Here is a 111,853-nt window from a genome sequence, read left to right on the forward strand (position 1 = left end):
AAGTAGACGGCCAGGGCGCGCGGTTCGGCGCCCGCGGGCAGCGCCCCCGCCCGGCCGGCGTCGGCCAGCCGCTCCTCGAAGTCGCGGACGTTCGCCACCCTGCGTTCCCGCAGGTCCCGTTCGACGTCGGCGGTCTGCGCCGAGTAGTTCGTCGCCGCCGAGATGACCAGGCAGCCGGCCGGGTGGTGCGGATCCGTGTACGAGGTCGCGGCCTCGCGCAGCATCCTGGCGAACCCGGTGCGGGTGTCGTCCTCCGCCTCCAGCGCCCGGCCCATGAAGGCGCCGAAGGTTCCGCCGTAGCGGTCGACGACCTCGGTGAAGAGCGTGCGCTTGTCGCCGAAGGCCGCGTACAGGCTGGGCGGGGAGACGCCCATGGCCCGGGTGAGGTCGGCAATGGACGTGCCCTCGTAGCCGTGCTCCCAGAACAGCCGGGTGGCCTGTGCCAGGGCCGTGTCGCGGTCGAAACTTCGCGGTCGCCCACGCTTCGTCGTCGTCATACGAGAATTTTACAGTGAACGCTACGGAATCGGTGTACGCTATTTCCATAGTCAGCACTACAGATTGGAATCCCATGGGATCGCTCACGGGCAGGACGGCTCTCGTGACCGGCGGCAGCCGCGGCATCGGCCGCGCGACCGCCGAACGGCTCGGCAGGGAAGGAGCCCTGGTGGCCGTGCACTACGGGCGTGACACCGCTTCCGCCGAGGAGGTGGTGCGCACGATCCGCGCGGCGGGCGGCACGGCGTTCGCCGTACGGGCCGAGCTGGGCACGGACGGCGACGTGGAGACCCTGTGGTCCGAGTTCGACCGCCGGGTCCTCGAGCACGGCGACGACGCCGGCCTCGACATCCTGGTGAACAACGCCGGCATCACGCTCCGCGGACACATCGAGGAGACCACTCCCGAGATCTTCGACAAGATGTTCGCCGTCAACGTGCGGGCCCCGTTCTTCCTGGCCCAGCAGGGACTCAAGCGCCTGCGGGACGACGGCCGGATCATCAACGTCTCGTCCGGGGCGACGCGCATCGCGCTGACCGACATCATCGCCTACGGCATGACCAAGGGCGCCGTCGACACCTTCACCCTCACCCTCGCCAAGGCCGTCGGGAACCGCGGCATCACCGTCAACTCGGTGGCGCCCGGCATCATCGACACCGACATGAACGCCTCCTGGCTGCGGGGCGACGAGGCCGCCGAGCGGTCCGCCGCCGAACTCTCCGCCCTCGGCCGCGTGGGCCGCCCCGCCGACGTGGCCGACGTCGTGGCCTTCCTCGCCTCGGACGACGCCCGCTGGGTGACCGGGCAGGTGATCGACGCCACCGGCGGCTCGCAGCTCTGATCCACGGCGCGGGCCCGCGCCCCGGGCCCGCGCCGCGCAAGGGTGTCAACGGGGACACCGCATCATCACGCACGACACTCTGCAGCTGGAGACACCATGCACGTCGTCATCGCCTGGTGGGACGGAACGCGGTCCGCCGAAGCCCCGCGCGCGACCACCCGGGAACCCGCCGACCGGCCGGAAGCGGTCCGCGTCGCCCCCGAGGCGTCCCCCGCAGGCGAGTTTCCCGGGTTACGGACGAGCCGCTGGCTCACCGACCCGAAGGCCGACCGGCAGGGGCTGGCCCTGCTGTGGGACAACGCCGCCTCCGCCGCGCGGTCCCTGCCGGCGCTCGCCACCCGCACGTTCGGCTGCGCCCCGTCGCACCGCTGGGCCTTCGAACTGGACGAGGCTTCCCCGCCGGCACCGGACGGCCCTCCCGGCCTTCCGAAGGAGCTCCGTCTCCTGCTCCACGCCTGAAGCCGTCCCGCCCCGCCCCGCGCCCCGGTTCACTCCTCCGTGCCGGGGCGCGGCCGCGTCCGGACCGGTCAGGAGGCCGCCGTGCCCGCCTGCGCGATCTCCCACTCCGCGAGCGCCGCGAGCTGTTCGGGGGTGACGTCCTCCGGGATCGGGACCGGGGCGGGGGTGCGGAGCGGGGGCTGCCAGCCGTTCTCCGGGTCCCACCTGCGGACCACCTTCGCCGGGGCACCGGCCACGACCGAGTGGTCCGGGACCTCCCCGCGCACCACCGCGCCCGCCGCGACGACCACGTTCCGGCCGATGCGCGCGCCGGGGAGGACCACCGCTCCCGTACCGAGCCAGCAGCCGGGCCCCACCGAGACCGGCGCGGAACGGGGCCACTGCCGGCCGATCGGCTCGTCCGGGTCGTCGTAGCTGTGGTTGGTCGAGGTGATGTAGACGTACGGACCGCAGTACGTGTCGGAGCCGATCGTCACCTTCGCGTCGGCGATGACGTGGCTGCCCCGGCCGAGGACGACCCCGTCGCCGAGGGTCAGGACCGTCTCCGTGCCGAGGTCGAGGTCCGGCAGCATTCCGGCCGTCAGCGTGACCTGCTCGGCGATGATGCAGCACCCGCCGATCTCGATCCACCGCTCGCCGAAGACCGTGCCCTGCGGGAAGGCCAGCCGGGTGCCCTCGCCGATCCGGCGGAAGCGCAGCCTCCCGGGGTGCTCGGCGGTGACGGACCCGGCCCGCTGCGCCCAGCGCCAGCCGCCCTGGAGGGCGTGTGCGACGACCCGGCGCCGCCAGGCGGCGAGGGAGGAGAACGTGTTTCTGTTCCTGGGCACCCGGACACGGTAGTCGGCCCCCGCCGACCCGTTCGGCGCCGGGCGCTGTGATGTCCGTCATGGGCGCGGCATAGGCTGCGGCCCGCGGGGCGACCCGGGCGCGACACGACGGCCGACGATCAGGAGCGAGGAACCATGACAGAGGCGTTGATCAGGGGTGTGGGCGGCAAGGAGCCGCGGATCGATCCGACCGCCTTCACCGCCCCGACCTCGGTGGTCCTCGGCGAGGTCGCCCTCGGTGCGCGCGCGAGCGTCTGGTACCACACGGTGCTGCGGGCGGACTGCGGTCCGATCGAAATCGGCGAGGACTCCAACGTCCAGGACAACTGCACGGTCCACGTCGACCCCGGCTTCCCCGTCTCGATCGGCGCCCGGGTGACGATCGGCCACAACGCCACCGTGCACGGCTGCGTCATCGAGGACGACGTCCTCGTGGGCATGGGCGCCACGGTCCTCAACGGCGCCCGGATCGGGGCCGGTTCGCTGGTCGCCGCCCAGGCGCTCGTCCCGCAGGGCATGGAGGTCCCGCCGGGTTCGCTGGTCGCGGGCGTCCCCGCGAAGGTGCGCCGTCCGCTGACCGAGGAGGAGAAGGCGGGCATCCGGCTCAACGCCGAGATGTACCTGCACCTCGCCGGGGACCACGCGGAGGCGTTCGGGGACTGAGCGGTACGCGGTCGGGAACGACGGAGCGGAGGGCGGCACCCGGCCGGGGTGCCGCCCTCCGCTCCGTCTCCTCGCCGTACGGCGTCCCCGTACCGCTCAGTCCGTCGCCGGGACGGGCTCCGGTTCCGGCCCGGAGGCGGAGGCCCGCTGCGCGGCCGCCTTCTTGGCGCGGTTCCTGACGAGCAGCATCGAGGCGAGGCCGATCAGGACGGCGAGGACGAGGCCGAGCCAGGAGAAGCGCTTCAGCCACGCCTCGGCGACGACGCCGACCGAGTAGATGACGGCCGTGGTGCCGCCGGCCCACAGGATGCCGCCGAGGACGTTGGCGACGAGGAACTTCCAGTACGGCATGTGGAGCACGCCCGCGAGCGGTCCGGCGAAGATGCGCAGGAGGGCGATGAAGCGGCCGAAGAAGACCGCCCACATGCCCCACTTCTGGAAGGAGCTCTCGGCGAGTCCGATGTTGGCCTCGCTGAAGTGCTTCGGGAACCTCTTCCCCAGCCAGGCGAGCAGCGGCCGGCCGCCCTTGCGGCCGATGGCGTAACCGATCGAGTCCCCGATGATCGCACCGGCGGTGGCGCAGGCGCCGAGCACGTACGGATTGATGTCGCCGTGCTGCGAGGCGAGCAGCGCCGAGCTGACGAGGACGATCTCGCCGGGGAGCGGGATGCCCAGGCTCTCCAGGCCGATCACCACCCCCACGAGGAGGTAGACGGCGATCGGCGGGATCGTCTCCAGCCACTCCTGGACGTGCAACGCGGCATCCTCCCGTTCGACTGCCCTGCCGTGACCGGCCCGTGGTCGGGGGCCGGGGCACCGGCGCGCACCGCGTCGGGCACGCCGGTGCAGCCTACCCGGTCGGACTGTATGAACCCCGGCCCAGGCGGCCTCCGGCCCCGGTCCCGGGCCCGCCTCCGGCCCCTGCGCCGGGCTCCGTACGGAACACGACCGCCCCCGTACCCGGAGGGGTGCGGGGGCGGCGGGCCGGGGCGCGGGTCAGGCCTCGTTCGGGCGGAGGGTCCACACGACGGTCATCTCGCCGGTCACGGCGCCGTCCTCGCGGGTGATGTCGATCCGCACCGGGAACTCCGGCCGCTGTCCCGCGTCGAGCTCGGCGACGACCTCGGCGGCGGGGCGGCCCAGGGTGGCGGTGGCCGTGACGACGCCCATGGCCAGCTTCCGGTAGCCGATCTCGGCCCTGACGGCGAGCGGGACCGCGCGGCCCAGCTGGTCGCCGAAGGCGGCGAGCACGATGGCGCCGCTGGCGGACTCGGCCAGCGTGAACATCGCTCCGGCATGGGGGCCGCCGACGTGGTTGTGGTAGGCGGGCTGGTCCGGCAGGCGCACGACGGCGCGCTCGGCGGTGGTCTCCAGGAACTCCAGGTTCAGGGTTCCGGCCATGGGGACCGTGGCGGCGAGCATCTCGCCCACGGAATTCTGATCTGCGCTCATGCCCCGCGATGTTACCCGCCAGTAGCACCCTTGGCCATCCCCCCGAGACCCCCGGCCCGGGGGCGGACATGGCCGGACGGCCGCCGCACCTCTATGGTTACTGGCCATGTGGCCAGGACAGCAGCCGCCCGGGGGCGAGCAGAACCCGCAGGACCAGAGTCAGAATCCCTACCAGCAGCCGGGGTACCAGCAGCCGAACCCGTACCAGCAGCCGCCGGCCCAGCCCGGGTACCCGCAGCCGCCGACGCAGCCCGGCTACGCGCAGCAGCCGCCGGTCCCGCCGGGCCACCCGCAGCAGGCGTACGGCCCGCAGCCGGGGTACCCGAACCCGTACCAGCAGCCGACCGTGCCGCAGCAGTACGCGGCGCCGGGCCCGGGACAGCCCGGCGGTCCCGGCGGGAACAGGAAGACCCTCGTGGTGATCGCCGCCGCGACCGCCGTGGTCGTCGCGGCCGGCGTCACCGCCTTCCTCACGCTCGGCGGGGACGACGGCGAGAAGCCGGTCGCCGACGGCAAGAAGCCGTCCGTGACGGCCACCGCCCCCACGGGGCCGACGCCCGACACGAGCCCGTCGACCGAGCTCGACAACCCGCGCGACGGCGCCGCGCGGCAGCCGACGATTCCCGGCTGGAAGGTCGTCCACAACCCGAAGTACGGGACCCTCTTCGACGTCCCGCCGGAATGGGACGTCATGAAGCCCGGGACGGCCAGCTTCCTGGAGGACGAGGCGAAGGGCGACGGCAGCCCGCTCGTCACGATGTCGGGGCCCACCCACCTCAAGGGCAAGTGGTGCGCCTACGACACCAACAAGGACGGCCGGGAGGAGAGCTGGAGCCTGGCGTCGGCCGGCACCAAGGGCGGCCAGGGCGCCAAGAACACCGAAGAGGCCGCGTACAGCGAGGCCGGCACGTGGGTGTGGGGCGGCTACGCGCAGCACATGCCGAAGAACACCATCAAGATCACCAAGGCCGTTCCGTACACGACGGCCTCCGGTCTGACCGGCAGCGTGTCGACGGCGACGGCGCCGAACGTCAAGAAGCGCAACAAGTGCGAGTCGGACGGCAAGGCGATCGCCTTCTCGTTCAAGAACGCGAAGGGCGACTTCTCGACCTGGATCCTCAACGCGGCCGACGGCGTCGGCGACGAGCTGCCGGACGCCACGATCCAGAAGATCCTTTCCACGGTCCGGCTCGCCGAGAGCTCCTGACCGCCGCGGTCACCGGGGGCCCCTCCCGGTGACCGCGCCCCGGCCCGCCCCGATATCCGTTTGGCACTTCGGGGAGGGGCCGGGGATAGTCCCGGGGTGATGTCATCCGCCGCCTCCCCCGGTTCCGCCCCGCCGCGCTCCCGCCGCCCCGAGTGGGCCGGCCGCAACTACCTCCTGCTGACCGCCGCCACGGTCGTGACCAACCTCGGCACGCACGGCGCGCTGATCGCCACCACCTGGGCGGTCTTCGAGTCCGGCGGCGACGCGGGCGACGTGGGCCTCGTGGCGATGGCGCGCTTCCTGCCGCTCGTCCTCTTCCTGCTCATCGGCGGCGCCGTCGCCGACCGGCTGCCCCGGCACCGGGTCATGGTCGCCGCCAACGCCCTCAACTGCGTGTCGCAGGCCGTCTTCGCCGCCCTGGTGCTCTCCGGCGAGGCCCGCATCTGGCAGATGATGGTGCTCACCGCGCTCTGCGGCACCGGCCAGGCGTTCTTCAACCCGGCGGCCGAGGGCATGCTCCTGTCCACCGTCGGCGGGGAACAGGCCGCTCGGGCGTTCGCCGTCTTCCGGATGGCGATGCACGGCGCCTCCATCGGCGGCGCCGCGCTCGGCGGCGCGCTCGTCGCCTTCGTCGGGCCGGGCTGGGTCCTCGCGATCGACGCCCTCGCCTTCGCCGTCGCGGGCGGACTGCGCGCCTTCCTCGACGTGCGGAACGTCCCCGCGCGCGCTCCGGGCGGCGGGCTCCTCTCCGACCTGCGGGAGGGCTGGCAGGAGTTCGTCGGCCGGCCCTGGCTGTGGTCGATCGTCGCCCAGTTCTCGGTGGTGGTGGGCCTGATCGGCGCGGTCGAGTCGGTGTACGGGCCGATGGTCGCCCGGGAGGAGCTGGGCGGCGCGCGCCCCTGGGGCTTCGCGCTCGCCGCGTACGGCGTGGGGACGGTCGCCGGCGCGGTCCTCATGACCCGGTGGAAGCCGCGCCGGATGCTGTTCGTGGGGACGCTGTGCGTCTTCCCGATCGCGCTGCCCTCGGCGGCGCTCGCGGTGCCGCTGTCCCCGGCCGGTCTGACGGCCGCGATGTTCGTGAGCGGCGTGGCGATCGAGGTCTTCGGGGTCTCGTGGATGACGACGATGCACCAGGAGATCCCCGAGGAGAAGCTGTCCCGGGTCTCCGCCTACGACTGGTTCGGCTCGACGGCCCTGCTGCCGCTGACCACGGCGCTCACGGGACCGGCGGAGGGCGCGTTCGGCCGGAGCGGGGCGCTGTGGGGCGCGGCGGCGCTGATGGTCCTCGTCACCGCCCTCGTCCTGTTCGTGCCGGACGTACGGAACCTGACCCGGCGCCCGCACGCCGGAAAGCCTCGGGAGGCGCCGGGGAGCAGCGCGGCCCCGGGGTCCGTGTCCGCTCCCGGAGCCGTGTCCGCTCCCGGGCCCGTGTCCGCCTCGGGCGCCCTCCCGGCCCCGCGGCCGGCCTCAGCCGATGCCGAAGGCACCCGCGGGGGGAACGGGTGACGGCACGGCCCCGGCGTCCCGGACCGGCTCCGCGTCCCCGGTGAACCGGGCGAGCGCGTCCCCGTGCTCCACGCGCGCGGGGAACGCGTCCGCCGCGGCCCGGCGCGCGAGGCGGGCGGTGTCGAGCGCGCGGGCGGAGGCGACCAGGACGGCGTTCCCGAAGCGGCGGCCGCGCAGGACGCCCGGCTCGGCGACGAGCGCCAGCTCGGGGAGGACGGTGGCGAAGGTGGCGAGCTGGGAGCGGAGGAAGGCGAAGGGCGCGCCGTCGGCCAGGTTGGCCGCGTAGACGCCGCCGGGCCGCAGTACGCGCCCGACCTCGCGCGCGTACTCGACGGAGGTGAGGTGGGCGGGTACGCGCGAGCCGCCGAAGACGTCCCCCACGATCAGGTCCGCCGACGCGGCGGGGGCCGCTTCGAGCCAGCGCCGGGCGTCCGCGCCGTGCACCGTGATCCCCGACGCCCCGGACAGCGGCAGGTGCTCCGCGACCAGCGCGAGCAGCCCCCGGTCCGCCTCGACCACGTCCTGCCGCGAGCCGGGCCGGGTGGCGGCGACGTACCGGGGCAGGGAGAGCGCCCCGCCGCCCAGGTGCAGGACGTCCAGCGGCTCGCCCTCCGCCGCCGCGCCGTCCACGACGTGGGCGAGCCGGCGCGCGTACTCGAACTCCAGGTGTGCCGGGTCGTCCAGGTCCACGTACGACTGGGGCGCGCCGTCGACCGTCAGGAGCCAGGCCCGCTCCCGGTCCACGTCGGGCATGAGACGCGCGGTGCCGTGGTCGACCTCGCGTACGACGGGGATGTGCTCGTTCACCTTCCCATTGTGACGGGACGGGGCGGACGGACGGTCCGGGGGCCGGGCGGGCGCGGGGTCAGCCGTTCCGGACGGCGGCGACGGCCTCCGCGTGGCGGGCGGCCTGGGCGCGCCCGGCGCGGGCAGCGGCGGCCCGGTGGGCGGGACCCAGCGGGTTGCGCCCGAGGGCCGCGCGGGAATCGGCGTCGGGGGTGATCACCTCGACGCGGGCCCCCGCGGCGGCGAGGTCGGCGCCCTGCCGGTCCGGCGAGGGGAGCACCTTGTTCCCGCGCCCGTCGGGCGCGACGACGACGACCTCCTCGTACCCGGCGGCGAGGTGGGCGTTGGCCGTGGAGTGGATGCCGCCGTCGATCAGACGGCGCCCGCCGACGGTGACCGGGGGCCGGAGGCCGGGGACGGCGCAGCTCGCGGTGACGGCGTCGACCAGCGGGACGCCACTGGACGCGTCGTACGTGACGAGTTCGCCGGTGGTGGCGTCGACGGCGGTGACGAGCAGTGGGCGGACGGGCCAGTCGGTGACCGGTCCGAGCCGCCGGGCCACGGTCTCCCGGCGGCTCGCCCCGTCCTGGGTGCGGGCCCCGAGGGCGAGCCGGCCGAGCCTGCGTCCGTACTCCTCCGGGGTGCGGGAGCGCAGGACGGCGACGGCGTACCGGAGGAGCACGGGGACCCCGAGCCGCGCGGCGGGTTCCGCGTCCTCGTCGCCGAGCTCCCGCTCGTACAGGGCGGGGAGGCCGACCGCGCCGAGCCGTGCCCCGACGACCGCGCCGGCGGAGCTGCCGACGACGAGGTCCGCATCGGTCACGTCGAGGCCGGCGTCGAGGAGTCCCCGCAGCACGCCGGTCTCCCAGGCGGCCCCGACCATGCCGCCCGCGCCCAGCACCAGCGCCGTCCGCCTTTCCTTCTTCTGCGTCATCTCCCCAGTGTGGCGCGGAGGTTGGGGAGGCCGACGGGCGGGGTGCGGTTCCTGGGGGCCTCGCGGGCGGAGAGGGGAAGAGCCGGTCTCCCTGGGCGGCGGCGAAGACGCGGACCCCGGCCGGGGCCGTCCCGGCGTACGCGCGCGGGCTCCGGCCGATCGCCTCGCGGACGAAGAAGTCGGGGTGGCCGGCGCGGCGAGGGCGGTGACCGGAGAGACGGCCCGCGTCGGTGGCTCCCTCGTAGCGGAGCCGACGGAGGGGAGGGCGGTGCGCGCGGTCTGCGGTTCCCCGTCGTCGATCCACATGTCCCGCTCGACACCGGGAGCTTTCGGCCCCGGCGCGTTCCGGGGTCCGGCGCGTTCCCGGGCCCGGCGCGTTCCCGGGCCCGGCGCGTTCCCGGGCCCGGCGCGTTCCCGGGCCCGGCACGTTCCCGGGCCCGGCACGTTCCCGGGCCCGGCGCGAACAGACATGACGCACATTACGGCGCCCCTACGCGCCCGTCCGTTACTCTCCCCGAATGCTCGCTCCCGCCTCCCGGCCGCCGGGCTCCCTCGCCGCCCGCGGCTTCCGGGTCCTCCTCTCCCCCCGTTCGCGCCTCTCGGTGCTCGCGCTGCTGCTGCTCACGGCGGCCGCCCTCGTGGTCCTCTACGAGCCGCAGCGCCTGCTGGCCCCGGGCCGGACGCCACGGGCGGACGGCGCGGACGCGGTGCTGCTCTTCGGTCTGGCGTACGGGGTGTGCACGGCGGCGTTCGTGCCGCGCCCGGTCCTGAACCTGGCGGCGGGCGCGCTCTTCGGCTCGGCCGCCGGCCTGACGGGGGCGGTCGCGGGGACGGTGCTCGGCGCCGGGATCTCGTTCACCCTCGGCCGGTACCTGGGACAGGACGCGCTGCGGCCGCTGGTGCGGGGCCGCTGGCTGACGGCGGCGGACGGGCAGCTGAGCCGGCACGGGTTCCGTTCGATGCTGGCGATCCGGCTGTTCCCCGGGGTGCCGTTCGCGGCGGCCAACTACTGCGCGGCGGTCTCCCGGATGAGGTACGTGCCGTTCCTCGTGGCGACGGGGCTCGGCACGGTCCCGAACACGGCGGCGTACGTGGTGGCGGGCGCCCAGGCCGGTTCGCCCGGTTCGCCGGCCTTCCTCCTCCCGGCCGGTTTCATCGTCGTGTCGGGGCTCGTCGCGGCGGTGGTGGCCTGGCGCAAACGGCACGGCCTGCGGGCCCCGGTCCCCGTCCCGGACGCCGTCCCCGAGCCGGAACCGGCGGGCGCCGTCCGCTGAGGGCGGGGCCGCGGCACTCCGGACGGCCGGGCCCCGGACGTCCCGCGGAGCGCCACTTCACGGACACGCCCTACCCGGGTTCCCGTCACCTGGGGAAGGTACGCTGCGCACGACCTTCTGACCGCACACGTACACAACGGGACGGCCCTAGCCCCATGAGTTGGTTCGAATCGTTCATCCTCGGACTCGTCCAGGGGCTGACGGAGTTCCTTCCCATCTCCTCCAGCGCGCACCTCCGCCTCACCGCGGCCTTCGCCGGATGGCAGGACCCGGGTGCGGCGTTCACCGCGATCACCCAGATCGGCACGGAGGCGGCGGTCCTCATCTACTTCCGCGAGGACATCGCGCGGATCGTCTCTGCCTGGTTCCGTTCCCTCACCGACAAGTCGATGCGCGCGGACCACGACGCCCGGATGGGCTGGCTGGTGATCGTCGGCTCGATCCCGATCGGCGTCCTCGGCATCACGCTCAAGGACCAGATCGAGGGCCCGTTCCGCGATCTGCGGCTCATCGCCACCACCCTGATCGTCATGGGCGTCGTCCTCGGCATCGCGGACCGGCTGGCCGCCCGGGACGAGATCGGCGGCCGTCACCGGGTGCCCCGCGAGCGCAAGACGCTCAAGGACCTCGGTGTGAAGGACGGCCTGATCTACGGCGTCTGCCAGGCGATGGCCCTGATCCCCGGCGTCTCCCGCTCGGGCGCGACGATCTCCGGCGGCCTCCTCATGGGCTACACCCGCGAGGCGGCGGCCCGTTACTCCTTCCTGCTCGCGGTCCCGGCGGTCCTCGCCTCGGGCGTGTTCGAACTGAAGGACGCGGGCGAGGGGCACGTCTCCTGGGGACCGACGATCTTCGCGACGGTCATCGCCTTCGCCGTCGGGTACGCGGTGATCGCGTGGTTCATGAAGTTCATCACCACCAAGAGCTTCATGCCCTTCGTGATCTACCGCATCCTGCTCGGCATCCTGCTGTTCGCGCTGGTGGGCGCGGACGTGCTGAGCCCGCACGCGGGCGAGTCCGCGGGCTGACGTGCCGTCCGGAGCGGGGGGGGGGGGGGGCCGCCCGGGCCGGGCCGCCCGCCCCCCCCCCCCCCGCTCGTCCTCCCCGGCCGGAACGGCGTCCGCGTCAGGACGCCTGGACCAGGGCCTCGCGGACGACGCGCTCGCACAGTTCGTGGGTGAGCAGGGCGTCGCGGGCGCTGAGCACCCGGCCCTCGCGCACGGCGTCGAGGAAGGCGAGCACCGCCTGTTCGATGCCGCGCTGACGGGCCACGGGCACCCAGTCCCCGCGCCGGCGCACGGTCGGCTGGCCCTTGTGGTCGACGACGTCCGAGAGGTTGAGGACCTGCCGCTTGGTGTTCTGGCCGGAGACCTCCAGGATCTCCTCGGTGGAACCGTTCATCCGGTTCATCATGCCGATGGCGGTGAAGCCGTCGCCGGAGAGCTGGAGCACCACGTGGTGCATGAGTCCGTCGCGGATCCGGGTCCGCACGTCGACGTGCTCGATCTCGCCCGGCAGGAGGAAGCGCAGGGTGTCGACGACGTGGATGAAGTCGTCGAGGACGAGCGTGCGGGGGTCCTCGGGCAGACCGACCCGGTTCTTCTGGAGCAGGATCAACTCGCGCGGGTGGTCGAGGCACTGGGCGTAGCCGGGGGCGAGGCGCCGGTTGAAGCCGACGGCGAGGCCGACCGAGCGCTTCTCGGCCAGTTCCACGATCCGCTCGGAGTCGGCGTACTCGTACGCGAGGGGCTTGTCGACGTAGGTGGGGACCCCGGCCTCGATGAGCCGTTCGGCGATCTCGGCGTGGGCGGCGGTGGACGCGTGCACGAAGGCGGCGTCGAGTCCGGCGGAGAGCAGCGAGTCGAGGTCGCGGTGGCGCCGGCCGGCGGGCAGGTGCAGGGTGTCGGCCACCCGCTCCAGGGTCGCGGGGGTACGGGTCTGCAGGTGCAGTTCGACACCGGGAAGGGTGGCGAGGACGGGAAGGTACGCCTTCTGCGCGATGTCGCCGAGTCCGATGCAGCCAACCTTCACGGGTTCTCCCTTGTCGTCGTTCGCCGGTCCCGGCCGTACGGGCCGTTCGCGCCGGTCAGCTTACGCGGGCGGAACCGGTCCGCCGGCCGGGGCCGGGCGCCGCCCAAATCGCTGGCCCCGGCCATGATCGTGGAGGACGATGCCCCCATGACCAACGATCACATCGAAACCGTCCCGCGCGTCTCCCCGGGCACCACCACGGGCGAACGGGAGGCCCTGGAACAGTGGCTCGACTTCCATCGCGCGACCCTCGCGGGGAAGTGCGAGGGGCTGGACGACGTCCGGCTGCGCACCCTCTCCGTCCCGCCCTCCGGCCTCAGCCTGCTGGGCCTGGCCCGGCACATGGCCGAGGTCGAGCGCCACTGGTTCCGCCGCATCCTGGCCGGCGAGGACGTGGAGGAGCTCTACATGACCGAGGAGGACGAGGACCGGGACATCCACGTCGCGGACGGGGACACCTACGAGGAGGCCCACGCGGCCTGGCAGGCCGAGATCGCCCACGCGCGCGCCCTGGCCGCCGGCCGGGAGCTGGACGACCTGGGCGCGGGCGAGCACCGCTCGGGGAAGAAGTTCAACCTCCGGTGGATCTACCTCCACATGATCGAGGAGTACGCCCGCCACAACGGCCACGCGGACCTGATCCGGGAGCGGATCGACGGCACGACCGGCGACTGAGGGGACGGGCCCGCGCGGACCGGCGCGGCTCCCGCTCCGGGACCACCGGGCGGGTCAAGGGCGGGCGTCCGGCGGCTCACCCGTGCGGGGCATTCCCCGCCGGTAGGGGCGCGAAGTCCCCGCGGGGACAGCAGAGTGGCGCGGGTGCATGGAACCCGAACCACAGCGAAGATCCTGGCCGGAGCGGCGGTGGCCGCCCTGACGGGGTGCGTCTCGGTGGCCGCTCCGACGACGGCGCCCGCTCCCGTCACCGCCCCGACGGGGGCCTTACGCCCCGGCGAGGCCGCGGCACCGCAGCTCCTCGGGGGCCCGGCCCGCGAGGCCCTCGAAGCGGCGCTCCCCGCTCTCCCGTCCCCCGCCGCGTCCCGGCCGGCCCCGACGGCCGGGGGGCAGCCGCGGACGACGGCCCCGTCGGGCCGGGAGGCGCTCCGCCCCGGCGTCGTACCACGACAGCGGGAACAGCCGCGTCCGGCGGCCCGGCCGGACCCGCTGAACCCTCCGGGCCGGATGAACCTTCCGGACCGGTCGGCCCTCCCGGACCGGATGAACCCACCGGACCTCCACGGCTTGCCGACCCTGCCGGGAAGGACGGCCCTGCCCGGTCTCTGCGCCCCGGGCGACCGGTACGGCGGGTGGAGGCCCGGCGGCGACCCGCCGGGGATCTGCCTCGGCGCCCACGGCCGGTGAGGCACGGGGCGTACGGGCTGGTGAGCGGCGGGCCGTACGGTCGGTGAGCGGCGGGCCGTGCCCTGCGGAGGGACCCGGGAGCGGCGGAAGGTCCGGGACGGCCCGGCCCGTTCCGCCGCCTCACTCCTCCCGCAGCCGCAGTTCCAGACGCTCGATCGCGGCCCGCACCCCGTTCCCGTAACCGTCGTCGTCCAGGTGGTCCGACGCCGCCCGTGCCCGGTCCAGGTGGGTGCGGGCGGCGTCGGGCCTGCCGAGCTTGACGTAGTCGGCGGCCAGGTTGAGGTGGAGCGACGGGTACAGCGCCCGGAGGGCGACCGTCGGGTCGTGGGCGGCGAGCCGCTCCTCCGGGAGGCTCTCGGCCGCGCTCAGCGCCCGCAGGTCCCAGGCCAGCTCGGTCTCGGGGTCGTCCTGGGCGTCCGCCATGTAGTGCGCGAGGGTGCAGCGGTGCAGGGGGTCCCCGTCCGGGCCGATCCGCTGCCACAGCGCCGTGAAGCGGTTGCGGGCCTCCTCGCGGTCGCCGCCGTGGAGCAGCATCAGGGCCTGCCCGATGCTGGTCATGACCCCGTCGTCCGACACCTGCTGCTGCCCGGTCACCGCGACCTCCACAAGATCACCACTGGAAGGACCGACGCTAGCCGCACCCGGTCCGGATCGGACCGAGGCTCAGCCGAGGTCCGGGATGCGCCAGTCGATCGGCTCGTGGCCCTGGGCCGCGACGGCCTCGTCGATCCGGCTGAAGGGCCGCGACCCGAAGAACTTCTTCGCCGACAGGGGCGAGGGGTGGGCACCCTTCACCACCACGTGCCGCTCCTCGTCGACGAGCGGCAGCTTCTTCTGCGCGTAGTTGCCCCAGAGGACGAAGACGGCCGGGTCGGGGCGCGCGGCGACGGCGGCGATCACCGCGTCCGTGAACTTCTCCCAGCCCTTGCCCTTGTGCGAGTTCGCCTCGCCGGCGCGGACGGTCAGCACGGCGTTGAGCAGGAGGACGCCCTGCTCGGCCCACGGCATCAGGTAGCCGTTGTCCGGGACGGGGAGGCCGAGGTCGGCGTGCATCTCCTTGTAGATGTTCCGCAGGGACGGCGGGGTCTTCACACCGGGGCGGACCGAGAAGCAGAGACCGTGCCCCTGGCCCTCGCCGTGGTAGGGGTCCTGACCGAGGATCAGGACCTTCACCTTGTCGTACGGGGTGGCGTCGAGAGCGGCGAAGACCTCGTCCCTCGGGGGGTAGACCGGACCCCTGGCGCGCTCCTCCTCGACGAACTCGGTGAGCCGGGCGAAGTACGGCTTCTGCAGTTCCTCGCCGAGAACACCCCGCCAGGACTCGGGCAGCATGCTGGTGTCGGTCACGGTCAACAACCTCCGGTGGACGTTCCTGTCTACGTCCCCGAACCTACCGGGGGCCACTGACAGTGACCCCCCGCGGGCTCTCCTACCAGCTGGCGCGTCGGCTCAGCTCCCAGAGCTGCATGACCGTCTGCGGGTCGAGGGCGCGCTCGCCGCCGCCGATGTCCTCGCCGGCCGCGATGTAGAGCTTGCCCTGCCACAGGGGCAGCAGCCGGACGTCCTGGACCATGATCTCCTGGGCCGCCACGAACTCGTCCGTGACGGTCGCGCGGTCGCTCTCGCGGCGGGACCGGGGAAGCAGCACGTCGGTGATCCGGGGGCTCAGGTAGGGCGTGCCGAGGGCGTTCTCCTTGCCCACGAAGGGCGCGACGAAGTTGTCCGGGTCCGGGAAGTCGGGGAACCAGCCGCGGCCGAAGACGGGGTACTCGCCCTTCTGGTAGGCCGCCTGGTACTCCGTCCAGGGCTTGCCGTGCAGGGTGACCTTGAAGAGTCCCGACCGCTCCAGCTGCCGCTTGAGCTCGGCGAACTCGGCGGCCGTGGAGGAGCCGTACCGGTCGGTGGTGTACCAGAAGGTCAGCGGGACGGGTTCGGTGATGCCGGCGTCGCGGAGGATCTGGGTGGCCTTCTCGACGCTCGGCGCGCCGAAGTGGTCGAAGAACTTGGTGGTGTGGGCGGCGACGCCCTTGGGCACCATGGAGTACAGGGGCTCCGCGGTGCCCTGGTAGACCCGGTTGATCAGTTCGTCGCGGTCGACGAGCTGGGCGATGGCCCTGCGGACGGCGGGCTTGGCGACGGTGGGGTCCTGGGCGTTGAAGACCAGGTAGCGGATGTCGGCGCCGGTCGACTCGACGATCTGCAGGCCCTTGTTCTCGGGCTTGTCGTCCTGGAGGGAGACGACCTCCTCGGCGGTGAGGCCGCGGTAGGTGGCGTCGATCTCCTTCTTCCGGAGCGCGGCGACCATCGCCTCGGACTCCTCGAAGTACTTGATGGTCACGCCGCCGTTCTTGCGGTCGGCGAAGCCCCTGTACGTCGGGTTCCTGGTCAGCTCCGCCGTCTTGCGCTCGGAGTACGAGTCGAGGACGTACGGCCCCGAGCCGGTGACCTTGCCGTCCTTGGCGCGGAGCCGGTCGGCCGGGTAGTCGGCCGGGTCCACGATGGACATCGCGGGGGTGGCCAGGACGAACGGGAAGGTGGCGTCCGGCTTGTTGAGCCGGAAGACGACCGTGCGGTCGCCGACGGTCTCGATCTTGTCGAGGGAGCCGAGCATGCCGTTGGGGCCGCCCTTGTGGTTGATCGTGCGGATGCGCTCGATCGAGTACTGCACGGCCTTGGCATCCAGCTTGTGCCCGTTGGAGAACGTCAGGCCCTCCAGGAGCTTGCACTCGAAGACCCGGCTGGAGGTGTCGGTGAATTTGCATTCGGCGGCGTCCGCCTGCGGAAGGGTGCTGCCCGTCGGGAAACTCACCAGTGTCTGGAAAACATTCCGGAACATTTCCCACGCGTTGTCCCAGGATGCGGCTGGATCAAGCGTGGAGGGCGAACTCGTCGTGCCGACGACGATCCTCTGGTTCCCTGCGGATTCGCTGTCGGAGAAGACACCGCATCCGGATATCAGGGATATGGACACAAGGGCTGCAGCCGCCTGCAGACTGGTCCGGTTGAACACGTGCACGCTCCTCGTTCAGCCTGGGGTCGGCCGACGATACCGCAGCGCCCCGCCAGGTCAATGTTCGAGCCTGACGGGGCACTTGAGGCATTCGATGGGGAACCGGCCCCAATCCGGACATGAATTCCGGAAAGTGTCCGATTATCGGTCACCCGACTCCGGCGTTCAGGAAAATACCGCCGTCGACGACGAGCGTCTGACCGGTGATCCATTCCGATTGCGCGGAGGTGAGGAAGGCCGCCGCGCCGCCGATGTCCTCGGGCACGCCGAGCCGGCCGAGCGGATACGAGGCGGCCGTCTCCGCCTCGCGGCCCTCGTAGAGCGCCTGCGCGAACTTCGTCTTCACCACGGCCGGGGCGATCGCGTTGACCCGCACCACCGGGGCGAACTCGTGCGCGAGCTGGAGGGTCAGGTTGACCATCGCGGCCTTGCTCATCCCGTACGCCCCGATGAAGGGCGAGGCGGAGACGCCGGCGATCGAGGCGATGTTCACGATCGCCCCGCCGTTCTCCTTCTGCCAGGCGTGCCAGCTCCGCTGCGCGAAACCGAGCGCGGAGAGGACGTTGACCTCGAAGACCTTGCGGGCCACGTCGAGGTCGAGGTCCGCGAGGGGGCCGAAGACCGGGTTCGTCCCCGCGTTGTTGACGAGGAAGTCCAGCCGGCCGAAGCCGTCCATGGCCGCCTCGACCGCGGCGGCCCGGTGGGCGTCGTCGTGGGCCTTGCCGGGGACGCCGATCACCCGGTCCGCGCCGAGCCGTTCGACGGCCTCCTTGAGCGCCTCCTCGCCGCGCCCGGTGATGACGACCCGGTCGCCGCGGGCGACCAGCGCCTCGGCGATGCCGTAGCCGATGCCCCGGCTCGCCCCGGTGACGAGGGCGACCCTGCCGGACAGCTCCGGCCGTTCCCGTGTGCTCACGCTCTCCTCCTCCTGTTCCGGCCGGCCGTCAGTTGAGCGGGCCGCCGGCCACGTACATGACCTGCCCGGAGACGAAGCCGGCGTCGTCGCCCGTGAAGAACGCGATGGCGTTGGCGACGTCCTCGGGACGGCCGACCCGCTGCACCGGGATCATGGTGGCGGCGGCGGCCTGGAACTCCTCGAAGCCCATGCCGACGCGCTCGGCGGTCTGCGCGGTCATCTCGGTGACGATGAAGCCCGGGGCGACGGCGTTGGCGGTGATGCCGAACTTGCCGAGCTCCTTGGCGAGGGTCTTGGTGAAGCCCTGCAGACCGGCCTTGACGGCCGAGTAGTTGGCCTGGCCCCGGTTGCCGAGCGCCGAGGAGGAGGAGAGGGAGACGATCCGGCCGAAGCCCGCGTCCACCATGTGCTTCTGGCACGCCTTCGCCATCAGGAAGGCACCCTTCAGGTGCACGTTCATGACGAGGTCCCAGTCCGACTCGGACATCTTGAAGAGCAGGTTGTCACGGAGCACGCCCGCGTTGTTGACGAGGATCGTGGGCGCTCCCAGCTCGGCGGCGACGCGCGCGACGGCGGCCTCCACCTGGGCGCCGTCGGAGACGTCGCAGCCGACCGCGAGGGCGGTGCCGCCCGCGGCGGTGATCTTCTCGACGGTGTCCTTGCAGGCCGCCTCGTCGAGGTCGAGTACGGCGACGGCGCGGCCCTCGGCCGCGAGGCGGAGCGCGGTGGCCGCGCCGATGCCCCGCGCGGCGCCCGTGACGACGGCTACGCGCTGCTCGGTGGTGGACATGCTTGGTTCTCCTCGCCCTTGGATCGTCCCTGGTGGCGGCCGGGCCCGGACGTCCGCTCCTGCGTCCCGCACATGAGCGACCGCTTAGTATCGTCCGCAGACGAGACGCTAGAAGCCCTGGCACCCGGTGTCAACGGCCCACCGGGTGCACCTGGCCACTCCCGGCCCGGGGCGGGCGCTCAGCGCACCAGCAGACCGAGCAGGCGTTCCACCTCGGCCTCGGGATCGGCGGTGAGGCCCGTGTGCACGGGCCCCGGCTGCACGACCGTGGAGCGCGGCGCGATCAGCCAGCGGAAACGGCGCCCCGCGTCGTCGCTCCCGGCCTGGCCGGCGGCGTCCCCGCCCAGGCAGACCCCCTCGACCGCGCGCAGCGCGGCCCGGACGCCGGTCACGTCGGCCGCCGGGTCGAGCACGGCCAGTTTGGCCTCGTCCAGGTGCGTACGGGCGGCCACGAAGGAACGGGCGCGGCAGTAGACGACCACGCCCGCGTTGAAGCACTCGCCGCGTTCGACCCGCGGCACCACGCGCAGCAGCGCGTACTCGAAGACGTCGCGGTCGCTCACGTGGTGCTGTCCTTCTCGGTGGGGTGCGGCCGGGGTACGAGGCGTTCGGCGAGCCAGCCGGGCGGCCGCTGCGGGCGGCTCTCGGTGCGCGGCCCGAGCGTGATCCGCTCGTGGATGGTCGCGGCGCGGGGCAGCAGCGCCTCGACGTAGGCGGCGCGCACCTCCTCCGGACCGGTGAAGCCGGGCTCGTCGACGAGCCACGCGTCGGGCACGTCGGCGGTGACCTCTTCGAGGAGTTCGCGGGTGACGAGCGGCGCGAGTTCGGCCGCGGCAGTGGCGATGTCCGGGCCGAAGGGGGCGAGCGCGTGGTCGGAGGCGTCGTACGCCTTCGCGGCGGAGGCGGCGGCACCCGGCCAGTTGTGGTGCCAGATCATGGTGGCGCCGTGGTCGATGAGCCACAGGTCGCCGTGCCAGACGAGCATGTTCGGGTTCCGCCAGGACCGGTCGACGTTGTTGATCACCGCATCGAACCAGACGACCCGGCCCGCCTCGGCGGAGTCCACCTCGTATGCCAGCGGATCGAAGCCCAGCGAACCCGGCAGGAAGTCCATGCCCAGGTTGAGCCCGCCGCTCGCCTTGAGCAGCTCCTGCACCTCCTGGTCGGGTTCGGAGAGCCCGATGACCGGATCGAGCTGGACGCCGACGAGTTCCGGCACCCGCAGCCCGAGCCGGCGGGCGAGCTGCCCGCAGACGACCTCGGCGACCAGGGTCTTGCGCCCCTGGCCCGCGCCGGTGAACTTCACGACATACGTGCCGAGGTCGTCGGCCTCGACGATCCCGGGGAGCGAGCCGCCTTCACGCAGGGGCGTGACATAGCGGGTCGCTACGACCTCTTCCAACACTTTCCCAGGCCACCCATCTCTTCAACCTTGCAATCCGCGGAAGGCTTCTCCGGAGCGTAGAGGCAGGAATCACAGCTCAACAGCGCTGGGGAGAAACTGGAGAGTTTCGGCCAGCAAGCCGATGCCCCGCGCTCCCCAAGCAGACCGTCGATGGTGCCGCGCCCCTTGCTGCCGGCCTCCGGCATGAAGTGAGCATAGTAACCGAGAGTGATCGTCGGCGAGGAGTGTCCGAGCCGCCGCGCCAAGGTCACGACGGACCCTCCGGCTTCCGACATGATCGAGGCGCAGGTGGGCCGAAGCACATGGAAGCCGTCCTTCGGGGCCGCCGCCCACTGTCAGGCTTTCGCCCCCTCGGCACGCGGCGGAACGACGCCCGCCTTGGCCAACGCCGGCTTCCAGGTGTAGGTGTTCCGTGTGTTCACCGCGACGGCGTTGCCGAAGCGCGTGGTGAGCGGCGAGGAGAACTTTTCCCTCTCCCCCTCCGGCCTTCCCACGGCAGCTCCACCTCCACCGGCGGGAACGCTTCGATGTGACGCTTGAGTTCCTCGGCCACCGAGGGGGCATATCCACCGCGCGGATCCTCTTCCCCTTCGGCGGGGCGAAGTACAGCCTCCCGCGGATCGCCCGCACTTGGCGCCGGACGTGAAGCATGCCGCGTTCGCAGTCGATGCCCTCCGGACTCAGTCCGAACACCTCACCCCGGCGGAGTCCGCACCCCAGGCCGACCACGACGGCGATCCTGTTCCGCTCGTTGATGGCATCGCGGACTCGCAGTGCCGTGTCCATCGACCACGCGTCGCTCTCGTGGCGACTTGAGCCACCGCACAGATTTCGCATGAATAGGGTTGCGCGCAAGGGATTGTCGCCGACGACCGCTTCCAATACGGAGGAAAGTTCGGGCAGGATGCCACACTGGTAGTTGACTGACGAAATTGCCGATTCCAGCTTGGTCGTGAAAGAACGGAGATCGGTTGCGGCGATGCTCCGGAGCGGAAGCTGTCCCAGGTGCGGGACGACATGGAGACGCCGCCTACGCTCCTGACCGTCCCGGGTTTTCGGGGCACCCCTCGCCCCGGTGCCCAGTGCGTCGCGGTGCAGTCGGCCAACGTGATGGACCCGTCGCGCGGGTCTACGAACTCGCCTCGCTCCTCGTCCGTGGCCGCCCGGCGAAGCCGCGCCTTGGCGTCCTCCAGCACATCAAAGGATCGGTCTCGCACCCCAGATATCTCGGCGACCTCGTACCGGTTTCCCTTACCACAGCGAGCGGCCCTGCCCCTTCTCCCGGTGGCCGGATCCTTCTTCTTGAGCCAGCGATCCTCGACATACCTGGTCAAACAAATACCCTTCAAAAAGAAGGCGAATGCCGTCTGGTAACGCCAGGTTTTCAAACGCCGGAGTTACTGTGGCGCTGTGGAGCCACACCCAGCGGGTCCAGAGCAGGGTCGGAGCGAGAGTCTGCGCATTCCTGCTCATGGATCCAGACATCGAGGGCTGCCCGTCGGTACATGGCACGACTACAAGGGCCCGTGCGAAAACTGGATGGCCCCTGTCGTCGATGCCGCCAGTCATAGAGGGTGTGCGGCGATACATCCGGGTACGCGGCAGCATCCTTTACGCTCGATCTCAGACGGGGCCCCGATCTACCTGGACGAAGGGACGATGATGCCGGTCGAGCCGTTGTGCTCGTGGGCCCGGAACATGTCGTACGCGGATCTGGCCCGATCCACGCTCAAGGGCTACGAACGGATCATGGCCCGATTCGCCGGGCACCAGGAGGGCCGCGGCCGCGATGTTCTGGCGGCCACTGAGTCGGATCTGGTGGCGTTCAAGAAGGTCCGGACTCTGTTGCAGGAACGACCCATCGGCGCGTCGGCCTGGGGCAAGGAGTCCGGGCTGCTGCATCAGTTCTTCGGGTTCGCCGTTGATGAGGGGCATCTGCCGCAGCGGCCGGCGCGGGCGGCGGCTCGCGGTCGCCATGCGCTGACACCCCGTGTAAAGGGCCGTTTCACGGATGAGGGAGATCGCCGAGGGGATGTCGTCCGCCAGCAGGTGCGCGCAGCGCGAGGGCGCGGCCGGTGAGGCCGGCCGTGGGGAGCCGGCGGGCCAGGTTCAGGGCCGTTTGGGCGTTCCCGGTGCGGAGGTGGATCTGATGCTGCCTCCACGTATGTCGATGTCCACCAGTCTGCCAGGATCCCGGATCGCCAGGAGAGTGACCGTCGGAAGGTGGCGCCGTTCCGGCCTGTCGGCCGGTAGCGGGCCGCCCCCGGGGAAGCCTCAGGCGGGCGGGGCCTGGCGTTCGCGTACGGTGCCGGTGTCCCAGGCCCAGGCGGCGATCTCGACACGGTTGCGAACGCCCAGTTTGTCCTTGATGTTGGCCAAGTGGGTCTTGACGGTGCCCAGGGACAGGTACAGCTCGTCGCAGATCTCCTGGTTGGTGCGGCCGACCGACAGCAGGCGTACGACGTCGAGTTCCCGCGCGGAGAGCGGACTGGATGCGGCGGGGGCCGGCTGATGTCGCGCGAGGTGTTTGAGCAGCCGGACGGTGACGGCGGGAGAGACCAGGGCGTCGCCGCGGGCTGCGGAGCGCACAGCCTCGATCAACAGGTTGGAGGCGGCGTCCTTGAGGAGGAAGCCGCAGGCGCCGTTGCGCAGGGCGGTGTAGGCGTAGTCGTCCTGGTCGAAGGTGGTCACCACGACGACGCGCAGCGGGTCGGTGACGCCCGGCCCGGCCAGGGCACGGGTGACCTCCAGGCCGTCCAGCCTGGGCATGCGGATGTCGACGAGGCACACGTCCGGGCGCAGCCGGCGGGCGAGTTCGACGCACTCGGCGCCGTCCGCGGCCTCCCCGATGACCTCCAGGTCGGGCTGGGTGCCCAGGATCAGCCGGAAGCCGGTGCGGACCATCTCCTGGTCGTCCGCGATCAACACCCGTGTCCGGGCCGTACCCCTCGATTCGCCGACGTCGTCGATTGTCCCGTTCGTGCCGCTCATTCGGGGATCATGCCACAGCGTCCAGAACCGGGAAGGTGGCGGTCACGCACCAGCCGCCGTCCGGAGTCCGGCCGCTGGTGAGGGCGCCTTCGACGGCCTCCACGCGCTCGCGCAGCCCGACCAGGCCGAAGCCGCCCCGGCCGCCGGTCGGGAGGGCGGAGCGTACCGCCGGGGCCGTGTTGGGCACCTCCACCCGCAGCAGGTCGCCGCTCGTGCGCCGGTCGAGACCGAGGCGGACGGTCACGTCCGCACCGGGGGCATGGCGGCGTACGTTCGTCAGCGCCTCCTGCACCACACGGTGGACGGAGGTCTCCACCTCGGGAGCCAGCCGGACCGCGCGCACCGGGTCCTCGACGTCCAGCCGCGCCTCGGTGCCGTCCTCGGCGAACGCGGAGACCAATCGCTCGATTTCGGTCAGCATCTCCGCGGGGCGTGCACCGTGGTGGTCTTCCTCGCGCAACACCCGCACCAGTCGGCGCATGGAGTCCAGGGTCTCCGAGCCGGCTCGCGAGATGCCCTCCAGCAGTGGCTTGATCTGCTCCGGCGAGGTCTCCTGGATCATCAGCCCGGCGTTGGCGTGCACGATGATCCCGGTGACGTGGTGGGCGACGAAGTCGTGCAGATCGCGGGCGAGTTCCGTGCGCTCGTTCTGGCGTACGGCGTCCATGGCCCGAACCCGGCGCGCGTCCTGCAGGCGCAGGTAGCAGCCCAGGCCCACGGTCCCGCCGACGGCGAAGGTCAGGATGAAGGAGAACGTGACGACGTCGTAGCCCGTGCCCACGCGCAGCGGCAGGGCGATCACCGCGACGCCCAGTGCGGCCGACAGGGCCACGGCAGCGACAGGCCGCCGCATCCGGCGCGTGGTGCGCACGAGTATGCCGAGCAGCGCCACGGTCTCCAGCAGACCCCAGGTGGTCTCCAGCGGGGAGAGGCGCAGCTGCATCGCGGTGAGCACCAGTGAGCCCCCGGCCGCGACGCCGGCCCGGATCCCGAGGCCTGGGCGCCGGTCGGGCAGGAGCAGGGCCAGGGCGGTGAGCGTGCCGAAGGACAGCAGGAACAGCCGGCTCGGCCAAATCTTGTCGGAGGCGCTGCTCAGGCTTACGAGATCGAACAGCCACAGCAGGGCAAGGCCGGTGACGAGCATGCAGGTCAGCAGGCGCCGGACGGCCGGGGAGAGGAGAGTATCGGGTTCCACATGCTGAAGCCTAAAGAGGTACGGCTGAGGAGCGGGTCGGCCTGCGGGCCGATATCGGCTGCTCGGCACCGGCGCCGTGACCGACGGAGCAGGTGGCGGCGCGGCGGGGTCGTCGACGGCATGCGGATCCACGTCTTTCCGGCCGGGCAGGGTCCCGGTCTGGCCGCCCACGTCGCCGCGCGGGCGGTCCGATGGGCCCGTTCGGCAAGACCGTCGTGTCCCCCTGCCCTGGTCGGGGGTCGGCCGGGTGAAGTCCTTCGGCCTGACCCGCGCGCCGGCTCGCGTCGACGTTTCCGTACCGGCGAGCCGGCCGCCGGCGGTCATGGGCCCCTCCGGGTCGGGCAGGTCCACTTGCTGCACTGCCCGGCCGGCGTCGAACGACCCGATGAGGGCCCGGTGCCGCCGGCCGGGGAGCGGGGTGGAGCAGCTGGACGAGCCGGTGCGGCGCAGCGAGGCTGCGCCGCACCGCTTCGGCTTCGGCTTCGGCTTCGGCTTCCAGTCCGGTCAGCTGCTGCCGGAGCTGCCCCCCCGACGAGAACGTGTCCCTGCCACCGAAGCCGGGCGGCATGCCGCCTCGCACGGCGGTCCAGACAGCTCGTGATCGGGAGGCACAGCGGGTGCCTGTCGCACAGGCGCAGGCCGGGGCCCGCAGGTGACGTGACCTTCGCCGACGAAGCGACCGCCGGACAGCTCCCCCGGGCCGCCGCCCCTCCTTGCCCACCGGCACCGGGACCGGGACCGGCGCACATCCGCTTCCGCAACCCGCGCTGCTGCCCGGTGCTCCCCCCACTGCCCTGAGGACGTGCGCGGTGCCCCACGGTCAGGATCGGCGGGCGAGCGGCATCACGTTCCACCACGTGACGCAACGCAGACCCCACTCCAGTGGTCCGTAGCGGAACCGGCTCAGCCACCAGCGGCTGAAGACGGACTGGACCGCGAGGATCGTCACCGCCAGCACCATGGCCCTGTCCCAGTGCGAGGATTCCGCCAGGCCGAGTGCGGGGGCCGCGGCGACGACGGCGAGCGTGGCCGTGAGGTAGTTCGTCAGCGCCATCCTGCCGAGCGGTTCGAGCACCGCCGACAGCGGGCGGCCCAACGGGGTACGCAGCAGCAACAGCACCAGGGCGGTGGAGTAGGCGACGGCGCCGAGGAGTCCCGCTCCGGCAGCGATACGGGTGGCGTAGGGCCCGGCCATCGGATAGGTGTGCTGCCACCAGATCCCGGCGGCCGCCGCGGGGACGGCAAGGGCCAGGACGACGGCCAGTTGGCCGGTACGACGGTCCAGAGTGCTGGCGATGCCGAGGCGCGCGAGCGCCAGGCCGAGCAGGAACAGGCCCGGGATGCTGACCAGGCCACCGCCGACGACGGTGACCGACGCGACGGTCCCCAGCAGGCCGCCGGTCAGCACGAGCCAGGTCGGCAGCCAGGAGGCTGGGAGCAGGATGACGAGTCCGACGATCGCGTACGGCAGCAGCGCCTCACCGGGGTGGAGAAGCTGGTGGGCGGCGCCGAGCAGCCCGAGGGCGATCAGCCGGCGCACCAGGAGGAGCCGGGGGCGGGCCGAACGCCGGGCAGCGCTGTCCAGGAAGATCGCGAAGCTGAGGCCGAAGAGGAAGGAGAAGACCGGGAAGAAGCGATGCTGGACGAACAGCTCCAGGTACTCCGGCACGGCGTACCACTGAACGGGTTCGGACGGCGCAGAGGACACCGGGTCCATCGGCGCGATCTGGTTGACGTTCACCAGGAGGATGCCGCACAGGGCGAAGCCGCGCAGCGCGTCGAGCACGGTGATGCGGCGGCCCTCGCGGGCCTGCTGGGGGCCGCTGGCTTCTGGGACCGCAGGACGCGCGGTGGTGGAAAAGTTGGTGTTCATGGACATGGCATGACGATGCGCCACCCGGGTGGCACCCCGGATCGGCCTCCTGGCCGGATCGGCCGGGACCACATCGGCCTGTGGGCCGATGGCCGTTCTCCCCCGGAGCCCCCGCACGCACAGCGCGCAGGCCCCCTCGCGCCGGGTCCGCGTCCCCAGGTGCTTGCTCGGTCCGGATCGTCTGGCCTTCTCGGCCGTGGTGCGTGCCTGCGCGACAGGCGCCGGGCGGCCCACGCTCCGGGTCGCGATCCCGTCCGCGGCTGGAGGTCCGATGCGTGCCGGAAGCGCCGCGACGTCGTTGTGACGCGGGAAAGCGCCGGAGTGACCAGGTCAGCGTCGGCGGTTCAGGAGGTCGAGGCCCTTTTGGCTGAGGGATTCCGGGAGCGGTCCGTAGCCGAGTTCCGCCGCTGTCTTCTGGCCCTTCTCGCTGAGAACGTGGTTCAGGAAGGGGCGGACGTCCGGGGTGGTCGTGGCACTGTGCTTGGCGCACACGACGGCGTAGCCGAACCGGAAGATCGGGTAGGCGTTGTCGGCGGTGGTGTTGTAGTCGGCCTTCATGGCCATGTCCCTGCGGGCGGGATCGAGCACGTCGGCGGTCGCGGCGCCGTCGGTGAGGGATTGGGTGTCGGGGAAGACCGGTTCGTCGGCGCCGGTGTCCAGCGACGCGGGGGCCAGCTTCGCGTTCTTCACCACGTCCATGGGCGCGTAGGCGAGCGGGCCGTCGGTCGCGGTGACCTTGTCGGCGACGTCCTCGTCCGGGACGGCCTCGCTCTTCGGCTCAGGCATGGAGATGCTGGGCGTGTAGGGCCAGTAGTCGGGTGCGGCAACGGCGAGGTACTCGGTGAGCGTCCGAGTGGACTCGGACTGGCCGTGATGGTGGAACAGTGTGATCTTCCGATCGGGCAAGGTCACGTCGGGGTTGAGAGCCCGTATCTACGGGTCGTTCCAACGCGTGATCTCGCCCCTGTACATCTTGGCGACGGTCTTGCCGCTGAGCGTGAGGGAGTTGATGCCCTCCAGGTGAAACACGAGCGCCACGGGCATGGCCATGACCGGGAGCTGCAGGGCTCCGCCGTCACCGCACCTCCTGTCGACCCAGGTGGATTCGGACGCGGTCATGGGCTCGTTGAGGACGGCGAAGTCGGCCCGTTCGCCCTTGAAGTCCATGTAGCCGAACCCGGACCCACCGCCTTCGTAGGTGATGTTGTGCTGCGGGCAGGCTGTGGTGTAGTCCCGGATCCACGCGTTGACAGCCATCTGCTGAGTCTGGGAACCGGCACCGCGCGTCATCCCCGACCGGTCCGCGCAGGAGGAATTCGGCTGCCCTCCCCCACCCTGTGACACGCTCGCCCTCAGGGACGGACTGCTGCCGGGACCGGGCTCCTTGCCCTCGTCCCCCATGCGGCTGACCACCACGGGCACGGTGACGGCCACGGCAGCCAGGGCGGCCGCAGCAGCGATGACCACGGGCGGCGCGCCGGCCAGGCGGGGCGACGCGCATCGGCGGAGGTACCCGTCACCGGCAGCGGCGGTCCGAACCCGGCCGGTGGCACGTCAGGCGGAGACGGCAGCGTCGGAGGCGTGGCGGGAAGGGGCCCGTCCGCGCCCAGGGTCCGCAGGAGCTGGTCAACGGTCGGGCGCTGTTCCGGGTCCTTGGTGAGACAGGCGGTCACCAGCGGGTGCAGTTCGTCCGGCAGCGCGGTCAGGTCCGGTTCCTCATAGACCACGCGAAAACCGATCGCGTGCGCGCTGTCGCCGTCGAACGGGCCGTGTCCCGTGGCCGCATGGACAAGAACCGACCCGAGGGAGAACACATCCGCTGCCGGCCCCACCACCGTACCGGTGAACTGCTCCGGCGCCATGAACGGCGGCGTGCCCACGACGGTCCCCGTCTGCGTCAGCCGGGTCCCATCGCCGGCCCGCGAAATGCCGAAGTCGATGACACGCGGGCCGTCGTCTGCAAGCAGGACGTTGCCGGGCTTCAGATCACGGTGGACCAGCCCGGCGCGGTGGATGTCCAACAGCGCTTCCGACAGGCCGGCCGCCAACCGCAGCACCTCACCCGCCGCCAGCGGTCCCTGCTCTGCGATGCGTTAGGCCAGTGAGCGGCCAGGCACGTACAGCGTCGCCAGCCACGGCATGGAAGCATCGGCATCGGCGTCCACCACCGGCGCGGTGAACGCCCCGCTCACTTGCCGCGCAGCGGCCACCTCGCGCCGGAAGCGGTCCCGGAACCCCGCGTCCTGAGCCAGCTCGGGCCTGATCACCTTCACGGCCACCTGCCGGCCGGACAGCGAGCGGGCCCGACAGACCACGCCCATGCCCCCCCCGCTCCGAGCCGGCCCTCCAGCACATAGCCGCCGATGGAACGCGGATCACCATCCTGCAAGGTCATAGCTTCCAGCCCCCCGATGCGCCTTCACCGAACCACAGCCGACCTCGGCACTGCTCATCACACCCGCGCTCGGCGCCCGCCAGGCTACCGACACCATCCAGCCACAACTGCGCGCAGGGCATCACGAGCCGCGTCACCGTCACGAGCGGCCCCGGGGGCTGTTGCGGATGGCCCGGCCGGGCGGCAGGATCCTCATGCCGTGAACGGGCCGACACCGGATGAGGAAGACGGCCTGAGCTTGTTCCGCTTTGACGGACACCATCGGTGTGGCGGTCAGGCTGTGAGTGCGGTCTCACAGTCGGCGGGACTGCGGTAACCGGGGCTGCTGTGCAGTCGGTGCAAGCTGTACCAGCCCTCGATGAAGTCGAAGATCGCGGGTCGAGAGGGACGACGCTGTCGGCAGGCCGCGGTGAGGGCGTCGGCGACCGGATCGGTTCGCGGGTGATCGGCCGTCGCCCACCCGACTACCCGGCGGGAGGCGATGTCGATGACGGTGGCCAGATAGAGCCAGCCCTCGCCGGTCGCAACGTAGGTGATGTCGCCGCACCAGCGGGCATCGAGGCCGTCCGGGTCGGGAGTGGGGTCGCGGGGCCCCATATGTTCCGCGGGACCGTTCGTGAACTTCGGCGATCTTCTCGGCCAGCCCGGCGTCACGGGCCGCCCGCGGACCGGGTTTGCCGGTGCGGCGGGCGCAGAAGGCGGTTCGGGAGGCCTGCAGCAGTTCACACGCGCGCTTGACGTGGTGACCGTCTCGCTTCTCCGCCTCGATGAACGGGTGCGCCGTCACCGGGTCTCCTTCGCGAAGAAAGCCGTGGCCCGCTTGAGGATCTCCACGTCCTCCCGCAGCCGGCGGTTCTCCCGCCGCAGCGCGGCCAACTCCTCGCGCCCACTGCTGTTCAGACCATCGCGTTCACCCGCGCTGGCCCGGCCCGGCCGGCCCACAGCCGCACCGCGGTCTCGGCCAGGTCGAAGTCCTCGGCGATCTGACCGACCGAGCGGCCACCGCGCCGGCGCGGATCAAGCCCACGAACAGGAGGCATCGCCTCGTGGGACATGCGAACAGCGAAGAACAAGGCTTCGCTCTCGGATCACGGCCGAGGCGGGCACTCCAGGATCCGGCCGTCGACGGTCCCAATGAGCAAGTGCCCTCGGGGCGCCACAGCGAGGGACAGTGCGGTGGCCGGTGCTCCGTCAACCTCAAGTTCGGTGTGGCATCGCACCGAGCCGTCGTCGGCGTCCAGTGCTGTCAGGGCGCCGGAATTGTAGGCCACGTAGACGGTGTGCCCGTCGGTGTCGAGGGCGGTGGCGGGATGATCGGTGCGGTGTTGCCACCGTACTGAGCCGTTCAGGGATCGCCGCACTGCGTAGGCGCCACCGGGTTGGAGTCCGTGGCCGTGATGGACGGCGCCGGCATAGACCGGGGACCGCCCGATTTCGGCTGCGGGGCCCCCGAAATGATGTCCTGCCGGTGCCCAGGAGCGGGGGAAGAGCCGCCGCAACGTCCCATCGGGGTCCAGGGTGGTGACCCACTTGTCCCTATGCGGCTTGTCCGGGTCGGTGCCGACCAGGACGTACGGGCGGCTGGCGCGACGGACGGCGAACGGGTGATCGAACAGGTCGAAGTGGCCGGCCTCCGGACCGTCCGCCGGACCGTCGAGGTCGAACATCATCAGCCGTTCGGGGTGCTTACGGCGGCCGTCCAACGGCCTCAGGATCGTCCTCTGGCCGCCTGCGACGAGAACCGTGAACACGCCGGGGCTCAGGGTCTCCAGCACCTGCCCCGTGTCGACGGCGATCCGGGCGACCCGGGGCACGGATGCCTCCCAGCGCCTTCCCTTGTGCCGGCTGCGGCGTTCGGCATCGGTCCAGACCGATGTGCCGTCGGAGGCCAGAACCAGCTGTCGGCCGCCTTCCTCGTCCTCGACCACCCATTGCAGGTCTCCTGAGGGCAACCAAGACTCCGCCAGGATCCCGTCCAGAGCGGCCAGCACCCGGCCGTGCTCCGTGCCTTCGACAGCCCGCGCCCGCCGGCGTACGGACCACTGTCGACCGGCCGAGGCCGCGAGGTCCGTGAGGATTCGGCGGGCCTCCGCGCTGTGATCCGGCTGGACGGCCGGTTCCGCGGGGGCGGCCAACTCCTCGGCGCTGATCGTCCCCCGCCCGACGGCACCCCAGTCCGAGCGAGCCACAACGACCGCATGCCCCTGCATGAACGACCGCCGCCCCGCCCACCGACCTCGAACAGGCAATCCGCCAGCTCCACGCGGGCAGGCCGACGGTCGCCGCCGAGGAGACCTCGTTCGGTCCAGAGTGACGGCCGGGGCGGGTGCGCCCTTTGCCCCGAGGCCGCGGTGTCCACCTGGCCGGGGTGACCTCCGCCGACCGGCGCCCGCCGCTTCTCGACGGCCGGCCCTGCCCGTAGTGCGGGCGCCGCGCGTCCTCGGCCCAACGGCTTCGCGCGCGAGCGCCGCCACCGCTGCGCGAGGCCGTCAGGGCGCCTCGGTCGGCCGAGGGGTTTCGGCGAGGGCGCGCAGGGCGCCCTTGGCGACCTTTCCGCCGGCGTTGCGGGGGAGCTGGGGAAGCGTCATGAGGTCCTTGGGCATCTTGAAGGAGGCGAGCTTCCCGTCGAGGAAGCCGAGCAGTGCGGGAAGCGACAGGTCCGCCTCCGGGACGACCGCGACGAACGCGACGGGGATCTGGCCCCAGCGCTCGTCGGGCCTTCCGACCACCGCCACCTCGCGCACCGAGGGGTGCTCGGCGATGAGGTTCTCCAGTTCGGCGCAGTAGATGTTCTCCCCACCGCTGATGATCATGTCCTTCTTGCGGTCGACCACCCAGATGAACCCCTCCGCGTCCTGCCGGACCAGGTCCCCGGAGTGGAACCAGCCGCCGCGGAAGGCGTCTTCGGTCTCCTCGGCCTTGTTCCAGTAGCCCTGGGTGACCGTCGGGCCGCGGTAGACGATCTCGCCGACCTCGCCGTTCGGCACGTCGTTCATGGAGTCGTCGACGATGCGGTACTGGACGTTCGGAATCGGCCGGCCGACCGAGCCCAGCTTGCGCAGGGAGTCCTCGCCACGCAGGACGCAGGTGATGGGCGAGGTCTCCGTCTGGCCGAAGACCGCGACGTTGAGCGCGGCGGGGAAGCTCCGCTCCATGGCCCTCAGGGTCGTGTCGGTGGCCGGGGCCGCGCCCCAGCTGATGACGCGCAGCTTGAGATCCCGCTTGTCGATGTCGGGCTGGGCGCAGATCAGGTCCCACTGCTGGGGCACGTTGAAGACGATGGTGGCCCCCTCGCGTTCGTAGGCATCGAGGACGGCCTTCGGGTCGAAGGCGCCGAGCGGGTGGATCACCACCGTGCCACCGAGGAGGAAGGCGGCGACGATCGAGCCCAGGCCGGCGATGTGGAAGAACGGGGCCGTGAGGAAACTGACGTCGGAGTCGTCGGACATGTCCATCGCCCGGATGCAGGTGATGGCCTGCACCTGCATGTTGCGATGGGAAAGCATCACGCCCTTGGGGCGCCCGGTGGTACCCGAGGTGTACATGATGAGCGCGATGGACTCCTCGCTGACGTCGGGGAGTTCCATCGGCTCGTACGCGGCCAGGAGGTCCTCGTACCCGATCTCCTCGCCGGCCCCTCCCCCGGGCGCTTCCGGTTCGCCGATGGCGATCACCGTGGTGACGGAGGCGGCGGGCGGGGCCGCCCGGAACAGCGGGAGGAGCCGGGCGTCGACCACGGCGGCGGCGGGGGTGCAGTCGTCCAGTATGTATCCGAGCTCCGGGGGCGCGAGCCGGAAGCTGAGCGGGACGGCCACGGCGCCCAGGCTGTTCACCGCGAAGACGCTCTCCACGAACCAAGGGTGGTTGAGGGTGAGCACGGCCACCCGGTCACCGGACCGTACGCCCCGGTCGGCGAGCGCGGCGGCGAGCCGGAGGGAGCGCTCCGACAGTTGGGCCCAGGTCGTGGTGGCCCCCGCGTATCGCAGTGCGGGCTTGTCGGGGCGCACCATGGCGTGTGTGGCCGCCTGGGCCATCCAGTGGTGCCGGAAGGACCATGCGGGAGCCGTACCGGGGGACATGCCACTCCTCGGATTCCAGGCGGACAGAGGTGGATCCTGCGGCCACTATGCATGAAAAGTAGCGGCCCAGGAAGGTTTTTGTTAACCGGAAATCACATCGGGACGCCTTGGTCGTGCCGGGCGCCGCCGGGAGGGGCGGAGGCGATTCGCCGCCCGCCTCCGCGTCGGCGGCGAACGCACCGAACCGATCCACGCCGTCGGCCGCGGCCGCGCGGGCCCGAAGGGGTCGACGGACCGCCCGGCGCGTCGGCCACCAGGGGCGGGCACGTGCGCCATGCTCGCGCGACTCGGGGGGCGCCGATCGAGAGGAGCCATGTCCACGCGAGATTTTCCATTCACTTGCCAGCCCCCTCGGCGGGTGAAGCACCCTGCCGAACAGGCTACGAGCAGAAGCCGTGCCGCGTCGGCAAGCTTGTTCTCCGATGTGATTTTTGATTAACATGACGATGCGTTCGGCCGTCGGCGAGACCCCTGCTCTCCAGGCATGTCGGCGCAGTCCGCGTCCCTGCCGGGGCCCCACGGATGGGCAAAGCCCGTCACGTCCGCCCCGCCCCGCGTCCGTCGGCACCTCAAGGAGCCCCATGCGCACGGAGAAGGAACAGACCGAAGAACCCCCGCCGCCGGTGGCGGCCGGCCCTCGCCCCTCCTGGGTGACCGACCAGCTGATCGGGGAATGGTGCGCGTGGGTACACCGGGACGCGGCGCGCCCCGATCGGGACACCGCACGTCCGGTGGTCGCGCTCGCGCCGTTCGACCTCTCCCCCGTCGCGCCCGTTCCCGTCTGCGCCCCGGCGGACGTCGTCGGCGCGGTCGCCGAGGCCCGCACGGCCCAGCGGGAGTGGGCACGGCTGCCGCTCGCCCGCCGCGGCGAGATCGTGCTCGCCTTCCACGACCTGCTGCTCGCCCGGCAGGACCAGGTGCTCGACCTGATCCAGTGGGAGACCGGCAAGGCCCGCTACCACGCCTGGCAGGAGGTGGCACAGGTCGCGACCCTCGCCCGGCACTACGCACGCCGCGCCGCCCGGTACCTTTCCCCCCGCCGTGTACGCGGAATGGTGCCCGGCCTGACCAGGGTCAGGGAGACGCGGGTGCCGAAGGGCGTGGTCGGCGTCGTCTCCCCCTGGAACTACCCCCTCTACCTGGGCGTCGGTGACGTGCTCCCGGCCCTGCTGGCCGGCAATGCCGTCGTCTCCAAGGCGGACGAACAGACCGCGCTGACCGTGCTGTGGACCCGGGCGCTGCTGGACGAGGCGGGACTGCCCCCCGGAGTGTGGCGGGTGGTGGCCGGCGACGGGGCGGTGGTGGGCACCGCCCTGGTCGACTCCGTCGACTTCGTCTGCTTCACCGGGTCGACCGCGACCGGACGCGGCGTCGCGGAGCGCGCCGCCCGGCGGCTGATCGGCTCTTCCCTCGAACTCGGGGGCAAGAACCCGCTCATCGTGCGCGCGGACGCCGACCTCGCGGCGGCGGTGGCCGGCACGGTCACCGCCGCCTTCGCGAACACCGGGCAGATGTGCATCCACATCGAGCGCGTCTACGTGCACGAGGAGGTCTACGACGCCTTCCGCGAACGGCTCGTCCGGGCGACGGAGGCCCTGCGGCCGGGGCCGTCCTACGACTACGCCGCCGACCTCGGATGCCTGGTCTCCCCTGCGCGGCTCGCCGCGGTCGAGGCGCACGTCGGCGACGCCGTCGCCAAGGGGGCGAAGGCGCTGACGGGCGGGCACGCCCTGCCCGCCATCGGCCCACTGTTCTACGCCCCGACGGTCCTGGAGGGCGTCACCCCCGACATGGCCGTCTGGGGGCAGGAGACGTTCGGCCCGGTCGTCTCGCTGTACCCGTACGCGACGGACGACGAGGCGCTCGAGCTGGCCAACGAGGGCACGTACGGCCTGTCGGCATCGATCTGGTCGAAGGACACCCGGACGGCCGCCCGGATGGCGGGGCTGCTCCGCGCCGGTGCCGTCAACATCAACGACGGTGCCGCCGCCGCGGCCGGCAGTGTCGAGGCGGGCATGGGCGGCCTGGGCGACAGCGGGCTCGGCCGCCGCCACGGGGCCGAGGGCATCCTCAAGTACACCGAGAGCCAGACCGTCGCCGTGCAGCGCCTCATGCCGCTCGGCCCCGGCCCGGGGCAGTCGGCCGAGGACTTCGTCCACCGGACCAACGGTCAGCTGGCCCTGCTCCGCCGGCTGCGTGTGCGGTGAGGGACGAGACGGGCACGGTGTCCGTGCACGGGCGCCCGCCCCGGGCCGGGGCCGGCACGAAGGTCTCCGTCCTGCTCTCCCGCGGCTCCGCGCTCGGCGAACTCGTCGAGGCCGAGCTGGACGAGCCGCGCGACGACGAGGTCCTCGTCCGTGTCGAGGCCGTCGGGGTGTGCCATACGGACCTCCTCGCCCAGAAGCGGCTGGGGAGCCGGGCGGCCGTGCTGGGGCACGAGGGGTGCGGCACCGTGGAGCGCCTGGGCCCCCGCGCGGAAGGACTCGCGGTCGGGGACCGGGTGGTGATCTCCTTCGCCTCCTGCGGAGAGTGCGTCCCGTGCCGGTCCGGCTTCCCGGGGTACTGCGCCTGCTCGACCACGCTCAACGGTTCGGGACGGCGACGGGACGGCTCACCGACCCTGCGCGTCGGGGGCGAGCCCGTGTTCGGCTCCTTCTTCGGCCAGTCGTCCTTCGCCACGGCGGTCCTGGCCTCTGCCCGGTCCTGCGTCCCCGTGGGGGACCTGCCTCCGGAGGTCGCCGCTCCCCTGGGCTGCGGCTTCCTGACCGGCGCGGGCGCGGTGCTCAACGTGCTGCGGCCCCGGCCCCTCGACCGGCTCCTGGTTGTCGGCGCCGGCGGTGTGGGGGCCGCCGCGGCGCTCACGGCGCTCTCCGAGGGCGTCGAGGTCGTCGTGGCGGAGCCGGTCGAGGCCCGTGGCGCGCTGCTCACCGCATACGGTGCCACGGCCGTCGCCTCGCTGGACGAACCGATCCCCCCGGTGACCCACGCCCTGGACACCACGGGACGGCCCGAGGCGATCGCCCGCGCGCTCTCCCTGCTCCGGCCGCGCGGCGCGCTCGCGCTCGTCGGGCTCGGCCCCGCCGAGATACCTCTCGACGTCCGGTCCCTGACGATGCGCGGGTTGCGGCTGCTCGGCTGCGTCGAGGGCGACGCCGAACCGGCGCTGCTCATAACCGAGCTGATCCGGCGCCACCGCGACGGGCTGCTGCCCCTCGACCGGCTGGTGACCACCTACGCCCTCGACGACGTGGAGCGCGCGGTGGCGGACCAGCGGGCGGGCCTGACGCTGAAGGCGGTCCTCCTGCCCGGAGCCCGGCAGCACCGCCCCCTCGCCCCCCCCTCTCCTCGTCCCTGGCCCGGACGCGCTCCGAAGCACGGCTCCGCACCCGCCTCACCACCCGTTCCGAGACAGGGGTCCTCCTCATGACCGACGTGATCTCCAGCCGCCGCGCGCTCTACGAGGGCGAGCACGAGCTCCTGCGGGAAACGGCCCGCGCCTTCGCCGACAAGCACGCCGCCCCGCACGCCGAGCGGTGGCGCTCCGAGGGGCGGGTCGACCGCGCCCTCTTCGAGGAGGCCGCCCGCGCCGGCATCCTCGGCTTCAACATCCCCGAGGAGTACGGCGGCGGCGGGGTGACCGACTACCGCTTCAACTCCGTGATCGGCGAGGAGTTCTCCCGCCACCCCGCGTCCGACGGGCTCGCCGGGGTGACGCTCTCCAACGACATCGTCGTGCCCTACTTCACCGACCTGACCGACGAGGAGCAGAAGGCGCGGTGGCTGCCCGGTATCGCCTCCGGGGAGCTGATCGTCGCCGTGGCGATGACCGAACCCGGCACCGGCAGCGATCTGGCCGGCATCGCCACCACCGCCGTCCGCGACGGCGACGCGTATGTGGTCAACGGCAGCAAGGTCTTCATCTCCAACGGCCAGAACGCCGACCTCGTCGTCACCGCCGTGCGCACAGGTCCCGACCGGCACGGCGGGATCAGCCTGCTGGTCGTCGAGGCGGACCGGCCCGGCTTCAGCCGGGGGCGCAACCTGGAGAAGGTCGGTCTGCACGCCCAGGACACCAGCGAGCTGTTCTTCCAGGACGTGCGGGTGCCCGCGGCCAACCTCCTCGGCGAGGAGGGTTCGGGCTTCGCCGCGCTGATGCGCAACCTCCCCCAGGAGCGGATCTCGATCGCCGCCAACGCGATGGCGTCCATCGAGGGCGTGCTCGAACGGACCCTGGAGTACGTGAAGGAGCGCAGGGCGTTCGGCCGGCCGATCGGCTCCTTCCAGAACACCCGCTTCGAACTCGCCGAGATGGTCACGACGGCCCGGGTGGGCCGTTCCCACCTGGACGACCTGCTCGCCCGGCACTCCCGGGGCGAGCTCACCGCGGTGGACGCGGCCGCCGCGAAGTTCTGGGCCACCGAGCAGTACGTGAACATCGTAGGGCGCTGTCTGCAACTCCACGGCGCCTACGGCTACATGCTGGAGTACCGCATCGCGCACGACTACCTCGACTCGCGGATCACCACCGTCTACGGCGGCACCACCGAGATCATGAAAGAGATCGTCGGCCGCGACCTGGGCCTCTAGGTGCTGTCCGGAAGGCTGCCCCGCGCCCGGGCGAGGCTTTCCGGACAGGGCCTGGGCCCGTTCCTCCGCTCCGGGCGTCCCCGCCCGTCGAGCACCCCGGGGTCCGGGCCCGTCCGGATCCTTCCCGTCCCAGGAAAGGGAGCGTCATGTCCGACGCCTACATCTACGAGGCCGTGCGGACGCCGCGCGGCAAGAACCGCGGCGGAGCGCTGCACGGCACCAAGCCGGTCGATCTGGTCGTGGGCCTGATCCACGCGGTCCAGGAGCGCAATCCCTCACTCGCCCCGGAGCTGATCGACGACATCGTGCTCGGTGTGGTGTCGCCGGTCGGGGAGCAGGGCGGCGACATCGCCCGTACCGCCTCGCTGGTGGCGGGGCTGCCGCACACGGTGGCCGGTGTTCAGGTGAACCGTTTCTGCGCTTCTGGTCTGGAGGCGGTGAACCTCGCCGCCCAGAAGGTGGCCTCCGGCTACGAGAGCCTCGTCCTGGCAGGCGGCGTCGAGTCGATGTCGCGCGTTCCCATCGGCTCGGACGGCGGCGCCTACGCGCAGGACCCCACCACCGCCTACGACGCGTACTTCGTGCCCCAGGGCATCGGCGCCGACCTGATCGCGACGCTGGAGGGCTTCACCCGCGAGGACGTCGACGCCTACGCGGCCCGCTCGCAGCAGCGGGCCGCGACCGCCTGGCGCGAGGGGCGCTTCGGCAGGTCGGTCGTACCGGTCCGGGACATGAACGGGGTCCTGCTCCTCGACCGCGACGAGCACCTCCGGCCCGGCACCACGGTGGAGAGCCTCGCCGCGCTGCCGGCCGCCTTCGCCGGTGTCGGCGCAGCGGCCGGTTTCGACGCGGTCGCGCTGCAGAAGTACCACCACCTGGAGCGGATCGAGCACGTCCACCACGCGGGCAACAGCTCCGGCATCGTCGACGGCGCCGCGCTCACCCTGATCGGCAGCCGGGAGATCGGCGAGCGCTTCGGGCTCCTCCCGCGCGCCCGGATCGTAGCGACGGCCGTCACCGGCGCCGAGCCCACCATCATGCTCACCGGTCCGACGCCCGCCACCAGGAAGGTGCTCGCGGCGGCGGGCCTGGAGGTCGACGACATCGACCTGTTCGAACTGAACGAGGCCTTCGCGGCGGTCGTCATGAAGTGGCAGCGCGACCTGAAGGTTCCCGACGAGAAGGTCAACGTCAATGGCGGGGCCATCGCACTGGGCCACCCGCTGGGCGCCACCGGAGCCATGATCCTCGGCACCCTGCTCGACGAGCTGGAGCGGACCGGCGGTCGCCGCGGCCTCGTGACGCTCTGCGTCGGCGCCGGGATGGGCATCGCCACCGTCGTCGAACGCCTCTGACCCCACGCGACGAAAGGAAACCCCCGACATGACCACATCCGCCATCGCCTATCTGCGCGACGCCGACGGCGTCGTCACGCTCGTCCTGGACGACCCCGTCTCCTCGGTCAACACCATGAACGACGCCTTCATGGCCGGCCTGGAGGAGTGCGTGCCTCGGCTGGAGGCCGAACGCGACGAGATCACCGGAGTCCTGCTCGTCTCCGCCAAGAAGACCTTCTTCGCGGGCGGTGACCTGAACCGGCTGCGCGCGGGCAGCGCCGACCGGGCGGCCGAGGAGACCGCGTACATCGACCGCATGAAGGACTGGATGCGGCGTCTGGAGAAGCTGGGCCGCCCGGTCGTCGCGGTCCTGAACGGCACCGCCCTGGGCGGTGGCCTGGAGGTCGCCCTCTGCGCCCACCGCCGGATCGCCGTCGACCTGCCCGGCAGCCGCTTCGGCCTGCCCGAGGTCGGCCTCGGTCTACTGCCCGGCGGCGGCGGCATCACCCGTACCGTGCGCATGCTCGGCCTGCACAAAGCCCTGTCCGATGTCATTCTGTCCGCCCGGAAGTTCGACGCCCGGGGGGCGCTGGCCACCGGACTCGTCGACGAACTGGCCCCGGACGCCGGAGAGGCCGAGGCGCGGGCGCGGGCCTGGATCGCCGGGCATCCGGAAGCGGCGCAGCCGTGGGACGCGAAGGGCTTCCGGCTTCCCGGCGGCGAGGTGGGCGATCCGGAGATCGCCGCGACCCTGCCCGCTCTGTCGGGGCTGCTGCGCAAGCGGACCCGGGGGGCACCGGTGCCGGCGCCGCGCGCCGCGCTGGCCGCCGCCGTCGAGGGCGCCCACGTCGACTTCGACACCGCCTCGCGGGTGGAGACCCAGTACCTCGTCAGCCTGCTCGGCGGACAGGTCACCAAGAACATGATCAAGGCGTTCTTCTTCGATCTGCAACAGATCAACTCCGGCACGAGCCGCCCGGACGGGTTCGAACGCTTCGCCGCTCGGAAGGTCGGGGTCGTCGGCGCGGGCATGATGGGCGCGGGCATCGCCTACGTGAGCGCCAGGGCAGGCATCGACGTCGTCCTGAAGGACGTCACCCTCGAAGCCGCGGAGCGGGGCAAGGACTACGCGCGGGGTCTGGAGGCGAAGGCCCTGAAGGCGGGCCGGACCTCCCGGGAGCGCTCCGACGTGCTGCTGGGACGGATCCGCACGACGGCGGAGGCGGCCGACTTCGCCGGGGTCGACTTCGTCGTCGAGGCCGTCTTCGAGTCGGTGCCGGTGAAACAGGAGGTCTTCCAGGAGATCCAGGGCATCGTGGAACCCGACGCGGTGCTCGGGTCCAACACCTCCACCCTGCCGATCAGCCTGCTGGCCAAGGGCGTGGCACGCGAGCGCGACTTCATCGGCATCCACTTCTTCAGCCCTGTCGACAGGATGTCCCTGGTCGAGATCGTCCGGGGCGTGCACACCTCCGACGAGACGCTCGCCAAGGTCTTCGACTACGTCCTCCAGATCGGCAAGACCCCCATCGTCGTCAACGACTCGCGGGGCTTCTTCACCTCCCGGGTGATCGGGCGCTTCATCGCCGAGGCCGTCGCCGCCGTCGGCGAGGGCGTCGAGCCGGCCAGCGTCGAGCAGGCCGCGCTCCAGGCCGGCTACCCGGCGGGCGCGCTCCAGCTCCTCGACGAGCTGACCCTGTCCCTGACGCAGAGGATCCGCGTCGAGACCCGGGCCGCCGAGGAGGCCGAGGGGAAGACCTGGATTGCGCACCCCTCGGAGGACGTCGTCGACTGGATGCTGGAGCAGGGTCGCGTCGGACGGCGCGAACGCGCCGGCTGGTACGACTACGACGCCTCCGGCAGGCGGACCGGCATCTGGCCGGGCGTCCGCGAGCGGTACGGGTCGGGGCGGCTCGTCCTGCCGCTGCGGGACCTCCAGGAGCGCATGCTGTTCGCGGAAGCCCTCGACACCATCGACTGCCTCGATACGGGCGTGCTGACCAGCGTGGCCGACGCGAACGTGGGCTCGATCCAGGGCATCGGCTTCCCCGCCTGGACCGGCGGCGTGCTGCAGTACGTCAACCAGTACGAGGGCGGCCTGCCCGGCTTCGTCGACCGGGCGCGCGAGCTGGCCGCGGCGTACGGAGAGCGGTTCCTGCCGCCGGCGTCGCTGGTGGAGCGTGCCGAGCGGGGCGAGAGCTATGTCTGAGGCCGTCGCCGCCACGCCGCGGCTGCGCACCCGCTTCACGGAGCTTCTGGGCATCGAGCATCCCGTGGTGCAGGGCGGGATGATGTGGGTGGGGCGGGCCGAACTGGCCGCCGCCGTCTCGGAAGCGGGCGGGCTCGGCATCGTGACGGCCCTCACCCAGCCCACCCCGGCGGACCTGGCACGGGAGATCGAGCGGACCCGCGCGCTCACCGACAAGCCGTTCGGCGTCAACCTCACGATCCTTCCGGCGATCACGCCACCGCCCTACGACGAGTACCGCCGGGCGATCGTCGACTCCGGGGTGACGATCGTCGAGACGGCGGGCTCCAGCCCCGAACCGCACATGGAGTTCTTCGCGGACCACGGAGTGCGGGTCATCCACAAGTGCACGAGCGTCCGGCACGCCGTGAAGGCCGAGCGGCTCGGGGTGGCCGCGGTGTCGATCGACGGATTCGAGTGCGCGGGACATCCCGGCGAGGACGACGTGCCCGGCCTCGTACTGGTGCCGGCGGCCGCAGACGCGCTCACGATCCCCTTCATCGCCTCGGGCGGCTTCACCGACGGGCGCGGACTGGCGGCGGCGCTGGCCCTCGGTTCGGACGGGGTCAACATGGGCACCCGTTTCCTCTGCTCCGAAGAGGCGCCGGTGGCGGAGGCCGTCAAGCGCAGGATCGTCGAAGCGTCCGAACGTGACACCCGGCTCATCTTCCGCGAGCTGCGCAACACGGCCCGGGTGGCCCGCAACGCGGTCAGCACGGAGGTCGTCCGGATCCTGGCGGACGGCGGGGCGTTCGCGGACGTCCAGCACCTGGTGGCGGGAGCGCGCGGGCGGCGGGTCTTCGAGGAGGGCGACCTCGAAGCCGGAATCTGGTCCGTCGGCCTGTCCCAGGGGCTGGTGCGTGACATCGCCCCGGCCGGACTGCTGGTGGAGCGGATCGTGCGCGAGGCACGGAACGTGATCGAGCGGCTTTCGGGAACGTTCGCCGACGGGAGCGGCCCGGCGCCGCTGTTCGCCGCAGCGGGCGGGGCCCCGGCGGCGTAGCGCCTCCTCGCCCCGCCTTCCGCCACCCCGCAGAACCGTGCGCCGCGGGGACCCTCGTCCGTCCTCCGGGAGCCGCCTCCGCACCCCGTCGGCCTCGGTCCTCGGATCCGTCCCCGTGAGCGCACTGTGGCCGGACCACTGAACGCCCCCGTGAACGCACCCCGGCAGGAGAGCACGTGACGTCTCTTCCCCTTTTCCCCGACGTGGCGGAGCCGCGCGCGCGGACCCGCCGGTTCGTGCGCGAGGTCGTCGCCGTCGCCGGACCCGCCCCCGGTCGGCGGCTCGACCGGACCACACGCGACCGACTGCGGGCAGCGGCGAGAAGGGCCGGCGCACTCGCGCCGCACGTCCCGAAGGAGCGCGGCGGGCAGGGCCTGTCCGTCGAGCACGGGTCGCCGGCCCTCCAGGAGGCCGGCCCCAGCCCGGCTCTCCCCTCGTGACGGCCGGGCCGCTGTTCTCCGACGCCCCCTTGCCATACCCACTCGCACCGCGCGCCGGTGGCGGCGGTGCCGACAGGAGGGACCACCCATGGGCCGCTACAGCCGACTCCGTCGCATCCGGCGGATGGACCCCCGGCAGGACCACGAGCTGATCTTCCGGTGGATCACCCAGTACGAGTTCCCCCGCGACTACCTCCACGGGACGTCCGTCGCCTTCCTCCGCGACTACGGCGTCCCTCGTATCTCCCGGCTCCTCGATCGCACCCAGGAGTTCGAACGGGCCGGCCAGAAGCGGTACGACGACACGGTGCTGCTCGCCTACGAAATGGTCCGCGAAGGGATGGACTCGGAGCACGGCAGGAGGGCCGCCCGTCACCTGAACCGCATCCACGGCCGCTACCGCATCCCCGACGAGGACTTCCTCTATGTCCTGGCCACCACGGTGGTGGGACCGAAACGGTGGATCGACCGGTACGGCTGGCGTCGGCTGTCACCGCAGGAGACCGAGAGTCTGGCGCTGGTGGGGCACCGGATGGGCGAGATGATGGACATCCCCGGGGTGCCCGACACCTACGCCGCCTTCGAGCGCCTCCACGACGCCTACGAGCACGAGATGTTCGCGTACGACCCCGCCAACCGCCGGGTCGCGGCGGCGACCTTGCGGATCATGGCCTCCTGGTACCCGGCACCACTGCGGCGGGTGGCGTCCCGGATCGTGCTCGCCGTCCTGGACGAGCCGCTCCTGGAGGCGCTCGGCTTCCGGCCGCAACCGCGCCCGCTGCGGGCCGTGGTCCACCGCGCGTTCCGTGTCCGGGCCGCGCTGATACGCCTGCTCCCCGGCCGGCCGGAGTGGCTGCCGCGCAAGCCTGTGGCACGCACCTACCCCTTCGGCTGGACTCTCGACGACCTGGGCCCCCACTGGGCACACTCCCGAGCGCCGGAGCCGCTCGCGGACGAAGCACCGCCGCGGCCGGTTCCCGGCCCCGACTCGCCCGTGCCGCCGTCCACCGACCGCACGGAGCGCCGATGACCGGTCCTCCGCAGGACACGTGGAACATGGGGAACCGTCGACTCGCCACTTCCAGAGGGCAGTCCGCTTCTTCCACGCGACCGCACCCGTTCCGTACACCCCCGATTCCACCCCGCGACCCCGACGAAAGGACATCCGCATGGACGTGCACGAGGCCCGCGTCCGGTTCCGAGAGCTCCAGGAGGTGCGGGAGGAGGACGGTCCGATCGACCCGGCCGTACTCGACGCGGTCTGGGCCGCACTCGCCACCGTTCGCCCCGAGGACATCCTCGGGGCGTGGAGGGGTGGCGAGTTCCGCACCGGCCATCCCCTGAACGGCATGCTGGAGAAGGCCGGTTGGTACGGCAAGACGTTTGTCTCCCCGCACGATGCCAAGCCGCTGATCTGCCGGGACGCCGAGGGGGCGTTCTACTCCGACCGCGCGCTCGGCAAGGGCGAGGCCAGCTTGTGGAGCGTCGAGTTCCGGGGGGAGACGACGGCCACGATGCTCTATGACGGGCAGCCGGTCCTCGACCACTTCAAGCGGGTGGACGACACCACCCTGATGGGGATCATGAACGCGAAGGGGGTGCCGGCCGAGGGCCCCTTCTTCTACTTCTTCCTCGAACGGGACCCCGAGGGCCGGGGCGGAGACGCGGGGCACGGCGACGGGCGGACGGGGGCACGACGGTAGGCCCTCTGCCGTCCGGTGGCGTGTGATTCACTGATCGGCATGGTTCCCGCCACCCCTTCCGCCCGCCCCGTCCCGGCCACCCGGCCGCGTAACCGCAGACAGCTCATCCTCGACGCGGCCGGGCGGGTCTTCAGCGAGCGCGGCTACCACGCCTCCTCCATGGAGGAGGTCGCCGTCGGCGTGGGCATCACCGCGACCGCGCTGTACCGGCACTTCCCGAACAAGTACGCGCTGTTCGCGGAGTGCGCCGACGTCATGGTGGACGGGCTGGTGGAGGCGCTCGAGGAGGTGGCGCCCGAAGCGCCCCTGGCGGAGGTCCTCGGGGCAGCCGCCCGGATTACCGTCGCCCATCGCGCGTCGGGAGGGGTGTACCGGTGGGAGGCGCGGTACCTCAAGCGCGAGGACCGCCGACGGCTCGCGGTGAAGTTCGACCACCTGGTGGAACGGGTCGACGCCGCCGTGCAGCGCGAGCGCCCCCTGCCCGACGGATGCCTGCGGGCCACGGCGGCCCTCGGTGTGATCGGGTCGATCACGATGCACCACACCTCCATCGCCCCCCGGCGGGCCGAGGAGTTGCTGATGGCGTCCGCGCTGCGCGTGGCCGCGACCGACCCGGCTGCGGGACGACACGACGCGCCCGCTGTGGCGCTGCCCGTGCGGCCGGTGCCTCGCACACGCCGCGAGGAGATCCTCGCGGCCTCCGTCCCGCTGTTCGCCCGGGACGGGTTCGCCAATGTCACGAACGGACAGATCGCGGAAGCGGTGGGGCTGACCCCGTCCGCGCTCTACCGCCACTACCCCGGGAAGATCGACATCCTTGCCGCGGCGTGTCTCCAGGCGGCGGAGCTGCTCTCCCAGGGCGTGGAGCGGAGCCTCCAGGGGGTGGCGGAGCCGCAGGAGGCCCTCGTCGCGCTGGCGGCGACGTACGTGGCCTACAGCTTCGAGTACACCGACCTCAACAGCGTCGCCGAGGCCGAGCTCCCCGGCCTCCCCGACGGGCTGCGGGGCCCCCTGGTCCTCGCCCAGCGGCGGCACGTCGGCGTCTGGGAGCAGCAGTTGCGCCTGGTCCGCCCGGAGCTGGACTCGCGCCAGGCCAGGGCGCTGGCGCACGCCGCGTTCGGGGTGGTGGTGGAGACGGGTCGTCATCTGCGGTGGAAGGACGGCCCCGCCGAACGGGCGGCCGCGACCGGCCTGGCCATGGCGGCGCTGGGCCTCTGAGCACCCGGCCGGACGCGGTAAAGGGCCGAAGCCCGGGGGGCCGGCCTCAGGCCGCCCTGTTCCCCGTGGGGATCGTGATGGGGGTCGTCTTGCCCGAGGAGCCCTTGTTGAGGAAGAGCATGGCCAGGGCCCGCACGAACTGGTCGAGCATGTAGAAGCCGGCCGGCATGATCGGCGACAGCCCCTCGCGGAAGAGGATGAAGGCCGGCCAGGCGACACGGACCAGCGCCGCCGCGGCGTAGTCGCGCCGCAGCCCCAGCCAGTCGCCGACCTCGTCGCTGAGGACGTACCGCACGAACTCGTTGAGGAAGCCGCGGGTGACGCCCAGGTCGATCTGGGCGGTCAGGCCGAGCAGCTCCTCGGCCAGGGCGATGCCCTCGGTCGACGGAGTGAGAATCGGGGTGAGGACCCGCGCCGACTGCCGCTCCGCCTCCGCCCAGGTCCGGGGGATGTGCTCGACGGGCACGCCGAGCAGATGGATGGCGACCTGCCACGAGTGCAGGAACGCCTCCTGGTCGGCGGCCGGGAAGGGGATCCGCCAGTCCCGCAGCTTCCGGTACACGTACGTGCCCAGGCTGTGGAAGGTGACGAGGATGTCGGCGGCGCTGATCGGGATCGTCTCGTCGGCCACCGCCCGCCAGTGCGGCGACTGCGGCAGCAGGTGGCGCACGGCGGCGTGCACCACGCGCGTCTTGTTGGCCGTGACGACGAACTGCCCCGACGGCTCGAAGGCGTTCAGCTCCGCCAGGTCGTAACCGAAGGTGAACGTCTTGGCCGCGCGGTCCTGCATGTGAGCGCCGCCCGCGGACCAGTAGACGCTCTTGGCCTCGCGGGGGATGACGGTGCTCATGATGCCGCTGCCGAGGCCGTACAGCATGAAGAGGTACGTGTCCCGGCGCCGGTTGAAGTCGGCGGCACGGGCGAGCTTGGCCGGGTCGGCCCAGGAGGGCAGCCTGTTGACCCGCCCCAGGTACGCGGCGAACTCTGGCGGCAGGCCGACGGGCAGCGGGTCGTCGTTGTTCACCCAGGACGCCCAGGCGGTGTTGATCCCCGGCACCTTGCCCTGTTCGAGCATCGAGACCATCAGCGGGTCCGCCGCCTCGTCCCAGATCCACTCGGGGCCGGTGCCCGTCGCGGCCGGGGCCGCCGAGCCCGTCGCGGCCCACGCCTGGAGGGGGTTCGCCGCGCTCACGAGGCCGAGGGCCACACCGAGTGACAGCGCCTTTCGCCTACTGAGGTTGTCCATTGACTTACCTGCTTCCCTGAGGACTCGGACAGTTCGAGGTTCCTTGGTGGACTTGCCGTTCGAGCAGCACGCGCGCAGTGGACCCCCGTCACGCGGGTGTGATTTTCGATTAACATAGCGATGCACCCCTCCGTCGGCAATGGGTGTGACACGCCCTCCCTGACCGGGCTGCGCCACACCGCTGCCCGGCTCGCATCAGCGCGGCGACAGGGCGCCGCGGCAGCAGCGCGCCAAGCTCCCGGCGGAACACCGGACCGAGTTCGAGGCCGGTGACGTCACACGGGTGGCGGACGAGCCGGACGCCGGGCCCGTGGGAGGCGAGCCGCCCGAAGGCGATCGGTTCGTGGAGCCGTACCGGCACGCCCGGGCAAGGAAGACGTGACGGCGGGTGCGGTGGATCGGGAGCGCGGAAGGGGAACCGGTCCGCCCTTCCGGGCCGCCCTTCCGGGGCGGCGCTCGGGCCGGCGCTCGGGCCTGCGCTCGTGGACACACGGACGACAAGCCACGGACAAGATCGCCGGGCCGCCGTACTGACGGCTCCCGACGGTGCGAGCCGGCCGACCCCCTCCCCCCTGCCCGACGGTTCGGCTCCTTCGCGTGGACCCGCGAGCGGAGCGCCGCCCGCGGCACGGCCTCCTTCGAATCGGCGTGAGCAGACGACATGAGCGACGACGCCCTCCGGAGCGTCCCGCTGGACACCGCCCGGGAGGCCCCCGAGCAGTTGACGGCGCACGTGCGCGGCGGTGGAACCGAGCTGACGGCGACGACCGCCTGCTCCGTCGGCATGTACACAAACAGTGGGGAACGGCAGGTTTGAAAGCCTTCCGATCGCGCAGACGCTCTCTTGACACAGGCTTTATACGAGCAGGTAGGAGACGCATCATGGGCATCATCGCGTGGATTCTCATCGGCCTCATCGCCGGTTTCATCGCGAAGGCGATCATGCCGGGCAAGGACCCCGGCGGCGTCATCATCACCATCCTGATCGGCATCGCCGGCGGCCTGCTGGGCGGCTTCCTCGGCAAGGTCATCTTCGGCGTCGACTCCATCGACGGCTTCTTCGACCTCTCCACCTGGATCGCGGCCATCATCGGCTCCGTCATCCTCCTGGCCCTCTACCGCCTCGTCACCGGCAACCGACGACACGCCTGAGTGGTCCCTCGAAAACCGCACCACCTGTGAAACGGCTCCGTCCCTTCATCCCGGGACGGAGCCGTTCGCCGTGCCCGGGCCCTCTTCTCCCCGGTCGTGGAGGGGGCCGGATTGCCGCCCTGTTCGGCACTCCGGGCGCGCCCGACGAGGAAACGACGGCCGTTCCCGCCCATGGGCCGCCACCTCGCCGAGCGCGACCCGCTCCGGTTGGTGTCGGCTTTTCCCTGCCCCTGCCTCGGCGGGCCGGCACCGCGAACGTCCGACGGGCGGGGAACGCGTCGGCCTCCCCTCGTTCAAGTGGTGCGGTCGCCGTGCGCACGGAGGTTTGCCGGAGCGGCGGGCGGCAAGGCGGACGGCGGGAAGGGGATTCCGCGAAGCGAAAGGTGGATGTCATGGCCGGGGACGAGAAGGTTCAGGCGAAGGCCGAGCAGGCCAAGGGCAAGGTCGAGGAGACGGCGGGCAGGGCGGTCGGCAACGAGCGGCTGACCGCGGAGGGCCGCGCCGACCAGGCCAAGGGCGACGCCCGTGAGGCCAAGGAGAAGATCAAGGACGCGCTCACCGACTGAGCCGTGCAGGACGAGCCCCCACCCTCTCTCCCCGGGTGGGGGCCTTCTGCGCGCTCGTCGAGGTCCCCACCGAAACCGTTCCGCCCCGTACGTGTCTGTCGCCCCCGGCCACCGCGCTCGTCTTCCACGGCGTCCAGCGGGGCGTGATCCGCGCCGTCCGTCCCCGGGCCGTCCCCCGGCAGGCCGGGCATCCCGCCCCGGCGACCCTGCTGCGCTGTTCGCATTCCTGCCGACCCTGCCCGGCGCCGCTTCGTCGCTGTTCGCGCGGATGCCCGACCGTGCGCCGGAGCCGTGGAAAAACGAATCGGGCAGGGCGGATCTCTATGCCGCGCCGGGCGCGTCGAGCAGGGCGAGGCGGGCGGTGATGCGCTTGCCGGCCGGTTCCCGCTCGACGGACAGCTTCTCGGCGACCTTCTTGATGATCTCCAGGCCGTGCTGGCCCACCCTGCCGGGGTCGGCGGCGCGAACCACCGGAACGGCCGGGTTGCTGTCCCACACCACGACGTCCACACCGCCGGCGCCGATGCGCAGCTGCATCAGGACGGGCCCCAGGGCGTACTTGTGGGCGTTGGTGACCAGTTCGCCGACGACCAGCTCGGTCAGGTCCCGCACACGCTGCGACACCGGCAGGCCGTACTCGGTGCGGATCCTCTCCGGGAAGGCCGCGGCATGGCGACGGGCGGCCGCGATGCGGCTGCCCCCTCCCTCCAGCGTGTAGTCGGCACACACCAGGCCCTCCTCCGCCGGAGGCTGGGCACCGCTTTCACCACCGGTATCACGTTCCACTGGATCCGTCCTCCTTCTCGCTCACGCAGCGCGGCTACCCGACCGAATGATCCTTGAATCGGGACAGATCGATCACGCCGCCGAAGCCGTGGTGACCGCCGCGTTCGGAGCCGCGCCGCTCGGCCTGCTCGGCAGCCGGGCACGGAAGGCCCGGTGTCCCCGGCGGTTCATGCCCGCAGGTAGGTGAGGACGGCCAGGACCCTGCGGTGGGTCTCGTCCGCCGGGGGCAGGTCCAGCTTGGTGAGGATGTTGCTGATGTGCTTGCCGATGGCGGCTTCGGACACCACCAGCTTCTTGGCGATCGCGCCGTTGGACTTGCCTTCGGCGATCAGTGCCAGCACCTCGCGTTCGCGCGGGGTGAGGCGCTCCAGTGGATCGCGGCGGCGGCGCAGCAGCCGGCGCACCACCTCGGGGTCGACCACCGTTCCGCCGTCCGCCACCTTGTGCAGCGCCTCCACGAATTCCTCGACCTGGCCCACTCGGTCCTTGAGCAGATAGCCGACGCCCGATCCGTCGCCGGAGTCCAGGAGTTCGGCGGCGTACGTGCGCTGCACGTACTGGCTGAGGACCAGGACCGGGAGGGTGGGACGCTTCGCGCGCAGCCACACTGCCGCGTGCAGGCCCTCGTCCTGGAAACCGGGCGGCATGCGTACGTCCGTCATCACGATGTCGGGGGCGTGCTCCTCGACCGCCGCGACCAGTGCCCGCGCGTCCCCGACGGCCGACACCACCTCGTGGCCGCAGCGGCCGAGCAGGCCGATGAGCCCTTCCCGCAGCAGCACGCTGTCTTCGGCCAGCACTACGCGGAGCGATCGGCCGTTTCGGTCAGCTCGCAAGGAAACTCCACACGCAACAGAGTCGGTCCGCCCGGCGGACTGGTCAGGGCGAGTCTGCCATCCAGGACGGACACCCGGTCCGCGAGACCGGTGAGGCCGCTGCCGTCCGCGGCGTCCGCGCCGCCGCGGCCGTCGTCCCGCACTTCGAGGAACAGGCGTCCGTCGCGATGACCGCCGCTCACCCGCGCACGGTCGGCCCCGCTGTGTTTGGCGACGTTCGCCAGCGCCTCGCAGACCACGAAGTACGCGGCGGACTCGACGGCCCGGGCCGGCCGGCCCGGCAGTTCCAGGTCGACGTCGACGTCGATCGCGCAGCGGTCGGCGGCATCGGCGACCGCGGTGTGAAGACCGTAGTCCGTGAGGACCTTGGGGTGGATACCGTGGATGAGCTCGCGCAGTTCCGCGAGCGCCCGGCCCGCTTCCTCCTGGGCCTTGGCGAGGTGGTCGGCGAGCGGACCGGGCGGGGTGTCGAGGCGGGCCAGTCCGAGGGCCATCGTCAGGGCCACGAGGCGCTGTTGGGCGCCGTCGTGCAGATCGCGCTCGATGCGGCGCCGCTCGGCCTCGAACGCCTCGACCAACCGGACGCGGGAGCGGGCCAGTTCGACCACCTTGGCGCCGAGCTCTCCCTCGCGGGAGGCGATCAGCAGCCGGGCCAGCTCGGCGCGGGCGCCCGCCGTGACGCCGAGCACGTACCCGCAGAGGATCATCAGGAGCAGGCCCAGAACGGCGACGCCGAACGCGGCCGGCCAGGTGGTGACCGTCCACTGCTTGAGCACCTTCGCCTCGTGGCCGTCGCCGACCGTGGCCATCAGCAGCGGGGTGGAGACCACGGACAGCGGACAGAGCAGGGCGACCGTGATCGCCAGGGCGTCGACCGGCCACAGCAGCCCGGCGAACAACAGCGTGTAGCCGAACTCCCGCCAGGTCGCCTGCTCGCGCAGCCGGGTGGTCAGCCAGGCCCGCAGTCCCGGCGCGGCCGGCACCTGGTGGGGGCCGGAGACCGGGTCGCGGTGGACCAGGCGCAGTCTGCGCCGCTCCATCTCGGCCACCGGGATCCCGCCGAGGGCGACCAGGACGAGCAGCGGCAGCCCCACCAGGACGAAGACGAGCACACCGCAGACCGCGGCCGTCACCACGATCCCCACCAGGGTGGCGACGCCGGTGACCGCGCCGGTCAGCAGGTACGCGGCGGAGCGCCACGGCCAGGCCGACAGCAGGAAGCCCGGCCGGGACATGGCCTGCCACACATTCCGAGAGTGCATGGGCACGACCGTAAGGGGCTCCCCCGGTCCCCCGCCATCGGCCCGGGGCCCGTATCGGAGGTATGCCTGGCCCTACCCCAGGTCTCGTCCTGGCCGTACTGCGTCACGGGAGGCTCCACGGGTTGAGTGGGGGCACCGACGAAGCCCGAGGGAAAGTACTGGTGGGGGACACATGACCAACGACGCCATCCGATTGTGCTCCGTGAGTCGGCGGTACGGCTCGGGCAGTACGTCCGTCACCGCCCTCGACGAGGTGTCGCTCGCCTTCCCGAGGGGGACCTTCACCGCCGTGATGGGCCCGTCCGGGTCCGGCAAGTCGACCCTGCTGCAGTGCGCCGCGGGCCTGGACCGGCCCACGTCGGGCTCGGTCACCGTGGGCGACACCGAACTGACCACGCTGAGCGAGACCAGGCTGACCCTGCTGCGCCGCCGGCGCATCGGCTTCGTGTTCCAGGCGTTCAACCTGCTGCCCTCGCTGACCGCCGAGCAGAACGTGGCCCTGCCCCTGCGGCTGGCGGGCCGCCGCCCGAAGAGGGCACAGGTGCGCGAGGTGCTCGAACAGGTCGGACTCGGCGACCGGGCCCGGCACCGGCCGACGGAGATGTCCGGCGGCCAGCAGCAGCGGGTCGCCCTGGCCCGCGCCCTGATCACCCGCCCCGACGTGCTCTTCGGCGACGAGCCGACCGGCGCGCTCGACTCGCGGACCGGCCGCGAGGTGCTGGCCCTGCTGCGCGGCATGGTCGACCGGGACGGCGGGACGATCATCATGGTCAGCCACGACCCCGTCGCCGCCTCCTACGCCGACCGCGTCGTCTTCCTCGTCGACGGCCGGGTCAACGGCGAGCTGACCGGCGCCTCCGCCGAGGACATCGCGGCGCGCATGACCAGGCTCGAGGTGGCACCGTGCTGAGCACCACGCTGCTGACCCTGCGCACGCGCTGGGTCACCTTCGTCGGCGGTTTCGTCGCCCTCTCCCTGGGCGTGGCCCTGATCGCCGTGATGGGGCTGGCCCTGGCGTCCTCGCTGGACGCTCCCGACCGGGGACCCGAGCGGTTCGCCGCCGCGCCGGTCGTCGTCAAGGGCCGGGACACCCTGGATGTGTCCACCCCGATCGGCGACCGCACCCAGAAGCTCGCGCGGCCGCGGGCCGTGCCCGGCGGCGTCGTCGCGAAGCTGCGGAACCTCGGGACCGTCGTCGAGGACCGGTCGTTCGCCGTGCGGGCCGAGGGCGGGCCCCCCGATCTGGTGGGCCACCCCTGGCCCACGGCGGCCTTCGCGCCGTACCGCCTCGACGCGGGACGCGCGCCCCGGGCCGCGGACGAGGTCGTCGTCAGCGGTGACTGGGCCCGTCCGGGCACCCGGTTGCGGACCGACGGCGGCACGGTGCGCGTCGTCGGCACCGTGGCCGGGCTCGGCTTCGAGAACGCCGTGTTCTACACCGGCACCCGCGCCGCCGAACTGTCGCCGCGCAGCCTCCAGTTGGTGGTCGACGCCGACGCGGCGGCCGTGCGCGGGGCGGTACGCGGCAGCGAGGGCGTCCAGGTCCTCACCGGGGACGCGCGCCGGTACGCCGACGCCGACCCCGACCGGGACGCCGAGGCCCTCACCGCGATGAACGCCATGTTCGGCACGGCCGGCGGCGTCACCGGGTTCGTGTCGGTGTTCGTGGTGGCCTCCACCTTCGCGTTCGCGGTGGCCCAGCGACGCCGCGAGTTCGGACTGCTGCGCACCGCCGGTGCGACCCCGGGACAGGTCCGCCGCATGGTCGTGTACGAGGCGCTCGCGGTCGGCGTGCTCGCCTCGGCCGCCGGCTGTGCGCTCGGTTCCCTCGGAGCGCCCGAGCTCGCCGGGTGGGCGGTCGACGAGGGCCTCGCGCCCCGCTGGTTCACCATCGGCGACTACACCTGGCCGTACCACATGGCGTTCTGGACGGGCCTGTTCATGGCCCTCTGCGGCGTGCTGGCCGCGTCCTGGCGGGCCGGGCGCACCGGCCCCACCGAGGCACTGCGCGAGGCGTCGGTCGACACCCGGCCGATGACCCGGGGCCGTTGGCTGTTCTGCGCCGCCCTGCTGATCACCGCCGTGGTGACACTGGCCCTGGCGCTGGTGACGGACCCGGGCGACCTGCTGCAGCGCAAGAACTATGTGAGCCGCCCGATGCTGCTGATCACCGCGGTCGCGCTGCTCGCGCCGGTGCTGGTGCGGCCGCTGACCCGGGCGATCGCCTGGCTGCCGGCCCAACTGCCGGGCGCCGGGGGGATGCTGGTGCGGGAGAACGCCGCCGCCGGGGTCCGCCGCACCGCCGCCGTCGCGGCGCCCGTGCTGGTCACGGTCGCGCTGGCGGGCTCGCTGCTCGGCGCCACCGCCACCCTCAACGGGGCGAAGGCCGACGAGGTGCGCGAGCGGACGGCCGCCGACTTCGTGGTCACTCCCCCGGGCGACGCCGGCTTCGACGGGGCGACGCTGCGGCGGCTTCGGGCCGTGTCCGGTGCCGACATCTCGCCGAGCTCGTCGAGCGCCGTGTACGTCCTGGAGGACGGCGTGGCGCTCATCAGGTCCGACGCGAGGGCCGTCGAGCCGGGACCGCTGGCGGCAACGGCGCGTCTCCCGCTCGCGGCGGGGACGGTGCGCGACCTGAACGACGACTCGATCATCGTCAACGGAGAGTGGGAGAAGCACACCGTGGGCGAGCGGGTGGACGTGTGGCTCGGTGACGGCACGAGGAAGTCCCTGGAGATCGCCGCGGTCATGACCGTCGGCACCGGCGACAACGGCGTCTACGTCACCCCGCGCAACGCCCCCGCGGCGCCCGTCGACCGGGTCGACGTACGCGTCGCGAACGGTGCCGACGCGGGCACCGTGGCCGCCGATCTGCGTCGGGCGGTGCGGGCCTCGGGCGGGGAGGTCCTCACCGGGGACGCCTGGGTGCGGGCGGTGTACCCCGAGACCGGCCGGACGACCCGGGCGGGCTTCTTCCTGGTCCTCGGGATCGCCCTCCTCTACACCGGCATCTCGCTGGCCAACACGATGGTCATGGCGGCCTCCGACCGCGTCCGCGAGCTTGCCGTGCTGCGGCTGGCCGGCGCCACCAGAGGGCAGGTGCTGCGGCTGGTGAGCGCCGAGGCGCTGACGGTGGTCGTGGTCGGCGGACTGCTGGGAGCGCTGGTCGCCGGGTTCAACCTGGTGGGCATGTGGGGCGCGCTGGGCCTGCTCTCGGTGCGGACGTCGATCGAGATCCCCTGGGGAACGCTCGCGGGGGTTCTGGGCGCCTGCGCGGTGCTCGCCGTGGGCTCGGCGGTCGTTCCGGCCGGTCTCTCCCTGCGCCGCGGGGCGACGGAGCCGACGGGCGCGCGCGAGTGACCGCTGTGCCGACGCCCGGCCGCCCGGACGCGGACCTCGTGGACGGCGGACGGAGGGGCGGAGGGGCACCGGCCGTCCTCTCCCGGCAGGGCGGGCCCGGACCGGGAAGGTCGTACGGGTCGTTCGCACCGGGAAGGTCGTGCGGGTCGTTCGCACCGGCGGACCCGGCCTCCCGGCCTCCCCGAGCGGGGGCGGAGCCGCGGCCGGGCGCGCGTTCCCGCGGCTCGCCTTCCGCCTCCGCGATCCGGTCGGCCCGCTCCTCGACGCCGGGCCGCCCCCGCTCCGCCGGCCCCGTGCCGTCCACAACGCCGCGCGGCCGCGGGGGCACCGCCGGCCGGGACCCTTCAGGGGGTCCAGGCGGTCAGGGCGGCGCGGTGGTGCGGCTCGGGGCAGACGGTGGCGCCGGTCCTTTCGTCAGTTCGGTCCGGCGGGGCGGCAGCGGATCAGAGTCCGGCGGCCGAGGAGCACGGCGCCCAGCCCCAGCGGGACCGCCACGACGGCGCCGACGAGTCCGTTGCCGGTGCCGGGACCACCGTCGGCGGTGACCAGGTGCAGCACGGCGAGAACCGTGCCGACCGTTCCCGCCGTGATGGCCGCCACCCCGGCGGCGCGCGCCTTGCCGGTGCCGGTCCGGCGGCCGGCGCGGACCAGGGCCGGCCGGCCGATGACCAGCCCGAGCACCCCCGCCGCGAGGGCCAGGTTCGCCCCTGTGCGCCCGTCGCCGATGATCCCGCCCTCGGCGGCCGCCATCAGTGCTGCTGACGTACTCATGCCGTTCTCCTCCTTCTTCGCCGTCGCCGCTTCCGAACGTCGACGTCCCTGGAGAGCATGCGTGCCGTCCTCCCCGCCGGTCGTCCGGCGGACGCGGGCGCTTCTCGCTGCCGCCGCCGGGGCATCCGGGTACCGCGGCGGCGGCACGCGGCGGGGGGGGGGGGGCGGGGCCGGGGGCCGCCCCCCCGCGCCCCCCCCCGGAAGGGCCCCCCCCCCCCCCCCGGCGCGGGGGGGGGGGGGGGGGGGGCGGGGGGGGGGGGGGGGGGGGGGGGGGGGGGGCGCCCCCGGGCGGGGCGCCCCCCCCACCGCTCGTCCCCGAGCAGGATTCGCCCGCAACCGCGTCCGGCTACGGTGCGCCCATGGACAAAGGACGGTTCGCTGTCCCGGCCGGAGTCACCGACTGGGCGACCGCCCTGGGCGTGGCGGCACTGCTGCTGGGCACCGGGCTGTCCGGGCCGCACCCGGCCGGGGGGCGCGAGCTGCTCGGCTCCGCGCTGCTGGCGGCCGGCGGGCTGGCGCTGGCCGCACGCCGCCGGGCGCCGCTCGTGGTCCTGGCCGTCACCGGGCTGTGCGCGGTGGGGTACCTGGGAGCCGGGTTCGAGGTGCTCGCCGCCTCCTACCTGGTCGCGGTCTACGGCTCGGTACGTGCCGGGCACCGCGCCGTCGCGCTGGCTGTCTCCGTGGGCCTGCTGGCCGTGCTCCGCCTCACGGCCCTGGTCCTTCACGACGGTGCCCCGCGCGAGGTCGTGGCACAGGCCCGGAGCACCCTCGAACTGGCCTGGCTGATCGCCGCGTTCGCCGCCGGGGAGGCGGTGCGGCAGGCCGAGCGGCGGGCGGACGGGGCGGAACGCACCCGCGAGGAGACCGCGCGCCGCCGGGCCGACGAGGAGCGGCTGCGCATCGCGCGGGAGCTGCACGACTCGCTCACTCATCAGATCTCGGTCGTCAAGGTGCAGTCCGAGGTCGCCGTCCACGTGGCCCGGCGCCGCGGCGAACAGGTGCCGGAGGCCCTGCTCGCGATCCAGGAAGCCGCCCGGGAGGCGAGCCGGGAGCTGCGCGCGACCCTCGAGGCGCTGCGCGACGACGACACCGTCCCGCCGCACGGACTCGACCACATTCCCGCCCTGGTGAAACGGTTCCGGGTCACCGGCCCGGAGACGGTGCTGACGATCGGGGGGCGTCCGCACGCCGTGCCGGCCGCGGTGAGCCGCACCGCTTACCGGATCGTTCAGGAGTCGCTCACCAACGTCGCCCGGCACGCCGCGGCCACCAGCGTCTCCGTGCTCGTCGACTACCGGCCGGGCGCTCTCGTGATCCGCGTCGACGACGGAAAGAGCGGTTCGCTCCCCGCCCCGACGCCCGGTCTCGGGCTGCTCGGCATGCGCGAACGCGTCACGGCCCTGGGCGGCCGTCTGCGCACCGGGCCGTGCGGCGCGGGCGGCTTCACCGTCCAGGCCGAACTTCCCACGAACGGAGCCGCGTGATCCGGGTCCTGCTGGTCGATGACCAGCCGCTCATCCGCAGCGGCTTCCGCGCGCTGCTGGACCTCGAGGACGACATCGAGGTGGTGGCCGAGGCCGCCGACGGCCAGGAGTGCCTCGCGCTCCTCGGGGAGCGGCTGCCCGACGTCGTCCTCATCGACATCCGGATGCCCGTGATGGACGGCATCGAAGCGACGCGGCGCATCGCCGCGGACCCGGCCCTGGCCGGCGTGCACGTCGTCGTGCTGACCAACTACGGCATGGACGAGTACGTCTTCGACGCGCTGCGGGCCGGCGCCGCCGGTTTCCTGGTCAAGGACATCCTGCCGGAGGACTTCCTGCACGCCGTACGCGTCGCCGCCCGCGGTGACGCCCTGCTCGCACCCGCCATCACCCGCAAGCTCATCGACCGGTACGTCACCCAGCCGCCGCCCGCCCGCGTCGGCAGGGGGCTGGAGGGACTGACCGGCCGCGAACGCGAGGCGGTCGCCCTGGCCGCGCACGGTCTGTCCAACGACGAGATCGCCGGTCGCCTGGTCATCAGCCCGGCGACCGCCAAGACCCACATCAACCGGGCCATGGCCAAGCTCCACGCCCGCGACCGCGCCCAGCTCGTGGTCCTCGCCTACGAATCCGGCCTGGTGACTCCGCGCGGTTCCTGACCCCCGTACACCGTGGATCGTGCCGGTGCGTCACGGTGCCTCGTCGCCCGAAACCTCACGGTCCGACCCCCCTCGGTTCCCGTCCGTCCTCCTTCGGACGAGGAGACGTACGGGTCGTCGGGCGCGGCTCGGGAGAAGGCCGGCGTGCTCGTGCCCCTTCCGCGCCGGTGTCCGCATGCGGGCCGGGGACCACCGAAGGCCGGAAGTCCGGGCCGGAGAGCGTCGGCGCGACCGGGGCGCGGGGACCCGAGGACGGCCGGCCGGAAAGGACCCGGCGGCCGGGAGCACGCCGGAGGCGGCCGCGCTGTCGCAGGAGTCCGTACGCCAGGCCGTCCGCGAGGTCCTTCCCCAGGAACTCGTGCCTCTTGTCGAGCAGTTCACCACCCGGTCCGCCGCCACCGGGGCCGGCGAGCAGCGGGACGGCGGCGCCGCCGAGCGGGTGCGCGAGTCGGTCCGCGAGACGCCGGACGGGCCGGGCCGGAAGCCGTGTTGTCCGGCCGAGGGGGTGAGCCGGTGGGGAATGGGGTCGTGGACGACGCCGGTCACCCCTCGCCGGCGCACGCCTCCGCCTCCGCCAGGTACCGCGCCACCGGCCCCAGCGTCAGCAGCCCGCTCGCCCCGCCCGCGTGTTCGGCGCGGGCGGGGCGCAGGGCCGTCGCCGCGCGGGCGGCGACCGGGCGCTCGCCGAGACGGGCGGCGGCGTGGGCGGTCAGGCACCAGAGGGCCTCCTGCATGTGGTCGAGGGGCGGTTCGGGCGCCGCGATCAGGGCGGCGCGGGCCTGCTCGACCCGGTCCCGGGCGAGCAGTACCAGCGGGTGTGCCCAGGGGCGGTACGGGCCCCAGTCGAGGGCGGGACCGGTGGGCGCGGGACGGTCGTGCAGCAGGCGAAGGCCCAGGAGGGCGAGGGCGAACAGGCCCCGGTGCAGCCCCGGCATGCCCCCTGTCCCGGCGAGGGCGTCCTCGGCGGCGCGGTAGTGCGCCGCGGCCGTGGCGGCGGACGGCCCGCCCGGTCCGGTACTGCGGGCGGCCGTGGCCCGCGCCCGGAACCAGCCGGTGAGGACGGGGACGAGGGACGCCTCGGTGCTGACGGCGAGCCGTTCGGCGGCCTCCGCGTGCGCGGTCGCGGCGTCCAGGTCGCCGGCGGCGGAAGCGGATTGCAGGCGGACGAGACGGCCGAGCACGACGAAGTCCGGCAGCTCGTGCCGGGTGGCCAGGGCGAGGATCTCGGAGCCGATCGCGTCCCGTGCCGCCGCGAGTCCGGGCCGGGTGAAGGACTGGAGGAACACGCCGTTGAGGGCGAACACCAGCAGGGCGGGATCGCCCAGCTCCCGGGCCAGCGCCACGGCCTCGCGCGCCGCCTGTTCGGCGCGCCTCCGTTCGGCGGCGGACAGACCGGCGCCGCGGCTCTCGACCGCGACGGTGGCCAGCAGGCGGGCACGCAGTTCGGCGGGGCCGTCCGCGCCGAGCGCGGTGAGCGTACGCTCGGTCGCCGCGACGACGGCGCGGGACTGCTCGGGGTCGTCGGCCCGGCTCCAGAGGGCGGGCACGTCGTAGGCGCCGATGACGCGGGCGGTCAGGGCGGCGTCCCCGGTGCGCTCCGCCGCCCGGACGGCGGCGAGACGGTCGCTCCGCGAGTGGACGAGGGCGTCGCCCCCCGCCAGGGCCAGGGTGCGCGCCAGTTCCACGGTGGTGCGGGGGCCGAGTCGTACGCCCGCGGTCCAGACGGTGCGCGCGTGCTGGAGTGTCGTGGCTCCGCGGAGGATGTCCGTCTCCAGGCGCCGGAGGCCGGCCCCCGGATCGAGCCCGAGCTGGTCCGCGAGCATCGTGCGGGCGCGGCGCAGGGTGGCCAGCGCGTCCGCCCGGCGGCCCGCCCGGTGCAGTGCGCGGGCCAGCAGTCCCCAGGCCGGCTCGCGCCAGGGGCGTTCGGTGACGTGGGCGCCCAGTTCGGCGACCAGCTCGGCTCCCGAACCGGAGTCGAGGAGGAGGCGGGCGCGCAGTTCCACCCCCTCCAGCCTCAGCTCCTCCAGCCGGGCCTGTTCGCGCCGGGCCCACGCGGAGCCGGTCACGTCGGCATAGGCGGGGCCGCGCCAGGACGCGAGGGCCGCGTCGAGGCCGGCCAGCGCCTCGGGGGTACGCCGGGCGCGGGCCAGGGCGTCCTCGAACCGGTGGACGTCCACGTCCTCACGCGGCAGGCGCAGCGCGTAGCCGGGGCCTTCCGTGACGAGGACGCGCGGCGGCGTGCGGGGCGGCCGCTCGGGTTCGACGGCACGGCGCAGCGCGGCGACGAACGTGCGCAACGCGCCCACGGCGCGCGCCGGCGGCTCGGCCCACAGGTCGTCCACGAGGGTGTCGGTGGCGACCATCCGTCCCCCGGCGGCGACGAGCCGGGCGAGCACCTCACGGTGGCGGGGTCCGCCCAGGTCGACCGGGGTGCCGTCGTCGTGGAGGGCCCGCACGGCACCGAGTACGTCGATTCGCATGCCCTCCATCCTCCGTTCCGCGGGCCGCCCGCGTCGAAGCGTGCTGATCGGCCGCTGATCGCCGTCGGCCACGCTGACCCCGTCAGCTCCCGGACCGCGGCTCCCGCCGGTCCGCCGACCCCAGGAAAGGGCCTTCCATGACGCTCGCCATCCCCGGTTTCGACCACGTCCGCCTGCCCGGCGCCGACGGGGTGGAACTGGCCGCCGCCGTCGGCGGCGGCGGCAGCCCGGTCGTGCTGCTGCACGGCTTTCCGCAGACCCACCTGATGTGGCGGCACGTCGCCGAGCGGCTCGCCGGCGAGCACACGGTGATCTGTCCCGACCTGCGCGGCTACGGCGCCAGCGACAAGCCGGCGGCCACCGGCCCCGAGGTGTACTCCAAGCGCGCCATGGCCGCCGATGTCGTCGCCCTGGCGGCGGCGCTCGGCCACGAGCGCTTCGCCCTGGTCGGCCACGACCGGGGCGCCCTGGTCGCCTTCCGGGCCGGACTCGACCACCCCGAGACCCTCACCCACCTGGGCATCCTCGATGTCGTGCCGACCCTGGACATGTGGAACGTCCTGCGCGGTGTCCCGGCGGCGGTCGGCTACCACCTGTTCCTCATGGCGCAGCCGCCGGGTCTGCCGGAGACGATGATCGCCAACAGCGCGGACGCCTTCTTCGGCTCCTTCCTCGACGCCTGGGCCGGGGACCCGGCGGCCGTGCCGGAACCGGTCCGGGCCGCGTACCTGCGGGCGAGCGCCGCGGCCGTGCCGTCGATCGTCGCGGACTACCGGGCCTCGGCGGACATCGACCCGGCCCACGACCAGGCGGACCTGGACGCCGGTTCCCAGCTGGCCATGCCCGTGACGGTCGTCCAGCAGGACTGGGGCGCGCGGCTGGGCTACGACGCCGCCGCGCTCTGGCGCGCGTGGGCGCCGGACCTGGACCACCGGCTGACCGGAGCGGGGCACTTCATGGCCGAGGAGGCGCCCGACGAGATCACGGGGGCGATCCGCGACCTGCTGCTCCGCCAGGTTCGGCCGCGAGAGGGGCGCCGTCCTTCCGGGGGCGGGCGCCGTGTTCCCGGCGCCCGGCCGGCCCGCCCTCCGTACGGCCGCCGCCACCGCCGGGGCCGGCCGTTCTCACCCCGCCCGGTCAGGCCATTTCGATGTAGCGGTGGACCCGGTCGAAACGCCGGGCCGCCAGGTCCCGGCGGCGGATCACCCAGTGGGCGACGCCGGAGTCCAGTTCCGTGACGTCGTCGCCGCACCTCCAGGTGGCCAGGAGAGTCCAGTCGCCGAAGCCCTCCCCGGGGGCCGCGCCGTCCTGCCCGGCAGGACCGGTCTCCCCGGGACCACGGGCGTAGTGGACGGGGTCGTTCTGGGGCGAGACCGGGTGGCCGCCGATCTGCAGGCTCCAGGGAGGGCGGTGGCCGCCCCCGCGCGCCCAGGCGTCGCCGAGTTCGTCGGCGAGTTCGAACTGCTCGTCCTCGGGGAAGTCGCCCCACCTGTCGAGAGCGAAACTCTCCGGCATCCGCGCGCTCGGCTGGTGCCAGACCGTACGCAGTGCACGGGGGCGGTACGGCTCGCGCCGGGTGTGCGCGAGAGGGTCCGGCGCTGTCGGGGTCCCCGCGGGGACGTACAGCACCGCGTCGGACACCCGTCCCCCGACGCTGTGCACGTCGACCCCGGAGAAGAGGAGCAGGTGGCCGTCGGCGGGCAGCGGGAGGCCGGTCGCGTCCGGCGGGAGGACCGCGAGGTCGACGGAGGCCACGAAGGGGTCGGACGGCTTCGGCACGCCGTGCGGCAGCAGGGGGTCACCGCCGATCCGGGCCACGAGGGGACCCTCGCCGCCCTCCGCGACGTACACCGCCGGCAGGGCACCGCGTATCCATTCCTCCACCTCCTCCGAGGGCAGTCCCCCGGAGGCCGCCTCGGCCCGGAAACGGTTCGCTCTGTCCACGCTCGTGTCGGTCACCGGGCCACCCTAACGGGCTCGCGGACGGGCACCGGCGGGGGCCAACCCGGCGGTTTTCACAGCGATTTGGCGCTCCCGTCCCTTGCTCCCGCACCCTCCGGCCCCGCCGCGGGCGGGCTCTCCGGCGCGGGCGGCGGGCCCGTACGGTTCTCCCTCCCCGGCCGGCCCGCGCGCCGTACCCCGCAGCTCCGCACGGCCGCCGCGGCACCGCGCCCGGCCCGCCCGCCTCAGTCCCGGAGGGTGGCGAGCCAGTCGGTCAGCAGGCGGTTGACCTCGTCGGGGCGCTCCTGCTGGATCCAGTGGCCGCAGCCGTCCAGGAGGTGGGAGGCCGACAGGCCGGGAAGGGTGGTGGGGTAGGCGTCGATGGCGTCGGACATCCAGGTGGTGGAGGCGTCCAGGGCGCCGCCGGCGAACAGGGACGGCTGCTCGATCGGGGCCCCGCGGTACGGGGCGAGGTCTTCCCAGTCGCGGTCCACGGCGCGGTAGCGGTTGAGTGCTCCGGTGATCCCCGTACGCTCGAACTCCCCGGCGTAGACGTCCAGATCGTCCTCGCTCAGCCAGCCCGGGAGGACCCCCGCGGGGAAGCGGTCGCGCAGCCGGCCGCCGCGGGTGACGAAGTGGGGGTCGGGCTCGTGCGGGGCGGGCATGGTGTCGGCGGACAGGGCCGCGTAGAAGCCCGCGAGCCAGCCCCGGACGTCGGGCTCGATCTCCGCCTCGGCGCGACCGGGCTCCTGGAAGTAGGACACGTAGAACTCCTGCTCGGGGCCGCCGATCCGGTCGAAGACGTCGGTGGGGCGCGGACCGCCGGGCGGCGCGTAGGGGACGCTCAGCAGGCCGACGGCGCGGAAGACCCCGGGGTGGAGCAGGGCGGAGGCGGCGGCGATGTTGGAGCCCCAGTCGTGGCCGACGACCACCGTGCTCTCCTCGCCTAGGGCGCGCACGACGGCGAGGTTGTCCTCCACCAGGTCGAGCATCCGGTAGGCGTCGGTCGCCTCCGGCTTGGAGGAGCGGCCGTAGCCGCGCACGTCGATCGCCACCGCCCGGTGGCCGGCCGCGGCGAGGGCCGGGAGCTGGTGGCGCCAGGAGTACCAGGACTCGGGGAAGCCGTGCACGAGCAGGACCAGCGGGCCGGTGCCCTGCTCGACCAGGTGCAGGCGCCCGGCCGGGGACTCGACGGTGCGGTGGCGGAGTCCGGCGGTCGGCTCGGGTCGCACGGGTTTCTCCTCGGTTCGCGGGGGGGGCGCGGCTGCCCACCGATCATGCGGTGGCGTACCCGTCCGGCGCGATCGTCCTTGCCGTCCTGGCAACTTCGGGGAACGGGACGGTGGAGCGGCACCGGGGAGGAGGGGCGGGGAAGGCGGCGGCCGGCGCGTGCCCGTCCCGGAGGTGCCGTCGCGTCGCGGTGGCCGAAGGAGTACGGCGGCTCCCGGGCGAACCGGCACGGCACCCGCCCCCGCGACCTGGCCGCGCGCCGCGGTGCCGCCGGGCTTCCGCGACGACACGGCGGTCCCGCCCCGCCCCGCGCCCGGCTCAGCCGCGCGCGGCGGACCGCCGTCCCGCCACCACGTCGGCGACGGCGACCACGAGCGCGGCCACGACGAAGGCGATCGAGACGAGGAGGCCGTGGTCGTAGGCGGTGGCCCAGCCCTCCTCGGTGACCTGGGCGAAGAAGACCGAGCCGACCGCGGCGATGCCGATCGCCGAACCGACCCGCTGGCCGGTCTGCAGGGTGCCGCCCGCGCTGCCCGCGCGGCGTACCGGCACCTCGGAGAGGGTGAGGGTCTGGTTCGGGGCGATCACCAGGCCGCTGCCGAGCCCCGCGAGCAGCAGCGGGGCCAGCATCGCCCAGCCCGCGCCCCTGCCGGGCACCTGGTGCACCGCGAACGCCGTCCCGGCGAGGCCGAGCGCCACCATCGTCAGGCCGAGGACCACGAGCGGCCGGCCGAAGCGGTCCACGAGCCGGCCGCCGATCCCGGCCGAGACGCCCGATCCCACGGCGAAGGGGGTGATGGCGAGTCCGGCCTGGAGCGCGGTGTAGTGCAGTCCGCTCTGGAGGTAGAGCGTGCTGACGAAGAAGATCGAGGTGAAGCCGGCGAAGTACAGCAGGATCAGCAGGGAGCCGAGCCAGTAGGACCGGACGCGGAGGAGGTCCAGGTCGATGAGGGGTTCGGCGCCCGACCGCGCGCAGCGGCGTTCCCATCCGGCGAAGACCGCGAGCAGCGCGGCGGCGACGAGGACGAGCAGGTACTTCGCGTTCCCGTGCCACTGCTGCGACTGGACGAAGGGCAGCAGCAGGGCGAGCACGGCGGTCCCGAGGAGCAGGACGCCGACCGGGTCGAGGCGGCGCAGGCGCACCGGCTTGGCGTCCGGCGTGTCGGGCAGCAGCCGCCGGGCGAGGAACAGGCACACGATCCCGATCGGGAGGTTGACGTAGAAGACCCAGCGCCAGCCCTCCTCGGCGCCCGCCGTCTGGATCAGCAGCCCGCCGAGGAGGGGGCCGACCGCCGTGGAGATGCCGACGACGGTGCCGAACACGCCGAAGGCCCTGCCGCGCTCGCGGCCCTGGAACATCTGCTGGATGAGGGCGGAGATCTGGGGGGAGAGGAGGCCGCCCGCCATTCCCTGCACCAGCCGCGAGATCACCAGCCACAGGCTCGTCTGCGCCGCTCCGCAGGAGGCCGAGGCGAGCGTGAACAGCGCGAGTCCCGCCATGAAGACGCTGCGCCTGCCGCGCGCGTCGCCCAGCCGTCCGGCCGGGATGAGGAGGAGCCCGAAGGCGAGCGCGTACCCGGAGAGCACCCACTGCAGGTCCGACTCGGGGGTGTCGAGTCCGGTGCGGATGGAGGGCAGCGCGACGTTCACGATCGACACGTCGAGCAGGGTCATGAACCCCGCCACGAGACAGACGGCGAGCGCCTTCCACCGGTTCGGGTCCCCCTCCTCCCGCTGCTGGGGCGCGGCCTGAGCCGATTTCTCCTGGGCCACGTGTGCTCCTCGTTCCTTCGGGTACGGCCCGGGGGACGGCGCGCGACACGGGCCTGGTGCGCCTCCCCGGCCTGCGGAGAGCCGGGTACCCGGCGTATGGGTTCCCGATTCCTCTTCTTTGCCCCATCCGTCCGTGGATGCGCGCGGCCGTCCCGGGCGCCGGCTCACCCGGCCGGCCCAGCGTCCCGGCGGCCGGCGGACTTCTTCCCCCCCGGGCCCGCCGACGCGGACGACGGGGCGACGCGGGCCGGGGGCCGCCCCGGAAGGGCCGGACGGCTGTTCACCCGTTCGAGTGGGAAAGAGCCCCGCGTTAAGGTGGGGCGTGCTCCCCCCGGCCCTTCCCGCCCACCCTCCGGCCCTTCCCGCCCGCCCCTCGGTCGCCGACGCCGCCCTCCTCGGCCACGTGGAACGGGGCCGGGAGTGGCCCCTGCTCGTCTGGGCCCCCGGGCCCGGGGTGCGGATGGTGTCGAGCGCGGTGCTCGGCGGGGGGATCGGTGAGCGGGAGTGGGTGCTCAACGCCCAGGTCCCGCCCGGTTACGACCGGCTCGACCCGGTCGCCCACCTCCGTGAACTGGCGGCGGGCGCGGGCCTGTCGGGCGCGGGCGTGGGCCTCATGACGGCGGCCCCGGTCGCGGACCGGTGCCACGCCGAGGACGGCGGCGCGCACGCCGTGGTCACGGCCGGGATCGGGGTGCGCGGCTGGGCCGCCGCGCCGGGGACCGGCGGGGTCGCGGTCCCGCGCCCCGGGACCATCAACATCATCGTGTCGCTGCCCGTGCCGCTCACGGACGCCGCCCTCGTGAACGCGGTGATCACCGCCACCGAGGCGAAGACCCAGGCCCTGGTCGACCTGGGCGCCGACGCCTCCGGCACCCCGACGGACGCCGTCTGCGTGGCCGCCCCCTCGGCGGCCGGGAGCGGGGCCGAGCCGTTCGCGGGGCCGCGTTCGCTCTGGGGCGCGCGGCTGGCCCGCGCCGTGCACCGGGCGACCCGGGACGCCTGTGCGGCCGCCCTGGCCGCCGGACTCCCCGGATCCGCCGCCTGAGACCCGCTCGCACCGTTTGTGCGTCGTAACCTGAGCGCATGACCGACACGGTGGCGTACGGGATCACGACCGGAACGGTGGCACGGCGCCTGGGGGTGTCGCCTACCACGCTGCGCTCGTGGGACCGGCGGTACGGGATCGGCCCCGCCGCCCGTGAGGACGGGAGGCACCGGCGCTGGACGCCGGAGGACGTAGCGATGCTGGAGGAGATGTGCCGGCTGACGGCTTCGGGAGCCCCGCCGGCCGAGGCGGCCCGGATCGCGCGGGCGGCCAGGACGGGGACCGGGCGGTCCGGCGGGTCCGGGGCGTCCCTCCCCCGTCCCCACGCGGAGCCGGGCGTCCGGGCCGAGCCGCTTCCCGGAGCGGAACGGGTCCGCCGGCCCGGCTCCGGGAACGGGTTGCCGCTCGGCGCCGTGCGGCGGGAGTGCCGGGGGCTGGCCAGGGCCGCCGTCCGGCTGGACGGTCCGGCGCTTGACGCCCTGCTGCGGGACGCCGTCGCGGACCACGGGCTCGTCACCGCCTGGGAGGAGGTGATGGCTCCCACCCTGCGCGCGGTGGGGCGCAAGTGGGAGTCGTCCGGGGACCGTTACGTCGAGGTGGAGCACCTGCTGTCCTGGCACGTGTCGACCGCGCTCCGGCGGGTCGCGCCCGCCGGACCGGGGCCCGTGGCTTCCGTACCGCCGGTGCTCCTGGCCTGCGTCCCCGGCGAGCAGCACACCCTCCCGCTGGAGGCACTGGCCGCGGGACTCGCCGAACGCGGGCTGCCGCACCGGATGTTCGGCGCGGCCGTCCCCGCCGAAGCGCTCGACGCCGCCGTACGGCGCACGGGCCCGGCCGCCGTCGTGCTCTGGTCGCAGGCGCGTTCCACCGCGCACCACGCCCTCGCCCGGCACGTCGCCGGCAGCTCGTTCGGCGTGAAGGGGGCGCGGACGCACCCCCTGGTCCTCCTCGCCGGCCCCGGCTGGGCGGGCCGCGCCGTGGAGCCGGGAATGCTGCGGCCGGGCGGCCTGCGGGAAGCGCTCGACGCGCTCTCCCGCCACCACGCGGGGACGCGGGCCCCCTCCCCGGCGTGACGCGCGGGCGGCGCCCCGCCGCGCGGCCGGCCTCAGCCGTGCGAGAGCAGCGCCGCCGCGAGTTCGGCCGCGCGGCGGTGCCAGAGACCGGCCCCCCGGAGCATGGCGTGCCCGCCGAGCGGCATCGGGATGCCCACGGCGTCGGCGCCCGCCGCCCTGGCCCTGCGGACGAAGTCCCAGGACTCCCGGGCGGAGGTGACGCGGTCGGTCTCGTCGTGGAGCAGGTAGAGGCGCCGGCCGCCGAGGTGGTCGACGGGTTCGCCGGACGGGCACCAGGGCGCGAGGGCGACGACTCCGCGTACGGCGGGATCGCCCGCGGCACGGAGCGCGGCGCGCCCGCCCATGGAGTGGCCGACGAGCACGACGGGAACGGGGCCGATCCGCTCCCGGAGGCCGGCCAGGGCGGCCTCGGCGTCCCTGGCGGCGTCGGCGCGCGCGCCGTTCCAGCCCCGGTGGCGGTAGCGGACCTCGGCGACCAGCACGGCCCGGCCCCGCACGGCGCGGGTCACGGCGGTCGCGAAGGGACGCATGCGCAGCGCGGGGAGGTTGAGGGCGGGCGGCGGCTCGGGGCCGTCCTCGCGGCCCCCGTGGAGGAGCAGGACGGCCGCCGTGGGGGTGGCGGGGGCACTGCGGGCGAGGAGGGTCGCGGCCTCGGCGCGCGGGGTGCGGCAGCCGTTCACCGCGCGGCCGTTCCGCTCGCGCGGCGGCGCGACGGCGGCGGGGAGCACCCGTTCGTGCGGGCCTCGTGGGCCGCGTGTCCGGGTCGCTGCGCCATGGGGACCTCCAGGAGTCGTTGCCGCTTCCCGGGATGAGCGGTCCGCTCATGACGAGGGGAGGCGACCGTGAGGGCCGCAGTCTGCCAGGTCCCACCGGCCGCCGGGTACGGGCCCGCCGGGCGGCGGGGCCCGGGGGCGCTTCGGGGACCGGAGCCGGGCGCGGCCCGGGGACCTGGGTCCGGGCGGTCCCGGTGCCGGGGCCGGGGCGCCGGGGGTGCGGAGTGTCCGAAGGGTCCGGGTTCAGGCGGCGGTGGTCCCGGCGACGGCGAGGCTGTGGCGCATCCGCCGCAGGCCCCGGCGCGCGTGGCTCTTGACCGTGCCGAGGGGCATGCCGGTGAGGCGGGCGATCTGCGTCTGTGTCAGGTCCGCGAAGAAGGCGAGGGTCAGGACGTCGCGCTGGACGCGCGGCAGGCGCGCGAGTTCGCGGGTGACCACGAGCCGGTCGAGGACGTGTTCGGGGCCCTCCCGGACGCCGTCGGACACCGGCAGGGCCGCACCGGCCGCGGCGACGAGGTCGAGCCTGCGGGTGCGGGCGCCGAGGGCGTCGGCGATCTTCCGCCGGGTGATGCCGACGAGCCAGGCGGGTACGGAACCGCGCTCGGGGTGGTAGCCGGCGCGGCCCCGCCAGGCCGCGAGGAAGACCTGCTGGGTGACGTCCTCGGCCTCGCGCGGATCGCCCAGGGCCCGGGAGGCCAGGGCGTGCACGAGCCGGGCCCAGCGGTGGTGGGCGAGGGCGAGGCAGTGTTCGTCGCCCCGGGCGAGCCCGAGGCCGATCTCCCTGTCCGAGAGGAGGACGGGCGTGGCTCCTCCGCCGGGAGGGGCGGCGGTCCCGGCTCCCGCCTCCGGGGAAGGGGGGCCCTCCGGGGAGACGGGGGCGGGGGTGTTCGTGCCCCCGGGCACGGGGCGACCGGCGGCGGTGCGGGCTGCGGGCATGGCGGGCCTCCTCCTCCCGGGGCTCCGTGCTCCCGGCCCCCTCAGCGTCCGGCCGACCGGCGAAGTGGATCAACTCGCGTCGTTTGTGCGTCGTATCGCACGCGTGAAGGAGGAACGGCCGTGCGAACCGCCGCCGTTCTCCTCCCCGCACCCCGGTCCCGGCCCTCCGCGCCCCTGTTTCCGGTCCCTCACTCCCGGCCCCGCGCGCGCCGGAAGCGGGCGGCGGCTTCGGCGAGGTCCACGAGCGGCGCGGGGTAGTCGTACGCGACCCGGTCACGGTGCTTCGGCTTCCAGGGCTCGTGAACCGCCGCGCCGGGCAGCCCGGCGAGTTCCGGGACCCAGCGGCGGACGTAGGCGCCGTCGGGGTCGTACCGCTTGCCCTGGAGGACGGGGTTGAGGACCCGGTGGGGCCGGGTGTCGGCTCCCGTCCCCGCCACCCACTGCCAGTTGAGCTGGTTGTTGGCGACGTCCCCGTCCACCAGGAGGTCGAGGAAGTGCCGGGCGCCCTCCCGCCAGTCGAGGTAGAGCGTCTTGGCGAGGAAGGAGGCGGCGAGCAGCCGGCCCCGGTTGTGCGCCCAGCCCTCGTGGGCGAGCTGGCGCATGGCCGCGTCCACCACGGGGTAGCCGGTCCGGCCCTCCTTCCAGGCCCTCAGGTCCGCCTCGGCCTCCTCGCCGCGCCGCCAGCGGTCCTGCCGGGGCCGGTAGTCCTCGGTGGCCGCCCGGGGCCGCGCGGCGAGCATCTGGCGGTGGAAGTCCCGCCAGCACAGCTGCCGTACGAACGCCTCGGCGCCCGGACCGCCCCGGCGCCGGGCCCGGTGGACGGCCTCGGTGGCGGAGACGGCGCCGAAGTGGAGGTACGGGGAGAGGCGCGAGGTCGTGTCGCCGGCGAGGTCGTCGTGGCCGGTCCCGTAGGCGTCGGCGTGCCGGGAGAGCCAGGCACCGAGCCTGCGCCGCCCCTCGGTCTCCCCGCCCCTCGCCAGGCCCTCGGACACGCCCGCGACGGAGGCGCGCGACGGAGGCTCCCCGGAGCGGAGGCCGGCGGGCACCCGGACCGTCCGGGGGGCCGCCAGGGGCGACCGGAGCGGTTCGCCGGACCAGCGCCGGAAGTACGGGGTGAAGACCGCGAAGTGGTCGGAGCCCTGCGGGGTGACGTCGCCGGGCGGCACGACGGTGGTCACGGCGTCGTGCACGTAGAGCCGGCGTCCGTCCGCCTCCAGGGCGTGCCGCAGCCGTGCCTCCCGGGCACGGGCGAAGGCCGAGTGGTCCGCCGCCATGTGGACCTCGTCGGCGTCGGACCGCCGTACCACCGCGCACACTTCGGCCGTGGTGTCGCCGTGGCGCACCACGAGCCGGCCGCCGCGTTCGCGCAGCCCGGCGTCGAGGTCGGTCAGGCAGTCGGCGAGGAAGGCGAGCCGGTTGGGAGCGGCGAACCCGGCCCGGTCGACGGCGGGGTCGCGGACGAACAGCGGGACGGTCTCGTCCGTCCCGTCCACGGCGGCCCGCAGCGGCGGGTGGTCGTGCAGGCGGAGGTCGGAGGTGAAGAGGACGACGGAGACGGTCATGGCGCCTGTTCCTGGAGCTCGACCGCCGGGCGGCTCCACGCGGGGCCGGGCACGCGGCGGGCTGGGGCGGTCGTACGGGTGTGCCGCCTCTCTTCCCCGCCCGGCCGGTGCGCGGATGCGCCGTGGGGCCGGGGCGGGGACGCGCCGCCCGGCCGGGGTGGAGACGTGCCGTCCCGTCGGAGGGGGAACGCGCCGCCCCGTCGGCGCGCGGACGTGCCGTACGACCGGGGCGCGGACGCGCTCACGGACCCGGCGGGTCGGCGGCGCCCGGCGCGTTTCCGGTGTGCGCCGGCACGCCCCCGGCGCGCGGCGGCACGGACGCGCCGCCTGTGGTGCGCTCCGCCGTACGCGCGATGTTCCGCGCCATGCCGCCGAAGACGACGGCGTGGAACGGTGCCACGCTCCACCAGTAGAGCTGCCCGGCGAGCCCGCGCGGATGGAAGAGGGCGCGCTGGCGGTAGCGGGTGCGGCCCTCCTCGTCCCGTTCGGAGCGCATCTCCAGCCAGGCGAGGCCGGGGAGCCGCATCTCGGCGCGCAGCCGGAGCAGGCTTCCGCGCTCGATCTCCTCCACCCGCCAGAAGTCGAGCGCGTCGCCGACCCGGAGCCGCTGGGCGTCGCGGCGGCCCCGGCGCAGTCCCACTCCGCCGACGAGCCGGTCGAGCCACCCCCGTACGGCCCAGGCCAGCGGGAAGGAGTACCAGCCGTTCTCCCCGCCGATGCCCTCGATGACCTTCCAGAGGGTGTCCGGGGCGGCCTCGACGGTCCGTTCGCGTTCGTCGGTGTAGAGGCTGCCGCCGGCCCAGTCGGGGTCGGTGGGCAGGGGGTCGCTGGGGGCTCCGGGGAGGGAGGCGGAGGACCAGCGCGTGGTGACCCCGGCCTCCTGGACGCGCCGGAGGGCGAGGTCGAGGGCCCGGTCGAAGGGGATCGGGGTGCCCGGCGGGCCCGGGACGTACTCCGCGATGTCGTGCTCGGCGCAGACCACCTCGTACCGCAGCGACTCCGCGAGCGGCCGGGCCAGGGCGGCGGGCACGGGCGTGACGAGGCCGATCCAGTGGCTGGACAGGCGGGGGGTCAGCATCGGCACGGACACGATGAGGCGCCGGGGCAGACCGGCGACCGTCGCGTACCGGATCATCATGTCCCGGTAGGTGAGGATGTCCGGCCCGCCGATGTCGAAGGCGCGGTTGACGTCCGCCGGCATGGACGCGCTGCCGACGAGGTACCGCAGCACGTCGCGCACGGCGATGGGCTGCACGTGGGTCCTGACCCAGCTGGGCGTCAGCATCACGGGGAGGCGTTCGGTGAGGTAGCGGAGCATCTCGAAGGAGGCGGAACCGGAGCCGATGACGACGGCGGCCCGCAGCACGGTCGTGGGCACGCCGGAGGCGAGCAGGATCCGGCCGACCTCGGCCCGCGAGCGCAGGTGCGGGGAGAGCGCGTGCTCGGGTACGTCCCTCGGCGTGAGGCCGCCCAGGTAGACGATGCGGCGGACCCCCGCGGCGCGGGCCTCCTCGGCGAAGACGCGGGCCGCCCGCCGGTCGGTCTCCTCGAAGTCCCGGCCGGACCCGAGGGAGTGCACGAGGTAGTAGGCCACCTCCACGCCCTCGAAGGCGGGCCGCAGGGTCGCGGCGTCGGTGACGTCGCCCCGGACGATCTCGACCCGGTCGGCCCAGGGGTGGTCCCGGAGGTTGGCGGGGGTGCGGGCGAGGCAGCGCACGCGGTGGCCCGCGTCGAGCAGTTCGGGAACGAGCCGGCCGCCGATGTAGCCCCCGGCGCCGGTCACGAGGCAGAGGGCCGGGGCACGGCCGGCTGTCGGACCGGGGTCCGGGCCGGGCGTGGCCCTGGGGTGCGTCGCCATGGTGGGGTGCTCCGTTCCGTCCCGGGGGCGGGCTCGCCGCGGCGTCCGCGAGAAGCGGTCGCCACGCCGATTCTTCCCCCGTCCCGGCTCGGACGGATGCGCGAGAGCGTTGTCTATAGGCTGAACGCGTGGCCCGCGAAGAAGACCGAGACGTTTCCGCCGCTCCGCAGAGCACCGCCGGCGACCTGCACGGCTTCGCCGTCGCGCTGCGGCGGACGCAGGGCGAGATCAACCGTCTCGTACACGGCTTCGCCCAGGCGCAGGGGCTCCACCCCACGGACGTACAGGCCCTGGCCGTCGTCCTGGACAGCCCCGAACCGCTGACGCCGGGGCGGCTCCGGGAGCATCTCGGGCTCACCTCCGGCGCGGTGACGGCCTGCCTGGACAGGCTGGAGAAGGCCGGGCACATCCGCAGGGTCCGGGAGAGCTCCGACCGCCGCGTGGTGCACGTGCGGTACGAGGACGGCGCGAGGGCGGCGGCCCGGCGGTACTTCCTGCCCCTCGCGGAGGCGACCGCCCGGGCGCGGGAGCGGTTCGACGCCGACGAGCTCGCGGTGGTCCTGCGCTTCCTGGACGTCCTGAACGACGAGCTGGGCGCCCTGCGCGTACCGCGCCGCTGAGGAAGCCGGGAGGGCCCGCGGCGGAACCTCCGGACCACCCGGTCACCGGACCACCCGGTCACGGGACCACCCGGTCACCGGACCACCCGGTCACGGGACCACCCGGTCACGGGACCACCCGGTCACCGGACCACCCGGTCACGGGACCACCCGGTCACCGGAACCATCGGGCGGCGGAACCGCCGGACCGGTGCGTCCGCGCGGTCCCCTTCCCCCGAAGGCACCGTCGAGAGGTCCCGCCCGGGGTGCGACCGCCCGTTCCGGGTAGGCGTCCGTGAGCCCCGGACCGGGCCCGTGCATACTTCTCTCAATCATTGAGATACTTCATGGCCGAGTAACAGTTCGGAGACCCGATGCCCCGCGCCCTCCGCCGGACCCGCTTCCTGCTGCCCCTGGCCCTTCTGGTCGTCTGGCTCGCCGTGGGCGGCGGGCTCGGGCCGTTCGCCGGCCGGCTCGGCGAGGTCTCCACCAACGACCGGGCGGCCTTCCTGCCGCGCAGCGCCGAGTCGACCCGGGTCGTCGAGGAGCAGAAGGCGTTCCGCACCTCCGCGTCCGAGTCCGTGCCCGTGATCGTGGTGTGGACGGCGGAGGGCGGCGGGGAACCGGCTCCCGGCGCTGCGGCCGGGGCGACGCGGGCCCTCGCCGCGCTCGCCGGCCGCCCGGGAATCGCCGGGCCGCCCTCCCCCGCCCTGGCCTCCGAGGACGGCAAGGCGCTGCGGGCCGTCGTCCCGCTGCGGCCCGGTCTCGGCGACGCCCTGCCGGACGCGCTCGACACGGTGCGGAAGGCGGCCTCGGTCCCGGGAACGACCGTGTGGCTCGCGGGCCCCGCCGCCACCCAGGCCGACCTCTCCGACGCCTTCTCCGGCATCGACGGGCTCCTGCTCGGCGTCGCCCTGGCGGCGGTCCTGCTGATCCTTCTCGTCGTCTACCGCAGCGTCCTGCTGCCCCTGATGATCATCCTGGGCGCGGTGTTCGCCCTCGGGCTGGCCTGCGCGATCGTGTACGTGCTCGCCGACGCCGATCTGGTCAGGGTGGACGGACAGGTGCAGGGCATCCTCTCGATCCTGGTGATCGGCGCCGCGACCGACTACGCGCTGCTCCTCGCCGCCCGCTACCGGGAGGAGCTCGCCGTCCCCGGCGCCGACCGGTTCGCCGCGATGCGCAAGGCCCTGCGCCGCTCCGTCGAGCCGATCGTCGCGAGCGCCGCGACCGTCGCCCTGGCGCTCATCGCCCTGCTCGCGAGCGACCTGTCCAACAACCGGGCGCTCGGCCCGGTCGGCGCCATCGGCATCGTCTGCGCGGTCCTCGGCGCGCTCACCTTCCTCCCGGCGGCCCTGGTCCTCACGGGGCGCGCCGCGTACTGGCCGGCCCGTCCGAAGACCCTCCCCGCAGGCACGGACACGGGTCCCGACGCCCCCACCGGCACCACCGGCACCACCGGGAAGAGGCTCGGGGGCGGCCACGCCCTCTGGACCCGGATCGCCGCCGTGGTGGACCGCGCTCCCCGCAAGGTATGGGCGGTCACCCTCGTCGGGCTCCTGGCCTGCGCCGCCTTCGCGCCCACGCTGAACTCCCGGGGCGTGCCCTTCGACGAGATCTTCGTGAACGACGCGCCGTCCGTCGCCGCGCAGGAGACCCTGGGCCGTCATTTCCCCGGCGGCGCCGGCAACCCCGCCGTGATCATCGCCGACGCCGGGGCGGCCTCCCGCGTGACCGCCGCCGCGAAGGACGTCGAGGGCGTCGACTCGGCGTTCCCGGTGGACGCGTCGGGCCGCCCGGCCCCCGGCGAGCCGCTCGTGGCCGGCGGCCGGGTCCGGATCGACGTCACTCTGGCCGACGCGGCCGACAGCGACGCGGCCCGGGAGACGCTCGCCCGCCTCCGTACCGCCGTGCACGCGGTCCCCGGGGCGGACGCCCTGGTGGGCGGTTCGACGGCGCAGCAGTACGACACCCAGCGCACCGCCGCCCGGGACCGCGCGCTCATCGTTCCGGTGGTCCTGGCGATCATCCTGGTCATCCTGGTGGCGCTGCTGCGCTCCCTGGTGCTGCCGCTGCTCCTCGTCGCCACGGTGGCGCTCAACTTCGCCGCCACCCTGGGCGTCTCGGCGCTCGTCTTCGAGCACGTCCTCGGCTTCACCGGAACGGACTCCTCCGTCCCGCTGTACGGTTTCGTCTTCCTGGTCGCGCTGGGCGTGGACTACAACATCTTCCTGATGTCCCGGGTCCGTGAGGAGTCGCTGCGCCACGGGGTGCGCGAAGGCGTCCGCATCGGCCTGACCGCCACCGGCGGTGTGATCACCTCGGCGGGCGTGGTGCTCGCGGCGACCTTCGCCGCGCTCGGCGTGATCCCGCTGGCGTTCCTCGCGCAGATCGCGTTCATCGTCGCCTTCGGCGTCCTGCTCGACACCCTGGTGGTCCGTTCGCTCCTGGTGCCCGCGCTGGTCCGGGACCTCGGTCCGAAGGCGTGGTGGCCCGGTGCGCTCAGCCGCGTCCCGGCGGACCCGGCCCCCGGCCGCGAACCCGCCGCGTCCTCCGGGAAGCACGGCTGAACCGGCCGGACCGGCGGGGCTCCGGCCGGTCCGGGCACGGCCCGGCACGCGACGGGGCCGGCGGGGCGCGGCCCGCACCGGCTCACGGCGTGCCGGGGGTCCCGGTGGGCGCCGGCGGGGCCGGACAGGCGACCGCGCCGGGCCGCACGCTCAGCTTGAGGCCGGGCGCGGTGAGGAGGCCCGGGAGCTGGAAGTCCTGGGCGGTGCCCACGATCCTGTCGAACTTGGCGTAGCGCGCCTGGATGCCGAAGCGGTGCTGCGGGCTGTCGAGCGGGTTGACCACGTACGCCCCGGAGGCGTCCTTCACGGTCTTCACGTCGGCGCCGTTGGTGTTGAGGTCGACGATCCCGTCCATGTCGAGGACGCCGGTGGCGTTCTTGAGGTCGAGGACGGTGTTCTTCGTCCTGATCTCCCAGGAGCCCGGGTTGTCGTCGCCGAGGGTGAGCATCAGGGTGTACGTGGCTCCCCCGATCTGCTGCTTCTGGCTCAGGCAGAGGCCGTTGATCATCCCGTCCGCGAAGCCCATGCGGAGCACCCGTACGGTTCCGGCCGAGCCGTCGGGCCCGACGACGGCCTGGTCGACGACGGCGGCGCCGTACTGCGTCCCGTACAGGCTGCTGGTGGTGAAGTCGACGGGCCGGTCCTGGATCCGGAGGCCGACGGCGAGGGCGCCGCTCGCCATCGCGGTCCCGGTGCCGCCCGCGACGAGGAGCGCGGGCACGGCGACGGCGAGGGCCCGGCGCCAGTGGGTGCGGCCCTCCCGCGCGGAGACCTCCCGCACCGCCTCGTCCTCCGCGGGACCCTCCGGAACGGGGGCGTGCTCTTCCGGGCTGCGGCTTTCGGGGTTCATGGGGTGGTCACCGTGATGGTTCCGGGGAGGTGGACGGGGTTGTCGGTGGAGTCGAGGGCCGCGTGGTCGTCGACCGTCCGGATCGCGTAGATGTCGCCGGCGAAGTCCTCGGCACCGGCGGTCAGCGGGATGAGGGAGCCGAAGAAGTCGAGGAGCCCCTGCACCCCGCAGATCTTGAAGAGGACGCGGACGCAGACGTTGGTGATGTTCCCCCACATCGTCGTCGTCTCGGGCTTCCCCGCGCTGTCGTAACCGCCGAGCGAGCCCTCCCCCGGCACGTCGATGGTGACGGTGTGGCCGTTCGCCCGCTGGACCACGTTCATGTGCGAGCGGATCTTGAGCTTGGTGAACGTGTACTTGGTGGTGGTCCGCGTCGTGCCGTCGGAGAGCCGGATGGTGACGTTCTTGTCGACCGTCATCGACACGGCGACCATGCTGTCGATGGTGACGCGCAGCGGGTCCGGGGAGGGCAGGAAGGGGACGCCCATCGGTTCGACGGCGGCGTTCGCCCCCGAGGCGCTGCTCGGCTGCCCCGACCAGACGGCGGTGGTGACCGCCAGGACCAGGGAGGTGGTCACCGCGAGGGTCTTGCGGCGCGCTCCGCGCGTGCCCCGCGTCCGGCGCGCCGCGCGTCCCTCCCGTACCGCGCGCTCCCCGGCCGTCACCCCTCCACCGTCCTGCGGCGCGGGCGTTTGGCACCCCAGCCGACCATCATGGAGCCGCCGAGGACGCCGAGCGTCATGCCGGCCAGGAACCCGCCCAGGTTGGAGACGACGAGGGAGACGACCGCGAGGACCACGCCGATGAGCCCGAAGGTGTACCGCTGGCCGGGCAGCGCCATCGGGATGAGGCCGCACAGGATCATCCCGCCGCCGACGAGGTAGCCGGCGATCCCGCCGAAGCCCGTGCTCACGATCAGCTGCAGGGAGCTGAGGGAGAACTTGAGGACGGTCCAGCCCCCGGCGACCATCCACACCCCGCCCCAGAAGGGCCGGGTGCGGCGGAAGGCCCCGAACCACGCCCACGCGGCCTTCGCCCGGCTCAGCACGTCGTGGCCGATCCGGGGACGACCCTGATCTTCAGGTCGGGCAGGACCAGCGCGCCGGCCATCTCGGCGTCGTACGCGGTGGCGTTCAGGCCGTGCAGCTTGATGGAGCTGCCGCCCTCGCCGCCCGCCGAGCCGAGTCCGAAGCCGCCGGGCAGCGCTCCCGTGAGGGGCTTGCCGGCGACGGTGACCTGGTCGGCGGACTGGCCGAGCACCGCGTTCTGGAGGGTGGTGGGGCCGTACGCCTGGAGTTCGGTGGCCTGGATGTAGAGGTTCGACGCGTCGATGTCGGTGGTGAAGTCCGCCGGCGGGGCGGCCGTCACCTTCTGGCCGCCGGTCAGGAGCAGCGAGTACGGGAGCCCGGCGATCTTCTGGTGGACGATGCCGCACAGTCCGGCGAGCCCGGCGCTGGCGAAACCGACGCGCGCCATGGCGGTGTTGGTGGTCGTGGTGCCGTCCGGGCGTCCGACGGCCGGGGTGTTGACGATGGCGCCGAAGCCGCTGCCCTGGACGCCGTTGGAGGTCAGGGTGAAGGGCTCGCCGGTGACGCTGAAGTTGGCGGCGAGCGCCCCCTGCGCGAGTGCCGTGCCGAGGGCGCCGACGGCGAGGACCGAGGGGACGAGGGCGAACGCGCCGCGCCCCCAGCGGGTGCCGCGGCGGGTGCCGTCGGCCGCCTCGGCCAGCATCCGGGTGTTCCAGTCGGCGGCGGCGCGGACACCGCTCGTGCGCATCCGGGTCACGGACTTGCCGAGCTCACGGGCGCCGGAGAAGAGGTGGTTCATGCGGAGCCGCTCCCAACGGACACGGGGGGTACGGGGGTTCGGTCGGCCGTCCGGGTGCGGCGGAGGAATCCGCGCCGCCCGGCGGGCTTCTCGGGGAGCCAGCCGAAGGCCATGGAGCCGCCGAGGACCGAGAGGACCATGCCGACGAAGAGGCCGCCGAGGTTCGACAGCGGGAAGGAGGCGACGCCCGCGATCACCGCGAGGACGCCGGCGGTGTGGCGCTGGCTGGGCATCAGCAGGATGAGCAGGGCCATCGCCATCAGGACGACGCCGCCCGCCATGCCCGCGATCCCGCCGACCCCGACCTGGAGGATCTTGCCGAGGGGGGCCATCGGCAGGAAGAAGATGACGAAGCCGCCGGTCCCGGTCCAGACGGCCGCCCAGAACGGCCGGGTGCGGCGCCAGGTGCGGAACGCCGCGCGCGCGCCGCGCGGCCGGGGCGCGTCCGGGGCGGTCCCTTCGGTCGGCTCGGACGGCGGATCGGTGCTCATGGGGACCTCGCAGCGGTGGGTCGGGGAGGGGTGGGGAGGGGCCCCGCGCCTTTCGGGAGGCGCGGGGCCCCGGTGCGCGGCGCCGCCGCGCGGGCGGTCCGCCGGGGCGGTCCGGCTCAGCAGCCCTTGTCGCCGTGGGCGATGCCGATCGCCAGGTCCGGCAGGGTGATCGCACCGGCGATCGTGGCACCGTTGGCGTCGGCGTTGAGGTTCTTGATGTCCGTACGGCCGCCGGTGGCGTCCAGACCGAACTGGCCCGGGGTGCCGTCGTTGATGCCGGTGGCCTTGATCCCGGCGCCGTCGGCGGCCGCGCCGATGACGTTCGGGGTGGCGTCGCTCGCGTTCAGGGTGGCCGTGGACGCCTTGAGCGCCTGGGCGTCGAGGATCAGCTTGTTCGCCTGGAGCCCGGAGCCCGCGACGAGCTGGTCGCTGGTGAGCGGGGTGGCCGCGGCCGGCGAGGAGATGTTGAGCGACCAGGTGCCGAGGCTGCCCACCACCGGGAGGTTGACCGACTGGACGGCGTGGACGCAGATGCCGTCCAGTCCCGCCTTGGCGATGCCGACCTGCGCGGCGCCCTTGGGCCCGCCCGCGTCGATGGTGTGCATGACCGCGCCGATGCCCTGCGGCGCGGCCACCGTCTTGGAGCTGAGGGTGAAGGGGACGCTCGTCAGCGAGAGGTTCGCGGCGAGGGCGCCCTGCACCATGGCGGTGGCCATGGCGGCGACCGCCGCGGTCGCCGGCAGGGCCAGGAGCGCCGATCTGCGCCAGCGGGTGACCCCTCTGCTCTCTTCCTGCATGTGCTCTCCAACCGTCGTCCCGCGCACGGCGCGCGGGTGGGGTGCGAATACAGCCGTGCGTCCTCGGCCGGATGGTCGGAGACGGATGACACTTTGCGGCTGCGTGTTCGAGAATTGGACAGTCATGTACCGAGTGTCAACAGTCCGGACAATCTTGAGGAGAATTCCTCCTGGACTACGCTTGGCCGATGCCACGCTTCAGGGAGACGGTCCGGACACTGCTGCGCGAACGCCTGCTCGACGCCGCGTACGAGGCGGTCGCGGACCGCGGCTTCGACAAGCTGCGCATGGCGCACCTGGCCGGCGCGGTCGGCGTCAGCCGCCAGACGCTGTACTCGGAGTTCGCCTCCAAGGAAGCCGTCGGCGAAGCCCTGTTCCAGCGCGAGCTGGAACGCTGCCTCGTCGGCATCCAGGCGGGTCTGGACGCGCACCGGGACGACCTGCGGGCGGCCGTCGAGGCCGCCGTCGGCTTCACGCTCCGGCTGGCCGGCCGGAACCCCCTGATCAAGGCCATGCTGACCAGCACCGGCGAGGACGGGCTCCTCCCCTACCTCACGACCCGGTCCGCGTCGGCGTTCGCCACGGCCACCGCCATGGTCGACGCGTACGTCGCGGAGGCGTGGCCGGGCGTCGGCCCGGTGGCGCGCGAACTGGCCGTGGACGCGGCGGTCCGGCTGACCGCCAGTCACATCGTCCAGGCCGGTTCGTCCCCCGAGGCGTCGGCCCGCAGGATCGCGGACACCGTGGTCCGGGTCGCCCTGAGCACGGGCCACGAGAAGGTGCCCCCGGCGTAGGACGCGCCGCGGAACCGGCGCCGGGAGGCGGAGCCTCCGGAACACCCCTATGGCACCGCCCTCCCGTACTCCTCCAGAACGGGACGACCGTCGAGGCCCGGGGACGAGGAGAGCGGGTGGGCCCGCACGCCGACCCGGCCCTCGATCCGGTCGATCCGCCCCCAGCCGTACGCCCGCGAGTCGTCCGACAGATCGGGGTTGTCGCCCAGGTAGAAGAACGCCCCCTCGGGCACGGTCCGCAGCTCGGCCCGCGCCGAACGGGTGCCCTCCGCCGTGCAGCAGGGGCCCGTACGGCGGGCCTGCGCCGCCCAGCGGGGCGACACCACCCGGTGGACCGGGCCGGTGCCCCGCTCCTGGAGGAGGACCTGGAAGGGTTCGTCCGGCGTGGAGACGATCGCGACCCGGTCGCCGGGGAGCGCGACGACCCGCTTCACCAGGAGGGCGTCCTTCCCGGTGGCCCGCAGCAGCACCACGTCGAACCGGCGCGCCTCGCCGGCGGAGCCCGGGACGGCGAGGACCCGGTCCCCCCGGTGAAGGGTGGGGGCCATGCTGGAGCCGTCGACCCGGATGCCGAGGGCGGTGACGGCGACGCCCGCGAGGAGGCAGAGCACGGCTCCGGCCCCGAGGACGGCTCCGACCGCCCGGCGCGCGCTCATCGGCGGGGACCGGAGGACGAAGGCCGGTCGGTTTCGGTCATGGCCGGACGGTAGGACGGCGGGCGGTGATCGGCTGTGACCGTACCGCTCAGGGTTGTTGACCACGGTCGTCCGGGACCACGACGACCGGTCCCACCAGGGAGCCGGCCCGGAGGACGGCCGGCCCGCCCCGGGGACCGGCACCCGTACGGGCCGCCCCGGACGGAGCGGTGGCGGTGTCCTGATCCGGCCGGTCGCTCGGCCTTCGTCACACTCTGGTCGAGTGGGTCACCCTGCCCATCGTCATCCGCGAGGCTGACCGCCGCCGCGAACACCCGCCCCACCGGCGGGCCCTCGACGGCCTGGTCCACCTCCGCCGCCATGACCCACTCGCGCGGATCGCTGCCGGCTTCGGCATATCCGTCGGCACCGCTCGCGCCCACGCCGCAGCGGTCGTCGGCCACCTGTCCGGCGGGCGCCCGGACCGCTGCGGCCCGAACCGCACCTCCGTCGCCGCCACGGCCGCCCTCGCCCCGGAGCACCCACGCCGAAAAGGCTCACTGCCCCGGGTGCTGCCCTTCCGGTCCTGTCGGGAACACGCTGCGAACAGGTTTCGTGGAACACGTCCCATCTTCCTGAAAGGCGCCCCGTTGGCACAGCACGAACACCACCAGGAGCAGGCAACCGGCCTCAAGTCCCCGGCGCCTGCCAGACCGGCCCGCACGAGCCCGGCAGGACTTCTCGCCCTTCAGCGCACTGCGGGCAACGCCGCCGTCCTCCACATGCTCCAGCTCTCCGGACATCCCTACGCCCAACCACCCGCCCAGCGCGAGGACCAAGCCGCCGAACAGCACGTCCACGGCGCCGGCTGCGGACACCAACGGACCGCCGCCGAACAGGCACCCGCCGCTGTGCAGCGGTCCGCCGTCCACGACGTCCTCGCAGGCAGCGGCCGCCCCATGGACGCCCCGCTCCGCGACGAAATGGAAGCCCGCCTCGGTGCCGACTTCTCCGACGTCCGCATCCACGACAGCAGCGCCGCCCGCGCTTCTGCGGGCGAAATCGGCGCCCGCGCCTACACGAGCGGCAACAACATCGTCCTCGGCGACGGCGGAGGAGACAAACACACCCTCGCCCATGAACTCACCCACGTCATTCAACAACGCCAAGGCCCCGTCGCAGGAACAGACCAGGGCAATGGGCTGAAGGTGAGTGACCCGTCGGACCGCTACGAACAAGAAGCCGAATCCAACGCGCACCGAGTCATGAACAATCCGGCACCAGTTCAGCGGGAAACCACATCAACCCGGCCGAAGACACGTGCCTACGTCCCCGCCAAAGAGACTCCGGCGATCCAGCGGAAGATCACACTCGACGATCCGAAAGATCCCCAGAGCCTTCGGAGCCTGGAAAGCGCAGCAGCCGTCCAAGCATTCCTCGAGTCCCACGACATTTCGATAATTGACCGCGTCGCCACCTCCGAGGGAAAATCTCTCACCCCCTCCAGTGGAGCGAAAATAGGATATGAAGTGAAAGCCGTCATGCATGAAATGGTGGAGAGCCCGACAGTACTCACCTACAGCGACGACAGGACCGGCGCAGAAGCCCTCGCTGCAGCCATTTGCGAAAAAATCGCCAAACTTCCCCCTGGGCGCGACCGGAATTCAGGTGACCCCTTGTCACAGGGTGCCAGTCGGCTGGGGATAGCAGACAAGATACTGGGAGCAGTTGGAGGCAAAATAGAAGAGAAAACAGAGAACCTCTCGTTCGGCGAAGGATTTGAATCGGGAGTGAAAAAAGCACTCAAAGACCGGACCGACGCACTTCAAGGCAATATGAAGGTTCCGACACAGGAAGAGTTGAAGAAACTGTCCGACAATCTTCCGGAAGGCGGAAAGTTCGCCCTCTACGCCATGATCAACGGACAGGAAGAACTGCAGAAACTCATAGCCGAGGCCGCTTCTTATGGAAGTCAGGAGGGGGGCGCAAGATTCAGCAAGCAGGCCAACGAAGGGATGGACAGAGCCAAGCAGAGCGCAGGGGGTGCGGTTGTCGGCAGTGTCGTGACATCGGGAACACTCGGAGTGCTGGCCTCTATTGTCAATCCTGCGTTCGGAGCAGCGGTCAGGGTCGGTTCCGCGGCGGTCGGAGCTGCATCGGTCGTCAACGAGGGCGTCAAGGCTGCCCAGCAATTGGAAGATCTCAGAAATGCCCACCCCGTGATATACGAGCGCGTCAGGCAGAGAGTCGATAAAAGCCTGGAGCAGACCTATAACAATGCAGAAAAAACCCTCAATGACAGCGCACAGAACCACAGAGAGGAGATGTCGGAACATTTCAGGGACAATTTCGGTAATTTCTAGGGACGGCTGATCACTCGTTCGAGCGATCGCCCGGAACGGGGCCGGCCGTCTTCGTGATCCCGAACTCGGCCAAGGGTTCGGCAAGTTGGCGAGGAAGGTCGCGGTGGGCCAGTGCGATGCGACGGATGGGTGGACGTGGGATGTTCGCGGAACTGTCCCGTTTCCGGGCTGACTCGCAGGTGTGACTGTCGCCCCGGAGAGGCGCGTTCTTCGTGCCGACGGACGCGCTGCTGTGCGCTGACGGCCCGGCCAGGACGCCGGTGGAACTCTCGACTGGCTCTCCCCGACGGCCGGACACCGGCGCGGCTGCGGCTCCTTGTGCGCCGCTCTCGCTGCCGATGCCCGGGTTCGGAGGGAGAACCGTCCTGGCGGGGCGGGGCAACCGTGTCGTGAGCGGCAAGGGCGGGGCGGCAGCCGGCCGGCGCGATCTCCCGCGTTCGCCTCCCGCCCGGCGCCGCCCGAGGGGCCAGAACCCTCTGACGGCGGGTTCGGCTTCGGCGCCCTGGCCCTGCTGGGCACGGGCGTCTCGGCGCGGTACCGGCCGGCCATCGCGTCAAGGCCGGGAAACGCACGGAGCAGGAGTTCCTCCACCGCCCGCGCCTGCCGCTCTCCTGGGGCGTGTTCCGAAAGCGGCGCCGTCCGCCCGCAGGACGGGCGGGACTTTCGACACACACCCCAACCTCCTCGTGGCCCGGGTTGAGGAGACCCGCGCGTACGACGGCCTGATGTGCGGCGAGGGCGGGGCCGTCCGGCTCGCCGGCCGGATCCCCTTCTCGCGGGACCCGGCGGCGTGCTGATGGGAACGGGCGACCGCGGAGTCGACCGCGACGACCCGGTCCAGGTCCTCCTCGGCGTCGGCCCGGGCGAGCAGGGCGGCAAGGACGCGTCCCGGGTGCCGTCGCTCGCCCACATCCGAGGCCACGGTGGGCGCCCTTCCAAGAGCCGTACCGCTCGGGCAGGTCCCTCCACGGCGTCCCGGTCCGGTACTTGAACGCGATCGCGTCGATCACCTGCAGGTGATCACGCCACCGTCCGCCCCGCCGAGGTGTCCGCTCCGGCAGCAACGGCCCGATGCGTGCCCCCTGGGCATCAGCCACCAACGCACATCAACCGACGATCCGGTGATCGCCAAGAAACGGCCTAGGACTCCCCCCGTCCCCCGCCCCGGTACGCCCGGGGCGTCTCCCCCGTCCAGCGCCGGAACGCCCGGTGGAACGCGCTGGGTTCGGAGAAGCCGAGCCGGCGCGAGAGGTGCTCGATCGAGACGCGCCCGGCGGCCAGTTCCGCGATGGCGTGGTCCCGTCGCACCTGGTCGCGGAGCCGCTGGTACGTCGTCCCCTCGGCGGCCAGCCGGCGGCGCAGGGTCTGCGGGCTGACGGACAGCCGGGCGGCGAGCTGTTCCGGCGTCGGAACCGGGCCGTCGGACAGGGCGCGCCCGATCAGGAGCCGCACCCGGTCGGTCACGGTGCCGCCGTGGTCCGCGGGGACGAGCACGTCGGCGGGGGCGCGGCGCAGGAACGTCTTGAGCGCGGCCCCGTCGCGGAGGACGGGTTCGCCGAGGTCCGCCCGGTCGAAGACGGCGGCCGTCCGCCCGGCGCCGAAGACGGGGGGCACCCCGAACAGGAGGGCGTACTCGCGGGCGTGCCGGGGTTCGGGGTGGACGAACTCGACCCTGCGCAGACCGATCCGGCGCCGGACGAGCCAGCCCGCGAACCGGTGGGCGACGAGGACGGTGGCCTCGGCGCCGAAGTGGAGCGGGTCGTCGTACCCGGAGACGTCGAACTCCATCCGGGCCTCGTCAGGGTCCCCGGCGCCGGGGGTCCCCCCGTCCGCCGCGGGTTCCACCAGGCGGAAGCGCGGGCCGGCCGGGAAGAGGGAGTAGAAGGTCTGGGCGCGCCGCAGCGCCTCGCGCAGGTCCCGGCTGCCGTGGACCACCGCGTGGGCCATCATCCCGAAGGTGCCGACCTTGCTGGGCGCGCCGCCGAAGCCGATCAGCTCGTCGTCCAGGGCGGTCCACAGCTCCCGGACGAGCCGTCCGAACTGTTCGGCGGGAACCCGGGGTTCGTCCAGGAGGGCGAGGGGCAGTCCGGCCCGTGCGAGGAGCGGCCCGGCGGCCACTCCGCGCCGTTCGGCGCCGAACAGCGCGGCCCGCACGTGGTGGGCGCCGACCGACGCCGGCGGGCGCGCCGTCTCCGTCGGCATGCGCGTCGCCTCCGTTCCGGCCGCGTCGGTCCGGTGCTCACGGGGCGAGACACTTCCCTCGCCAGTTGTCCAGGTTCGGACATTCTAACGAGAACTGTAAAGCGCTTCGGCCCCTCCCCCGCTCGCGCGGAACGCGACCCACGGCCGGGGCGCCGGGGTCCGGGCGGAGCCCCGGCGCCCCGGCCGGTCCGCTCCCGCCTTCAGCACCCCAGGGGTTCGGCCGCCGCCCGCAGCGCTCCGGCGACCGCCCGCACGGAGGGGCGGCGGCCCTCGTCGGCGCGCCAGGTGGCGTAGATGTGCCGCCGCATCTTCTGCCGTACGGGGACGAAGACGACGCCGTCCGGCACCGGCCGGCCGAGCCGGGGCGTCACACAGACTCCGAGCCCGGCCGCGACGAGCGCCAGCTGGGTGTGGTGCTCCCCCGCGAAGTGGCCGATGAGCGGCTCGACGCCCTGCGAGCGCAGGGTGAACATCAGCCAGTCGTGGCAGAACTCGCCGGACGGCCAGGACACCCACTCCTCCTCCGCGAAGTCGACCAGGTCCACCGCCTCGCGCCCGGCCAGCGGGTGTCCCGCGGGCAGGGCCACGTCGGCGGTGTCGTCGCAGAGGTGGAGGCGCTCCAGGCCGCCGGGCACGGGCGCCCGCTTGTTGCTCCAGTCCAGGACGATCGCGAGGTCGGCGTCGCCGCGCAGCACCGCCCGCACCCCCGGTTCGGGCTCCAGTTCCGTCGTACGGACCCGGAGTTCGGGGTGGTCCGCGCGCAGGGCGGCCAGCGCGGCCGGGAAGAGCCCCCGGGCCGCCGTGGGGAAGCCGGCGAGCCGCACCTCCCCCACGACCCGGCCGCGCTGGGCCTCGATGTCGGTCTGGGCCAGCTGCACGTGGGAGAGGATGCGGGCGGCGTGCCCGGCCAGCAGCAGTCCGGCGTCCGTGAGGCGCACGCCCCGCCCGTTCTTGGCGAGCAGCCGCTGGCCGACCTCGCGCTCCAGTTTGGACAACTGCTGCGAGACGGCCGAGGTGGTGACGTGCAGTCCGTCGGCCGCGCCGCTGACGGAGCCGTGCCGGGCGACGGCGTCCAGGACACGGAGGCGCTCCAGGTTCAACATGTAAGCGATGCTAAGGCAAGGTGTCGAGTAATTCTCGCTTGTCCTAAGAAGTCGTTCCGGACACCCTGAAGGGCATGAGCCCCGCAGTCCCGCCATCCGCGCCGTCCGCCGTCCTTTCCCCCACGTCCTCCCCCAGCCGGCCGGACCAGCCCGGCCGGCCCTCCGCCCCGCGCCTGCTCGACTGGCGCGTCCGGTTCGGCGCCCTGGCCCTCATCTGGGGGTTCAGCTTCCTCTTCATCAAGATCGGCACGGAGGGCTTCGCCCCTCTCCAGGTCACCTTCGGCCGGCTCCTGTTCGGTACGGCGGTCCTCGCCGTCGCCCTGGTCGCGAAGCGCGACCGGCTGCCGCGCGGCGTCCGCGTCTGGGGGCACCTGGCGATCGCGGCCCTCCTCCTCAACGCGCTGCCGTTCTCCCTCTTCGCGTACGCGGAGCTGACGATCCCCTCGACCCTCGCGGGCATCTGCAACGCGACGACCCCGCTGTGGGGCATGCTGCTTTCCCTCGTCGCGCTCTCCGAGGACCGTCCGACCCGGGCCCGGGCGGCCGGCCTGGGGCTCGGCTTCGTCGGGGTCCTCACCGTGCTCGGCGCGTGGCAGGGCTTCTCGGGCCTCGACGCGACGGGCACCGTGCTCGCCCTGCTCGCCTCGTTCAGTTACGCGGTCGGCTGGATCCACGTCCGCAGGACGCTGGCCGGCACCGGCGCCTCGCACCTCTCGCTCGCCGGCTCCCAGGTGGGACTCGCGACGCTGCAACTGGCCGTGGTCACACCGCTGTTCACCTCGGCCCCGACGTCGGTGGAGCTCCTTCCGCTGCTCGCCGTGATCGCGCTCGGCGCGCTCGGCACGGGGTACGCGATGCTGCTCCAGTACGGCATCGTCGCGGAGGTCGGCCCGACGACGGCCTCCATGGTCACGTACTTCATCCCGGTCGTCGCCACGGCGGCGGGCGTCACCCTCCTGGACGAAGGGCTCACCTGGAACACTCCGGTCGGCGCGCTCGTGGTCATGGCGGGCGCGGCCCTCACCCAGACCCGTGCCTCCCGCCGCACGACCGCGCCGCCGTCGCGGGAACCGGCCCCCGCGCCCGGGAAGTCCCCGGTCCCCGTCCGGGCCCTCCACCCGGAGGAGGGCACCCCCGGCACCCGGCCACCCCTCCGTGCGTGAGCGCGGTCGGCCGCCGGCCGCGGCATCCACGAGCGGCACCCCTCGTGCGGGAACCGTTCCGGGAACCGGGAAAGCGCGGGTTCCGGAAGGCGGCGTTCCTCGCGGGGTGAGGAACGGCCCGCCAGGACCGACGACCACGGGGGCCACGCATGACGCGGTACTCGATCCCGCTACCCGTAGCTCCGCGCCGGCGCGGGTCCCGTCGCCCCTGCGACGGCGTCGGCCAGGGACTCGACGTCCGCGACGGCCAGGCCGGAGACGGTGATCCGGACGGCCGGCCCGGACTCCACGCGGAACCGCGCCCCGGGGGCCACCGCCCAGCCCGCCGCGAGAAGCCGCGCCACCGCGCCCGTCTCGTCGGCGACCGGCACCCACACGTTCATGCCGGAGCCGCCGTGCGCCCGGACGCCGCGCCGGGCGAGGGCGCGGACCAGGCCGTCGCGCCGCTCCCCGTACGAACGCGCGACGACGGCCGGGTCCACCGCCTCCGCGGTCCAGAGCTGCGCGACGGTCCACTGGAGCAGCCGGCTGACCCAGCCGGGGCCGAGCCGCTGGCGGCCGAGTACCCGGTCGACGGTCTCGGGGTCCCCCGTGAAGGAGGCGATCCGCAGGTCGGGGCCGTACGCCTTGGCGGCCGAACGGACGAACAGCCAGCGGTCGGTGGCCCCGGCCAGCGGGTGGGGCGGCTGCGCGACGATGCCGTACCCGTGGTCGTCCTCCACGAGCAGGACGTCGGGGTGCCCGGCGAGGACGCGCCGCAGCTCCCGGGCCCGTGCCCCGGTGACGCGGGCCCCGGTCGGGTTCTGCGCCCGGTCGGTGACGATCACCGCCCGCGCCCCGTCCTTCCGGAGCGCGCGTTCGACCTCCTCCGGCAGCGGCCCCTCGTCGTCCAGGGTGACCGGGACCGGTCGCAGGCCGAGCGCGGGCACCAGGTCGAGGAGGCTGCCCCAGCCCGGGTCCTCGACGGCGACGGCGTCGCCCGGCCTGAGACGGGCCGCGAGCACCCGTTCGATGGCGTCGAGGGAGCCGGAGGCCACGCCGACGGGCCCGTCCGGCACCCCGTCCGCGTCGAAGGCGGCGCGCGCGAGCCGTCCGAAGTCCTCGTCCACCGGGGACTCCCCGTACATGCCGGGCCGTTCGGCGTACCGTCGCGCGGCTTCCGCCAGGGCGTCGCCGAGGGGCGGCAGCAGGGCGCGGTCGGGGTTGCCCTCGCTCAGGTCCCGCACCCCGGCGGGTGCCTCGACCCGGATCGATCCGCGCGCGGTCGTGGCGGGCCGGGACCGCACCCGGCTGCCGCGCCGTCCGTCCGTCTCGATCACCCCGCGTTCGCGCAGGGTCCGGTAGGCGGCGGCGACGGTGTTGGGGTTCACGCCGAGTCCGGCCGCCAGTTCCCGCAGAGGGGGGAGGAGACGGCCGGGCTCCAGCGCACCGGTGCCGACCCCCCGCTCGACGCTGGCGGCGATGTCCGATGCGCGGCGGCCTTCGATCCGATACTCTCCTAGCACAAAAAACAGTATGCACTAGTGCAATGGAGTACGCAATGAGCGCCCCCGCCGACGCCTACACCCCGTCCGACCGGACCGTGCCCACGCGCTCCCGTGAACGCGCCTCGTACGACAGGGAGTTGGTCCACTCGATACTCGACGAGGCGTACGTCTGCCACCTCGGCTTCGTCCGGGACGGCGCGCCGGTCGTCCTGCCGACCCTCTTCGGCCGGGTCGGCGAACGCCTCTACGTCCACGGCTCCACCGGCTCGCGGCCGCTGCGCGCGACCGGCGACGGCACGAAGGCCCCGGGCCTGCCGGTCTGCCTGACCGTCACCCACGTCGACGGCCTCGTGCTCGCCCGCTCCGCCTTCCACCACTCCCTCAACTACCGCTCGGTCGTCGTGCACGGCATCGCGCACCAGGTCACCGACCCGGAGGAACGGCGGATCGCGCTCGACGCCCTCGTGGACCACGTCGTCCCCGGCCGTTCCGCCGACTCGCGCCCGGCGAACGCCAAGGAACTCGCCGCCACCTCGGTGATCCGCCTCGACCTGGACGAGGTGTCGGCGAAGGTCCGTTCCGGCGGACCTTCGGACGACCCCGAGGACCTCGGCCTTCCCCACTGGTCCGGCGTGGTCCCCGTACGGAACGGCTACGGCGCGCCGGTCCCAGCCGACGACCTCGACCCTGGCATCGCCCTCCCCGGTTACCTCACCGCGCTCTGACGGCGGAGGAGGGACCGGCGGGACCGGGCCGTCGCGGAGCCCGGCCCGGCCCTCGCCGGGTACGGGACACGGCCTACGGCGCGCTCCACCCGGTGGGCAGCTCCGTGCCCCGGTCCCCGGGCTCCGTCCGGGCCGCCCCGCCGGGGACTCCGGGCGCCCCGGCCTCCCCCGCGCTCCCGTCGCCCGATCCGGCCACGGGTCCGGCCGGCGGTGCCTTCGGGGTCGAGGACTGGGCGATGAAGGCGCCGACCAGGACCATCGCGCCACCGGCGATCTGCGGCGCGCCCAGGTGCTCGCCGAGCAGGATCCAGGCGAGGACGGTCGCGACGACCGCCTCCAGGCAGGCCACGACGCCCGCCACCTGCGGAGAGAGCCGGCGCACCGAGACGACCCCGGTGACGTAGGCGAGGACGGTGGCGATCAGGACGATCCAGCCGAGCAGCAGCCAGGCGGGCACGCCGACGTCGTCCATGCGGACGTGACCGCCCAGGACCCCCCAGTCCATGCCCCACGGCCGGGACACGACGGTGAGGACGAGGGCGCCGATGAGCAGCCCGTACGCGATCACCCCGACCGGGTCGGCCCGCTCGGCCCCGTCGGCGCCCTGGTCGGAGAGGACGAAGTAGCCGACCTGGCAGCAGGCGGCGGCGAGCGCCAGGAGCAGCCCGACGAGGTCGAAGCGCAGGCCGGACCAGACCTGGACGACGCAGGCGAGGCCGCCGACGGCGAGGACGACGCCGAAGGCGGCGGCGCGGGTGACCGGCCGGTGCTGGACGAAGCGGACCCAGCCGAGGACGAGGGCCGGGGCGAGGTACTCCACGAGGAGGGCGACGCCGACGGGGATCCGGGAGATCGAGGCGAAGTAGAAGGCCTGGACCCCGGCGACGGCGAGCAGCCCGAAGCCCGCGAGGAGGGCGGGGTGGCGGCGCAGGAGGTGCCGGTGGCGCCAGGCCACCGGAAGCATCACGAGCGCGGCGCCGGCGACCCGGAGCCACACCACGTGGAGCGGGTCGAGCCCCGCCTCGATGAGCGGCTTGGCCGCCACTCCCGAACCACCGAACGCGAAGGCCGACACGAGGGCGAGCCCCAGGCCGGCGCTTCTCACCTGAGACGCGTGCATGGGGTCATGATGGCAGGCCCCCGTCAGGGGTGTAACCCCCGTCGCACCTGTGGGGGCGGCCCCTCGTGGCAGATCTCGCCGGAGGCGCCGCCGACGGGGTCCGGGGCGTCGGCGCGGGCGGCCAAGGCGTCGGGATCGACCCCGGCGCGGCGCAGCACCTCGGCGGCCCGGCTCCCGGGATCGGCGGCGACGACGGCGAGCAGGTCGGCGCTCCCGGCCCGGGGCGCACCGCGCTCGGCGGCCCGCCGGAAGGCGCCCTCCAGGGCGGCGGTCGCGGCCGGTGACCAGCCGGAGGTACGGGTCTGCCGGGGTTCGTCCCCGCGCGGCGCGGGGAGTGGGCGGCCGGTTCCCGTGTCCTCGACGGAGCGCTGCCAGCGCAGGCCGTAGCCGATGGACCGCTGGACGAGGTAGCCGAGGACGCGGGCGAGCCGGTCGTCACCTCCGAGCGCGGCGGCGGCCCCGGGGTCGGACTCGACCAGCGAGTGCAGCAGGTGCGCGGTGTCGACCTGGCGGTCCCCGCCCCGGAGGGCCCTGCGCCGCGCGCCCGTGACGACCGCGGCGAGCGACGGCGTCAGGAAGGACGTGAGCTCCGCGCGCGGGGCGACGGGCGACGGAGGGCGGGGGACGGGACGGTGCACGCTCCCACCTCATCAGACTCCGGCGTCCGGGACATCGCCGGGGAGGAGCATGTCCGCGTCCCACCGGAGTGGGGCACGGACGCGCGGGTCCTCCTCCTTGCGGATGAGATCGTGTTTCCCGTCCCCGGGAGGGCGCGCCGCCTTGCCCCGCGTCCCGCCGCAACCAGGACCCCCTCCCCGCTCGTCCTACGGACGTGTTCTGGACGGTGGGTCTGCTCGCGCTCGACGGACGGCAGTACGTGTACCGGGTGTACGCACCCCGGGGGGCGCTGCCTGCCGATCTGTTCTGGGCCGCGTTCCACTGCCACGAGGAGGACGGGGCCCCGCGCGCCTCCGACAGTTTCGACACGGCCGAGATCCGGTGGGTCGGCGGTGGCGCGGGCCCGGCCGCCGCGGAACTGACGGCCCACCGGCACTGAACGCCCGGCGGGCGCACGGAGGGGGCCCGTGACGATCCCGGTTCCGGCGGTCGTCACGGGCCCCTCCCGGCCTCAGTGCTCGTCGGCCAGGATCAGGTACAGCTTCTTGCGGGCCTCGTTGATCACGGCGACCGCCTTCTGCCGCTGTTCGGCGCTGCCGGTCTTCCAGACCTGCCCGACCGCCTCCATCAGCCCGAAGCCGGCCTGCCGGATCTCGTTCACGGCCTCCCAGTCCACCCCGCGTCCGGCCTCCTCCCAGGGAGCCTCGGGCCCGTCCTCGGCCTCGGCGCGACCGGTGTCGGTGAGCGCGAACAGCTTCTTGCCGCCCTCGCTCGCGCTGGTGATCAGCCCCTCGTCCTCGAGCAGCTGGAGGGTGGGGTAGACCGAGCCGGGGCTGGGCCTCCAGGCCCCGTCGCTGCGCTCGCCGATCTCCCGGATCATCTCGTAGCCGTGCATCGGGCGGTCCTTCAGGAGCGCCAGGATCGAAGCCCGCACGTCACCGCGGCGCGCCCGTCCCCGGCCGCCGCCGCGACCGCGCCCCCCGAAGGGGCCGCCCCCGAACGGCCCGCCGCCGAACCCGGGCCCGAAGGGCCCGAACGCGGCGCGCCGTCCGTCGAAGTCCCCCCGGCCCCCGGGGCCGCGTCCGCGGCCTCCACGGCCGGCTCCGTGTCCGTCTCCGTACTCGTGTCCATGGGAACGCATCGCGACACTCCTTCCGTCGGCATCACTTCTTCGAATCATCGCGATGCTTCAACGATATATCGGCAACACCCGTCGAGCAAGAGGGAAACCCACGGCGGGCCCTCCCCCGCCACCGGGCGCCGCCGGAGCCGGACCGCCGCGCGGCCCGCGGCCCCGCACGGGGCCGTACGTACGGTCCAGTTCTCCGCGATTGGCCTTGGCCCGCGGAAATCCGGCCCCGGTACCGTCGCCGCCATGCGCATCCGAATCGTCGACGCCTTCACCGACCGGCCCTTCTCCGGCAACCCCGCGGGGGTCCTCCTCCTCGACTCCTTCCCGGAGGACGACTGGCTCCGGAAGGTCGCCGCCGAGGTCAACCTCTCCGAGACCGCCTTCGCCCATCCGCTGCCCGCCGGGAGCGAGGCCGACTGGGCCCTGCGCTGGTTCACCCCGACCACCGAGGTCGACATGTGCGGCCACGCCACGCTGGCCACGGCCCACGTCCTGCACACCACCGGCGCCGCGACCGGCACCGTCCGCTTCGCGGCCCGCTGCGGCGTCCTCGGCGCCACCGCCGAGGACGACGGCACGATCACGATGGACTTCCCGACCTCCCCCCTCGTCCCGGTCCCCGTCCCGGAGGGCCTGGAGGAGGCGCTCGGCGCCGAGGCCGTCGCCGTCCACGACACGGGCGCCCACATCGGCGACCTCGTCGTCGAACTGCGCGACGAGACCACCGTGCGCTCCCTCGCCCCCGACTTCGCCGCCCTGCGCCGCGTGTCCTCGCGCGGCGTCATCGCGACCGCCGCCGCCGAACGCCCGGACAACGGCTACGACTTCGTCTCGCGCGGCTTCTTCCCCGCCGTGGGCATCGACGAGGACCCGGTGACCGGCAGCGCCCACACCGCGCTCGCCCCCCTCTGGTCGGCCCGGTTCGGACGCGACGACCTGACCGGCTTCCAGGGCGGCGCCCGCACCGGACTCGTCCGCACCCGCCTGCGCGGCGACCGCACCTTCCTGAACGGCCACGCCGTCACCGTCGTCGAGGGGGACCTGCGCGCCTGACCCCCGCGCAGACGACGGGAGGGGCGCCCGGAGAACCCGTGCGCCCCTCCCGTCGCGCCCGTCACGCGGTCGGCAGCCAGCCCACCTTCCCCGCGAGCAGCCCGTACCCGACGAAGGCCACGATGTCGAGCAGCGCGTGCGCCACGACCAGCGGCCCGACCCGGCCCCAGCGGCGGTACAGCAGGACGAAGACCACGCCCATCACCACGTTGCCGAGGAAACCGCCGATCCCCTGGTAGAGGTGGTACGAGCCGCGCAGCACCGAACTGGCCACGAGCGCCGCCGTCGGGGTCCACCCCAGCTGCCCCAGTCTGCGCAGCAGGTAGCCGACGACGATCACCTCCTCCAGGACGGAGTTCTGGACCGCCGACAGGATGAGCACGGGGTACTTCCACCACACGTCCGGCAGCGACTCGGGAACCACCGTCAGGTTGAACCCGGACGCCCTCGCCGCCAGGTAGAACGCGAGCCCGGCACTCCCGATCCCCGCCGCGACCAGCGTCCCGCGCCCGAGGTCGGGCCACGGCCGGGTCCGGTCGAAACCGATGGCCCGGAGGCCCGAGCCCTCCCGCAGCAGGAGGTGGGCGACGAGCACGACCGGCACCAGCGCCGTGGCGATGCCGAAGAGCTGCCAGGACAGGTCGAGCCAGGGCCGCCCCGGCGCGTACGAGCCGTTGAGGGTCGCCGCCTGTTCCTTCAGCGCACCGGGCCTGGTGAGCGAGCCGACGAAGCTGATGAGCGCCGACACGCCGCTCGCCCCGAGCGAGAGGGAGAGCACGATCAGCGTCTCGGAGCGCAACACCCGGGGCGCCGGCCCGTCGGGGGACGGGGAGGCTTCCCTCACTCGTTGCTCGGACACCACATCTGTCTCCACTTCCCCGGACGACCGAACCCGTGGGGACATGATCCCCCATGCGAGGCTCCGGGACGGAGGCGGAGGGGGCCGCCTCAGCCGATGCCGACCGGCCAGGTGTGCACCGGATCGCCCGCGCTCATGAGGGTCCGGTAGCGGCGGGTCGTCGCCGCGAGCGCCGTCCGCCGGTCGAGGCCCGCCTCCAGGGCCCGGTGGAAGGTGTCGGCCTGCCAGGAGGCGCCGTTCACCCGCCGCAGGCAGCGCTGTTCGATCACGCCGAGGTAGAAGTCCCGGTCGGCGGGCTCGATGCGCCAGGCGTCGAGTCCCGTCGCGGCGAGCGGCAGCAGCTCGTCCAGGACGAGCCGTACCGCCGGCACGGTCGCGACGCCGCCCGCGCGTCCCGGGCGGGGCCAGCGCAGCTCCGCCTCGATGCCGTGGCGGCAGGCCGTGTCGAAGTTGGCCTCGGCGTCCTCGAAGGCCATCCGCTTCCAGACGGGCCGGGGTTCGTCGGCGAGCGCGCGCACGAGGCCGTAGTAGAAGGCCGCGTTGGCGATCACGTCCGTCACGGTCGGACCCGCCGGCAGGACCCGGTTCTCGACGCGCAGGTGCGGGACCCCGTCGACCACGCCGTACACGGGCCGGTTCCAGCGGTAGACCGTGCCGTTGTGCAGGACCAGTTCCCGGAGGCCCGGCACGCCTCCCCGGTCGAGAACGAGCAGCGGGTCCTCCTCGTCCCGGACGGGGAGGAGGGCGGGGAAGTAACGGAGGTTCTCCTCGAAGAGGTCGTAGGCCGAGTCGACCCACCGCTCCCCGAACCAGGTGCGCGGCCGGACCCCCTGGGACTGCAGCTCGGGCGGCCGGGTGTCGGTGGCCTGCTGGAAGAGCGGCGGCCGGGACTCCCGCCACAGCTCGTGGCCGAAGACGAAGGGCGCGTTGGCGCCGAGCGCGATCTGCACGCCGGAGACGGCCTGCGCCGCGTTCCACACGGCGGCGAACCGGGCCGGTGTCACCTGGAGGTGGAGCTGGACCGAGGTGCAGGCCGCCTCGGGCACGATCGACTCCGAGGTGCACCGGAGGTGTTCGACGCCGTGGATGTCGAGGACGAGGTCCTCCCCCCGGGCGGCGAGGATCTGGTCGTTGAGGAGCGCGTAGCGGTCGTTGTCCGACAGGTTCTCGGGCACCAGGTCGTGCTGTTCGAGCGTGGGCAGCACGCCGATCATGACGACGCCCGCGTCGAGTTCCGCCGCCATGCGGTCGGCGTATCCGATGCCGGCCCCGATCTCCTCCGCCAGCCGGTCGAATACGCGGCCCTCCAGCTGGTGGGGGGCGATGTTGACTTCGAGGTTGAACATTCCGAGTTCCGTCTGGAAATCGGTGCTCGCGATCTTTTCGAGAACCGGACCGTTGAGCATGCGGGGCAGCCCGTCGGCCCCGGCGAGATTGAGTTCGATCTCCACGCCCATGAGATTGCGCGGGCGGTCGAACCTCTTCTCCGCCAGGAGCCTCGCGAGTCCCGCCAGACATTGCTGGAGTTTCCTCCGGTAGTGCTGTCGGTCGGACGGGCCGAACCCGTCGGCCACGACCTTCTCGCCCATCGAAGTGTCCTTCCCCGGCTGGGCGGCCACCATGGCGGCCGCGCGTCACGGACCATGATGCCCACCCCGCTGATCCACAACGCCCGCGGGACCGGCTTGTCGGACGATAGGCTGGACGCAGCACTCCAATGGCACATTCCACAGGCAACGAATGATCGTCACATACCGACGCCATATTGCCTGGAAAGCCATGGTCGGAATTCGGCCGACCGAACCCGTGTGATATACGCGGGTGAGAGCGGTATCGTCCTCCTGATTCCGCTTCTCCGCCCCGCGACGAAGTCCTGATGACGCCTTGCCAGGAATAACGGGGACGTCTAGCGGAAACACTGTGTGAACACGTGTCGTATAAACTCCGCGGACGAGGCAGAGTGTTGGCGCCCGATCACGGCCCCGTGCCATGGCCCCACGGCCCCTCTCTGGCCCCGCCGCCGACAGCGCCGTCGTACCTGCCCACGCGTCACCGTGTCTCCTGAGCGAGAGGCGACCCACCATGCTCCGACCCTCCCCGGCCCCCGGGCCGGCCCTCCGCAGCGTCCTCGCGGCGCTCGGCTCACCGACCGTCGTCCGTGAGGCGCGAACCCCCGCCCTGCGGGTCGCGCAGGGACCGCTGAGCCCCGAACTCCCCCTGCCCGTCCACGTCTTGGACATCACCGGAGCTCCGGGGCATCCGCCTCGCACCCGGCTCGCCGGATGGCGCTTCCTGATCCGGAACGGGGACCGGACGATCGCGGCCGCGGACACCGCGCCCACTCCGGACGGCTGGTCCTTCTCGCACTTCTTCGAGGGACCGTACGTCTCCTCCACGGAACGGGCCCTGCAGCAGGCCGAAAAGATCCCGGTCGCGTACCGGCCGCGGCTGCTCTCCGTACCGGAGCTCTACATGCTGACCCTCTGGCTGCAGGCGGACCCGGAGGCGGACGACACCACCGCCGCCCCGGCCGCCGCCGACCTGCTGGTGCCGCTGGCTCCCGCGCCGCCGGGGATCACGGCCCACCACCCCTACCCGGCCGCCGACCTCCTGCCCGTCCTCAGCACGCGGCTCGCGCCGCCGCTCCTGGGCTCACCGGCACCCGCCTGAACCGCCCTTCCCCGCACGCCACCGCCCCGTGCCCCGTCCGGGACACGGGGCGCGCCGCTGCCCGGACCGGGCGTCCGAACGCGCCGCCCGAACGCCCCTCCCGTACGGACTAGCCCGCCCGGACCACCCCGAACCACCCGAAGGGGCGGGGTGGTTGGACCGAACCGCCCTTGCGGGTGACGCGTCCCTCCGAGAGGGGACGAGCTGCCGCGAAATGCCTGCGGAAGCCCGCCCCCGGAGCAAGACTGGGACCGGAACCGAACCGACCGACGGGGGCGGCCATGAGCGCGCAGAGCCGCAGGACATCCACCACGACGCAGCGAAAGAACCCATCCATGTGCCAGCACCATCCCGCCTGTCCCACCGCCGACTCCGCCGACCGGGAGGCGGCCCGACTGACGGCACACCACCCGGAGCAGGGCTGGAGCCTGCTGTGCAACGGCGTCCTGCTCTTCGAGGACACCGGTGAACTGCTGCCGGACGGACAGGTCATCGCCCCGCACCGTCCCCTCGCGGCGGGCCGGGTGACGACCGCCGCCTGACGGGCCCGGACGGAGGACGGGGGCCGGTCCGGAGGAGAACCCTCCGGACCGGCCCCCGTCACGAAGGCGTCCGGCCTCAGTTGTCGTACGCGTCCAGCGGCGGGCAGGAGCAGACGAGGTTGCGGTCGCCGAAGGCGCCGTCGATCCGGCGCACCGGCGGCCAGTACTTGTCGGCGGCCGAGACGCCCGCCGGGAAGACGGCCTCGTCACGGGTGTACGGGTGGTCCCACCCGCCGCCGAGGGCGGCCGCGGTGTGCGGGGCGTTGCGCAGCGGGTTGTCGTCCGCGGGCCACTGGCCCGCGGCGACCTTCTCGATCTCGGCCCGGATCGCGATCATCGTGTCGCAGAAGCGGTCCAGCTCGGTCAGGTCCTCGGACTCGGTCGGCTCGATCATCAGCGTGCCGGCCACCGGGAAGGACATCGTCGGCGCGTGGAAGCCGTAGTCGATGAGGCGCTTGGCGATGTCGTCGACGGTGACGCCGGTCTCCTTGGAGAGCGGGCGCAGGTCCACGATGCACTCGTGGGCGACCAGGCCGGCCGGACCGGTGTAGAGCACCGGGAAGTGCGGCTCCAGGCGCTTGGCGATGTAGTTCGCCGCGAGCACCGCGACCTGGGTGGCCCGCTTGAGGCCCTCGCCGCCCATCAGGCGCACGTACGACCACGAGATCGGCAGGATGCCGGCGGAGCCCCACGGGGCGGCCGAGATCGGGCCGACGCCGGTCTCCGGGCCCGCGGTGGGCTGGAGCGGGTGGTTCGGCAGGTACGGGGCGAGGTGGGCGCGCACGCCGACCGGGCCGACGCCGGGGCCGCCGCCGCCGTGCGGGATGCAGAAGGTCTTGTGCAGGTTCAGGTGCGAGACGTCGCCGCCGAAGTGCCCCGGCTTGGCCAGGCCGACCAGGGCGTTGAGGTTGGCGCCGTCGACGTACACCTGGCCGCCGGCCTCGTGGACCTCGGCGCAGATGTCGGCGACGTGCTCCTCGAAGACGCCGTGCGTCGACGGGTAGGTGATCATCAGCACGGACAGCTCGTCACGGTACTGGGCGATCTTGGCCCGCAGGTCCTCGACGTCGATCTCGCCGTCGTCGGCGGTCCTCACCACGACGACCTTCATCCCGGCCATCACCGCGGAAGCGGCGTTGGTGCCGTGCGCGGAGGACGGGATGAGGCAGACGGTGCGCTGCTCGTCGCCGTTGGCCCGGTGGTACGCGCGGACGGCGAGCAGACCGGCCAGCTCGCCCTGCGAACCGGCGTTGGGCTGGATCGACACCTTGTCGTAGCCGGTGACCTCGGCGAGGCGCTCCTCCAGCTCGGTGATGAGCGTGAGGTAGCCCTGCGCCTGCTCGACCGGGGCGAAGGGGTGGATCTGGCCGAACTCGGGCCAGGTCACCGGCTCCATCTCGGTGGTCGCGTTCAGCTTCATCGTGCAGGAGCCGAGCGGGATCATGCCGCGGTCGAGCGCGTAGTCGCGGTCGGCGAGCCGGCGCAGGTAGCGCAGCATGGAGGTCTCGGAACGGTGCGCGTGGAAGACCGGGTGCGTCAGGTACGCGTCGGAGCGCAGCAGACCGGCGGGCAGCGCGTCCTCGGTGACGGCGTCCAGGGACTCGACGTCGGCGGTGACGCCGAAGGCGGCCCAGACGGCGGCGAGCTGGTCGCGGCCGGTGGTCTCGTCGCAGGAGACGGAGACGTGGTCGGCGTCGGCGCGGTAGAGGTTGACACCGGCCTCGCGGGCGGCGGCGACGACCTCGTCGGCCCTGCCGGGGACGCGGGCGGTGAGGGTGTCGAAGAAGGCGTCCCCGGTGAGCTCGACGCCCCCGGCGCGCAGGCCGGCGGCGAGGATCGCGGCGTACCGGTGGGTGCGGAGCGCGATGCCCTTGAGGCCCTCGGGGCCGTGGTAGACGGCGTACATGCCGGCCATGACGGCGAGCAGCACCTGCGCGGTGCAGATGTTGCTGGTGGCCTTCTCGCGGCGGATGTGCTGCTCGCGGGTCTGGAGCGCCAGGCGGTACGCGCGGTTGCCGTCGGCGTCGACGGACACGCCCACGAGGCGGCCGGGCAGGGAGCGGGCGTGCTTGTCCTGGACGGCCATGTAGCCGGCGTGCGGCCCGCCGAAGCCCATGGGGACGCCGAACCGCTGCGTGGTGCCGACGGCGATGTCGGCCCCCAGCTCGCCGGGCGAGGTGAGCAGGGTGAGCGCGAGGAGGTCGGCGGCGACGGTGACGATCGCGCCGAGTTCGTGGGCCGCGTCGATCAGCGGCTTGATGTCGCGGACGGCGCCGGAGGCACCGGGGTACTGGACGAGCACGCCGAAGACGCCGCGCTCGGCGGCCTCGGCGGGGATGCCCTCGCTCAGGTCGGCGACGACGACCTCGACGCCGGTCGGCTCGGCGCGGGTCTCGATGACGGCGATCGTCTGCGGCAGGGCGTCGGCGTCGACCAGGAAGACGCCGTTCTTGACCTTGCCGACGCGGCGGGACAGGGCCATGGCCTCGGCGGCGGCGGTGCCCTCGTCCAGGAGGGAGGCGCCGGAGGTGGGCAGACCGGTCAGGTCGGCGACCATCGTCTGGAAGTTCAGCAGGGCCTCCAGGCGGCCCTGGGAGATCTCCGGCTGGTACGGCGTGTAGGCCGTGTACCAGGCGGGGTTCTCCATCACGTTCCGCAGGATCACCGGCGGGGTGAAGGTGCCGTAGTAGCCGAGGCCGATCATCGGGGCGAGGACCTGGTTGCGGTCGGCGAGCGTCCGCAGCTCGGCGAGGACCTCGGCCTCGGTGCGCGCGGCCGGCAGGCCCAGCGCCTCGGCGTTCTTGATCACGTCCGGCACCGCGGCGGCCGTGAGCTCGTCGAGCGAGCCGTAACCGACCTGGGCGAGCATCTTGGCCCGGGCCTCGGCATCGGGCCCGATGTGCCGCTGCTCGAACGGGATGCCCTGTTCGAGTTCGGAGAGCGGAATGCGGTTGGCGGTCATGTACGGAGGCCTCCTGGTCGTCACGACCTGCGAGGGGCACCACGGCGCGGGTGCCCGGACGGCCTCCCCCTCTGTCATCTCAACCTGAGAGTTTCACCGGCACGCCTCGCGGCACGCCGGCTTTCACCGTCGGTGAGAGCGCATGCCGTCGGACATCCGCTCTGCTTTCCAGAGTGACCTCGTCCGCGCGGTACAGGGGCCTGAGAGATTCCGGGGAGGATTTGCTCCTTCGGCGTCCACCGGAAGGTTTCTCCGGGGGACTCTCCCGCACGGGGTCGACAGCCACGCCCAGCCTACCAGCGCGATGGTGACCCCCTTCGCTCAAGTGGCCGACATCCCGGATGTGCCCTTTGGTAGGGGGTAGAGGAGCCGCGACCCTTTGGAGGGACCGTGCAGACCGACATCGATCCGCGCAGCCTGATCGGCCGCAAGGCGTTCGACCGCGACGGGAACAAGATCGGGACCGTCGACGAGGTGTACCTGGACGACGCGACCGGCGTACCGGAGTGGGCCGCCGTCCGCACCGGTCTGTTCAGCCGGGACGCCTTCGTCCCCCTGGAGCCGAGCGACCTGCTCGACGACGGCCTCCACGTCCCGTTCGCACGCGCCCTCATCAAGGACGCCCCGGACTTCGGCGTGGGCCGCCACCTCTCGCCGGAACAGGAACTCCAGCTCTACCGCCACTACGGCCTCGCCCTCCCCTCCTCCCCCGCGGACCACCCGGACAAGGACTTCGGACACCTGGCGGGCCAGGAAGGCGCCTGACCCGGTCCGGCCGCCCCGCGGGACGGTCCGGGACCCGCCGGGGACGCGGGCGTCCGGGAAACGTCCCTCCCTTCCCGTCCCGCCGTCACGGGCGGGACGGGAAGGGGTCCGGACCGGACCCGTCCCCGTGTCCCGCGGCCGCCGGCGGCACGGCACCGCCCACCGGCGTCCCCCGCCTCACCAGCGGCAGCGCCTCCCCCGCCGTCAGCTCCGGATCGTCCACGGCGAACGTCCGCACCCGCCCCGGCGCCGACCACGGCTCCTCGAACCGCACCGTGACCCGCCCGACCCCGCTCCCCTGCACCCAGCCGGCCCCGTACACGGCGTGCCGCACGTCGTGCCCGGGTGTCCAGTGGCGTTCCACCGGTCCGGCGGCCCCGGCCCCGGCGGTCTCCGCCCCCGCCACGCCGTCCGTCCGCGCCGCGCCGTCCGCCTCCCCGGCGGCCCGCTCCCCCGCCGCTTCCGCCGCCGCCTCCGCCTGGGCGAACAGGTCCTCCTGCGTGTAGTCCGCGAGCCCGCTCACCCCCACCCCCAGCAGCCGCACGCCCCCCGTGGTGTCCACCGCGTCGAGCAGCCGCCCGGCGGCCTCCCGCACGACCCCGAGGGCGTCCGTCGGCCCCCGCAGCGTCTCGGACCGGGTCAGCGTCGAGAAGTCGAACCTCCGGACCTTCAGGACGATCGTGCGCCCCGAGTGGCCCGACGCCCGCAGCCGCCCCACGCACCGCTCGGCGAGGCGCTCGACCTCGGCCCGGATCCGTGTCCGGTCGTGCAGGTCCACGTCGAAGGTGTCCTCGACCGAGACGGACTTGGCGTCCCGCTCGGCCACCACGGCCCGGTCGTCGTACCCCTGCGCCATCCGGTACAGCGAGGCCCCGTGCGCCCGGCCGAGGAGCCGTACGAGTTCGTCCTCGCCCGCCTCCGCGAGGTCGGAGACCGTGGTCATCCCGGCCCTGCGCAGGTGCTCCCCGGTCGCCGGCCCGACGCCGGGGAGGATGCGTACGGAACGCGGCCCCAGAAGCTCCCGCTCGGTCCCTGGCTCGATGAGGACGAGCCCGTTCGGCTTCGCCTCCTCGGAGGCGATCTTCGCGATCATCTTGGACGCGGCGAGCCCCACCGAACCCGTCAGACCCGTCGTCGCCAGGATGTCGGCCCGCAGCCGCTCCCCCGCGGCCCGCGCGCTCGCGGGGTCGTCGGCGACGCCTCCCGCCTCCAGGTCCACGAACGCCTCGTCGAGGCTGAGGGGCTCCACGAGCGGGGAGAGGAGCCCGAGCAGCTCCATGACCTGCTCGCTGATCGACCGGTAGAAGGAGAAGCGCGGTACGAGGTAGGCCGCGTTCGGCGCGAGCCGTCGCGCCTGCCCCATCGGCATCGCGGAGTGGACCCCGAAGCGGCGTGCCTCGTACGACGCGGTGGCCACCACTCCCCGGGGTCCGAGACCGCCGACGACCACGGGCTTCCCGCGCAGGCTGGGCTTCGCCGCCTGCTCGGCGGCGGCGAAGAACGCGTCCATGTCGAGGTGCAGGATCGTCGGCGCGGCTCTCACGGGTCCGATGCTGCCCTACGCCACTGACAACGCCCCACCGGCCCCGGGAGCGGGGCGGGCCGCGGTCTCAGACCGCCCTGTCCCTGCGCCGCCTGGCCAGCTCGTCCCCCGGGTTGTGTCCCACGAGGGTCTCGCCGGTGTCCACCCGCTCCCCGTGCAGCTGCGACAGCGCCGTCTCCACGTCCCGCCAGACCACCCCGACGGCGATGCCGAAGACGCCCTGTCCGCCCTGGAGCAGGTCCACGACCTCGTCGGGCGAGGAGCACTCGTAGACGGTGGCCCCGTCGCTCATGAGCGTCATCCGCTCCAGGTCGCGGAAGCCCCGGGCCCGCAGGTGCTGCACGGCGGCCCGGATGTTCTGCAGGGCCACCCCGGTGTCGAGGAAACGCTTGACGATCTTCAGGACGACGACGTCGCGGAAGCTGTAGAGCCGCTGCGTGCCCGACCCGTACGCGGGCCGCACACTCGGCTCCACGAGCCCGGTGCGTGCCCAGTAGTCCAGTTGGCGGTAGGTGATCCCGGCGGCCGCACAGGCCGTGGGACCGCGGTAGCCCACCCCTTCATCCGGCACGCCCGCACCGGCGTCCGTACCGAAGTCGCCCACACTGCCGTGAAGCGGATACGGAGCGCTCTCCCCGGACACCCGTCCGAGGGAGCTGCCTGCCGTACCGTCCGCGCTGCTCATCACGCCGACCCTCCGTCCTTGACCTGCCCACACGAAGGTAGGCAGTCACTCGGGGTGCGTCAACGATCGCCACACTCGGCACGCCGAGTGATAATCACCCTGAGAGTGGTTTCCCGTATCTCTCTTCGGGGAAAGGCTACTCGAATGCTCTGACAGCGCCCCGCGAACGGCCTCCGGCCGTACCGCCCGGTCCGGCCGGTCACCGGCCCCACCGGTGACCGGCGGCCGGTCTCACTGACTGTTGGTCCCGAAGTCCTCCGGCGAGATCTGATCGAGGAATTCGCGGAACTTCTCCACCTCGTCCTCCTGCTCGTCCGGGATCGCGATGCCGGCGTCGTCCAGGACGCCGTCGCTGCCGAAGATAGGCGTACCGGTCCGGAGGGCCAGCGCTATCGCGTCGGACGGCCGCGCACTCACCTCGACGCCGCTGGCGAAGACCAGTTCGGCGTAGAAGACCCCGTCACGCAGATCCGTGATGCGGACTTCGGTGAGTTCCTGCCCCACGGCCTCCAGCACGTCCTTGAAGAGGTCGTGCGTCAGCGGTCGCGGAGGCGTCATCCCTTGCTGGGCGAAGGCGATCGCCGTCGCCTCACCCGGTCCGATCCAGATGGGGAGGAACCGATCGCCTCCCACTTCACGCAGGAGCACGATCGGCTGGTTGGAGGGCATTTCCACGCGGACACCCACAACGTCGAGCTCGTTCACACAGCAACCCTAGGACGTGCCCGCCCGGTTTGGATAGTCGGGCCCCTCCCGGGTCACTGCGAGCGGATGCCCAGAGCGATCTGCACCAGGGCCGCGTGCAGCCGCACCGACTGCGCGGCCAGCTCCTTGGCGGTGGCCTCCGCATGGGCCCTGGTCTGCGGGTTCCGGTGCCGGCGCAGCGGCGCGACCACCTGTTCGATCAACCCGGCCTCCCGGTCGGCGCCCGCCTTGACGGCCCGCAGGTGCCGGGGTTCCAGACCGAACCTCCCCAGATCCGCGACGAGCCGCGCGACGGTGACGGTCTCGGCGTCGTAGCCCCCGCCCGGCGCCTCGGCGATCAGGCCGTACGACTCCCACTCGGCGAGTTCGGCCTCGGTCACCTCGGCGGCGGCGAGCAGTTCGGCCCGGTCGAGCCGCGCGGCGGCCGGCGGCTCCACCTCCTGCTCCCAGGGCCCCTCCAGGAGGTCCCGTCGGCGCCCGGGTGCCGGAAGCCGGACCTGCTCCCCCCGGGCGAGGGCGTCGAGGTGCTCGCGGATGACCTTCAGCGGAAGATAGTGGTCCCGCTGCATCCGCAGGATCTGGGCGAGTCGCTCCACGTCCTGCGGGCTGAACTTCCGGTATCCGGAGGCCGTCCGCCGGGGCTCGACGAGCCCCTCGGCCTCCAGGAACCGGATCTTGGAGATGGTCACTTCGGGAAACTCGTCGCGCAGCTGGTTCAGCACCGTGCCGATGCTGACCAGCCTGTCGCCCTCGGCGGCGGCGCCGAATCCGGCACCGCCCGTCGGTGTTCGCAGCATGGACCTTCCCTGAAGGGGCTTCTCCGAGGCGTCACACGCCCCGCTGGCTCGCATAGAAGACCAGCCGGTACTTGCCGATCTGGACCTCGTCGCCGCTGGACAGGACGACCGACTCGATCGGCTCGCGGTTGACGTAGGTGCCGTTGAGGCTGCCCACGTCGGAGACGGTGAAGCTGCCGTCCTGCGCCCGCCGGAACTCCACGTGGCGCCGGGAGACCGTGACGTCGTCCAGGAAGATGTCGCTCTGCGGATGACGACCGGCCGTCGTCAGCTCGCCGTCGAGGAGGAACCGGCTGCCGGAGTTCGGCCCCCGGCGCGCCACGAGCAGGGCGGAACCCGGCGGCAGCGCCTCCACGGCCGCCAGCGTCTCGGGAGAGAGCGAGGGCAGCGCGGTCTGGCCGGTGATCTCCGCGTCGTAGGCCTCCAGGCCCGAGATGGAGATCGTGGAGGTCGTCTCCGACGCGCGCTCGGGCACGGCCCCGCCCCGCAGCGGCGTACCGCAGTGGGAGCAGAAACGGCTGTCGGCCGCGTTCCGGTGACCGCACCTCGTACACACCGGCATGGACGCACCCTCCTGCCGCGGCTGCCCCGCCGAGGTCTGTGTCGCGTACGGGTCGGAGGAAAACCCTCCACCTGTACCCGAGGTCGATGGTTCTCCGAAACCTATGCGGGCGGCCCCGGCGGGGTCAACAGAGGACGCGCCCGATGTGCCCGGAATGTCACCGCCCCGGCCCTCGACCTCGTCGCGGAAGAGCGGGCGCTCCTCCCCCTGCTCCTCGCTCTGGTGGCGCGGCGCGCGGTGCCGGGCGTTGCCGCCGTCCTCGCGTCCGCTCTTGCCGAACAACTTCGCAAACAACTTCACGGGCGATTCCCCTTGACCGAAACAGACCCGCCCGTGGGGCAGGACGAACCGAGATCCATCACACCTGCCGACCCGGACACCTTCACAACGTCCGTATCCTCCGGACAGTTTCCACCACGCACCACCGTTGTGGTGCGCCGACCCCCCGCAACGCCCCGCGCTTGTCGCGGGACCCTTCTCGCACGCCTCCTCACCGCGAGGACGACTGAGCGTAGTCAGGCCGCTTCGCCGGTCGCAAGGCGTCGACGACGATCTTCGCCGCCCGCTCCACCGTGGCCGTGGCCTGCTCCTTCTCCAGGGTCTGCACGACGCCGCCGGGGATGTTGAGCGCGGGCTCGAGGTCCTCGGGCTTGCCGATGACCTTGAAGACGTACGGAGCGGTCACCTTCGTTCCATCGATGCGCATGTCGTCGCCACCACCGGTGAAATAGCTGTCCGCCACCACCCGGACCCCGTTGACCTGGATGGCCTCGGCGCCCGCCGCGCGCAGCTCCTGGATGGCGTCGAGCAGCATGTCCGACTCGACCGCCCCGGTGGGGTCGCCGACGCTCAGGGTGATGCCGGGCCCCTCGGCGGCGACCGTGCCGGCCAGGATGCCGAGCTGCCGTTCCTTCTCCTGGGTCTGCTTGCGCGCCTCCTCGGCCTGGTCCGAGCTGGACTCCAGCTCGGACCGCTGCTTCTCCAGGCGGGTCTTCTCGTCCTCCAGGCGCTGCGTGCGGTCGTCGAGTTCGTCGAGGATCCGCACCAGGTCCTCCTGGCGCGCGCCGCGCAGGGCACTGTTGTCGCTGGTCGAGGAGACCTGGATGGCCAGACCGAGGCCGAGGCCGAACAGCAGCAGCGCGACGACGAGCTGAGCCCTGGTCACCCTCGGCGGCCACAGCGCGGAGACGAGCCGGCGCCGCCCGCCCTGCTCGTCCCGGACGGGCCGGGCCGGCGCCCCGGGAACGGTCGGCGCCCCGGGAGCGGCGGGCGGCCCGGGAGTGGAAGACGACTCGGGTGCGGAAGACGGCTGGGGAACGCGGGACGGTTCGGGTGCGGAAGGTCGTCCGGGCGCGGGAGACGGCCCGGTCTTCGACAGGCCCCCGTCCGCCCCCGGCTTCCCGCCCGGGGATTCCGGCGGCACGGGCCGGTCCGTGGCGCGGTCCCCTCCGGGCGCACCGCCACTCCCGGGACCCCGGGGGCCCACGGCGCCGGAAGTCCCGTTCTCCCGGGGGCTCCCGGTGCTCCCGCCGGCCTCGGAACTCCGGTCGTTCTCGGGGTTCCGGGACTTCTCGGGATTCTGGTGGTTCTGGTGGTTCTCGTGGTTCTGCCGGCTCTCGGGGTTCCCGGGGTTCTCGCTCATCGGCCTCACGCCCGGAAGACGTGACGCCGGATGGCGGCCGCGTTGGAGAAGATCCGGATGCCGAGGACGACGACCACGCCGGTGGACAGCTGCGCGCCCACGCCCAGCTTGTCGCCGAGGAAGACGATCAGCGCGGCCACCACCACGTTGGACAGGAACGAGACCACGAAGACCTTGTCGACGAAGATCCCGTCGAGCATGGCCCGCAGCCCGCCGAAGACCGCGTCGAGAGCGGCGACCACGGCGATCGGGAGATAGGGCTCGAACACCGCCGGAACCTCGGGACGGACCAACAGTCCGACCACCACTCCGGCGATCAGCCCCAGTACGGCGATCACGATGTGCCCTTCCCTGTCTCGGCCGTGGCCCGGCCGGAAGGCGTCGCCCCGGCCCTCCTCGGCTCTGCGGTACGTACGGTCAGGCTGGGCGCGGCCGGCAGGCGCACGTCGCCCTCGGCCGAGATCCGGCTCCTGATCCCGAAGTTCTCCACCAGCGCGCGCAGGTACTGCCCGTCGGCGCTGCCCTGGAACGCGGTGCTCAGCCGCTGCCCGTCCCCGATCGCGAGGACGGTGTACGGCGGCACCAGCGGCTTGTTGTCGACCAGTATGGCGTCGCCGGCGGCCCTGATCGCGGACAGCGACGTCAGCCGCTGCCCGTTGATCGCGACCGCCTCGGCGCCCGACTCCCACAGCCCGTTGACCACGCGCTGCATGTCCCGGTCGCGGACGCGGCCCGTGTCGGAGAAGCCGCTGCTCTCCCGGGGCCCGCCACCACCGGCGTCGGTCCCCTTGGCGTCGTCCACGACGAGCCGCACCCCGGGACCGCGGACCGGCGTGGCGCCCGAGAGCAGCGCCACCAGTTCGGCCTGGTCGCCGCCGTACTGCTGCAACGCCCGCCGCTGGCGTTCCCCGACCTCGGACCGCATCCGCTCGACGTCCCGCGCCAGCTCGTCGGCGCTCGACGTGTCCGCCTCGATCCGGCCGATCAGCTCCTGCCGCTCCTTGGCGACGACCGGCGCGGAGACGCGCGCCTCGGCGGCTCCGACGGTCACCACGGCGGCGGCGAGCGCCAGGCCGGCGGCCAGGCCGATCTTGGCCCGCAGGCTGCGGGGCAGTCCCCCGCCCTCGGCGGCGCGCCGGGCGGTGGCCTCGGCGTAGCCGTCGTCGAGGGCGTGGTCGATGACGTTGTTCAGCAGCGACATGGAGGCGTCCGGGCGCGGCGGAGGCGAACCGGTGCTCCGAACGGGGGACTGCTGCGACATGCCGCACATCGTCGCACGTCGTACGGCCTACCGCCGAATGGCCCCTCCGTCCGGTGGGGAGGCGCCCCTCGGGCACCTCCCCACCGGACGGCTCGTCCCCGTCAGCGACCTGCGCTGTCGACCACCTCGGCCCACTCGTCGAGCAGGGCCTGGGCGGAGGTGTCGTCGGGGCCCTCCGCCCACAGATGGGTGACGGCCTCCGCCGGGTCGGGCAGCACCATCACCCAGCGTCCGTCGGCCTCGACCACCCGGACGCCGTCGGTGGTGTCGACGGAACGGGTGCCCGCCGCCTCCACCACCCGGCGCATCACGAGGCCCTTGACGGCCCAGGGGGTGGCGACGTCCCTCTTCAGGACGTGCGCACGCGGGATGCGGGCGTCGATCTGGCTCAGCGTGAGCTGGGTCCGCGCCACGAGGCCGAGCAGGCGCACGAACGCGGCGGTGCCGTCGAAGACGCTGCTGAACTCGGGCACGATGAAGCCGCCGCGTCCGTCGCCGCCGAAGATGGTCTCCTCCTCCCGGCCGACCCTCGTCAGGTCGTCGGGCGAGGTGGTCGTCCACTCGACCTGGGTGCCGTGGTACGCGGCGACCTGCTCGGCGATCCGGGTGGTGGTCACGGGCAGCGCGACCCGGCCGGAACGGCGTTCGGCCGCCACCAGGTCCAGCATCACCAGGAGCGCGCGGTCGTCCTCGATGATCCGCCCCCGTTCGTCCACGAGGGACAGCCGCTCGCCGACGGGGTCGAACCGTACGCCGAACGCGGCCCTGGCCGAGGCGACGATCTCCCCGAGCCGTACGAGACCGGCCCGCCGGCTCTCGGGCGACTCGGTGGGCCGCGACTCGTCGAGTCCGGGGTTGATCGTGAGCGAATCGACCTGGAGCCGTCCGAGCAGGCTGGGCAGTACGAGCCCGGCGCTGCCGTTGGAGGCGTCCACGACGACCTTCAGGCCGGCCTCCGCGATCCCGGAGGTGTCGACGTTCCGCAGCAGCGAACCGGTGTACGAGTCGAAGACGCTCGCCGGGAAGGAGAGGTCGCCGATCTCGCCGGGGAAGGCTCTGCGGTACTCCTGGCGCGCGAACACGCGGTCCAGCTTGCGCTGCCCTCCCTGGGAGAGGTCGGCCCCGCGCTCGTCGAAGAACATGATGTCGACGGAGTCGGGCACCCCGGGCGAGGTCCGGATCATGATGCCGCCGGCGCTGCCCCGGGCGGTCTGCTGCCGCGCCACCGGCAGCGGCACGTTCTCCAGGTCCCGCACGTCGATGGCGCTGGTCTGCAGCGCGGAGATCACCGCCCGCTTCAGGGCGCGGGCCCCTCGGGAGTGGTCGCGGGCCGTGGTGACGGTCGCGCCCTTCTTCAGGGTCGTCGCGTACGCCCCGGCGAGGCGTACGGCCAGCTCCGGGGTGATCTCCACGTTGAGGATGCCGGAGACACCGCGTGCTCCGAAGAGGTGGGCCTGTCCGCGGGACTCCCAGATGACCGAGGTGTTGACGAAGGCGCCGGCCTCGATCGTCTTGAACGGGTACACCCGGACGTTGCCCTGCACGATCGATTCTTCACCGACGAGGCACTCGTCCCCGATGACGGCTCCGTCCTCGATCCGGGCGGCCCGCATGATGTCGGTGTTCTTGCCGATCACGCAGCCGCGCAGATTGCTCTGCTGACCGATGTAGACGTTGTCGTGGACGACGGCCTTGTGCAGGAAGGCACCGCTCTTGACGACCACGTTGGAGCCCACGACGGTGTGCTCGCGGATCTCGGCGCCGGCCTCGACCTTCGCGTAGTCACCGATGTAGAGCGGCCCCCGCAGCTCCGCGTCGGGGTGCACCTCGGCACCTTCGGCCACCCACACGCCGGGCGAGATCTCGAAGCCGTCGATGTCGACCTGGACCTTGCCCTCCAGGACGTCCGCCTGCGCCTTCACATAGCTCTCGTGAGTGCCGACGTCCTCCCAGTAGCCCTCGGCGACATAGCCGTAGATCGGCTTGCCCTCCTTCATGAGCTGGGGGAAGACGTCACCCGACCAGTCGACCGAGGTGTCCGCCTGGACGTAGTCGAAGACCTCGGGCTCCATGACGTAGATGCCCGTGTTGACGGTGTCGGAGAAGACCTGCCCCCAGGTGGGCTTCTCGAGGAAGCGCTCGACCCTGCCCTCTTCGTCGACGATCGTGATGCCGAACTCCAGCGGGTTCGGCACTCGGGTGAGGCAGACCGTGACGAGGGCGCCCTTCTCCTTGTGGAAGGCGATGAGATCCGTGAGGTCGAAATCCGTGAGCGCGTCCCCGGAGATGACGAGGAAGGCGTCGTCCTTCAGCGCTTCCTCGGCGTTCTTCACACTGCCCGCTGTACCGAGCGGCTTCTCCTCGTTGGCATACGTCAGCTCCATTCCGAGCTCTTCGCCGTCGCCGAAGTAGTTCCGGACCAGGGAGGCGAGGAACTGGACGGTGACGACGGTCTCGTTGAGACCGTGCCTCTTGAGCAGTCGTAGGACGTGCTCCATGATCGGCCGGTTCACCACCGGCAGAAGAGGCTTGGGCATGCTCGAGGTCATGGGGCGAAGACGTGTTCCCTCGCCACCGGCCATCACGACGGCCTTCATGTCGGAAGCGTCCTCCTTCAAGAGATGACGGTCCTGCCGACTTCGCCTGTCCGCTCAGTCGCCCGCGGACGTCCTCGTCGTTGCCGGCGACGCTGCTCGACACATGAGGGACGGGCTCAATCGGCCTCGGTATCCGTCTTCACGAGTCGACGGACCTGGACCACGTAGAGGATTCCTGCCCACCAATACAGAGTTGTACCCCATCCGGCGAAGGCCCACCCGAAAACTTCAGCGAGTGACGAAAGCCAGCCGTTTCCGTCACTGAGAAGCAGCAACGGGAACGCGTACATGAGGTTGAAAGTCGCAGCTTTTCCGAGGAAGTTCACCTGCGGCGGCGGGTAGCCGTGGCGTCGCAGGATTCCCACCATGACGAGAAGCATGGCCTCGCGCGCCAGAAGGGCGGCGGTGAGCCAGAGAGGCAGGATCTCCCGCCAGGTGAGGCCGACGAGAGTGGAGAGGATGTACAGGCGGTCGGCGGCCGGATCGAGCAGCCGGCCGAGACTGCTGATCTGGTTCCAGCGCCGGGCGAGCTTGCCGTCGAGATAATCGCTGACGCCGCTCAGCGCCAGCACGAGAAGCGCCCATCCGTCGCTCTTGGGGCCACCGAACTCGGGCCGGAGGATCAGCCACAGAAACAGCGGCACGCCGACGAGACGCGCCATGCTGAGAATGTTGGGGATGGTGAGGACCCGGTCGGTCTGAACGCGAGTCTCCTGGACCTCCACCCGGGGGCCTCCTGCTGAGCTGGTGCCGACATTGCCCCCCGACCTTACCCTCGGCCACCGGCCGTTCCGTACAGGGGTACCGTCCGGCCCGGAACGCAAAAATGCCTCAACCCCCGGACATGGTCCGGGGGTTGAGGCCAAAAATTGTTCGGCGGTGTCCTACTCTCCCACAGGGTCCCCCCTGCA

General features: G+C 73.1%; 104 protein-coding genes, 4 pseudogenes and 1 riboswitch (1 of these 109 only partly in view). Of the genes and pseudogenes, 42 read left to right on the top strand and 66 right to left on the bottom strand.

Going from position 1 to position 111,853, the window contains the following annotated elements:
- A protein-coding gene (locus ACFYZY_RS11365; protein ID WP_388692287.1) for a TetR/AcrR family transcriptional regulator crosses the window boundary here: on the bottom strand, positions 1-497 show its 5' portion. 112 nt of this gene lie to the left of the window's left edge; only the first 497 of its 609 coding nucleotides appear in the window; the start codon lies at positions 495-497; its stop codon lies off the left edge, out of view.
- A gap of 74 nt (positions 498-571) precedes the next feature.
- On the opposite strand from ACFYZY_RS11365, the gene ACFYZY_RS11370 reads away from it, so the two are divergent.
- Together ACFYZY_RS11370 and ACFYZY_RS11375 are read left to right on the top strand one after the other, a co-directional pair.
- On the top strand, positions 572-1,339 hold the full coding sequence (locus ACFYZY_RS11370; RefSeq protein ID WP_388692289.1) for an SDR family oxidoreductase: 768 nt from the start codon (positions 572-574) through the stop codon (positions 1,337-1,339).
- 96 nt (positions 1,340-1,435) lie between these two features.
- Positions 1,436-1,798: a hypothetical protein gene (locus ACFYZY_RS11375; RefSeq protein WP_388692290.1), complete on the top strand. Its 363-nt coding sequence runs from the start codon at positions 1,436-1,438 to the stop codon at positions 1,796-1,798.
- A 68-nt stretch (positions 1,799-1,866) separates the two neighbouring features.
- Here the strand turns inward: ACFYZY_RS11375 and ACFYZY_RS11380 are convergent, their stop codons facing one another.
- Positions 1,867-2,625 carry an acyltransferase gene (locus tag ACFYZY_RS11380; protein WP_388692292.1) on the bottom strand — a complete coding sequence of 253 codons (759 nt, stop codon included), beginning with the start codon at positions 2,623-2,625 and terminating at the stop codon, positions 1,867-1,869.
- A 135-nt stretch (positions 2,626-2,760) separates the two neighbouring features.
- Between ACFYZY_RS11380 and ACFYZY_RS11385 the strand changes: the two genes are divergently transcribed.
- Positions 2,761-3,288 (top strand): gamma carbonic anhydrase family protein, encoded by a 528-nt coding sequence (locus ACFYZY_RS11385; RefSeq protein ID WP_388692294.1) that lies wholly within the window; start codon positions 2,761-2,763, stop codon positions 3,286-3,288.
- 96 nt (positions 3,289-3,384) lie between these two features.
- On the opposite strand, the gene ACFYZY_RS11390 is transcribed toward ACFYZY_RS11385, so the two are convergent.
- Positions 3,385-4,044, bottom strand: coding sequence for a DedA family protein (locus ACFYZY_RS11390; protein ID WP_388692296.1), 660 nt, complete (start codon positions 4,042-4,044; stop codon positions 3,385-3,387).
- Between the two features lie 240 nt (positions 4,045-4,284).
- A complete protein-coding gene (locus ACFYZY_RS11395) occupies positions 4,285-4,740 on the bottom strand; it encodes a DUF4442 domain-containing protein (RefSeq protein WP_388692297.1) in 456 nt (151 codons plus the stop codon).
- Between the two features lie 106 nt (positions 4,741-4,846).
- On the opposite strand from ACFYZY_RS11395, the gene ACFYZY_RS11400 reads away from it, so the two are divergent.
- Together ACFYZY_RS11400 and ACFYZY_RS11405 are read left to right on the top strand one after the other, a co-directional pair.
- Positions 4,847-5,947 carry a hypothetical protein gene (locus ACFYZY_RS11400; RefSeq protein WP_388692299.1) on the top strand — a complete coding sequence of 367 codons (1,101 nt, stop codon included), beginning with the start codon at positions 4,847-4,849 and terminating at the stop codon, positions 5,945-5,947.
- A 99-nt stretch (positions 5,948-6,046) separates the two neighbouring features.
- Positions 6,047-7,453, top strand: coding sequence for an MFS transporter (locus tag ACFYZY_RS11405; protein WP_388692470.1), 1,407 nt, complete (start codon positions 6,047-6,049; stop codon positions 7,451-7,453).
- On the opposite strand, the gene ACFYZY_RS11410 is transcribed toward ACFYZY_RS11405, so the two are convergent.
- Both ACFYZY_RS11410 and ACFYZY_RS11415 read right to left on the bottom strand, forming a co-directional pair.
- Positions 7,415-8,260, bottom strand: coding sequence for a spermidine synthase (locus tag ACFYZY_RS11410; protein WP_388692300.1), 846 nt, complete (start codon positions 8,258-8,260; stop codon positions 7,415-7,417). The genes ACFYZY_RS11405 and ACFYZY_RS11410 overlap by 39 nt on opposite strands.
- A gap of 58 nt (positions 8,261-8,318) precedes the next feature.
- The gene (locus ACFYZY_RS11415) at positions 8,319-9,173 is read right to left on the bottom strand and encodes a patatin-like phospholipase family protein (protein ID WP_388692302.1); all 855 of its coding nucleotides are present in this window, start codon (positions 9,171-9,173) and stop codon (positions 8,319-8,321) included.
- A gap of 518 nt (positions 9,174-9,691) precedes the next feature.
- On the opposite strand from ACFYZY_RS11415, the gene ACFYZY_RS11420 reads away from it, so the two are divergent.
- Both ACFYZY_RS11420 and ACFYZY_RS11425 read left to right on the top strand, forming a co-directional pair.
- Positions 9,692-10,447: a TVP38/TMEM64 family protein gene (locus tag ACFYZY_RS11420; RefSeq protein ID WP_388692304.1), complete on the top strand. Its 756-nt coding sequence runs from the start codon at positions 9,692-9,694 to the stop codon at positions 10,445-10,447.
- A gap of 155 nt (positions 10,448-10,602) precedes the next feature.
- Positions 10,603-11,475, top strand: a complete 873-nt coding sequence (locus tag ACFYZY_RS11425) for an undecaprenyl-diphosphate phosphatase (protein WP_388692306.1) — start codon at positions 10,603-10,605, stop codon at positions 11,473-11,475.
- Between the two features lie 97 nt (positions 11,476-11,572).
- Here ACFYZY_RS11425 and ACFYZY_RS11430 read toward each other — a convergent pair whose 3' ends face one another.
- The gene (locus ACFYZY_RS11430; protein WP_388692307.1) at positions 11,573-12,478 is read right to left on the bottom strand and encodes a Gfo/Idh/MocA family protein; all 906 of its coding nucleotides are present in this window, start codon (positions 12,476-12,478) and stop codon (positions 11,573-11,575) included.
- Positions 12,479-12,625: 147 nt separating this feature from the next.
- On the opposite strand from ACFYZY_RS11430, the gene ACFYZY_RS11435 reads away from it, so the two are divergent.
- Positions 12,626-13,153 (top strand): DinB family protein, encoded by a 528-nt coding sequence (locus ACFYZY_RS11435; RefSeq protein ID WP_388692309.1) that lies wholly within the window; start codon positions 12,626-12,628, stop codon positions 13,151-13,153.
- Between the two features lie 807 nt (positions 13,154-13,960).
- Here ACFYZY_RS11435 and ACFYZY_RS11440 read toward each other — a convergent pair.
- The 9 genes from ACFYZY_RS11440 to ACFYZY_RS11480 form a co-directional block, all read right to left on the bottom strand.
- A complete protein-coding gene (locus ACFYZY_RS11440) occupies positions 13,961-14,398 on the bottom strand; it encodes a hypothetical protein (RefSeq protein WP_388692472.1) in 438 nt (145 codons plus the stop codon).
- A gap of 105 nt (positions 14,399-14,503) precedes the next feature.
- Positions 14,504-15,187: a uracil-DNA glycosylase gene (gene ung, locus ACFYZY_RS11445; RefSeq protein WP_388692311.1), complete on the bottom strand. Its 684-nt coding sequence runs from the start codon at positions 15,185-15,187 to the stop codon at positions 14,504-14,506.
- An 82-nt stretch (positions 15,188-15,269) separates the two neighbouring features.
- Entirely contained in the window at positions 15,270-16,850 is a 1,581-nt protein-coding gene (locus ACFYZY_RS11450) for an ABC transporter substrate-binding protein (protein ID WP_388692313.1), read from the bottom strand.
- A gap of 148 nt (positions 16,851-16,998) precedes the next feature.
- Positions 16,999-17,766, bottom strand: a complete 768-nt coding sequence (locus ACFYZY_RS11455; RefSeq protein ID WP_388692314.1) for an SDR family oxidoreductase — start codon at positions 17,764-17,766, stop codon at positions 16,999-17,001.
- 28 nt (positions 17,767-17,794) lie between these two features.
- Complete coding sequence (fabG, locus tag ACFYZY_RS11460; RefSeq protein ID WP_388692316.1) at positions 17,795-18,556, bottom strand: 3-oxoacyl-ACP reductase FabG; 762 nt, start codon at positions 18,554-18,556, stop codon at positions 17,795-17,797.
- A 179-nt stretch (positions 18,557-18,735) separates the two neighbouring features.
- Complete coding sequence (locus ACFYZY_RS11465) at positions 18,736-19,119, bottom strand: DUF3037 domain-containing protein (protein WP_388692317.1); 384 nt, start codon at positions 19,117-19,119, stop codon at positions 18,736-18,738.
- Positions 19,116-19,961, bottom strand: coding sequence for a HipA family kinase (locus ACFYZY_RS11470; RefSeq protein WP_388692319.1), 846 nt, complete (start codon positions 19,959-19,961; stop codon positions 19,116-19,118). The genes ACFYZY_RS11465 and ACFYZY_RS11470 overlap by 4 nt, the downstream gene beginning before the upstream one ends.
- Positions 19,943-20,236, bottom strand: a complete 294-nt coding sequence (locus ACFYZY_RS11475) for a hypothetical protein (protein ID WP_388692474.1) — start codon at positions 20,234-20,236, stop codon at positions 19,943-19,945. The genes ACFYZY_RS11470 and ACFYZY_RS11475 overlap by 19 nt, the downstream gene beginning before the upstream one ends.
- Positions 20,237-21,345: 1,109 nt before the next feature.
- On the bottom strand, positions 21,346-21,684 hold the full coding sequence (locus tag ACFYZY_RS11480; RefSeq protein ID WP_388692475.1) for a helix-turn-helix domain-containing protein: 339 nt from the start codon (positions 21,682-21,684) through the stop codon (positions 21,346-21,348).
- Here ACFYZY_RS11480 and ACFYZY_RS11485 point away from each other — a divergent pair.
- Positions 21,621-22,040, top strand: a complete 420-nt coding sequence (locus ACFYZY_RS11485) for a hypothetical protein (protein ID WP_388692320.1) — start codon at positions 21,621-21,623, stop codon at positions 22,038-22,040. The genes ACFYZY_RS11480 and ACFYZY_RS11485 overlap by 64 nt on opposite strands.
- A gap of 195 nt (positions 22,041-22,235) precedes the next feature.
- On the opposite strand, the gene ACFYZY_RS11490 is transcribed toward ACFYZY_RS11485, so the two are convergent.
- Together ACFYZY_RS11490 and ACFYZY_RS11495 are read right to left on the bottom strand one after the other, a co-directional pair.
- A complete protein-coding gene (locus ACFYZY_RS11490; RefSeq protein WP_388692322.1) occupies positions 22,236-22,952 on the bottom strand; it encodes a response regulator in 717 nt (238 codons plus the stop codon).
- Between the two features lie 7 nt (positions 22,953-22,959).
- Positions 22,960-24,147 (bottom strand): sensor histidine kinase, encoded by a 1,188-nt coding sequence (locus ACFYZY_RS11495; protein WP_388692324.1) that lies wholly within the window; start codon positions 24,145-24,147, stop codon positions 22,960-22,962.
- Positions 24,148-24,565: 418 nt separating this feature from the next.
- On the opposite strand from ACFYZY_RS11495, the gene ACFYZY_RS11500 reads away from it, so the two are divergent.
- A complete protein-coding gene (locus tag ACFYZY_RS11500; protein WP_388692326.1) occupies positions 24,566-24,748 on the top strand; it encodes a hypothetical protein in 183 nt (60 codons plus the stop codon).
- A gap of 219 nt (positions 24,749-24,967) precedes the next feature.
- Here the strand turns inward: ACFYZY_RS11500 and ACFYZY_RS11505 are convergent, their stop codons facing one another.
- The 8 genes and pseudogenes from ACFYZY_RS11505 to ACFYZY_RS11540 all read right to left on the bottom strand — a co-directional run bounded on the left by ACFYZY_RS11505 (position 24,968) and on the right by ACFYZY_RS11540 (position 32,494).
- On the bottom strand, positions 24,968-26,020 hold the full coding sequence (locus ACFYZY_RS11505; RefSeq protein ID WP_388692328.1) for a DUF418 domain-containing protein: 1,053 nt from the start codon (positions 26,018-26,020) through the stop codon (positions 24,968-24,970).
- A gap of 330 nt (positions 26,021-26,350) precedes the next feature.
- A pseudogene (locus tag ACFYZY_RS11510) lies at positions 26,351-27,421 on the bottom strand (substrate-binding domain-containing protein).
- Positions 27,373-28,068, bottom strand: coding sequence for a serine/threonine-protein kinase (locus tag ACFYZY_RS11515; RefSeq protein ID WP_388692330.1), 696 nt, complete (start codon positions 28,066-28,068; stop codon positions 27,373-27,375). Before ACFYZY_RS11515 ends, ACFYZY_RS11510 begins: the two are co-directional and overlap by 49 nt.
- A 45-nt stretch (positions 28,069-28,113) precedes the next feature.
- Positions 28,114-28,341, bottom strand: a complete 228-nt coding sequence (locus ACFYZY_RS11520; protein ID WP_388692332.1) for a hypothetical protein — start codon at positions 28,339-28,341, stop codon at positions 28,114-28,116.
- Between the two features lie 347 nt (positions 28,342-28,688).
- Entirely contained in the window at positions 28,689-29,012 is a 324-nt protein-coding gene (locus ACFYZY_RS11525) for a DDE-type integrase/transposase/recombinase (protein ID WP_388692334.1), read from the bottom strand.
- A gap of 299 nt (positions 29,013-29,311) precedes the next feature.
- Positions 29,312-29,470, bottom strand: coding sequence for a hypothetical protein (locus ACFYZY_RS11530; RefSeq protein WP_388692336.1), 159 nt, complete (start codon positions 29,468-29,470; stop codon positions 29,312-29,314).
- Positions 29,471-29,503: 33 nt separating this feature from the next.
- On the bottom strand, positions 29,504-30,343 hold the full coding sequence (locus tag ACFYZY_RS11535) for a PQQ-binding-like beta-propeller repeat protein (protein WP_388692338.1): 840 nt from the start codon (positions 30,341-30,343) through the stop codon (positions 29,504-29,506).
- A gap of 561 nt (positions 30,344-30,904) precedes the next feature.
- Entirely contained in the window at positions 30,905-32,494 is a 1,590-nt protein-coding gene (locus ACFYZY_RS11540) for a long-chain-fatty-acid--CoA ligase (protein ID WP_388692340.1), read from the bottom strand.
- A 581-nt stretch (positions 32,495-33,075) separates the two neighbouring features.
- Here ACFYZY_RS11540 and ACFYZY_RS11545 point away from each other — a divergent pair.
- From ACFYZY_RS11545 to ACFYZY_RS11590, 10 genes are all read left to right on the top strand, one after another.
- Positions 33,076-34,701 (top strand): succinic semialdehyde dehydrogenase, encoded by a 1,626-nt coding sequence (locus ACFYZY_RS11545; protein ID WP_388692342.1) that lies wholly within the window; start codon positions 33,076-33,078, stop codon positions 34,699-34,701.
- A gap of 17 nt (positions 34,702-34,718) precedes the next feature.
- On the top strand, positions 34,719-35,921 hold the full coding sequence (locus ACFYZY_RS11550; RefSeq protein ID WP_388692344.1) for an alcohol dehydrogenase catalytic domain-containing protein: 1,203 nt from the start codon (positions 34,719-34,721) through the stop codon (positions 35,919-35,921).
- Positions 35,918-37,081, top strand: a complete 1,164-nt coding sequence (locus tag ACFYZY_RS11555; RefSeq protein ID WP_388692346.1) for an acyl-CoA dehydrogenase family protein — start codon at positions 35,918-35,920, stop codon at positions 37,079-37,081. Before ACFYZY_RS11550 ends, ACFYZY_RS11555 begins: the two co-directional genes overlap by 4 nt.
- Positions 37,082-37,227: 146 nt before the next feature.
- On the top strand, positions 37,228-38,436 hold the full coding sequence (locus ACFYZY_RS11560; RefSeq protein WP_388692348.1) for an acetyl-CoA C-acetyltransferase: 1,209 nt from the start codon (positions 37,228-37,230) through the stop codon (positions 38,434-38,436).
- A 28-nt stretch (positions 38,437-38,464) separates the two neighbouring features.
- Entirely contained in the window at positions 38,465-40,627 is a 2,163-nt protein-coding gene (locus ACFYZY_RS11565; protein ID WP_388692350.1) for a 3-hydroxyacyl-CoA dehydrogenase NAD-binding domain-containing protein, read from the top strand.
- Positions 40,620-41,669 carry an NAD(P)H-dependent flavin oxidoreductase gene (locus tag ACFYZY_RS11570; protein ID WP_388692352.1) on the top strand — a complete coding sequence of 350 codons (1,050 nt, stop codon included), beginning with the start codon at positions 40,620-40,622 and terminating at the stop codon, positions 41,667-41,669. Before ACFYZY_RS11565 ends, ACFYZY_RS11570 begins: the two co-directional genes overlap by 8 nt.
- Positions 41,670-41,845: 176 nt before the next feature.
- A complete protein-coding gene (locus ACFYZY_RS11575) occupies positions 41,846-42,109 on the top strand; it encodes a hypothetical protein (RefSeq protein ID WP_388692354.1) in 264 nt (87 codons plus the stop codon).
- 88 nt (positions 42,110-42,197) lie between these two features.
- Positions 42,198-43,139, top strand: a complete 942-nt coding sequence (locus ACFYZY_RS11580; protein WP_388692356.1) for an oxygenase MpaB family protein — start codon at positions 42,198-42,200, stop codon at positions 43,137-43,139.
- A 139-nt stretch (positions 43,140-43,278) separates the two neighbouring features.
- A complete protein-coding gene (locus ACFYZY_RS11585; protein ID WP_388692358.1) occupies positions 43,279-43,812 on the top strand; it encodes a DUF4334 domain-containing protein in 534 nt (177 codons plus the stop codon).
- A gap of 39 nt (positions 43,813-43,851) precedes the next feature.
- The gene (locus tag ACFYZY_RS11590) at positions 43,852-45,030 is read left to right on the top strand and encodes a TetR/AcrR family transcriptional regulator (protein WP_388692360.1); all 1,179 of its coding nucleotides are present in this window, start codon (positions 43,852-43,854) and stop codon (positions 45,028-45,030) included.
- 46 nt (positions 45,031-45,076) lie between these two features.
- On the opposite strand, the gene ACFYZY_RS11595 is transcribed toward ACFYZY_RS11590, so the two are convergent.
- Positions 45,077-46,276 carry an oxygenase MpaB family protein gene (locus ACFYZY_RS11595; RefSeq protein WP_388692362.1) on the bottom strand — a complete coding sequence of 400 codons (1,200 nt, stop codon included), beginning with the start codon at positions 46,274-46,276 and terminating at the stop codon, positions 45,077-45,079.
- A 661-nt stretch (positions 46,277-46,937) separates the two neighbouring features.
- Here ACFYZY_RS11595 and ACFYZY_RS11600 point away from each other — a divergent pair.
- From ACFYZY_RS11600 to ACFYZY_RS11610, 3 genes are all read left to right on the top strand, one after another.
- The gene (locus tag ACFYZY_RS11600; RefSeq protein ID WP_388692364.1) at positions 46,938-47,093 is read left to right on the top strand and encodes a hypothetical protein; all 156 of its coding nucleotides are present in this window, start codon (positions 46,938-46,940) and stop codon (positions 47,091-47,093) included.
- Positions 47,094-47,158: 65 nt separating this feature from the next.
- Positions 47,159-47,428, top strand: a complete 270-nt coding sequence (locus tag ACFYZY_RS11605; protein WP_388692366.1) for a GlsB/YeaQ/YmgE family stress response membrane protein — start codon at positions 47,159-47,161, stop codon at positions 47,426-47,428.
- 392 nt (positions 47,429-47,820) lie between these two features.
- Entirely contained in the window at positions 47,821-47,994 is a 174-nt protein-coding gene (locus ACFYZY_RS11610) for a CsbD family protein (protein ID WP_388692368.1), read from the top strand.
- A gap of 321 nt (positions 47,995-48,315) precedes the next feature.
- On the opposite strand, the gene ACFYZY_RS11615 is transcribed toward ACFYZY_RS11610, so the two are convergent.
- From ACFYZY_RS11615 to ACFYZY_RS11625, 3 genes are all read right to left on the bottom strand, one after another.
- Positions 48,316-48,726, bottom strand: coding sequence for an ATP-binding protein (locus ACFYZY_RS11615; protein ID WP_388692476.1), 411 nt, complete (start codon positions 48,724-48,726; stop codon positions 48,316-48,318).
- Between the two features lie 221 nt (positions 48,727-48,947).
- A complete protein-coding gene (locus tag ACFYZY_RS11620; RefSeq protein WP_388692369.1) occupies positions 48,948-49,580 on the bottom strand; it encodes a LuxR C-terminal-related transcriptional regulator in 633 nt (210 codons plus the stop codon).
- Positions 49,580-50,878, bottom strand: a complete 1,299-nt coding sequence (locus ACFYZY_RS11625) for a sensor histidine kinase (RefSeq protein ID WP_388692370.1) — start codon at positions 50,876-50,878, stop codon at positions 49,580-49,582. Before ACFYZY_RS11625 ends, ACFYZY_RS11620 begins: the two co-directional genes overlap by 1 nt.
- Before the next feature lie 172 nt (positions 50,879-51,050).
- Between ACFYZY_RS11625 and ACFYZY_RS11630 the strand changes: the two genes are divergently transcribed.
- Together ACFYZY_RS11630 and ACFYZY_RS11635 are read left to right on the top strand one after the other, a co-directional pair.
- Complete coding sequence (locus ACFYZY_RS11630; protein ID WP_388692372.1) at positions 51,051-51,788, top strand: ABC transporter ATP-binding protein; 738 nt, start codon at positions 51,051-51,053, stop codon at positions 51,786-51,788.
- Positions 51,782-54,238 carry an FtsX-like permease family protein gene (locus tag ACFYZY_RS11635; RefSeq protein ID WP_388692374.1) on the top strand — a complete coding sequence of 819 codons (2,457 nt, stop codon included), beginning with the start codon at positions 51,782-51,784 and terminating at the stop codon, positions 54,236-54,238. The genes ACFYZY_RS11630 and ACFYZY_RS11635 overlap by 7 nt, the downstream gene beginning before the upstream one ends.
- Positions 54,239-54,652: 414 nt before the next feature.
- On the opposite strand, the gene ACFYZY_RS11640 is transcribed toward ACFYZY_RS11635, so the two are convergent.
- Complete coding sequence (locus tag ACFYZY_RS11640; RefSeq protein WP_388692376.1) at positions 54,653-55,009, bottom strand: DUF6223 family protein; 357 nt, start codon at positions 55,007-55,009, stop codon at positions 54,653-54,655.
- 359 nt (positions 55,010-55,368) lie between these two features.
- Between ACFYZY_RS11640 and ACFYZY_RS11645 the strand changes: the two genes are divergently transcribed.
- Positions 55,369-56,493 carry a sensor histidine kinase gene (locus tag ACFYZY_RS11645; RefSeq protein ID WP_388692378.1) on the top strand — a complete coding sequence of 375 codons (1,125 nt, stop codon included), beginning with the start codon at positions 55,369-55,371 and terminating at the stop codon, positions 56,491-56,493.
- Positions 56,490-57,152: a response regulator gene (locus tag ACFYZY_RS11650; protein WP_388692379.1), complete on the top strand. Its 663-nt coding sequence runs from the start codon at positions 56,490-56,492 to the stop codon at positions 57,150-57,152. The genes ACFYZY_RS11645 and ACFYZY_RS11650 overlap by 4 nt, the downstream gene beginning before the upstream one ends.
- Positions 57,153-57,694: 542 nt before the next feature.
- On the opposite strand, the gene ACFYZY_RS11655 is transcribed toward ACFYZY_RS11650, so the two are convergent.
- A complete protein-coding gene (locus ACFYZY_RS11655) occupies positions 57,695-59,632 on the bottom strand; it encodes a BTAD domain-containing putative transcriptional regulator (protein WP_388692381.1) in 1,938 nt (645 codons plus the stop codon).
- Positions 59,633-59,769: 137 nt separating this feature from the next.
- Between ACFYZY_RS11655 and ACFYZY_RS11660 the strand changes: the two are divergent.
- Positions 59,770-60,645: pseudogene (locus tag ACFYZY_RS11660) on the top strand (alpha/beta fold hydrolase); the annotation flags it as partial.
- 124 nt (positions 60,646-60,769) lie between these two features.
- Here the strand turns inward: ACFYZY_RS11660 and ACFYZY_RS11665 are convergent.
- From ACFYZY_RS11665 to ACFYZY_RS11675, 3 genes are all read right to left on the bottom strand, one after another.
- Positions 60,770-61,591 carry a DUF1963 domain-containing protein gene (locus ACFYZY_RS11665; RefSeq protein WP_388692382.1) on the bottom strand — a complete coding sequence of 274 codons (822 nt, stop codon included), beginning with the start codon at positions 61,589-61,591 and terminating at the stop codon, positions 60,770-60,772.
- Between the two features lie 227 nt (positions 61,592-61,818).
- Complete coding sequence (locus ACFYZY_RS11670; RefSeq protein ID WP_388692383.1) at positions 61,819-62,805, bottom strand: alpha/beta fold hydrolase; 987 nt, start codon at positions 62,803-62,805, stop codon at positions 61,819-61,821.
- A 316-nt stretch (positions 62,806-63,121) separates the two neighbouring features.
- The gene (locus tag ACFYZY_RS11675; RefSeq protein WP_388692385.1) at positions 63,122-64,576 is read right to left on the bottom strand and encodes an MFS transporter; all 1,455 of its coding nucleotides are present in this window, start codon (positions 64,574-64,576) and stop codon (positions 63,122-63,124) included.
- A 322-nt stretch (positions 64,577-64,898) separates the two neighbouring features.
- On the opposite strand from ACFYZY_RS11675, the gene ACFYZY_RS11680 reads away from it, so the two are divergent.
- Positions 64,899-65,621: an adenosylcobinamide amidohydrolase gene (locus ACFYZY_RS11680; protein ID WP_388692386.1), complete on the top strand. Its 723-nt coding sequence runs from the start codon at positions 64,899-64,901 to the stop codon at positions 65,619-65,621.
- Between the two features lie 38 nt (positions 65,622-65,659).
- Positions 65,660-66,694: a MerR family transcriptional regulator gene (locus tag ACFYZY_RS11685; protein WP_388692387.1), complete on the top strand. Its 1,035-nt coding sequence runs from the start codon at positions 65,660-65,662 to the stop codon at positions 66,692-66,694.
- A gap of 32 nt (positions 66,695-66,726) precedes the next feature.
- Here ACFYZY_RS11685 and ACFYZY_RS11690 read toward each other — a convergent pair whose 3' ends face one another.
- The 4 genes from ACFYZY_RS11690 to ACFYZY_RS11705 all read right to left on the bottom strand — a co-directional run bounded on the left by ACFYZY_RS11690 (position 66,727) and on the right by ACFYZY_RS11705 (position 71,823).
- The gene (locus ACFYZY_RS11690) at positions 66,727-67,422 is read right to left on the bottom strand and encodes an alpha/beta fold hydrolase (protein WP_388692388.1); all 696 of its coding nucleotides are present in this window, start codon (positions 67,420-67,422) and stop codon (positions 66,727-66,729) included.
- A gap of 288 nt (positions 67,423-67,710) precedes the next feature.
- The gene (locus ACFYZY_RS11695) at positions 67,711-68,403 is read right to left on the bottom strand and encodes a sigma-70 family RNA polymerase sigma factor (RefSeq protein ID WP_388692390.1); all 693 of its coding nucleotides are present in this window, start codon (positions 68,401-68,403) and stop codon (positions 67,711-67,713) included.
- A gap of 188 nt (positions 68,404-68,591) precedes the next feature.
- Positions 68,592-69,965, bottom strand: coding sequence for a cryptochrome/photolyase family protein (locus ACFYZY_RS11700; RefSeq protein ID WP_388692392.1), 1,374 nt, complete (start codon positions 69,963-69,965; stop codon positions 68,592-68,594).
- 241 nt (positions 69,966-70,206) lie between these two features.
- On the bottom strand, positions 70,207-71,823 hold the full coding sequence (locus ACFYZY_RS11705) for an SDR family oxidoreductase (RefSeq protein WP_388692394.1): 1,617 nt from the start codon (positions 71,821-71,823) through the stop codon (positions 70,207-70,209).
- Positions 71,824-71,951: 128 nt separating this feature from the next.
- On the opposite strand from ACFYZY_RS11705, the gene ACFYZY_RS11710 reads away from it, so the two are divergent.
- Together ACFYZY_RS11710 and ACFYZY_RS11715 are read left to right on the top strand one after the other, a co-directional pair.
- Complete coding sequence (locus ACFYZY_RS11710) at positions 71,952-72,443, top strand: MarR family winged helix-turn-helix transcriptional regulator (protein ID WP_388692396.1); 492 nt, start codon at positions 71,952-71,954, stop codon at positions 72,441-72,443.
- 353 nt (positions 72,444-72,796) lie between these two features.
- The gene (locus ACFYZY_RS11715; RefSeq protein WP_388692398.1) at positions 72,797-74,992 is read left to right on the top strand and encodes an MMPL family transporter; all 2,196 of its coding nucleotides are present in this window, start codon (positions 72,797-72,799) and stop codon (positions 74,990-74,992) included.
- Positions 74,993-75,074: 82 nt separating this feature from the next.
- Here ACFYZY_RS11715 and ACFYZY_RS11720 read toward each other — a convergent pair whose 3' ends face one another.
- The 6 genes from ACFYZY_RS11720 to ACFYZY_RS11745 all read right to left on the bottom strand — a co-directional run bounded on the left by ACFYZY_RS11720 (position 75,075) and on the right by ACFYZY_RS11745 (position 78,957).
- Positions 75,075-75,842, bottom strand: a complete 768-nt coding sequence (locus tag ACFYZY_RS11720; protein WP_388692400.1) for a DUF6230 family protein — start codon at positions 75,840-75,842, stop codon at positions 75,075-75,077.
- Positions 75,839-76,507 carry a hypothetical protein gene (locus tag ACFYZY_RS11725; protein WP_388692401.1) on the bottom strand — a complete coding sequence of 223 codons (669 nt, stop codon included), beginning with the start codon at positions 76,505-76,507 and terminating at the stop codon, positions 75,839-75,841. Before ACFYZY_RS11725 ends, ACFYZY_RS11720 begins: the two co-directional genes overlap by 4 nt.
- The gene (locus ACFYZY_RS11730; RefSeq protein WP_388692403.1) at positions 76,504-76,890 is read right to left on the bottom strand and encodes a DUF6114 domain-containing protein; all 387 of its coding nucleotides are present in this window, start codon (positions 76,888-76,890) and stop codon (positions 76,504-76,506) included. The genes ACFYZY_RS11725 and ACFYZY_RS11730 overlap by 4 nt, the downstream gene beginning before the upstream one ends.
- A complete protein-coding gene (locus ACFYZY_RS11735) occupies positions 76,884-77,669 on the bottom strand; it encodes a DUF6230 family protein (RefSeq protein ID WP_388692404.1) in 786 nt (261 codons plus the stop codon). The genes ACFYZY_RS11730 and ACFYZY_RS11735 overlap by 7 nt, the downstream gene beginning before the upstream one ends.
- Complete coding sequence (locus tag ACFYZY_RS11740) at positions 77,666-78,160, bottom strand: DUF6114 domain-containing protein (protein ID WP_388692406.1); 495 nt, start codon at positions 78,158-78,160, stop codon at positions 77,666-77,668. Before ACFYZY_RS11740 ends, ACFYZY_RS11735 begins: the two co-directional genes overlap by 4 nt.
- Before the next feature lie 116 nt (positions 78,161-78,276).
- Positions 78,277-78,957, bottom strand: coding sequence for a DUF6230 family protein (locus ACFYZY_RS11745; RefSeq protein ID WP_388692408.1), 681 nt, complete (start codon positions 78,955-78,957; stop codon positions 78,277-78,279).
- Positions 78,958-79,145: 188 nt separating this feature from the next.
- On the opposite strand from ACFYZY_RS11745, the gene ACFYZY_RS11750 reads away from it, so the two are divergent.
- On the top strand, positions 79,146-79,751 hold the full coding sequence (locus ACFYZY_RS11750) for a TetR/AcrR family transcriptional regulator (protein WP_388692410.1): 606 nt from the start codon (positions 79,146-79,148) through the stop codon (positions 79,749-79,751).
- Positions 79,752-79,798: 47 nt separating this feature from the next.
- On the opposite strand, the gene lepB is transcribed toward ACFYZY_RS11750, so the two are convergent.
- Positions 79,799-80,407 carry a signal peptidase I gene (gene lepB, locus ACFYZY_RS11755; protein ID WP_388692412.1) on the bottom strand — a complete coding sequence of 203 codons (609 nt, stop codon included), beginning with the start codon at positions 80,405-80,407 and terminating at the stop codon, positions 79,799-79,801.
- A 254-nt stretch (positions 80,408-80,661) separates the two neighbouring features.
- Here lepB and ACFYZY_RS11760 point away from each other — a divergent pair.
- Together ACFYZY_RS11760 and ACFYZY_RS11765 are read left to right on the top strand one after the other, a co-directional pair.
- Positions 80,662-80,879, top strand: a pseudogene (locus ACFYZY_RS11760) (transposase family protein); the annotation flags it as partial.
- A gap of 289 nt (positions 80,880-81,168) precedes the next feature.
- Positions 81,169-82,749, top strand: a complete 1,581-nt coding sequence (locus ACFYZY_RS11765; RefSeq protein WP_388692413.1) for a DUF4157 domain-containing protein — start codon at positions 81,169-81,171, stop codon at positions 82,747-82,749.
- A gap of 932 nt (positions 82,750-83,681) precedes the next feature.
- Here ACFYZY_RS11765 and ACFYZY_RS11770 read toward each other — a convergent pair.
- The 3 genes and pseudogenes from ACFYZY_RS11770 to ACFYZY_RS11780 all read right to left on the bottom strand — a co-directional run.
- Positions 83,682-83,846: pseudogene (locus ACFYZY_RS11770) on the bottom strand (transposase); the annotation flags it as partial.
- A 43-nt stretch (positions 83,847-83,889) separates the two neighbouring features.
- On the bottom strand, positions 83,890-84,951 hold the full coding sequence (locus tag ACFYZY_RS11775; protein ID WP_388692415.1) for an AraC family transcriptional regulator: 1,062 nt from the start codon (positions 84,949-84,951) through the stop codon (positions 83,890-83,892).
- Between the two features lie 200 nt (positions 84,952-85,151).
- Positions 85,152-86,054: a LysR family transcriptional regulator gene (locus tag ACFYZY_RS11780; protein ID WP_388692417.1), complete on the bottom strand. Its 903-nt coding sequence runs from the start codon at positions 86,052-86,054 to the stop codon at positions 85,152-85,154.
- A 74-nt stretch (positions 86,055-86,128) separates the two neighbouring features.
- Here ACFYZY_RS11780 and ACFYZY_RS11785 point away from each other — a divergent pair, with 74 nt between their 5' ends.
- On the top strand, positions 86,129-87,217 hold the full coding sequence (locus tag ACFYZY_RS11785) for a DMT family transporter (protein ID WP_388692419.1): 1,089 nt from the start codon (positions 86,129-86,131) through the stop codon (positions 87,215-87,217).
- Between the two features lie 170 nt (positions 87,218-87,387).
- Here ACFYZY_RS11785 and ACFYZY_RS11790 read toward each other — a convergent pair whose 3' ends face one another.
- Positions 87,388-88,722, bottom strand: a complete 1,335-nt coding sequence (locus ACFYZY_RS11790) for an aminotransferase class I/II-fold pyridoxal phosphate-dependent enzyme (protein ID WP_388692421.1) — start codon at positions 88,720-88,722, stop codon at positions 87,388-87,390.
- A gap of 35 nt (positions 88,723-88,757) precedes the next feature.
- Between ACFYZY_RS11790 and ACFYZY_RS11795 the strand changes: the two genes are divergently transcribed.
- Positions 88,758-89,429: a pyridoxamine 5'-phosphate oxidase family protein gene (locus ACFYZY_RS11795; RefSeq protein WP_388692423.1), complete on the top strand. Its 672-nt coding sequence runs from the start codon at positions 88,758-88,760 to the stop codon at positions 89,427-89,429.
- Positions 89,430-89,502: 73 nt separating this feature from the next.
- Here ACFYZY_RS11795 and ACFYZY_RS11800 read toward each other — a convergent pair whose 3' ends face one another.
- A complete protein-coding gene (locus ACFYZY_RS11800) occupies positions 89,503-90,549 on the bottom strand; it encodes a DMT family transporter (protein ID WP_388692425.1) in 1,047 nt (348 codons plus the stop codon).
- 23 nt (positions 90,550-90,572) lie between these two features.
- On the bottom strand, positions 90,573-91,187 hold the full coding sequence (locus ACFYZY_RS11805) for a Clp protease N-terminal domain-containing protein (protein WP_388692426.1): 615 nt from the start codon (positions 91,185-91,187) through the stop codon (positions 90,573-90,575).
- Positions 91,188-91,381: 194 nt separating this feature from the next.
- Here ACFYZY_RS11805 and ACFYZY_RS11810 point away from each other — a divergent pair, with 194 nt between their 5' ends.
- Positions 91,382-91,606 carry a hypothetical protein gene (locus ACFYZY_RS11810; protein ID WP_388692428.1) on the top strand — a complete coding sequence of 75 codons (225 nt, stop codon included), beginning with the start codon at positions 91,382-91,384 and terminating at the stop codon, positions 91,604-91,606.
- A gap of 72 nt (positions 91,607-91,678) precedes the next feature.
- Here ACFYZY_RS11810 and ACFYZY_RS11815 read toward each other — a convergent pair whose 3' ends face one another.
- A complete protein-coding gene (locus tag ACFYZY_RS11815; protein ID WP_388692431.1) occupies positions 91,679-92,308 on the bottom strand; it encodes a PadR family transcriptional regulator in 630 nt (209 codons plus the stop codon).
- A 234-nt stretch (positions 92,309-92,542) separates the two neighbouring features.
- Between ACFYZY_RS11815 and ACFYZY_RS11820 the strand changes: the two genes are divergently transcribed.
- Entirely contained in the window at positions 92,543-93,352 is an 810-nt protein-coding gene (locus ACFYZY_RS11820) for a PhzF family phenazine biosynthesis protein (protein WP_388692432.1), read from the top strand.
- A gap of 61 nt (positions 93,353-93,413) precedes the next feature.
- Here the strand turns inward: ACFYZY_RS11820 and ACFYZY_RS11825 are convergent, their stop codons facing one another.
- The gene (locus ACFYZY_RS11825; RefSeq protein WP_388692434.1) at positions 93,414-94,211 is read right to left on the bottom strand and encodes a CPBP family intramembrane glutamic endopeptidase; all 798 of its coding nucleotides are present in this window, start codon (positions 94,209-94,211) and stop codon (positions 93,414-93,416) included.
- 89 nt (positions 94,212-94,300) lie between these two features.
- Positions 94,301-95,800, bottom strand: coding sequence for a glutamate--cysteine ligase (locus tag ACFYZY_RS11830; protein WP_388692435.1), 1,500 nt, complete (start codon positions 95,798-95,800; stop codon positions 94,301-94,303).
- Positions 95,801-96,293: 493 nt separating this feature from the next.
- Here ACFYZY_RS11830 and ACFYZY_RS11835 point away from each other — a divergent pair, with 493 nt between their 5' ends.
- Both ACFYZY_RS11835 and ACFYZY_RS11840 read left to right on the top strand, forming a co-directional pair.
- The gene (locus ACFYZY_RS11835) at positions 96,294-96,881 is read left to right on the top strand and encodes a hypothetical protein (protein ID WP_388692437.1); all 588 of its coding nucleotides are present in this window, start codon (positions 96,294-96,296) and stop codon (positions 96,879-96,881) included.
- A gap of 335 nt (positions 96,882-97,216) precedes the next feature.
- The gene (locus tag ACFYZY_RS11840; protein WP_388692438.1) at positions 97,217-97,423 is read left to right on the top strand and encodes a DUF5999 family protein; all 207 of its coding nucleotides are present in this window, start codon (positions 97,217-97,219) and stop codon (positions 97,421-97,423) included.
- Between the two features lie 76 nt (positions 97,424-97,499).
- Here the strand turns inward: ACFYZY_RS11840 and gcvP are convergent, their stop codons facing one another.
- On the bottom strand, positions 97,500-100,385 hold the full coding sequence (gcvP, locus tag ACFYZY_RS11845) for an aminomethyl-transferring glycine dehydrogenase (RefSeq protein WP_388692440.1): 2,886 nt from the start codon (positions 100,383-100,385) through the stop codon (positions 97,500-97,502).
- 178 nt (positions 100,386-100,563) lie between these two features.
- Positions 100,564-100,663, bottom strand: a riboswitch (glycine riboswitch).
- Positions 100,664-100,775: 112 nt separating this feature from the next.
- Here gcvP and ACFYZY_RS11850 point away from each other — a divergent pair.
- Positions 100,776-101,150, top strand: a complete 375-nt coding sequence (locus tag ACFYZY_RS11850; RefSeq protein WP_388692442.1) for a PRC-barrel domain-containing protein — start codon at positions 100,776-100,778, stop codon at positions 101,148-101,150.
- Positions 101,151-101,235: 85 nt separating this feature from the next.
- Here the strand turns inward: ACFYZY_RS11850 and ACFYZY_RS11855 are convergent, their stop codons facing one another.
- The 10 genes from ACFYZY_RS11855 to ACFYZY_RS11900 all read right to left on the bottom strand — a co-directional run bounded on the left by ACFYZY_RS11855 (position 101,236) and on the right by ACFYZY_RS11900 (position 111,667).
- The gene (locus ACFYZY_RS11855) at positions 101,236-102,693 is read right to left on the bottom strand and encodes a DNA polymerase IV (protein ID WP_388692444.1); all 1,458 of its coding nucleotides are present in this window, start codon (positions 102,691-102,693) and stop codon (positions 101,236-101,238) included.
- A 67-nt stretch (positions 102,694-102,760) separates the two neighbouring features.
- Positions 102,761-103,378 (bottom strand): MerR family transcriptional regulator, encoded by a 618-nt coding sequence (locus tag ACFYZY_RS11860; RefSeq protein WP_388692445.1) that lies wholly within the window; start codon positions 103,376-103,378, stop codon positions 102,761-102,763.
- 231 nt (positions 103,379-103,609) lie between these two features.
- Positions 103,610-104,083 (bottom strand): bifunctional nuclease family protein, encoded by a 474-nt coding sequence (locus ACFYZY_RS11865; protein WP_388692447.1) that lies wholly within the window; start codon positions 104,081-104,083, stop codon positions 103,610-103,612.
- A 53-nt stretch (positions 104,084-104,136) separates the two neighbouring features.
- Entirely contained in the window at positions 104,137-104,880 is a 744-nt protein-coding gene (locus ACFYZY_RS11870) for a MerR family transcriptional regulator (RefSeq protein ID WP_388692449.1), read from the bottom strand.
- Between the two features lie 31 nt (positions 104,881-104,911).
- Positions 104,912-105,850: an FHA domain-containing protein gene (locus ACFYZY_RS11875; RefSeq protein WP_388692478.1), complete on the bottom strand. Its 939-nt coding sequence runs from the start codon at positions 105,848-105,850 to the stop codon at positions 104,912-104,914.
- An 82-nt stretch (positions 105,851-105,932) separates the two neighbouring features.
- On the bottom strand, positions 105,933-106,820 hold the full coding sequence (locus tag ACFYZY_RS11880; protein ID WP_388692480.1) for a DUF881 domain-containing protein: 888 nt from the start codon (positions 106,818-106,820) through the stop codon (positions 105,933-105,935).
- Between the two features lie 269 nt (positions 106,821-107,089).
- A complete protein-coding gene (locus tag ACFYZY_RS11885) occupies positions 107,090-107,422 on the bottom strand; it encodes a small basic family protein (RefSeq protein WP_388692450.1) in 333 nt (110 codons plus the stop codon).
- Complete coding sequence (locus tag ACFYZY_RS11890) at positions 107,419-108,345, bottom strand: DUF881 domain-containing protein (protein WP_388692452.1); 927 nt, start codon at positions 108,343-108,345, stop codon at positions 107,419-107,421. The genes ACFYZY_RS11885 and ACFYZY_RS11890 overlap by 4 nt, the downstream gene beginning before the upstream one ends.
- Before the next feature lie 101 nt (positions 108,346-108,446).
- On the bottom strand, positions 108,447-110,942 hold the full coding sequence (locus ACFYZY_RS11895; protein WP_388692454.1) for a sugar phosphate nucleotidyltransferase: 2,496 nt from the start codon (positions 110,940-110,942) through the stop codon (positions 108,447-108,449).
- Positions 110,943-111,058: 116 nt separating this feature from the next.
- Complete coding sequence (locus ACFYZY_RS11900) at positions 111,059-111,667, bottom strand: CDP-alcohol phosphatidyltransferase family protein (protein ID WP_388692456.1); 609 nt, start codon at positions 111,665-111,667, stop codon at positions 111,059-111,061.
- Between the last annotated feature and the right edge of the window lie 186 nt (positions 111,668-111,853).

The organism is Streptomyces sp. NPDC001744 (genome assembly GCF_042892575.1).
Taxonomy (GTDB): Bacteria; Actinomycetota; Actinomycetes; order Streptomycetales; family Streptomycetaceae; genus Streptomyces.

Coding starts and splice junctions, on each gene's coding strand:
- ACFYZY_RS11370 (WP_388692289.1), top strand. CDS start 572: ATGGGATCGCTCACGGGCAGGACGGCTCTCGTGACCGGCGGCAGCCGC.
- ACFYZY_RS11375 (WP_388692290.1), top strand. CDS start 1,436: ATGCACGTCGTCATCGCCTGGTGGGACGGAACGCGGTCCGCCGAAGCC.
- ACFYZY_RS11385 (WP_388692294.1), top strand. CDS start 2,761: ATGACAGAGGCGTTGATCAGGGGTGTGGGCGGCAAGGAGCCGCGGATC.
- ACFYZY_RS11395 (WP_388692297.1), bottom strand. CDS start 4,740: ATGAGCGCAGATCAGAATTCCGTGGGCGAGATGCTCGCCGCCACGGTC.
- ACFYZY_RS11400 (WP_388692299.1), top strand. CDS start 4,847: ATGTGGCCAGGACAGCAGCCGCCCGGGGGCGAGCAGAACCCGCAGGAC.
- ACFYZY_RS11405 (WP_388692470.1), top strand. CDS start 6,047: ATGTCATCCGCCGCCTCCCCCGGTTCCGCCCCGCCGCGCTCCCGCCGC.
- ACFYZY_RS11415 (WP_388692302.1), bottom strand. CDS start 9,173: ATGACGCAGAAGAAGGAAAGGCGGACGGCGCTGGTGCTGGGCGCGGGC.
- ACFYZY_RS11420 (WP_388692304.1), top strand. CDS start 9,692: ATGCTCGCTCCCGCCTCCCGGCCGCCGGGCTCCCTCGCCGCCCGCGGC.
- ACFYZY_RS11425 (WP_388692306.1), top strand. CDS start 10,603: ATGAGTTGGTTCGAATCGTTCATCCTCGGACTCGTCCAGGGGCTGACG.
- ACFYZY_RS11435 (WP_388692309.1), top strand. CDS start 12,626: ATGACCAACGATCACATCGAAACCGTCCCGCGCGTCTCCCCGGGCACC.
- ACFYZY_RS11440 (WP_388692472.1), bottom strand. CDS start 14,398: ATGACCAGCATCGGGCAGGCCCTGATGCTGCTCCACGGCGGCGACCGC.
- fabG (WP_388692316.1), bottom strand. CDS start 18,556: ATGTCCACCACCGAGCAGCGCGTAGCCGTCGTCACGGGCGCCGCGCGG.
- ACFYZY_RS11475 (WP_388692474.1), bottom strand. CDS start 20,236: ATGTCGGAAGCCGGAGGGTCCGTCGTGACCTTGGCGCGGCGGCTCGGA.
- ACFYZY_RS11485 (WP_388692320.1), top strand. CDS start 21,621: ATGATGCCGGTCGAGCCGTTGTGCTCGTGGGCCCGGAACATGTCGTAC.
- ACFYZY_RS11490 (WP_388692322.1), bottom strand. CDS start 22,952: ATGAGCGGCACGAACGGGACAATCGACGACGTCGGCGAATCGAGGGGT.
- ACFYZY_RS11505 (WP_388692328.1), bottom strand. CDS start 26,020: ATGAACACCAACTTTTCCACCACCGCGCGTCCTGCGGTCCCAGAAGCC.
- ACFYZY_RS11520 (WP_388692332.1), bottom strand. CDS start 28,341: ATGGGCGTGGTCTGTCGGGCCCGCTCGCTGTCCGGCCGGCAGGTGGCC.
- ACFYZY_RS11525 (WP_388692334.1), bottom strand. CDS start 29,012: ATGGGGCCCCGCGACCCCACTCCCGACCCGGACGGCCTCGATGCCCGC.
- ACFYZY_RS11530 (WP_388692336.1), bottom strand. CDS start 29,470: ATGTCCCACGAGGCGATGCCTCCTGTTCGTGGGCTTGATCCGCGCCGG.
- ACFYZY_RS11540 (WP_388692340.1), bottom strand. CDS start 32,494: ATGTCCCCCGGTACGGCTCCCGCATGGTCCTTCCGGCACCACTGGATG.
- ACFYZY_RS11545 (WP_388692342.1), top strand. CDS start 33,076: ATGCGCACGGAGAAGGAACAGACCGAAGAACCCCCGCCGCCGGTGGCG.
- ACFYZY_RS11555 (WP_388692346.1), top strand. CDS start 35,918: ATGACCGACGTGATCTCCAGCCGCCGCGCGCTCTACGAGGGCGAGCAC.
- ACFYZY_RS11560 (WP_388692348.1), top strand. CDS start 37,228: ATGTCCGACGCCTACATCTACGAGGCCGTGCGGACGCCGCGCGGCAAG.
- ACFYZY_RS11565 (WP_388692350.1), top strand. CDS start 38,465: ATGACCACATCCGCCATCGCCTATCTGCGCGACGCCGACGGCGTCGTC.
- ACFYZY_RS11570 (WP_388692352.1), top strand. CDS start 40,620: ATGTCTGAGGCCGTCGCCGCCACGCCGCGGCTGCGCACCCGCTTCACG.
- ACFYZY_RS11580 (WP_388692356.1), top strand. CDS start 42,198: ATGGGCCGCTACAGCCGACTCCGTCGCATCCGGCGGATGGACCCCCGG.
- ACFYZY_RS11585 (WP_388692358.1), top strand. CDS start 43,279: ATGGACGTGCACGAGGCCCGCGTCCGGTTCCGAGAGCTCCAGGAGGTG.
- ACFYZY_RS11590 (WP_388692360.1), top strand. CDS start 43,852: ATGGTTCCCGCCACCCCTTCCGCCCGCCCCGTCCCGGCCACCCGGCCG.
- ACFYZY_RS11595 (WP_388692362.1), bottom strand. CDS start 46,276: ATGGACAACCTCAGTAGGCGAAAGGCGCTGTCACTCGGTGTGGCCCTC.
- ACFYZY_RS11600 (WP_388692364.1), top strand. CDS start 46,938: ATGAGCGACGACGCCCTCCGGAGCGTCCCGCTGGACACCGCCCGGGAG.
- ACFYZY_RS11605 (WP_388692366.1), top strand. CDS start 47,159: ATGGGCATCATCGCGTGGATTCTCATCGGCCTCATCGCCGGTTTCATC.
- ACFYZY_RS11610 (WP_388692368.1), top strand. CDS start 47,821: ATGGCCGGGGACGAGAAGGTTCAGGCGAAGGCCGAGCAGGCCAAGGGC.
- ACFYZY_RS11625 (WP_388692370.1), bottom strand. CDS start 50,878: ATGCACTCTCGGAATGTGTGGCAGGCCATGTCCCGGCCGGGCTTCCTG.
- ACFYZY_RS11630 (WP_388692372.1), top strand. CDS start 51,051: ATGACCAACGACGCCATCCGATTGTGCTCCGTGAGTCGGCGGTACGGC.
- ACFYZY_RS11640 (WP_388692376.1), bottom strand. CDS start 55,009: ATGAGTACGTCAGCAGCACTGATGGCGGCCGCCGAGGGCGGGATCATC.
- ACFYZY_RS11645 (WP_388692378.1), top strand. CDS start 55,369: ATGGACAAAGGACGGTTCGCTGTCCCGGCCGGAGTCACCGACTGGGCG.
- ACFYZY_RS11655 (WP_388692381.1), bottom strand. CDS start 59,632: ATGCGAATCGACGTACTCGGTGCCGTGCGGGCCCTCCACGACGACGGC.
- ACFYZY_RS11685 (WP_388692387.1), top strand. CDS start 65,660: ATGACCGACACGGTGGCGTACGGGATCACGACCGGAACGGTGGCACGG.
- ACFYZY_RS11695 (WP_388692390.1), bottom strand. CDS start 68,403: ATGCCCGCAGCCCGCACCGCCGCCGGTCGCCCCGTGCCCGGGGGCACG.
- ACFYZY_RS11700 (WP_388692392.1), bottom strand. CDS start 69,965: ATGACCGTCTCCGTCGTCCTCTTCACCTCCGACCTCCGCCTGCACGAC.
- ACFYZY_RS11705 (WP_388692394.1), bottom strand. CDS start 71,823: ATGGCGACGCACCCCAGGGCCACGCCCGGCCCGGACCCCGGTCCGACA.
- ACFYZY_RS11715 (WP_388692398.1), top strand. CDS start 72,797: ATGCCCCGCGCCCTCCGCCGGACCCGCTTCCTGCTGCCCCTGGCCCTT.
- ACFYZY_RS11720 (WP_388692400.1), bottom strand. CDS start 75,842: ATGAACCCCGAAAGCCGCAGCCCGGAAGAGCACGCCCCCGTTCCGGAG.
- ACFYZY_RS11735 (WP_388692404.1), bottom strand. CDS start 77,669: ATGAACCACCTCTTCTCCGGCGCCCGTGAGCTCGGCAAGTCCGTGACC.
- ACFYZY_RS11740 (WP_388692406.1), bottom strand. CDS start 78,160: ATGAGCACCGATCCGCCGTCCGAGCCGACCGAAGGGACCGCCCCGGAC.
- ACFYZY_RS11745 (WP_388692408.1), bottom strand. CDS start 78,957: ATGCAGGAAGAGAGCAGAGGGGTCACCCGCTGGCGCAGATCGGCGCTC.
- ACFYZY_RS11750 (WP_388692410.1), top strand. CDS start 79,146: ATGCCACGCTTCAGGGAGACGGTCCGGACACTGCTGCGCGAACGCCTG.
- lepB (WP_388692412.1), bottom strand. CDS start 80,407: ATGAGCGCGCGCCGGGCGGTCGGAGCCGTCCTCGGGGCCGGAGCCGTG.
- ACFYZY_RS11765 (WP_388692413.1), top strand. CDS start 81,169: ATGCTCCAGCTCTCCGGACATCCCTACGCCCAACCACCCGCCCAGCGC.
- ACFYZY_RS11775 (WP_388692415.1), bottom strand. CDS start 84,951: ATGCCGACGGAGACGGCGCGCCCGCCGGCGTCGGTCGGCGCCCACCAC.
- ACFYZY_RS11780 (WP_388692417.1), bottom strand. CDS start 86,054: ATGTTGAACCTGGAGCGCCTCCGTGTCCTGGACGCCGTCGCCCGGCAC.
- ACFYZY_RS11785 (WP_388692419.1), top strand. CDS start 86,129: ATGAGCCCCGCAGTCCCGCCATCCGCGCCGTCCGCCGTCCTTTCCCCC.
- ACFYZY_RS11795 (WP_388692423.1), top strand. CDS start 88,758: ATGAGCGCCCCCGCCGACGCCTACACCCCGTCCGACCGGACCGTGCCC.
- ACFYZY_RS11800 (WP_388692425.1), bottom strand. CDS start 90,549: ATGCACGCGTCTCAGGTGAGAAGCGCCGGCCTGGGGCTCGCCCTCGTG.
- ACFYZY_RS11815 (WP_388692431.1), bottom strand. CDS start 92,308: ATGCGTTCCCATGGACACGAGTACGGAGACGGACACGGAGCCGGCCGT.
- ACFYZY_RS11820 (WP_388692432.1), top strand. CDS start 92,543: ATGCGCATCCGAATCGTCGACGCCTTCACCGACCGGCCCTTCTCCGGC.
- ACFYZY_RS11830 (WP_388692435.1), bottom strand. CDS start 95,800: ATGGGCGAGAAGGTCGTGGCCGACGGGTTCGGCCCGTCCGACCGACAG.
- ACFYZY_RS11835 (WP_388692437.1), top strand. CDS start 96,294: ATGCTCCGACCCTCCCCGGCCCCCGGGCCGGCCCTCCGCAGCGTCCTC.
- ACFYZY_RS11840 (WP_388692438.1), top strand. CDS start 97,217: ATGTGCCAGCACCATCCCGCCTGTCCCACCGCCGACTCCGCCGACCGG.
- gcvP (WP_388692440.1), bottom strand. CDS start 100,385: ATGACCGCCAACCGCATTCCGCTCTCCGAACTCGAACAGGGCATCCCG.
- ACFYZY_RS11860 (WP_388692445.1), bottom strand. CDS start 103,378: ATGAGCAGCGCGGACGGTACGGCAGGCAGCTCCCTCGGACGGGTGTCC.
- ACFYZY_RS11870 (WP_388692449.1), bottom strand. CDS start 104,880: ATGCTGCGAACACCGACGGGCGGTGCCGGATTCGGCGCCGCCGCCGAG.
- ACFYZY_RS11890 (WP_388692452.1), bottom strand. CDS start 108,345: ATGTCGCAGCAGTCCCCCGTTCGGAGCACCGGTTCGCCTCCGCCGCGC.
- ACFYZY_RS11895 (WP_388692454.1), bottom strand. CDS start 110,942: ATGAAGGCCGTCGTGATGGCCGGTGGCGAGGGAACACGTCTTCGCCCC.